The sequence below is a fragment of the Enterobacter sp. SM3 genome (genome assembly GCF_009811935.2).
GTDB classification, from domain to species: Bacteria; Pseudomonadota; Gammaproteobacteria; order Enterobacterales; family Enterobacteriaceae; genus Enterobacter; species Enterobacter asburiae_D.
In genome coordinates this window covers 2231487-2346829 of the sequence record NZ_CP099971.1, presented here as the reverse complement: position 1 = coordinate 2346829, position 115343 = coordinate 2231487, and the positions used below count along the sequence as shown (strand labels likewise).

The window sequence follows — 115343 nt, the reverse complement described above, 5'->3', positions numbered from 1 at the left end:
TGCCGCGTCCCACCTCACCACGCAGGCGGGCAACGGCGATGAAAAAAAGGGCCTGTGGATCCTCGAACATATGCGGCGTCTTATCGAAGAGCGCAATCCGGACGCGATCCTGCTGGGTGAAGTGGACGTAGACGTTGAGACCTATAAAGACTACTTCGGCGATAATGACCGCCTGAATCTGGTGCTGAATTTCTGGCTCAACAAGTATTTCTACGTTAGCCTGGCCAGGAAAAGCGCCCGCCCGCTGCGCAATGCGGTGAAGAAGATGATCGTCCCGCCTGATGCCTGCTGTTTTGCTAACTGGCTGCGCAACCACGACGAGCTGGATCTGGAAGGCATTAGTCAGAAAGACAAACAGTTTGTCCTCGACACGTTCGCCCCTGATGAGGAGATGAACGTCTATCAGCGCGGGATCCGCCGCCGCCTGGCGCCGATGCTCAACGGCGATCGGAAGCAGCTGGCGTTCTGCCACGCGGTGCTGTTTTCCCTGCCGGGTGTCCCGGTGATGCGCTACGGCGATGAGATCGGCATGGGTGACGACCTGGAGCTGGAGGAGCGCTACGCCGTTCGCACCCCGATGCAGTGGGCAGGATCGCAAGGGGGTGGTTTCTCCGCAGCCGACCCTGAAAAATTTATCGCACCGATTATCGACCACGGCCCTTACCGCTATCAGAAAGTGAACGTCGCCGATTCGCTTCTTCACCACAACTCGCTCCTGCACCGGATAATCGATATTGCCAATACCCGCTCGGAGTTCCCCGAAATCGCCGTTGCGCCCTTTCGCCTTATCACAATCGATGACGACGCGGTGCTGGGGATCTATTACGAGACCGACGAGCGCAGCATCCTGACCTTCGTCAACTTCAGCGACCAGCCGGTCCAGTTCACCGCAAAAGGGATCCGCAACGCCACCTGGACCGCCTGTCTCGAGGACAAGCGCTACGATGACGCGCTGGTTTGCGGCAAAACGGTTCAGCTCACTCTTGGCGGCTACGGCTATCGCTGGTTCTGGACGCACCGGAGCCCGCTGCGCTGATTACGGTTTCCGGCGGGTTATCAGACGCGTCAGCACTATCCCCGCCACCGCGAGGGCGCCCAGCGCCACCTTACCCGGCATGCCGGAGGTGACGGACGGCGCGCGGGTTTTCGCCTCGTCAGTAAAGCGGCCGTGGATTTTGTGCAGGTCGTTAACCGGCTGGTCGAGATAGTCCTGGCGATCCGGCGCGTTCAGATCATCGGTCATTTGACCTTCCCAGGCCTTTTTTACCATCAGCCGGTCCAGAAAACCGGGGAAGAAAAATTGCCCCACGATGGACTGGATGGTGCTGCCGCCTACCCACAGCTCGCGCACCGGTTTTTGCGCCACCCTGAAGATAGCGCTGGCGGCCACCTCAGGCTCAAAGACCGGCGGCACCGGGCGCATCGCCCAGGCGAACTTATTCCTCGCCCATTCAAACTGCGGGGTATTGAGCCCCGGCATCTGCACCATCGAAAGCTGAACCCGGCTGTTCTCATGCATCAGCTCGGTACGCACCGCATCGGTGAACCCGCGGATCGCCGCTTTGGCCCCGCAGTAGGCTGACTGTAATGGAATAGAACGGTAGGCCAGCGCGGAGCCCACCTGGATTATTACGCCCCTGTCGCGCGGGACCATAAGTTCGAGCGCGGCGCGGGTGCCGTTGACGTAGCCGAGGTAGGTCACGTCAGTCACACGCCGAAACTCGTCCGGCGTGAGGGTTCGAAACGGTGCCAGGACGGCCCCCATGGCGTTGTTCACCCAGACATCAATCGCGCCGAGGCGATACTCAATTTCATTAGCGGCATCCACCACCGCCTGGCTGTCGGCGACGTCCGCCTGCACGGCGTGGGCATTAACGCCATAGCGCCGCAGCTCCTCCTGGGTAGAGTGCAGGCTGGCTTCATCGCGGGCGATGAGCCCCACGTCGTAACCTGCCTTTGCAAAGTGCAGCGCCGTGGCTTTTCCCACGCCCGCCGTTCCGCCGGTAATCACTATGACAGCCATAGAACCTCCCCGTGAGTTTAACCGTTATCCTCGTCAGACAATGCTGCCAGCAGCTCCGCCAGCGAGAAATGCACCGCTTTTTCCACCACATCCTGACAGTCACCGGAGAAAAGCACGGTGCGGGTTTGCGTCTCGCCGCGTATATTCCACGCAAAGCAGACCGTCCCCGCCGCCGTGCCGTCATCGCCACCTTCCGGGCCTGCGTAGCCGCTGATGGCGATGCTGATATCCGCCTGGGCGATATCGCGGATACTGGCGGCCATCTCGGTAACCGTCTGTTCGCTCACGGCCGTAAACCGCTCAAGCGTCTCAGTACGCACGCCGAGGATCCGCGTTTTGGCTTCGTCGCTGAACACGACCAGGCCGACATCATAAAATTCGGCGGTATTTTCCTCAGCGCAAAGCGCCACCGAGAGCTTGCCGCCCGTGCAGGATTCCGCGGTGGTTAAGCGAAGCCCGAGATCGGTTAATTTGCTCGCCAGCTTTTTTGTCAGTTCACCCACGGTATTATTACTGTCGTGAAAAAGATTGCTCATCTTGCCGCCTCTTATTTCTCGAAAGGAATGATTGAAATATGACCATTGCGCTCAAGTATGGCATATTTAATGTCGCTCATTTCCGTAATTCCATTATTCTGCCGTGCAGACACCAGAATATCATCGCAGGAGACATCGACTTTTTTCAGCTTATCGGCTAACGGCACGCCGTTCTCGACCAGAATCACGGGCGTGCCATCCAGAATATTCTCCACCGGCGAAAAATATTTCTTCATCAGCCCAAATATAATGTCCACTACCACCAGCGTGGTAATGGTAATCATCGCGCCGGTGACGGAAAAATCCTGTCCAAGAAGCGCCTGCTGTGTGGCTTCACTAATTATCAAGAGCAGGATAAGATCGAAGCTGGTCATCTGCAGCAGCGCGCGACGTCCGGCCACCTTAAATACCACCACGAGGAACAGATAAATAGCCAGCGCGCGAAAGACCATATCCATATCAGCCTCCTAGGGGTAGATAAATTGCCAGATGTTAATCTCCGGCTCGCTGTTGACGCGGATCACAGTGTTCCATTTACCGGCTCTGGACGGTGTCGTGAAGAGTAACACTGAGAAGCTGTCTGACTTTTTCAGATTGTTATAGACAAAAAAGAGAGTCTTCCCCCGGCTGAACATGGTGTCCGGCTGGGGCCAGACGCTGCCGGGCTCATACACATCGCTGCTCTCGCTGGTCATGCTGAGGGTATACTTCCCCTCGGCCTGCACCGGAAACGCGAGCTCCATCCGCGTCTCTGTCTCCCGCCGTCCAAAGCGTTCATAGTTTATGGTTAGCGATTTAGCGGAATTCGTTTTGACCGTGTCGCTGACCATTCCGCTGGAAAACAGACCGGCAATGGCCGCGACGATAATAACTAACAGAACAATAAACCCCACCTGACGAAACGCGTATTCAAACGTCAGCAAGCGATAACTCTCATCTATCCCGGGTAACCTTTCTTTTTCACGCTTCATGGCCGTCGTCACCGTTTCGCTTATTATCCGATAATTTTGATTTCTAACGCGAATGTTTTTAGGACTTATCACATTTGCCACATAAAGGAATAGCAACAATACTTAATAAGTCAAGACACCCAAAATGAAGGATATCGGATGAAATTATCACTTATTTCCGCTTTATTGATATTTCTGGTTCCGGCCGCATGGGCAGATAATAACGGGGGTTTACAAAAAGGTGAAGCGCCACCGCCACCGCACGCGCTTGATAGCGGATATCGCGGAACCGACGACGCGCGTATTATGACCATCGATCAGGCAAAACAAATGCACGATGGTGCGACAATTTCATTACGCGGTAATCTTATTGACGGTAGCGGCGATAAGTTTGTATTTCAGGATAAAACCGGAAAAATCGACGTTATTATTCTCCAGGCAGTTTTCGACGGCAGAACGGTAAAACCCGACCAGATGATCAGTATCAACGGTTCGCTTGATAAAAAATCATCTCCTGCCGTTGTCCGTGTTGATCGTTTGCAGAAATAATTCAGCGAAGCGTTAACGCTGCTGTTATCCATCAAATCTCACCCCTTGGCTTAAGGAGTCAGCTATGAGTGATACTAAACAACGTACGAACGCTTACCCGCAGCCCCCGTTCCCGGAACAGCCGCAAACGCCGCCGGGACTGGCATCAGAAATGCAGCCCGTACCCGATCACGGGGAAAAAAGCTATAAAGGACATGGCCGCCTGGCCGGCAAAAAAGCGCTGATCACCGGGGGTGACTCCGGTATTGGTCGCGCGGTCGCTATCGCCTATGCGCGTGAAGGCGCTGACGTTGCCATCAACTACCTGCCTGAAGAAGAAAAAGATGCCTCCGAGGTCATCGAGCTGATCGAAGCCGAAGGCCGCAAGGCCGTCGCGCTGCCGGGGGACGTCCGGGACGAAACGTTCTGTCAGAATCTGGTCGAAGAAGCCGTGTCGAAACTGGGCGGACTGGATATTCTGGTCAACAACGCGGGGCGTCAGCAGTTCCGTGAATCGCTTGAAGAACTGACCACCGAGGATTTTGACGCGACGTTTAAAACCAACGTCTACGCTCCGTTCTGGATCACCAAGGCGGCTCTGCGCCACCTGAAAGCCTCGTCCGTTATCATTAATACCTCCTCCGTTCAGGCGGTGAAGCCCAGCCCCGTTTTGCTGGACTATGCCCAAACGAAAGCCTGTCTGGCGGTGTTTACCAAATCCTTAGCCAAACAGCTGGGTCCGAAAGGGATCCGCGTCAACGCGGTTGCCCCTGGCCCTTACTGGACGGTACTGCAGTCCAGCGGCGGACAGCCGATGGAGAAAGTGAAGGAGTTCGGTGGCGATACCCCGCTGGGACGTCCGGGTCAGCCCGTCGAGATTGCCCCGCTGTACGTCACGCTGGCCTCGGATGAATGTTCCTTTACGTCCGGCCAGGTGTGGTGCTCTGACGGCGGTGACGGCGTGATCTAATCCGGTTAGCGATCCCCCTTCCGCAGTGAGCAATAAATGAACAAGGACGTTCGCTTATCGCCCCTCCCGAAAAACATGTTGTAACTCAAACAGATCAAATGTTAAAAATATTTTGCTATCAGGTTATCAAAATTAAATAACTTAACTTGTCACCCGCATCGCTCTGTTTTTAACATCGCCTATGGAAAAAAATGGTCTGTTCAGTCAGCGCATACGCTTGCGCCATTTGCATACATTTGTGGCCGTCGCTCAACAGGGAACGCTGGGGCGTGCGGCTGAAACCCTTAACCTGAGCCAGCCTGCGCTCTCGAAAACCCTCAACGAGCTGGAACAGCTGACCGGTGCCCGACTTTTTGACCGCGGGCGGCTGGGGGCGCAGCTTACCATCGTGGGCGAACAGTTCCTCACGCACGCCGTTAAAGTGCTGGATGCGCTCAATACCGCAGGCCAGTCCCTGCATCGCAAAGAAGAACAATCCAGTGAGGTGGTGCGCGTGGGTGCCTTGCCTACTGCGGCGCTGGGCATTCTTCCGCCGGTTATCGGCCAGTTCCACAAGCAGCAGCGGCATACCACTATCCAGGTTGCCACCATGAACAACACCATGCTGCTTGCGGGGTTGAAATCAGGCGAACTGGATATCGGTATCGGTAGAATGTCTGACCCTGAACTGATGGGCGGTCTTAATTACGAACTGCTGTTCCTGGAATCCCTGAAGCTGGTGGTTCGTCCCAATCACCCACTGCTGCAGGACACGGTGACGCTTAGCCGCGTGATGGAGTGGCCGGTAGTGGTGTGCCCGAAAGGAACCGTGCCACGCCAGACCGCCGAAACGTTGCTGCAAATGCAGGGCTGTACGCTGCCTTCAGGGTGTATCGAAACGCTGTCGGCCTCGCTTTCGCGCCAGCTCACCCTGGATTATGACTACGTCTGGTTCGTCCCCTCCGGCGCGGTAAAAGATGATTTACGTCAGGGAACGCTAATCGCCCTGCCGATTACCTCCCCAGGAGCCGGGGAACCCATCGGCATTTTGACCCGCGTAGACACGCCACTCTCAACGGGCGCACAGACGCTGCTGAGCGCTATCCGTAAATCAATGCCGGTATAAAACCTTTTTCACCCCTCACCCTAACCCTCTCCCCTTAGGGGCGAGGGGACTAGCCCGTGCGTTAATCAAATAATGCGGAATAATCCATTAACAATTGCGTAAAACAATTTAACAGTTTTATCATAACGGTGAATTCACCAAATGGTTCGCAAATCATTTTATAAAACCGAATTCACACGTATTAATCATTATTCTCCCCGCCATTATTACCCAACTGGTACACACCCGACACGGCGGGGGGATCGAAAGGAGAAAGACATGGCATTTGGCAGCGCGCCGCGCGGGATACCTCGTATTCTGCAGTGGCTTCTTGCCGGACTGATGATGCTCATCGGTCTGGCGGTCGGCGGGTTGGGCTTTAAGCTCGCCACCGTAGGCGGAAGTGGATACTTCCTGATAATGGGCGTGGTCATGGTGATTGCCGCGATCCTGATTTTCCTCAATCGCACCAGCGGGATCGTGCTTTACAGCATCGCGTTTATTGCCTCGCTGTTCTGGGCGGTAAGCGATGCGGGCTGGGACTTCTGGCCGCTCTTCTCTCGCCTGTTTACCTTTGCCGTACTGGCCTTCCTCTGCGCCATCGTCTGGCCTTTCCTGCGTGCTGCGAACCACAGCGCCGCGAACAAGGCGCCCGCTTTTGGCGTCGCGGCCGTGCTCGCGGTGGCCATGCTGGTCAGCCTGGGCTGGATGTTTAAGCCACAAACCCTCGTGGCCGCGAACGAGCCCGTTCCGGTTAAACCCGTCGCGCCCGGCGAGCAGCAAAAGAACTGGGAGCACTGGGGCAATACCACTCACGGCGACCGTTTCGCCGCGCTGGACCAGATTAACAAGCAAAACGTCAGCGATCTGAAGGTCGCCTGGGTTGCGCACACCGGCGATATTCCGCAGAGCAACGGATCCGGCGCGGAAGATCAGAACACACCCTTACAGGTTGGCGACACGCTGTATGTCTGTACCCCATACAGTAAGGTGCTGGCGCTGGACGTGGATTCCGGTAAAGAAAAATGGCGCTACGATTCCAAAGCCACGGCGCCTAACTGGCAGCGCTGCCGCGGTCTGGGCTATTTTGAAGACCATTCCAGCGTGACAACGTCACAGGCGGAGACACCGCCTGCGGCATGCCCTCGCCGCTTGTTCCTGCCGACCACCGACGCCCGCCTGATTGCCATCAACGCGGATACCGGCAAGGTCTGCGAAGACTTCGGCGATCGTGGCACCGTGGATCTGAGCGTCGGCATGGGCGAGATCAAGCCGGGCTATTATCAGCAGACCTCCACGCCGCTGGTCGCTGGCAATGTCGTTGTCGTCGGCGGTCGCGTCGCGGATAACTTCTCCACCGGCGAACCGCCAGGCGTGGTGCGCGCCTACGACGTTCACACCGGTAAGCTGGCGTGGGCGTGGGATCCGGGTAATCCGAACCTGACCGGCCTGCCGCCGGAAGGCCAGACCTACACGCGCGGCACGCCGAACGTCTGGTCAGCGATGTCTTACGACGCTAAGCTGAACCTGATCTACCTGCCAACCGGCAACGCCACCCCGGATTTCTGGGCGGGAGAACGTACCGCGCTCGACGATAAATACAGCTCCTCCATCGTCGCCGTGGACGCGACCACCGGTCAGGTCCGCTGGCATTTCCAGACAACACACCACGACCTGTGGGATTTTGACCTGCCTTCCCAGCCGCTGCTGTACGATCTGCCAGACGGTAAAGGCGGCACCACGCCGGTGCTGGTGCAGACCAGCAAGCAGGGCATGATCTTCATGCTTAACCGCGAAACCGGCAAGCCGGTGGCGAAGGTAGAAGAGCGTCCCGTTCCGGCGGGGAACGTTGAAGGTGAACGCTACTCTCCGACCCAGCCGTATTCCGTAGGCATGCCGATGATTGGCAACCAGACGCTGACCGAATCCGACATGTGGGGGGCGACACCTGTTGACCTGCTGCTGTGCCGTATTCAGTTTAAAGAGATGCGTCATCAGGGCGTCTTCACCCCGCCGGGTCTCGACCGTTCCCTGCAGTTCCCTGGCTCTCTCGGCGGGATGAACTGGGGCAGCGTCTCCGTTGACCCGAACAACAGCCTGATGTTCGTCAACGATATGCGCCTGGGCCTGGCAAACTACATGGTGCCGCGCGCTAACGTGGCGAAAAACGCCAGCGGCATCGAGATGGGCATCGTACCGATGGACGGCACGCCGTTCGGCGCGATGCGCGAACGCTTCCTGTCGCCGCTGGGCATTCCTTGCCAGAAGCCGCCGTTCGGCACCATGTCGGCCGTTGACCTGAAAACCGGCAAGCTGGTGTGGCAGGTCCCTGTTGGCACGGTGGAAGATACCGGCCCGCTGGGCATTCGTATGCACATGCCAATCCCAATCGGTATGCCGACGCTTGGCGCATCGCTCTCTACCCAGTCCGGCCTGCTGTTCTTCGCCGGCACGCAGGATTTCTACCTGCGCGCGTTTGATACCGCCACCGGGAAAGAGATCTGGAAAGACCGTCTGCCTGTCGGCAGCCAGTCTGGCCCGATGACCTACGTGTCGCCTAAAACCGGTAAACAGTACATCATCATCAACGCCGGGGGCGCTCGCCAGTCGCCGGATCGCGGTGATTACGTTATCGCGTACGCATTACCCGATAAAAAGTAAGATGTGAAAAAGGGACCGAAAGGTCCCTTTTTTGTAGGTCAGATTTTATAGGTCGGGTAAGGCGAAGCCGCCACCCGACACAACACGCCACTCAGAACGTCTCCCAGTTATCCCCGGAAACCGTTGCCGCCGGGCGCAACGGCGCGTTCTTCGCCGCTGGCGCGGACATCACCGCGCGGCCCGACTTCGCACCGCTCAGACGAAACGCCCCGACCGCTTCGGTCAGACGCGCGCCCTGTTCTTCCAGAGACGCCGCCGCCGCGGAGGCCTCTTCCACCAGCGAGGCGTTCTGCTGGGTCACTTTATCCATCTCAGAAATCGCCTGACTCACCTGGACAATACCGCGGCTCTGTTCGTCGGACGCTGCGGCAATCTCCAGCATGATGTCGGTCACGCGTTTAACCGCCTCGACGATTTCATTCATGGTATTACCGGCGGCGACAACTTCACCGGAGCCCTGGTCAATCAGCGAAACCGATTCGTTGATCAGGCTTTCAATCTCTTTTGCGGCATTCGCACTGCGGCTTGCCAGGGTTCGGACTTCGCTTGCCACCACGGCAAACCCGCGCCCCTGTTCACCCGCACGCGCCGCTTCTACCGCCGCGTTAAGTGCCAGGATATTGGTCTGGAACGCAATGCTGTTAATCACGGCGGTAATTTCAGAGATCTTTTTCGAACTGGTGGAGATATTGCCCATGGTTTTGACCACGCCGGAGACCATCTGCCCCCCGCGGCTGGCTTTACCGGAGGCATCTTCCGCCAGCTTGCTGGCATGATGGGCGTTATCGGCGTTCTGTTTCACCGTCGCGGTGAGCTGTTCCATGCTCGCGGCGGTCTGTTCGATAGCCGCAGCCTGCTGCTCGGTGCGAGAAGAGAGATCGGTATTACCGGCGGAAATCTCGCTGGTGCCGCGGTAGATCTCCTCCGCCCCCTGACGTACGGTGCCCACGGTGTTTTCAAGCGAGTGCTGCATGGTTTGCAGATCGCGCGTCAGGCGGCCAATTTCGCTGCGCCCAGCCACATCGTCCGGCATCGTCAGGTCGCCTTTGGCGATATTCTCGATACGTTTCGCTGCACGCTGCAGCGGATTGATTACCGTACGGCGCAGCACAACAAAGGTCATCGCCGTCAGCACCAGCGCCAGGGCAAACGCGCCCACCATAAACATCAGGCCCAGCTGCGTGCGGCTGTGCGCCTGGGCCGTCAGCGCATTGGCACGCTCGGTACGGATCTTGATCGCCTTCAGCAGCACGGCGTTGTATGCGTCATCCAGCGGGCGCGCCGTTTCGTTTTCGTGGTTGATAATAGCTTCGAACATACCGTTTTTGGCGAATTTCACCATCGGCTGCATGCCCGCGATATAGGCGTCGTACCGCGCCTTGAGATCCTCATCCAGCGCTGCGCCCTCAGCGGTACGCACGGCACGATTCATGTAGGCGGTAAAGCTCTCCTGGGACTGCTTAATACGCTTTTCAGCCTCGCTGATGTTCTGCTTCATCGCATCCATCTCCGCGATACGGCTTGCCGCACCGGCGTGGATCAGGTTGATACGCGCGGTTCGCAGATGGTTTGAGCTATTCGACAGCCCCATACGCACCTGAATTTCGGATGTGACATCCTGCTGATCGCGATCGGCCTGCAGCAGGAAATAACCCGCCAGACCCGAGCTCAAGGCAAACAGAAGAATAATGCCACCGAGAATGGAGGAAAACAGCGGAACCAGCCTGATGTGATGCAAGAAGCTCAGCTTACGCTGCGCCAGCATCGAAGTAGTGTTGTCCATGACCGTCGACTCTCTTATAGGTAAGATGCGTAAAAACACGCGTGTTAAATAGTCATCGGCACGGTGGGGATTTAGATTACGGCTAAAAACGCCGCACTGGTCACACTTTAAAGAAGATTATTAAAGAAACGCCAGCGGTGAAAAACCGCTGGCAGAAGAGTTACTTGTCGCCGAAATGAATGACGGTGCGGATGGATTTGCCTTCGTGCATCAGATCGAACGCCTCGTTGATCTGCTCCAGCGGTAAACGGTGGGTAATAAACGGATCGAGCTGAATCTTGCCGACCATGGCATCTTCAACCATACCTGGAAGCTGGGTACGCCCCTTCACGCCGCCAAACGCGGAGCCGCGCCATACGCGCCCGGTGACCAGCTGGAATGGACGGGTTTTAATCTCCTGACCCGCACCGGCCACGCCAATGATGATGCTCTCGCCCCAGCCTTTGTGGCAGCACTCCAGCGCGGAACGCATCACGTTCACGTTGCCGATACATTCGAAGCTGAAGTCAACGCCGCCGTCGGTCATCTCAACAATGACATCCTGAATCGGTTTTTCGTGATCTTTCGGGTTAACGAAGTCGGTCGCGCCCATTTCACCCGCCAGCTTGAATTTCTCCGGGTTGGTGTCGACCGCGATGATACGCCCGGCCTTCGCCTGCACCGCGCCCTGAATCACCGCCAGACCAATACCGCCGAGACCGAACACCGCAACGGTGTCGCCCTCTTTGACTTTTGCCGTGTTATGCACCGCGCCAATACCGGTGGTCACGCCGCAGCCCAGCAGGCAGACTTTATCCAGCGGCGCCTGCGGGTTCACCTTCGCCAGCGAAATCTCCGCGCAAACGGTGTATTCGCTGAAGGTGCTGGTGCCCATGTAATGATAAACAGGCTCGCCGTTATACGAGAAACGGGTGGTGCCGTCCGGCATCAGCCCTTTCCCCTGAGTCGCGCGAACCGCCTGGCAGAGGTTGGTTTTACCGGATTTACAGAACTTACACTCGCCGCATTCCGCCGTGTACAGCGGGATGACGTGATCCCCCGGCTTCAGGCTGGTCACGCCCTCGCCCACTTCCACTACAATCCCGCCGCCTTCATGACCGAGCACCGCCGGGAAGACGCCTTCCGGATCGTCACCGGAGAGCGTAAACGCATCGGTATGGCACACGCCGGTATGGGTGATTTTGATCAGCACTTCGCCTTTCTTCGGCGGTGCCACGTCGATTTCAACGATTTTGAGCGGCTGGCCGGGACCAAATGCAACTGCAGCGCGAGATTTCATCATGTCTTCCCTTTTTGTCAGGTGTGTGGGTTTATTTTAGATAAGAGCGCAGCAAATGGCCGACTTCTGCCATGCGTACGGCTCGCTGATCCGGCGTGGTTTCCCCCGTTACCAGCTCATCTTTGAGGTGAATTTCAACCATTTCGCCCATCAGGCCATTGGCAGCCCCGCGCACGGCGGCGATTTGCTGCAGGATGGCCAGACAGGGGTCGCCCGACTCCAGCGCGCGTTCAAGGGCATCAACCTGGCCCCGAATGCGACGGACGCGCGTAAGAATACGTTTTTTATCTTCGGGTGAATGCGGCATACGCCCTCCTGATACTATAGGGGGGTATTGTATCTTTGAAAGCAACTTTATGTAAACATTAACTTTTTCATTATTATCATGCAGTTACCCGATATGGTTAAAAGACACAATCGGACATAAAAGGACTTTTTACTGCCCCCAAATTGCCCCTAAACCGTATTTTGCCCCCAAATTTGCCCCCAAATTGCCCCTAAAAACACCCCGTTTTCACGCTTTCACATCACCGGATTATCATCAAATTCCAGCGTTCGCATGTCGTTTACCGCGTACAAAATTACACCGAAAATCCCGTCATCATCTTCAGTGTTTATCCGGTCCTTTCGACCATCACCGCCCAGGCTTTCCAGATGCTTATATGGGTGAGTTCTGAACCGCCTGATATGGAATTCCCCCGCCAGTTTGCAAACGACTACCGAACCGTCGCAAGGGGTACCGTCAGCGAGGCTTTTGAACGTGTCCAGCAAACCATTAAGTGTGGAAGTAGAGAATTTAGGAATGATGGGATGAACACCATTAACAAACAGCCCGTCATCATTCAACTTCACCAAATTAGTTTTTAGGGGATCAACCTCTACCGAAGCGTTTACCTGAAGCCATTCAAGAAAATCATCTTCGGTCCCCTCATTGCCAGCATCCAGCCATATTTGATATGAAGAACGGCCGTCATCCCCTGTCTTACCTTCCATCGACTCAAGATATGCCGCTTCACTTGTGTCTGCGCCTTCATCCTGCGCTTCTGCCCAGATATCATAAGCTGATGCCCCTGCTGCTCCCGTTGCTATAGGGCCAATTTTATTGACTCGAAGATAAGAACCATAAGGATCTTGTATTACCTGAAAAATTACAGGGGTGCGTTTTACCGTGATGATTTCAGGTTTCGCCAGCTCTCCATCCAGGCGGTACATATTTCCTCCACCTGGTGCAATAAATGTGATGTAGCCGGTCCCATTTGCAAAAGCAGAAAAGCGCAGGTTTTGCCGCTCATGAAATGACGCGTCCCAACTGGAAAGGTCAATCGTAACCGTGCAGCTGTTTGCAACAATGTAGTAATCCAAATTAATGAATTTATTCAGCACCGGAGTAATTGTTTTATCACTGTTCGCTATAACCTGAACTGTTTTGGCTGAAAGGGTAACGGCTCCCTTTACTGGTTCGATACCATCTATCGAAACGCTGGCCCGTTGCCATTCAAGATAATCAGCCTCAGTGCCCTCATATCCTTCTTCAAGCCATAACTGATAAGATGATTTTCCAGGCTCACCCGCTTTACCTTCCTGAAACGCCAAATAAGCCTCTTCACTGGTGTCAGTCCCTTCTGGTTGCTTACCAGCCCAAAAGCTATAAGCAGACTCACCGTCTTTGCCTGGCTCAAATGGCGTTAATCTTCTTAAAATCAGCTTGCTATCTCGGGAGGATTGAGTGATTTCAATAATTGTTATTTTGGAATCAATTTCAAACCATTCTGGCTCCCCTATAGAGCCATCATTGTTTATAACTAATCCATCACCAGGCGCAATGATCGAGAATTCTCCACCAGTCGAGCTACTCAATATAATTTTATAGCTTTGGCTTTCATTAAATGTGAAATCCCATTTTTTGAAATCAAGCCTCAGTTTTGCACCACCTGCTCTACCAAATAAAATTCGATACGTTACAAAAAGAGCCTCGTTAATATATTGCGCTTCGAATATGGCCGAAGATTGCGTATTGGCAAGATTATATGCCACAGGGGAAAGACAAAAATTGCCCCCTTGCGCATTAATTCCATCAACAGAAATTAATGTTGAAAGTTCTTCCAGCGGAACTTTTCGGGTTTCATTATCCTGAACAACTGGAAAAAATTCTTTTCCTGTTAACTTCTCCGTATCGGGAAGTTCAGAGATTGCCACGCCAGCACTGCCCGCTTTCAACGCAACCAACTTTTTAGCAGACGTGGAAATTCGCCCCGCAGACTTGCGCCCGCCAGGTAATCTTTTATTTGCCATGTTTGGCTCCTGATTAATTTATTTTAAGAGGCTCGGATTCGAGTTCCAGCGCTTCACAGTCCAGAGTGACCAGAAGTGCGCGAGCAACAACCGTTGCTGGTGGGGTAATGGTTGAAAGGGAGAATTTGCCCTCTGTATCAGTGACGGCACGCTGGACGTGCTGCACGCCCTCAGAACCGGTAATAACTACCGTCACGTCCTGGTCGGAAACGTCGAGTTCGTTAACGATGATTTGACCTGACAGCACGCCTTCAGCCCAGCTTAATTTGATCGAGCCGTAGTAATAAACAGGCTGACGACCATCACCGTACCAGAACGGTGCACGACCGAAATTATTGTTGTGTCGTCCAAAGCCGAAGGGTTTACGTTTAATGACGCGGTGCTTTCGCATTCCCACACCCTGAGGCCGCGGGATCAAATCGTAGTTTTCCACCAGCTGTTGCACAGCAACGCTTACGGTGTCCTCATGCCACACCAGCCGCATTGTCATGTCCTGGGCATCCAGAACAGTAACCTTCACGTCAAGGATGTAATCGGCTGCTGATTTCACATCGTCAATGGTGGCGATCCCGTTGTTCTTGCAGATTTTGGCCTTTATCATTTTTCGATAAAGAACATCGTCCACTTCCTCCACCTTACAGCCAGGGTAAAAGCGCCCTACTGGCCGTTTTCGGTATCCCGCTATTCGGCCACAAATATTGAGCTGCTCACCTTCCGCTTTATCAATATCGAGAATGTTACGGACCTTCTCTATCTGCTCGACAAGTCTGCTCTGGGCCACGTCAGGGAGAGACAAAATCCACTGGATCAGTTTCGGGGCGTTTTTGTACTCCCAGTAAATTCGGCTTTTAGCCTTATCGCTGAATTCAGACATAATTTATCGTGATGTTCTCCGTGCTGAATACGCCTAGCTGGTTGAACTTAACCGGAATGACGCCCTTGTTAATCTCCCCTGCAGCCGTACCTATGACGATGTTACTCACGTAATCATCGGCGCCGACAAAGTAGTTTGTTGGGGTATAGAGGCGACCAGCCGCGATCGCTTCACCAATGCGGAAACCCTGCTTTGCAAAGCCCGTTGTTTCATCAAAGCCAACAAGCGTGTAATCCACTATTGCCTCTTTGATTTTCTGTTTTTCGTCCTCCCCTAGCGTGCTTGTTTTGATATCCACCTGCACATAAACCGCAACGTATTCAGGACGGAAGAAAGTGATATTCACGGGCTGGCCTTTCGGCGTAAACGTGTCCACGCTAATTTTGTTTGGGAAAACGTTGTAACGGTTCAGACCACACCCGGGGTTTTTATGTGTGGCCATCGCCAGAACGATATCCTCAGTCTCGCCACCATCGATAAAGATCGCCATTGAGTGACCGTAAACGCCGTGTTCATCAGTCTCGTTTTCCACGTTCTCATGAACGAGCGTTTGCTTTACGCCCGTCACGTTATCCAGCGCGGCTTTGATGTTATCGATCTGATTGTTACCAGGCAGCGCCACAGAGTAATTTCGCCGCACCCGAAACGCGTTATCGCTTTCTTCAGTTTTCCCCAGGCTTGCGCCCTGAGTGTTCGTCACAGAGCGTATACGGGCCATGGCGAAGCAATGATGGTTAGCGTGCCTGGGTTAGCGCTTTCAGCTCCTGGGGTCGTACACGTAACACTTACGGATGCTTTCCCGCTGGTGTTGGTGATAATCTTTGCGTCAGTGGTCCAGAGCGTGCCCGATATACGGTGACGGACCTTTACTCCCTCCGGTATCTCGATTAGTCCATCACCTTCGAATTCCACAACATCCGTTGAGAAACTTTCTGGCTGGCGCTGCAACCCCGCAAACGCGGCGATGCGGTCGAGCTGCTGGCGCTTAGCCGCGTTAGGGTCTGCTGCGTGATAAGCGTTAATAACCTCTTCATCAAGGTTTGCGAAAAGTTCGGCCCAGATAGCAATCGCCATGCCGTCAGGCGTTTCAGGCGAGAGGTTCCAGCCGCTGTCTATTGCAAGATACTTCTCTGTAATCTCGTCTTTGTATTCCTGGAGGGTCGTTCCCGTCACTCCATCTTTGGTGATTTCAGCCATCAGAGATCCTTGTCGTACAGGAATTCAAACTGCTCGTTGTTGATGTCGGTCAGAGTGGCCCTAATCGTGAACGTGCGCTTTCTGGTGTCGCTATCCATATCGAACGTGTTGATCGCCAGCACTCCCTTTGTGGAGAGAATGCGCTGTTTTATGTTGGCTTCAGCGATATCGCGCGAGGATTTACCGAGGATGCTCTGAAACCACGGCGTACCATCAGTGGCATCAAGAAAATACTCCCCCATAAAAAGACGAAGCCTGCAAATGCAGGCTTGTCGGGTTTCTTCCTTTCCGGTAACAAAATGATCGCCACTCGTAACGATATCTCCTTCAATAAAATTTCGTATCAAATATACCTCCATTCAAAGAGATTATTATTCTTCTCGGTATCCAAATGTTTTACTGATACCTCTAAGAACAGGTATTAAGACATACATATAGTTTGCATCAGGCGGAACAGCTTCAATGAAATAATTAAAAGCATAACGTTTTGCCACGAAATAGTCTTTTATTTTAAAGATAAAATCACCCAATCCTTTCATATCTTTTATTAATGGCGTTTCATTAATAATGTTATTGAGCAAGGTAATCTTAAACTCTTCATCGAGTTCATTGAAGAGAGTGTGAATGTCATGCGTCCGTTTTCCGCTTGGCATTTGCAATGTGGAATGCATAATTTGTATGTTTGCTTCCCCATTTTCAACTTGCTCCTCACTTCCAAGAGCTATTGTCCTTTCATCAATAACAACTGCATTAGCAGGTTCGAATTTTCGAATCACTAGCTTAGATTTAAAATATAACTCAATTGCCAAAAGTGAATTAGTATAAACAACATTACGTTTGGCTTCATGTGGGTCACTTCCCAAAGTCGCAGCCATTGTTAATGCAGCTTCTGAAAAACCATGAGCCATATCAGAAATATAGCTACGCGGAATCATAATTGTGTCAGTTAGACCAGGATTAGCTTGTTCGTTTGTCATGTGGTCACTCGCTTTTAAAATTTTAATAAAAAATTTTTTGAATCATATCAAGAGTTCAAAGACAATGACCAGTTTAAATTCATGGGCTTATACTTGTCGCTACGCTATTCAGGCTCTTTTGTTTTAGAGCCACCAGATTCAACACCTCCATGTTTATGCGTTGAGCCGATGTTCTTCCCGTTGTGCGTAAGCCCGTCAGACGACAGAGAAAGCGTTTGCCCCCCCACTTTGAGGTTTATCCCACCATCAGAAAGATGAAGCCGCACAGAGCCGCTGGCGTTGCTCATTCCGATACCTACATTGGGTAATCCCGAAATGCTTGTAGCGCGTGAGCGGTAGCCAGGAGCAAAAAAGGCATCAGTCGCATCGAACATGCGAGCATCGAGAGGACGAACGGGCCCGCCCTGCTCGATCCAGTAGTCAACGGAACGCTGCGAAAAATGAACGAGTCCTTCAGTGCCTTCCGGCAGCTCATGAAAAACTGACCATTCAGGAGAGCCAGCAAATTGAACGGGTACGTGCTTAATCTCAGGGAGAGTGTTAAACACTCCCCCTCCCTCATGGCGCTGAATACCTATTTCCACAACGGCACGCTGGAGGTCTGGATCATAGTCAGTCACTTTACCAGGTAAGCAGAACATGAGATCCCAAAGGAGCTGCGGCCTGATTTGCATAAGCATGGTGAGAAAAGGATTTGTATCTTTCAAAATCAGCTCCCCCGCCATAAACAAATGGCTGTAGTTTTCCAGGTATTGCCCCAGAGCGATCCTTCGTGTGTTGTTCGAAGAATCGTAAACTTGCCTGTCTTGCGCTGCGTTTCAGCCAGGTTCTGGAGGTCAGAGAAATAGGCAAGGCTGAAATTCAGGGTCCAGAAACGAGAGGTAACATTCATCACGTCCGCTGGCTGAAGCTGATAGTTCAGCTTTACGTCAACCTCAAGTGAACTCGCATACCCCACCATTAACACAGGATGATTTCAACGCTCACGTTTATGGAATCCGTGCCGAACTGGTTAGAAGAGCACACGCCGAAGCCCTGCGCATTGATGCTGAACAACATGCAGCTCCCGTCACCTGCTCCATCTTCCAGCGTAATGACGGCGTACAGCTGGCTCTGGACAGCTCATGCGATGTTCGGTTTATCCGTACCAGCAAAAACGGGGAATGGTTTAAGGCAGGTTTCCGCAACACCGATATGGAAGGTTACCAGCCTGTCGAGAGCGATGTTTTGTTTACCTCCATGCCTTCACGCACTCTTTCATATTCAGACGGTGTGATGGTTGTCTCTGAGGCCTGAGCCTTGAGCAATAACGAATTAACCGATTTATTTAGTGCCCTGACAGGCCAAGACAGGGCAACAGCGAAAAAATATCTCGAAGAGAATTACTGGTCTTTATCAACTGCAATCACTTTTTTTAAGGTTGATAGAAATGAAGGAAGAATTTAATGACTGGACAGCACTACGGCACCCAAGAAGTAATTCGTTCATGTATTCGCCCTGGAATGTTAATCAGGCATGAAGGGCTAACCTGGACAGCAGGAGCAAACACCCGCGGTAAACTCGTTATTTCGACTTTACGCGGAAGTAAGTGTTTAAAAGATTGCTTCGTAGATGTTCTGTTGGATGCCAGGGGCGAACCTCTAGGCAATTACCCAAAGGATATTCAGTGGACTGGCAAATCATAAAATTGTTTTTAAAGGCTTATGCACCATTAGCTGTATTCTTTTATCTGATTGTTATTTTTGGCTCCAGGCTATTTACAGAAGATAAAGACAAAGACATTTAGTTAAACAGATTCATTACGTATGCCATGAATTATGGCAGGAATCCCCATACATTTTTTGGAGTTAAATATGAACCATGAATTTACCGTAGCATTCAATACTGAGCTGTTAGTTTCCACCGATGATTGTAAAGTGCTTTCTTTAACATGCGGTGATGAACAGCTGGGTTATATCGCTTTCAATACCATCGACCGCGATTCTGACACCGTAGCCGATTCATCACCGATAAACCGTTTGAGCACATCACAAAGCTGCACAAGGACCGTAAGAAACCGGATCCATTGCAGCGTGATGAATACGCCACGATGATGCTGGCCCTGACGGGTCAGGACAAAAACATGTGGCAGTTCGCCATCGGTGCCGGCCCCCGTCACGGTGAGATTGCGGCACTGTCATGGGATGATGTTGATCTTGATGCAGGAAAGGTTCATATCCAGCGCAACCTGACGGGCCAGGGTGATTTTGTACCACCCAAGACAAAAGCTGGGGATCGGATCATTACCCTTCTCGCTCCTGCGCTTGACGCGCTGCGCGCCCAGTATGTCCTTACTGGCCATCTGCCGGAAACTGAGATCGTTCAGCACTTCAGGGAGTATGGAAAAACTGAAGTTCAGAAGAAACGTTTTGTGTTTCTGCCGCGCCTGGGAACAAAAAATCCTGGTAAGTATTTTTCAACGCAGTCCATAACCGACCGCTGGGATGCCTCGATGAAAAAGACTGGTGTTCGGCGACGCACGCCGTATCAGTCACGACACACTTACGCATGCTGGTCGCTGGCAGCTGGAGCGAACCCGTCGTTCATTGCCAGCCAGCTCGGGCATGAAGACGCTGAGATGGTTTATCGGGTGTACTCCGCATGGATAAAAGAGTTTGACGGTGAGCAGGTGGACCTGCTGAACAATAGATTAGGATTTGCACCACGGGTAGCACTTAAGTCACAGAAATAAAAGTAAATATTTCGCAATCACCGATGGTTAGACATAACTATCACCTGCATATCTTAGCAAGCATTTTTTGTAATTTTTGCTTGCTGAAGATTATTGCAGAGATGATAATGTCTCGTCTAATTCGTTTAGGAAACTGAAATGCCAAATGTGAATAAGTCCCCTCAGGCCAAAGGCGGAAAAGCGCGCGCTGATAAAATGTCCGCTGAAGAACGAAAGGATGTTGCTACTAATGCAGCTAATCAGCGCTGGCAAAGAATCAAACAAGGGCTACCATCTGCTCAGTTTGAGGGTGTCCTCAAAATCAATGATACTGAGCTTGAGGTGGCTGTTCTCAACAATGGCAAAAGGATAATTTCTCAAACGTCTGTTTTTAAGGCGCTCGGTCGCCCTAGCCGTGGTGTTAGAGCAACACTGGATGGTGAGATCATACTTCCCGCTTTTATGGATGCGGCTAACTTAGTTCCTTATATAAATCAGGATCTTATGGAGGTGATCAAACGTGAGCGTTATTTAGACAACTCAGGTGTTGAACTCGAGGGCTATGATGCATCAATCCTGCCTTTGGTTTGTGACGCATATTTAAAAGCCCGAGAAGATGGCGCATTAAAAACGAATCAAACAGAGACAGCCAAGAAAGCTGAAATTTTAGTTCGTTCGCTTGCTAAAGTCGGGATCATCGCCTTAGTTGATGAGGCCACAGGTTATCAAGAAATTAGGCCAAAAGCTGCATTACAAGCCTATTTAGATAAAATTATCAGCAAAGAACTTGCCGCATGGGCTAAAAAATTCCCTGATGAGTTTTACGAAAATATCTATAAATTAAAAAATTGGCCTTGGTCAGGCATGAGTAAAAATAGATTTAGCGTTGTCGCACACTATACAAGGGATCTTGTATATGAGCGTTTAGGCGATTCTATTCTTCAGGAGCTAGAAAAGAAAACACCAAAGCAATCTAACGGGCATCGTAAGAACAAGCTTCATCAGTGGTTTACTGACGATGTTGGAAATCCTATGTTAGCTCAACATCTGCATTCATTAATCATGGTTCAACGGTTGGCAATTGCGAATGGTTATGGTTGGAACCGTTTCATTAAGATGGTAGATCAAGTTATGCCGCGTAAAGGTGGAACATTTGAACTTGAATTGAATGATACCACGTTGTAGTTATTATCTTGGAAATCTAGGTTCTTTGGGGCTTAGATTTCTTTTTTAATTTGCCCCCACTGCGCCCCTATCGTACTTAGTTATCGTATTTTATTCATATATATCATATAGATACACGAAAATTTTATTACTATAGGGGGGTATGGTACCTATTTTATCCTTGAGATGTAAACACTCTGTTTTTTATGGTTAATGCGCATTTCGTTAACGTTACGTATTACTCCGGCAGCGTTATCCCTGAAATCTCAGTACAAATATTAATGAGACGATCCTGCAATGCGACGTCGTGCGCCTGCAGATTAGCCGTCATGCGCTTCATGTGGTAGAAATATTTCCCCGTTACGTCAGCCTCAGAATCACGGCTGGCGGCCAGCCAGGCCTGGGTCAGGTGCGCCTGGTCCATATCGTCCGGGGCATTCGGCCCCCCCATCTTTGTCGGCACCCAACCAGGCTCGAGGCTGTTACTACGCACATCACGCCAGCGACGCGCCAGAGCAAAAGCCAGCATAGCGTCGTGCAGTTTGCTCTCTGCATAGGCGTCAGACCCATTCCAGCGACGTTTGCTCCAGAGAATATCATCCAGGTTTGCCCGGGCATGATGATGCATTCCAGAACTCAGGTAGACGAGGCGATGCGGACGTTCAATCAACGCGGTGAGGATGTAAGCCGAGAGCGTGTTGATCGCGAAAACATGCGGCAGCCCGTCGCGGGTCGCGCGATACGCTTCATTGTAACCAACGGCAGCATTGTGGATGACGGCATCGAAGCGTCCCAGGGCGTTGACACGTAATGCCGTTTGTCTGGCACCTTCAATTGTCTCCAGGTCACCGACAACGACGGCTTCAGCCTGGGGTAAGGCGCGTTGGGCATCTTCTGCGCGGTTCGCATTACGCGCGTGCAACACAACCTGATGTCCTTGTTGAACCAGCAGTTCGGCCGCCATCAGACCAAGGCCCGTTGACGAACCGGAGATGAAAATGCGTGACATATAATTTCTCCAGATTATTAAACCGACAGCAAGCGCTGCCGGCTCGAATGTTTTTTCAGGATTGATGCATCCGAGACGCGCTCGCAATCAGCGCCCCCAGCAGCGCACAGACCGTACCAGACAGATATACAGCGGCATAACTAAACTGACCGGCGATCAGGCCAGCTACCGGCCCGGCGATTCCATAAGCGACATCCAGAAATGCAACGAATGCGCCCATTGCACTGCCGCGGTTGGCTTGTGGAACACGTCTTATAGCTTCGACGCCCAATGCGGGGAAAACCAGTGCACAGCCCAGTCCGGTAACCAGAGCACCTGCAAGTGCCATCCATTCATTTGAACCCAACCACAACATTGCCTGGCCAAGAGCTTCAACCACCAATGACCAAACAGCAACGCGATAGCCGCCTATTTGGTCTGGTAGATGCCCCAGGGCGAGCCGAACGAAAATAAAACCCAGACCAAACGCAGTCATCACCAGGCCGGCGTTCTGCCAGTGATGTGCTGCAAAGTACAATGAGGCAAAAGCGGTAAGCCCGGAAAGGCCGACCCCCTGCAGCATCAATCCCAGCCCTTCGCGCCAGATGCGCCCTACTACGCGATGGAACGGCAGCCGCGGACCTCCCGGCGATATATATGATGCAGTGAACACTGCAATCAGAGCGGCCAAAACCGGTGTTGCAATACAGGCAATCATCGCCATTGCGAGGCTGTAATGCTGATACAACGCCATTCCAACCGGAGCACCAATCGACAGCGCTGCAAACATGGCGATGCCGGTCCACGACATTGACATACCGGCGCGCTGAGGGCCGACGGAGGCAATTGCCCATGACACGCATCCCGTCACGAACTGACTTTCGCCAAAACCGGTCATCAGACGGCCTGCGATAACAATGCAAAGGGTGGCCGTAGGTGATAGCTCCGTTACCGAAGCCACCAGATACAATGCCCCTGCTATCGCTGAAAGGATTGCTCCCTGAAGAGCAGAGCGTTTACCTCCCTGTTGGTCTGTAACCCGTCCGGCATAGCCGCGGGTGAGCACGGTTGCCAGAAACTGGATGCCGATCACCAGTCCCACCACGAGGTTGCTGAAGCCGAGATGTCCATGGATGAACAATGGAATCACCGGCAATGGCAGTCCGACTGCCAGATAACCAAAGAAAAGTGCGGCAATAATACCCGTTGCCGGGCGGGGAAGCAGGACGCGCGGGGAGTTATCCTCCGCGAGCCGCTTTATGGCGAGGGCTCCCATGTAAATATCCTTTATGAAATATGATTAAGAGGGTTGAACGGCCCGGTGTATCAGGCCGTTCTGTCATCAGGATGCTTTAAAAAGATCGATGTGATAGCCGCTGGCGTTGAGCAGGTAATCACGTGAAACGGTTATCTCTGTACTGAGCGCCGCCAGATCAATATCCACCAACTTGCCCGCACGTTTACGAAGCTGACCGGCCACCATCACGGTATCCACATCAGACCGCTCTATCGCCTGCACGACGGTACCAATTACGTTGGTTACCGGGAAAACAGCGGCTCCGCTGGTGCGAACCATGATAATGTCGGCCTGCTTACCTGGAGTAAGGGTGCCAATCTGGTCCTCCAAACCGGCCGCACGCGCGCCATTAACAGTGGCCGCTTTCAGGACGTCCTCGGCCGTGATGGGTGACGGCACATTGTCCTCACCACGGAAGCGACGGTAGCGCATAGCCGATCGCTGTTGCCCGAACAGAGCGTGCATTTCCCCGAACATATCGCTGCCAAAGGCAGTATCAAGGTCAATGCCCAATGCCGGGGTCAAGCCGCGATCAACAGCCTGCTGATAGGCAAAACTTTCATCGTCGAAGCCAAATAGCGCATCCGATCGTGGATTGACCGTGATGTTTACTCCTGAATCGGCCAGGAGCTTCCAGGTATCCTGAGGAACCCTTGAACAGTGGTTGAAAATGTTATGTGTGCCCAGTACGCCCGGAATAGCAAACTCAGGGCCGAGATTGGCGAGATCGCCGATGAATTCGGTCAGAATGCGCATGTCGAGTTTGCGAGCGACCTTCCACCAGTCAAGATTGAGCTGACCAAACAGACCAACGTGCACCAGGCTGTCATTTGTGTTCCAGCTTCGCGAGAGTCGCTCCAAATCGGCAGGCAAATGCGCCGATGAAGCTTCTTTATCCATTGCTACACCGACCATATGTAACGCACGGATACCGCTCTCCTTTAGTGCATCTAGTGCTGCATCAGTGTGCTCGGGGCTGCGCGAGTTGTGGCAGGCATCAATGATGGTAGTAATACCGGCATCCAGTGAGGCAAGTGCCGTAAGCTTAGTACTCAGATACATATCCAATGGACGATAATGTTTGCCCAGTTTCTCTGCGACCACATCAATGTAAGCAAAAAGATCGTCGACATTTGGCATCATACGGCGCATTACGCCAAGCCACATGTGGTGGTGAGCATCGACCAGACCGGGCATAACGATATGGTCAGTTGCGTCGATTACCTGGGCATCATCCGCCTGCAGTTCCGGACCCACAGCTGCGATACGGTCGCCATGGACGAGAACATCGCCCACGGAGAGGTTGGGTATATCGGCATCCAAAGTAAGGATGATGCCGCCTTTAAAAAGAGTGCGCGTCGTAGTCATTTCGTATTCCTCAGGGTTAAGAGATGCCGTTCGTTGCAAGGTTCGCCCAGCCGGAAACAGGGAGAATTGCTCCTGGCAACGAATTGGTTGACACAATAGGTTGCGCACCATTTTTGATAAAGGTAGTTTTATGCAAATTATATTTGATTAAATTCAAAGGTGGGGATCGATGAGTTTTGACGGACGGCTACTTTCAGGATTAAGCGTGTTGGCCGCAGTTGTCGAGGCGGGTAGTTTCAGTCGCGCTGGCGAGGTACTAGGACTGTCCGCCTCAGGCGTAAGCAGATCGATAGACAGACTTGAAGAGAGGCTCGGAGTGCGCTTGCTAAACCGTACGACGCGTACGATGAACCTGACGAACGAAGGCCGGGCTTTGTACGAGCGCGCCTCGCCACACCTTGAAGGTATTGAGGTTGCGGCAAGCTACGTATCCGGTGCCGCCATGGCTGTACGAGGATCATTACGGGTCAGCGTTAATCCAATTTTTGCCCGTTATATTTTGGCCCCGAAACTGCCTCTTTTGCGCGAACTGCATCCGGAACTAGAACTTACAGTAGTGCAGCAACCTGACGTAGGGGATCTTGTGACAGAGGGTATAGATGTTGCGGTGCGTTTCGGGCCGCAATTACCCTCAACTATTTCTTCGAAACTGCTATTACAAACACGCGTGCTCACTGTGGCATCACCGGAATATCTGAAACGGCATGGCCGACCGGAGCATCCGGAAGAACTTGTCACGCATGAGTGCATCCAGTATATCGATCCTCGCCGCGGAAAACCGTTTGAGTGGGAATTTCGTCGTGGTCGCGAAGTACTGGCAATTGATACTCACGGTCATTTGACGACAACCGATGTAGATCTGATGGTGCAGTCCTGCGTAAGTGGTGTTGGCATTGCCCAGGTACTTTCACTCAGCGTCACACAATTGATTGCTGACGGAGTGCTTGTCGAACTTTTTCCGGAATGGCCAGGCGAAACCTATCCGCTGTATATCACGCGGCCATCTCGTCGACTGCCCCCCGCTGCTGTCGAAGCTTTTATGGAATTTTGTGCTGAAATTTGCGCAAACCATGAAGCGAACTGAAAAAAAACTTTCAGCTGCTCGCCGCACTTTAGCGGCGAGCAGCTGATAGCGTCATCGATAATCACGAAATTTATCTGTTCACAAACATGACCCCATTCATTTATTCCTTATTCGATATTATTTAATCTGCTCAACATGTATGCTGACGTTCAGCCGCTTTGCTTCCATGGTTATTATCTTTTGGGCCAGACCCATATCGCCGCCATGCACTTGATCTATGAAGTGTTGAATAAGAGTCATCATCAAAAAATCCTTATTAGCCGGATAGAACTCCGTCATATCAATCCCACTATCCTGCAACTGTTGATGTGCGGTTCTCTCCGTTTCAGCAAGAATTTCGTCTACTCTGACCTGCATCTTGTCGATCTGCTCAAAGACAATACGGTTTATGATTTCGATTTGTTCAGGCTTTAAGTCCTTTTCCATCATTACCCCTCATAAAATTTTGTAGCTTAGAAAATTTGAATTATGACAAACATACTATAAGGCAAGATCGGTCAGGATTCTGGCCGTTCGGTGAGGCAAAGTGGGTCATCAGGAGGATGCAATGAACGATGCAATCAAAACGGCCTACCGCGAGCGCTTCACAATGGTGTGCGACTATATCGCCAACCATCTCGATGAACCGCTTACGCTGGAGAAGCTCAGCGCGTTAGCCTGCTGTTCGCCTTATCATTTTCACCGGCAGTTTCTGGCGTTTAGCGGCCAGCCTTTATATCGCTATATCCAGTGGCTGCGTCTGCGTCATGCTTCCTGGCGACTGGCGTTTAATCCTCAGGATAAGGTGATTGATATTGCGCTCGATGCCGGTTTCCAGAGCCCTGAATCGTTCAGTCGCGCCTTCAGAAATGCGTTTGGAAAAAGCCCGCGTCAGTTTCGGCAGCAGCCGGACTGGCTGAACTGGCACCAGCGCGTACCGAAAATGACCTTTCAGGAGCAAAAAACGATGGAAATTAAGATTGTCGATTTCCCACAGACCCAGGTGGCAATGCTGCAGCACCGTGGCAACCCGGATCGGGTTAATGACAGCGCGGCGAAATTTATTGCCTGGCGTAAAAGCACGGGCCTATCGCCAGTACACGAAAGCAGCACGTTTGGCATTGCCTGGGATGACCCGGCAACCACACCCGCAGACGCCTTTCGTTTCGATATCTGCGGCAGTATCTCTGAAGCGATACCAGAAAATGAATTTGGGGTTTCCAGTGGCGAAATCGACGGCGGACGTTACGCCGTATGCCGTCACACGGGTTCTCTGGATACTATTTCCGCCACGGTGTGGGCGATGTTTCGCGACTGGCTACCGGCCAGCAGCGAAACGCTGCGCGATGCCCCGGTATTTTTCCATTACCTCAACCTTATTCACGAGGTGCCGGAACATGCGCTGCAAACGGATATCTACCTGCCGTTAAAGTGACTCTCCCTTATTGACCGCCATGTATGCCGGGTGGCACTGCGCTTGCCCGGCCTACAGTCTCCTGCCAGCCTGCGCGAACGGTGCGAAAAATCAAACACACCTTTAGATAAAGGCCACTTACTCTGACCTACGTTCCCAGATAGTATTCAGAAACATGACGAGTAAAGTCGTGACTTAATAGTACAGATCCTCTAATGCAGATAAGCCAACCCACGGAGATAAAATGCTGTTCCTTTTCACAATGTTTATATTTTCACTGACGCTTTCATTTTCTCCCGGCCCCGTTAATATGGTGATTATCTCGTCAGGGGCCGTTCACGGTTTTAGAAAGACCTTCTCATTTGTCTCCGGTGCAACGATAGGGTTTACGCTATTACTCATCTTTATTTGTTTCGGTTTTTACGCTGCAATCGAAAAGTATCCTATGTTTTTCCGGTATCTTAATATTGCAGGTTCTTTATTTATAATGTATCTGGGCTATAAGATAGCGTCGTCCCGGCCCGATATGTCATTAACAAAAACGGATGCACCCGGTTTTGTTCAGGGTTTTGTAATGCAGTGGATCAACCCAAAAGCATGGACCGCGTGCGCCTCAGGGGCAGCGATGTTTTCCGAACCCTCAAACCCTTCGGCAGCATTCATCTTTATAGCGGTCTATTTTTTAGTCTGTTACCTGTCGCTTTCTGCATGGGCATTGATGGGAGAAAAGGTGTCGGTGCTGCTCAGGAGCACGCAGCAGATCCGTACGTTTAACGTGTTGATGGGCGGACTGCTGCTTATTACGGCGTGTTACATGCTCTCTTTAGCATTTTAAAACCTTTATAACGTGTCAAACTCAATCGCGTTATAAATATCATTAATCAATTTGTAGGCAATACTGCTGGTCGACATATTAGAAGGCCATACGGCATAGACTTTCAGCGGTTCTAATGACCAGTCGGGAAGTATTTCCTGCATTTCTCCACGCTTAACGTCCTCTTCGCTTAAATAGCGAGGAGGTGCGGCGACTCCAATTTGTTGCCTGGCAAGGGCATAAGCGGCTTCGACATTATCTACATACACCTCAGGCGTATACGTTACGACAGCCACCTCCCCAGATTTATGCCGGAATTCCCGGTTATTCTGCCTCATACTGAGTCCAATCCACGGCAGTTTCGCCAGGTCATCGGGATGCGTAATCGTCGGGTAATGGCTTAGCAAATCACGGGAAGCAACTACCTGGCGCGGCAGCACAAAAAGATGACGCGCTTTCAGTGAACTGTCCGGAAGTTCGCCGATTCGAAATGCAACATCAATACCGTCGGCAATAATATCTCTGCGCGTATCACTGTAAGAGATATTCAGTAAAATGCCCGGATGACGTTTTATAAAATCGGCCAGATGGCGGGTAAACGCACTCTTCAAAAAAACGGCAGGAAGAGAAACAGTAAGCTTATTCGCCGTTGATATCGAACGCTGCTTAAATTCAATGACCCCCTGCTCATACAGCGCCAGCATCGATTTGGCCGTTTCCAGCAAATTTGCGCCATCGTGAGTCAGAGAGAGTTTACGCGTGTTTCTGTAGAGCAACGCGCAGCCAAGATTTTTTTCCAGCTTTGATAAATGCGTGCTTGCCGTAGCGGTTGTAAGCCCTAACGCTTCTGCCCCACCTGAAATGGATCCTGCCTCAGCAATCTTTGCAAACACTATCAGATAACGGATGTCATCAATCATTTATCGTCCTGTTGCGACGGCGTTCCTGCGAACTTCTCATTCAATCATAGAGTTACGATATCGTACTTTCCTCCCCGGCCGCATCTCTTTTTATCGTGAGCGCGTGAGCACACCTACCAATTTTAGTGTAAAACAATAAATGTTTATTGTTTTACGATAAACACCAGGCTAGCCTGCACGCACTTCCCCTTACCCTTTGCCAGGAGAGGCATTGAATGAAAAGAAGTCTGCTGTATGGCGTGTCGCTCGCGGGGATCATGCTTTGCGCCCCCTTACACGGTGCGGAGCTGTCCGGCTACGCGGGTCTTGGCGTCGCGGTCAGTCCCGTTTATTCGGGATCGCGGCATTACGCCCCCGGACCGCTGCTGAAGGGCGGCCTGAGTCTGAAGAGTAAAGACTGGGGGCAATGGGATCTCTCCACGGAGGGGCTGGCATGGTCATTTCACCCCGATACCCCGTTTGCCGTCAGTCTGCTGCTGGCCTCTGATGAGGGTCGAAAAGAGACAGTTAACTATCCCTTCTCCGCTCGAAAAAACCGTGACCTCCAGGGAATGGGCGATATGTCCGACATGCTGATGGCGGGCGCGGAAATGCGTTATCAACGCGAGGACTGGACGATATGGCTGCGCGCGTTAAGCGCAACGCAAAAACACCGGTACGGTGGCGAGACGCAGCAGCTGGCGAGGACCGTGAACAGCGGCGTAAAGTCCATCCTCTGGCGCGGGCAGGACGTCGAATTTTCGGTCGCAGGTGACATCACTTGGGCGAACAGCGGCTATCAGCAGCGCCATTATGGCGTCACCGCGAGCCAGTCTCAGCGCACCGGGCTTGATGCCTATTCCCCATCATCGGGTTTACAGGAAGCTGGTGTTGATAGCGAACTGGTCTGGCACATCAGTGAAAATCTGGCGGCTGGAGTGACCGGTCGCGCAGCCTGCCTGCTTGATGAAGCGGGTAAGAGCCCGCTGGTTAACAGCCGCATGCAGTACACCCTGTCATCAATGATCCAGTACGAGTTCTGAGGCGCAGACCATGAATAAACAGTATGTATACAGCCGCAGGCGATTGTTAGCCGCAGGGGTGGTTTTTGTGTCGCTGATTGCCGCAGGTATCTACCTGCAGCCGGGCGTCAGCACGCCGTCCCCGCGCCAGACGGGTGATGCAACCATCGTCTCGTTCCTGACGCCACACCTCAGCGGTGCGCGTGGCAGCGTTGCCGTCGCACTTATCACGCCAAAGGGCGTGCAGTACGCCCTGTGGGACAGCGATTTTACAAAACAGTATGAAATCGCCAGCCTGACCAAAACCATGACCAGTAGCCTGCTGATTGAGGCGCAGCGACGCGGCGAAGCGGCGCCGCAAACCCGCGTCGGTGAACTTATTCCGGAGATCGCAGGCCCGGCGAGCGATATTACTCTGGCGCAGCTGGCTTCGCATCGCTCCGGCCTTCCGCAGCTGGCGACGTCGTTACCCGAGAAAGTTCAGGTGATTAAGACCATCATCCTGCGTGACAATTTCTGGAAATTCGATGAGGGGACATTAATAGACATGGTGAATAAAGCCAGCGTCGAACGCCCGGCCGGATTTGACTATTCCAACACCGGCTACGCGCTGCTGGGCCTGGCGCTGGCGCGTGCATCGCATCAATCTTTTGCTGACCTCCTGCAAACGCGAATATTCGCTCAGGCACACATGACAGACTCCGTCGTTGCCAGTGATACAGCGCCCGCCTCTTCCACGTTCAGCCAGGGTCGGTCCGCTTCCGGCCTGAGCGAAGCGCCGTGGATCATGCACGCATTTGCCCCTGCCGGAGGCGTGCGTTCAACCATTGTCGACATGGCCCATTACGCTCAGTCGCTGCTGGCAGGCCAGCTCGCATGGAGCGACGCAATGACACCGCAGTTTGCGACTGACGATCCCGATTCACGCGTGGGCTATGGCTGGTTCACCACGCGCATTCAGGGGCGCGATATCACCTGGCATGATGGTGAATCGTCAGGGTTCGCTTCCGCTATTGCCTTCGACCGACAGCGTAAAAGCGCCGTGGTGATCCTGTCCGACACCGCGTGGCCGGTGGTTGTCCCGGCCATACGGCTGCTATTAACCCAGCCATCTTATACAGCAGAGGCGCATCATGAACTGGATTGATATTCTCTGGGCGATACTGACCTTCGTCTCGGCCCTGCTGTTTGCGTGCGGAACCTGGGCCGCGCAGTATAAACTTCGGCTGGTGAACACAATGCTGACCGTGGGAATAATTCTGTATAGCATGGAGATGATGCAAACTATCACCCATCTGAATACTCCAGGTTACTTTTTCAGAATGCTCACCTGGGTGATTCAGGCGTCATATCTTGCCTTTAGCGTGTATCACGTGTGGCCAAAACCCTGGATGAAACACGGAGCTAACTGTCTGAACAGCGGCAAGATTGCCATCGCGCTGATGCTTATGTCATGCTTGAGCATGCTGCTCTTAAAATAATATGAAATATTCAGGAAGGTTCGACGTGAATAGTGCGAGAGATAAACTCAGTCTGGTGCTCATTGCAGGGGTGCTGCCGCTCTTTCTCATCCTGGTATTAATCACCCCTCTGTGGATCTATTTCACCGGCGAGTCGTTTTTTATTTCCACTCTGCTAAAGCTCGCTGAGGTTCAGAATGACTTTCTGGCGGTTTCGACGGTTTCACCGCTACGCCAGATCCTCCTGCTGGCGATCCTTTATCTTCCCGCGGGGCTGTTTGCCTTTGCTGTCTGGCAGGGAATGAGCGTCACGCGACAGGTTCGTCAAAAACAGATCCTCTCCCGGGCTCTGGCAAACAGCGTTCGCAAGATTGCCATCGCGATGCTAATCCTTGGGATCGCACTGCCGGTCTGTCGCTTTTTGATCCCGCTGACCATCGCGTGGCCGGGACATTACTACCAGGTCACCCTTTTGCTTGGGGATTTTGTTCTGTTATTAACAGGCGGTTTGCTGCTGGTAACGTTTCACTCCCTGGTCGAAGGCATCAAAGCGGAAGAAGAAAATAAGGAGTTCATCTAATTATGGCTGTCGTGGTTCATCTGGACAAAATGCTGGTAGAGAAGAAAATGACGTCCAGAGCACTGGCAGCCTTTGTGGGGATCACTGAGCAAAACCTGTCGCTGCTCAAGTCCGGCAAGGTGAAAGGGATACGTTTTGATACGCTGGCGAAAATTTGCGAGGCGCTGCAGTGTCAACCCGGCGACATCCTCTCCTGGGAGCCGGACAGCCCGGAATGACGCGCCTGCGCCAGCGTTTGCAGCCCCTCCTTAAGCCAGCGGGTTGCGCCCCGCTGTCCGCTGCGTTTATGTGAATATATTTTCACTTCGAACGTGCGTATCGAAAACGGTAAAGGAAAAATCCTCAGGTCCGCCGCCGCCGTCAGCTTCTCTGCGGCAAAACGGGGGATCGCCATCAACAGGTCGCTTTCCGCAACGATAAACGGCGCGCTGAGCATCGACGGCGTTTTGATCGCGATTTGTCGGGTATAGCCCAACTGTTCGAGCCGCACGTCCAGAACGCCCTGCTTCTCATTCCATGGCGTCACCACCAGGTGGCGGGCTGCGAGATAATCCTCCAGCGTCAGACGCGTCCGGCGCGCGTTGCTGATGACCACATACTCATCTTCAAACCAGTCGATCTCTTCCAGTTCCGGGTGCCGGATATCATCCTGAGTGCTGAACCCCAGCGCGAGATCCACTTCGCCCGCCAGCAGTTCCGTCAGCGCCGGGCTGTGCGGCAGATAGCGCAATTCGAAACGCAAACCCGGGGCAGCAAGCTGTAGCTTGTGCATCAGCGCGGGGAAAATGCACAGCGCGGTAAAGTCCGTAATCCCAATTTGTAAGCTTTCGGTACTGCTGGCAGGGTCAAACTCCGGCTGCGGGGTCAGCTCATGATTCAGGAACGACAGTGCGGAGGCAATGGAAGGCGCAAGCTGAGCGGCATACACGCTGGGGGACATGCGATGCCCTTCCCGAAAAAATAGCGGGTCATTAAGGGTGATGCGCAAACGCGACAGCGCATGGCTCAGTGCCGATGTGCTCATCGACAGCTCATCAGCGGCAAGCCGAACGGAACGGTGGCGGTAAATCGCGTCGAAAACGGGCAGCAGGTTTAAATCAAGGCGTCTCAGTACCGGATGCATAATATTCATCATTTGTTGATTTCATTGCACTTAATTCTTCGGACAATACGCCGTATGCTTAACGCCATCAATCGAAACACAGACTAAAAAACAGGAAAAACAATGAGCATCACCATTCGTCAGGCCCGTCCCGAAGATGCGGCGGCAATTTACGCCATGATCTATGAGCTCGCAGTGTATGAAAAAGCGCCGGAAGAAGTCGTGACCACGCCGGAGGAGATCCGGGAAACGCTATTTGGGACCGGCAGTCAAACCGAAGCGTTGATCGCGGAATGTGAAGGTAAGATCGCTGGCTATGCCGTGTTCTTCACCAGCTATTCTACCTGGCTAGGACGCAACGGTATTTACATGGAAGACCTGTACGTTTCCCCGGACTATCGCGGTAAAGGCGCGGGAAGAGCGCTGCTGAAACATATCTCGCAGCTCGCGGTAAAACGGCAGTGCGGCCGCCTTGAATGGAGCGTGCTGGACTGGAACCAACCCGCCATTGATTTTTACCTGAGCATCGGCGCGCTGCCGCAGTCCGAATGGGTTCGCTATCGTCTTGATGGCGACGCGCTGCTGAGTTTTGCCGAATAACAGCGTCTCTCTGTGCGAGCCCCCCGCACAGAGATATATCCGAAAACAGCCCTGCCAGGTGCCGAAATTAACCTTTCGTCTCCCACATCCGCAAAGAGCGGCTATCCTTTAAATATCAACAAAAGGAGGCGAAAATGTCCGATCTCGGTACTGATAAAAACACCCAGTTTGCAGAAGACAAAGCAAAAAATAAATTTGATGAACTTGCAGGTTCTGCGCAGCAGCAGTTTGGTGAATTCGTAGATTCACCAAAGCATCAGGTCAAAGGTGCGGCTAAAAAATATGCCGCGCAGGCCAGCGATGCGGTTTCCGACGTCACTGAAGCTGTCAGAAATAACCCCCTCACCGGCCTCGTCGCAGCGGGTGCGGTCGGTATTGTTCTCGGCCTGTTGCTGGGTCGAAAATAATAAAAGGCCCTTCGGGGCTTTATTTTTCTTAACTGAACAACCTCACCATGCGGTCTAACTCTTCCTCTTTCACGGCGCGCGATAAATAATACCCCTGAAAGTTTTTCACGCCCAGCGCGACTAATTTCTCAAACTTTTCTTCACTATCCACCCCCTCCGCAATACAGTCCGTTCCGGTCATGTCGCTATAAAACTGTATCGCTTTAATCAGGTTATAGTCATTGTCGTTTGCCACAAAATGCTCAACGATGTCCCGATCCAGCTTGAGTCCATCAAAATGCACCTGCCGCACCGGGAACATGGTTTGATGATTAGAGAAACAGTCATCCAGAAACAATCGACACCCCGTATTACGTAAATGCCGCATGGTTTCAGGGATCCTTTTGTCCTTCGTCACGTCAATATCTTCTGCAAATTCAAAGACCAGCTTTTCAGCCCATTGCGGTTTGAGCAGCATGTCGATAGCTTTCCTTGCCATATCAGGCAATGCATTCCCTGACGCCAGGCGAGGTGGAATATTCACAGAGAAATAGTATTTACCATTATATTTATTAATCCCCGACACGGCGGCATGGATGACTAACGCTGTTATTTTCAACCATATCTCATGATTTGAAATATCCGTGAGAAAGCTGGCGGGCTTGACGATTTTACCGTTTTTATTCCAGCGGATCAGTATCTCAAAACCTACGCCCTTTTTGTCACGATCGGTAATAATCTGATAGGCAGGGAAGATCTCTCTCCTAAGTAGCGCATTAAATATTTCCGTTTCCTTATCCGTGAATTCTCTTTTTTGACGCTGATGTTTAACTCCCCCTTCCGCTTTAAAATTGTGCGGATCGTGTAACCATTGTTTAATTAAGCGTAATTTCAGCACACCTTCCTTACGGTGGGTATAAACCGTTTTATTAGAAAGCCCCATTTCGTCGCACATTTCTTTTACGGACATGCCGCGGTAGAAATTTAATAAAACGTCAATCTCTCTTTTTGTTAGCCACTTTAGGTTTTCTTGTGAAGAATTATCCCTGCAGCGATCGCGTAATAAATACGAACGATCCTTAAAAACGTGATATTGCGTATGAGAACAGGTAATAGCATCTGAAATATGGGCAATACGAATCAATGACAATTGATAACTGTTATTTAAAAGACTGCCCAGAGTGCGGTAAAGCCAGCCATCCGGTATGTCACCATACAGGGTAACGCGTCGAATAACGGGAAGCCTATTGAGCACGGAAGCCAGCCGCTTCAGGCTCTCCAGGAGATTGACGATACCCTTCCCGAGAAACGCTACAATATGAGCATTCTGATTTATAAGGATATTTTCCATATCCTGTTGGGATACCTCATCACCGTCAAAGTGAATATGCGAAGCCTGTATACCGTACTGGTTAAGGATTAGACGATATCCCTGGAACGTAAAACCGCAGGCTGAGATGACATATTTTTGTTCATCGCACGCCCCATTTCTCATAGAAATTTTGTGGGTCATAACCTGCTCCTGGGCACTGAAGCGCCATTTCCATTTGTGAATGCATAAAATTTAACGCACCTGTTATAAGCATTAATTTTACAGTACAGCCTCAGGCTAAGAAACAGTTATCAGCCGAACTCACAGGAACATCTTTGCGTTAATCACCGTCGTTTAAATATACTTTTCTTTGCAAATAACAACGGCAAATATCTCATTCACAGGGTATAATGACAGTTCCGAAAAAGAAGACTGGACACTTCATCTATCGGCTCATCCAAATACGAGAAAAATGCTATGGATAATCACATCTCATCCAGGGCCTTGCTACATCGAAGGGATGTTATAAAGAACAATCCCCGATTCGGTGAGGCAATATTAGAGCACTACACAATTAATGACACCATCTACAAAAAACAGCCTCTTTTCTACAAGACCATGCTGCAGGAATCACGGTTTAACATTATTCTCTCTATGTGTTGTTTTATTTTTGGAAATCAGGCGGAATCCGTTTCAGAGATAAAAGAGTTATGTTCTCGCTATAAGATAGCCAGCCCCAACAGCGTTATTGCGATCATTACGATACTGAGAACCACCGGGCGCATCAAGACCTGGCGCTGCACGGAAGACCGACGCAAAACGAGAATCGCGCCAACCGAAAAAGGTTTGAATGAACTTAAACGCTATATGTCCGGCGCATTTTTGCCAGTCAGCATTCTGTATCCGGCATTTAATATTAATGTTAACCTGCTGGATAATGATATTTTGCGAAATAACTTCTTCCGCCGTGCGGCAGAATATCTTTTTCGGGGATTAACGTTCAGAAAGGTTTTGCCAGAAGTGGGGTTATTTATCGATAAGGATGGTGGCCGCATGATTATGCTTTATATTTATCTGCAGGCCATGAAAAATAAATCCGCTCACGGCGCGGTTATTGATTATTCGGCCAGCACGCTCGCAAAAGAATTTTTCGTTTCACGCATCCACGTCAACCGAATTATCAAATCGGCACAAGATGCGGGTTATCTTAAAGATCGTGGTGATGGTCGGATGTCGATATACCCGGCGTTTATCGAACTTGTCGAAAACTATGCCGGTTTATATTTTGCGTATGTTACGCATTACATCAACGTTGTCCCTAAAGAGCGACGCCACGCTCACAGCGTGACGTCAACCGTATAATCCAGCAGGCGTTCGGAGTTCCGAACGCCATTCCCCTATCGTTCCCGCAGCGCCTCCTTTGCCTTGTTCAGCGGTTTTAACAGATAATCCAGAATGGTTTTGCTGCCGGTTTTAATATCAACAGTGGCAATCATGCCCGGAAAGACCGGAAATTCCTGGCCTTGCTTATTGGTCAGATGGTTACTGTCGGTACGAATATAGACGCGATAGTAGTAGACATCCCTTTTGACCTCATCTTGCAGGGTGTCCGGCGAAATCATGGTCACTTCCCCTTCCAGTCCGCCGTAAATGGAGTAGTCATAGGCCGTAATTTTCACCAGCGCTTTCTGGCCAGGATGAATAAACGCCACATCGCGCGGCGAGATTTTCGCTTCGACCACCATCTGATCGTCAAGCGGGACCAGGCTCATCAGCTTGCCGTTCGGCGGGATAACGCCTCCCACGGTCGTGACGTCAATATCCTTCACGATCCCGCGAACCGGGGCGTTGAAGGTCAGCCGGGTCAGGGAGTCCTCACGCCCTTTCATCACCGAACGCTGGGCTTCAATCTCCGCATTGGCTTTCGCCAGCTCTTCACGAGCGCGAACGTAGTACTGGTTTTTCATCTCGGTGATTTTGTTCTCAAGCTCATTTTTTTGACGCTCAAGACGTAACACCTCAACCTTGCTGGCCGCCCCCTGAGTCACCAGCGGACGGGTCAACGACAGCTCGCGCTGCACCAGTTCGGCCCCCTGACGCAACCCGGCCAGCCCTTTTTCGAGGCTCTCACGACGGGACTGGTAGAGCGCCGTTTCCTGTTTAACCAGCTCAACGTCGTCATCCAGCTCTTCCGGGAACGCAAGTTCCGTGTCGTTCACCTCGGCCTTCAGGCGCGCCGCCGTTGCCAGCGCCGCATTCAGACGAGACTCGCTCTCCAGCACGCTCGACTCGGTTTTTGTTCGGTCTAGCTGCGCGAGCTGCTGGCCGCGTTCCACAATGTCACCTTCACGCACCATCAGGCTGTGGATAATGCCGCCTTCCAGGGACTGAATGACCTGCTCATGAGAAGACGGTATGACCTTGCCGCTGCCGGTCGTCACTTCATCCAGATGGAACAGGCTTGCCCAGGCGATAAACACCGCCAGCAGGGCGAACAGCGACCATGCCACCAGTGACGAGCGCGGCAGGCGTGGCTCCTTCAGTCGGCTATTGAATCGAGAGAAATCATTCATGCCGCGCCCTCCTCGGCAACTGCCGCTGGCTTCATGGTCACGGTGCGCTGCGCGGCTTTCTGCGGCGCCATACCGTGCTGATGCAGGATCGCATCGCGCGGGCCGTCCATCACCACCTTGCCGTTTTCCAGCACAATGATGCGGTCGACCAAATCCAGAATCGGCAGGCGATGCGTCGCCACCACCAGCGTCCGGCGTTTCCCCAGCCATTTGTGGAGATGCTGTATAAACTGCTTCTCGCTCATTTCGTCCAGCCAGGCGGTAGGCTCGTCCAGCAGCAGGATATTCGGGGAAGTGATCAGCGCACGCGCCAGCAGCAGCGCCTGACGCTGGCCGCCCGACAGGCCAGCCCCGCCTTCGTTGATGATATAGTTCAGCCCCATTTTCTGCTTGCGCACAAACTCCAGCGCGCCGCTGTTAACCAGCGCCTGATGAATCTCGTCGTCGGTGGCTAACGGGTTCCCCATCAGGATGTTGTCCCGCACGGAGCCAAAGAACAGCCGCGCCTGCTGGCCAAGCAGCTGCATGTCGCGACGCACGTCGGCCGGGTCCAGATGATTGAGGGCAATATCGTCGAGCAGGATGCTGCCCTGCTGCGGCTCCTGCATGCCCGCCAGAAGCTGTAACAGCGTGCTTTTACCGGAGCCATTGCGCCCAAGCACCGCCACGCGCTCTCCGGCGCGGATCTGCAGCTTGCTGATGTTGAGCACGGTGAGTTTCTCTTCCTCGTCGTAATAAAACCCGACGTCCTCAAGCGCATAGTCGCCGCGCAGGTGGGCTTTGTGCACCTTTTTGCCGTGCTGCGGATCGTCAATCGGGCGCTGCATCAGGTCGTCCAGCCCCTTGCGGGCCACTTTTGCCGACTGCCAGCGCGACAGCACGCCTGAGATCTGCGACAGCGGCGCGATAGTGCGCGATGCCAGAATCGAGGTCCCCACCAGCGCACCGGTAGTCATGTCGCCGCTGATAACCAGGTAGCAGCCCACCAGCAGCACCACCGCGTAGACGATGGACTGCACCTCCTGCGTCCAGGTGAGCAGCAGGCCCGTCAGCCAGCGCTGCTTCATGCCGACGCTGGCGGCGACGTCGTTGGTGTTATTCCACTGGTTCTGGAAACGCTGTTCGGCGCGCATCAGCTTGATGTCTTCAATGCCCTGTACCGCTTCCACCAGCGTGGCGTTACGGATGGCGGATTCACGCATCCCTTCGCTGGAAAGTTTCCCCAGCGGGCGCTGCACCAGCAGGCCGGGGATGAGCAGCAGCGGCACGGCGAGCAGGACTACCAGTACCAGCGGGCCGCCAATCATCCACAGAATAAAGACAAACAGCAGGAAGAACGGCAGATCGGAAATCGCCGCAATGGTGGTCGAGGTAATGAGCTCGCGCACCGACTCCAGCTCGCGGATCTGCGCGATAAAGGATCCGGTTGATTTGGATCGCGCGCCGTTTTTAATCCGCAGCGCGTGGGCAAACACGCGTTCAGAGATACGCAGGTCGGCGCGCTTCCCCACCACGTCAGAAATATGCACGCGCAGCATGCGCATGATGAATTCGAATACGATGGCGATCATCACGCCGCCAAACAGCACCCACAGCGTGGCTTCCGACTGCGACGGCACCACCCTGTCGTAGACCTGCATAGAGAAGACCATGCCGGAAAGCGCCAGCACGTTGGCCACCAGCGCCACCAGCATAATGTCGCTGTAGCGTCGCCAGTCCTTCAGCGCCAGCTGCCAGAACCAGTTTTTCTCATAGGGTTTGATGTAATCGTCCACGCGGGCATCCGGCGTGGATTCGAGCGGGCGCAACACCATCAGCCCCTTTAACCGCGCCCCGAGTTCGTCACGCGTCAGGGTCGTCTCCAGCCCCGCGTCGCCGCTAAACTGCAGGCTGATGTTGCCTTCGCTGTCCATGCGGTTAATGACCGCGATTTGTCCGCCGGTGAATTCCGCCAGCAGCGGCAGGCGCCACGGATCGAGGGATACCGCTTCAGCCGCCACCATACGCATCCCCAGCCCAAGCTGACGCGCCATCTCCTCCAGCACCAGCTGGCGCGGAGACTGGCTTTCATGGTTAATCGTGACCCGAACATGCTCCGCCGAGAAATCCAGGCGATAGTGTTTTGCGATAATGAGCATGCCCTGCAGCCAGGGTTCGTACTGTGGATGTGTCTTCATATTGCTACGTCCTGTCCAGGGCGATAATTTCGCACTGAAATGATACCTTTACGGGATGATTAAAAATCGAACGCTTTCTAAACGAGCCCGCAAAATAATCTTGTGAAATATAGGGTTATGACTATTCGTGTAAAGAAACGCCAAAAGGCCGCGGGGATCGCTCCCCGCGGCGTTGGTTTACGCAATTAACAGCTGATGGTTCGCCAGCAGCGTCGCCAGATCCGTCTGCACGCCGTTCAGGGTCACCAGCGTGGTCGGCGAGAACTGACCGCCTGTACCGTCCAGGTCAACCTGGATCTCGGTATTGCTGCCGTTCTGCACCACGCGGATGTAATCGCTGATATTGCCCGCGCTGCTGTCCAGCGTGGCCACGCCGTTCACATAGCTCGCCGAGCCCGTGCCGGTATAGCCGCTGCCGGAGAGCAGATCGCGCAGGTCAATACGATCCGTGTCCGCGGTCCCTTCCCAGGTGCCGACCGTAAAGCCGTTCACCACGTCGTGACCGTTACCGCCCGTTGCGTCAGACGCGTTGATCAGCTTGTAGAGCAACGTATCGTGACCGCCGCTGCCGATGTTGAAGGTGTCGTTCCCGCCGCGGCCTTCGAACTGGTTATCACCGCTGTTGCCGGTAATGACGTCGTCGAAGTTCGAGCCGTTGATCCCCTCAATGTTGAGCAGTCGTGACGTACCGAACCCGGTGTCCTGCGCGGTAGAGAGGCGCAAATCAACGGTTACGCCGGAGGTCGCATTACGGTAATCCACCACGTCCATCCCGCCGGTGTTGCTCCAGGTGTCGTAGTCGGAGTGGGTATTCCAGCCGCCGGAACCGTTGTAGGTATAGGTGCCATCCTCTGCGATAAAGGTGTCGTTATACCCGGTCCCGGTAATGGTCCCACTGTGGCCGCCAGTGGCCGCTTCGGCCGTCAGGACGTAGCCCTCTTTGCCGTTGCCCGCTTCCAGACCGCTCCAGGTGACGTTATCCGACACGCCGTTGGTGATCTTCAGGATCTCAGCCGAATAGGTTTCATTCGGATCCAGACCGTAGAAGCTCACCAGCGCAGAGGTATCGTTCGACCCGATTCCGGACTGGGCGTTGATGATCTGCGAAGCCACCAGCACGCCCGCGGCGTTGTACAGGTTGACCGTGTTGCCGTAGTAGGCGTTGATGCCCTCGCTGTCAACAATGTGCAGGTGCATCGCGGTGCCGTCAGCGATGGTTTTGCTGTTTTGCACCAGCACCACCTTGCCGTTCTGCTGAGACACCAGCAGATCCTGCGCGCCGTCCCAGTTGTAATCCACTGCCGCCACGCCGGTCGCGTAGGCAATACCTGACGCCAGCTGGCTTGAGGTCCAGGTGGAACCGTAACCGTTGTTGGTGAACAGGGTCGCCGTCTGCGAACCGCCGTAGGTGCTGAGCTTGATGATGTCCATCTGCCCGTCGCCGTTCCAGTCCACCGCCACCGACAGATAGCCCGCCGTGGCGTTAGAGGCTTCCACCGCGCTCTTGGTGGCAGAGAGCTTCCCGGTACCGTCGTTGTAGTAAATCACCCCGCCGTTGTTGTTGTAGCTGCTGCCCAGGTACAGATCCATGTAGCCATCGCCGTTGAAGTCCGCCCACGTCATGGACGCCGCCGTGGTGGTATTCGAGGCGTTTGCCACAAACACGTTGGTCAGGTTCTGACCGATAGAGAGCGTGCCGTTGCCGTTGTTGTTGATCACGGTTAACGAGTACGCGCCGCTACGGTTGGTGTGCTGGACAATATCTACCGTGCCGTCATTGTTCAGGTCGACGCCGGAAATTTCGCGCCCGGAATCGAACTGACCGTAGAAACCGCCTTCGCCACCGGTGCCATCAGGCGACAGAACGCCGTTGTTGTTCACCAGGTAGGTCAGTGAGTCCATGCCGGCATCACCGTACGCCAGATCCAGATAGCCATCGCCGGTTTTATCGTACGCAATCACGCCGCCGTACCAGATGGTGGTCCCCATCGCCAGCTGGCTGGCGTTATAGGTGCTGCCATCGTAGGTCCACATCACCTGCGTAGAGCCGGAGTAGGTATTTTCCGTCGCGAAAATATCCTGCGTGCCGTTACGGTCAAAGTCGGCGGCGGTTTGGCTCACCACGTAGTAGCCGCGGGTGTTGGTCAGCGTATTTCCGGCATAGGTCGAGCTATCGCTGCTGGAGTAAGACTGGCCGTTAGCAATGATATTCCACAGACCGCTGCTGTTCATGCCGAGGGTCATGGTGGAGTTGTTGCTGTTCCCCGCCGTGGTTGCCCAGTCGGTATTCACCGAGGTGGTGTCAATTACCAGGCTGCCGGTCGCCGTACCGGTGGTATTGCCGTTACCCGCGCTGCTCTTCACCTGCGCCGTCACGCTGTAGCTCGACACGCTCAGCGCATCGCCGTCCGGGATCTGCAGATACCAGGTGTTGTGATCCGGGTCGACCACCACCGCGCCGCCGGTCTGGGAGGTGTAGGTTTTTCCGTTCACCGTGACTACCAGGTATTCACCGTTCACCAGATCGGCGGAGACGGTCCCGCTGACGATCGGCGTGGTGTCCGACGTGGTCTGCGCGGTAATCGCCGCCGTGGTGGTCGGGATGCTGGTATCAACGTTCAGCACAAAGCCGTCGGATTCCGTGTAGTTACCGGCCCTGTCGGTGACGCGCACAATGTAGGTGTGGTTGCCGTCGCTCAGGCCATTGTCCTGGAAGGACCAGCTTGCGCTGCCGTTCATGGTCACCTGGCCGAGCAGGACCCCGTCACGATAGAGCTGCACGATTTCACCATCGTCCGGGGCGCGGTTAAGCGTACCGTTGATCAGCGGCGAGTTATCGTCCGTTGCCACCGCACTGCCAAAGGTTCCCTGACGCTCGCCTTCGCCGTCGGTATAGCTCACTACCGTGCCCACCGTGGTTGGCGGCGTGGTGTCCACCGTCACCACCTGAGAGGCGGTGGAGCCGACGTTGCCCGCCTGGTCGATAATCCGCACCTGGTAGGTGTAGTCTCCGTCAGGCAGATCGCGGGTATCGGTGTAGCTCCAGCGCTGGTTGGTGACCGTGGTATCGAGCCAGGTATTTCCGCCGTCCAGGCTTATCTGTACGCGCTCGTCGCTTGCCAGCGCGCTGCCCAGCGAACCGTTGATGGTCAGCGTGGTGTCCATGGTGATGAAATCACTGCCGGACTGGCCGGTATCTTCGCTGATGCTGTCGATGGTGACGCCATACTGCGGCGCCTGCGTATCCACCGTCACCGCCTGCGAGGTGGTGGCCCCGACGTTCCCTGCCTGGTCAACGACCCGCACCTGGTAGTTATGGCTGCCGTCTGTCAGGGTACGCGTGTCGCTGTAGCTCCATTGCGTACCGCTGACGGTGGCGTACACCCAGGTGCTGCCACCGTCCATGCTCACCTGCACGAATTCACCCGCGCCGAGTTCTGCGCCGAGCGTTCCGTGCAGCGTGTACGAAGTCGAACTTGTCAGGAAGTCGTTATTGTCGAAGCCGGTATCCACGGTGATGTTATCCACGGTCACCGTAATCGCCGCATCCGGGGCGACCGTATCGACGGTCACCTGCTGATGGGCGCTGGCCCCCACGTTGCCCGCCGCGTCTACCACGCGAACGTAGTAGTCATAGGTCTGGTTACCCAGCGCGCGGCTATCGACGTAGTACCAGCTGTTGCCGGTGACGATGACGTTCTGCCAGGTGACGCCGCCGTCGATGCTGATCTGGGCATACTCGCCGTCGGCCAGCGTCGCGCCGAGCGAGCCGTGCAGCGTCAGGGACGTATCGTTGGTGATAAAGTCGCTGCTGCTCAGGCCGGTATCGTCGCTGATGCTGTCGATGGCGATAGTTTTGCTCGCGTCCGGCGCAACCGTATCAATGGTCACCACCTGGCTGGCGGTGGCGCTGATATTGCCCGCGTCGTCAATCACGCGCAGCTGGTAGTTATAATCTCCGTCGTCCAGCGTGCGGCCATCGACATAGGTCCAGCTCAGGCCGCTGACGCTGACGTCTGTCCAGGTGACGCCGCCGTCGAGGCTGATCTGCGCGTGGTCGCCGCTGCCCAGCGCCGCGCCGAGCGTCCCTTTCAGGCTGATCTGGTTGTCGCTGGTGATAAAGTCGCTGCCGGACAGGCCGGTATCCTGGGTGATGGAATCGACCGTAATCGTCGTTGCCACAGGCTTCGTCAGGTCAATCACCACGTCCTGGCTGTCCGTCGCCCCCACGTTGCCCGCGTTATCGATCACGCGCACCTGGTACTGATACGTACCGTCCGTCAGGGTGCGGCCATCGGTGTAGCGCCATGTGGTGCCGGTCACGGTCAGGTCAATCCAGGTGGTGCCGCCGTCGAGGCTGATCTGCGCCTTCTCGTTATTGCCGAGCTGCGCGGTCAGCGAGCCGTTGACCACGACCTGAGCGTCGTTGGTGATGAAATCACTCGCGCTCAGGCCGGTGTCGTTTTGCAGCGAATCAATTGTAATACCCATCGACGGCGCGGTGAGATCCACGGTGACGCTGTGGTTATCGCTGCCGCTGTTGCCGATGGTGTTGCTGACCTGCGCGTTAATCACGTACGAACCGCCGTCCGCCAGCGCGGTCACGTCTGCGCTTCCGACCGTATAGCTCCAGGTGCCGTCATTCTGAACGGTCGCCGTGTAGGTTTTACCGTTCAGCGTGATGGTCACCGTCTGGCCCGCCGGGGCATCGGTGGTGCCGCTGATGACCAGAGGCGTGCCGTGCTCGGCGGCGTTGACGATATCGTCCTGCGCAAAGGTGTTGATGGTGATGGTTGGGACATCGCCGTTCAGCGTCACGTCGTGGGTTGCGCTGCCCGGGTTGCCCGCCCTGTCGCTTACCGACGCGGTGATGGTGTAATCCCCGTCGCTCAGGCCGAGGAAATCACGGCCCGGCACGAAGACCGACCAGGATCCGTCCGCCCCGACGGTCGCCTGATAGCTGTGCCCGTTGAAGGAGACGGTCACCGTCTGGCCCTGTTCCGCCGTGGTGGTACCACGGATCGTCTGGCCCGCCAACTGCTCCGCGTTGTTGACGATATCGTCATCGGCCACGGTGCTGATGGTTACGGTTGGCGCGACGGTATCGACCGTTAAGGTGTGCGTGGTCTGGCCGTTATTACCCGCTTTGTCGTTGACCGAGGCGGTCACCGTCACCGCGCCCTGGCTCAGGGCGGCCAGATCGACTGCCGGAATATCCAGCGTCCACGTCCCGTCGTTCGCGACGGTGGCGGTGTAGGATTTGCCGCCCAGCGTCACGGTGACGGTCTGACCCGCTTCCGCGCTGGAAGAGCCGTGCACGGTCAGCGGCTGCTGGGCTTCTGCCGCGTTCAGCATGTCGTCAACCGACAGCGTCGCAATGCTCACGACCGGCGCAGTGGTATCCACGCTGATGCCGTGCGTCGCCGACGCGCTGTTGCCCGCGCTGTCCTGCGCCGACACGGACACCTGATAGCTCGCGCCATCTGCCAGGGCGCCCACGTCGGCGGCCGGAACGGTGGTCGTCCAGCTGCCGTCGCTCTGGATAGTGGCCGTATAGGTCTTGCCGTTCAGCGTCACGGTAACCTGAGTCCCGCTGGCGAGCTGGGCGCTGGAGCCGTTAATCACCAGGGACGAACCGGCTTCCGCCGCGTTGATGACGTCGTCACCGCTAACGGTGTTCACCGTCAGCGCCACGGAGGCGGTGTTCACCACCACATCGTGGGTCTGGGTGCTGCTGTTGCCCGCGCTGTCGGTAATCGTCGCGCTGAGGGTCACGGTGCCGTCGTTCAGCGCGGAAATCACGCTGGCCGGAACGCCCACGCTCCAGTTACCGCTGGCGTCAACGGTGGTGGAGTACTGGTTCGAACCGATGGTGATGATCAGCTTATCGCCGACGCTCGCGCCGCTTGCCGTACCGCTGACAATCTGCGCCTGCCCGTGCTCCACGCTGTTAATGACGTTATCGCCCGCGACAGCGTTAAAGCTGACGGTCGGCGGCGTGGTATCAAGCGTAATCGCTTTGCCCGCGCTGCCCGGGTTACCCGCGGCGTCGCTCACGCTGACCTGCACGGTGTAGCCGTTGTCCGCCAGCGCGGACAGGTCGGTGCCCGGCACGTTCACGCTCCAGATGCCGCCCTGCTGCACCTGCGCGGTATAGCTCTTGCCGCCCAGCGTCACGGTGACCGTCTGCCCGATTTCCGCCGTGGTGGTGCCGGAGATGGCCACGCCCGCAGCCGCTTCGCTGGCGTTAATCACGTTATCGCCAGCGACCGTATCAATGCTCACGGTTGGCGCGGTCGCATCCACGCTGTACTCGCGGCCCGCCGAGGCGCTGTTGCCGTGCGCGTTGGTGACGCTCACCTGCACGCTGGCATCGCCGTCCTTCAGGCCCGCGAGATCGGCGGAAGGCACGGTGGCCGTCCAGTTACCGTCGGCGTCCACTTTCGCGGTGTACGTCTTGCCGCCGAAGGTGATGGTGACGGTCTGGTTTTCCTCCACGTTCGAGGTGCTGCCGGACAGCACCAGATCCGCGCCTTTCTCCGCCGCGTTAATCACGTCGTCGGTGGCAATCGCATCGATGCTGACGGCAACGGCAGACAGATCGACGGTGACATCGTGGCTGATGGTCACCGGGTTGCCCGCCGCGCTCTGACCTGCAACGGTCACGGTGACCGTGCCCGCAGCCAGGGCCCCGACGTCTGCCGCCGGGATCGCCGCGCTCCAGGTGCCGTCTGCCAGCACGGAGGCCGCATAGGTTTTGCCATTGACGGTCACGGTGAGCGTGGTGCCAGCCGCCAGCCCGTCGCTGGAGCCGGTGACGATCAGGTTTTGAGTATGTTCGATGCTGTTGATCACATCGTCGCCCGCCACGGTATCAATGCGCAGACCCGGCAGGCTGGCGTCGATGGCGATTTCGCGTTCGCCCGCGCCGGTGTTGCCGTGACCGTTGGTGACGGATGCTGACACGGTCAAATCGCCATTGCCCAGCGCGGTCAGGACGGATTCCGGCACGCTCACGGACCAGGTCAGGTCGCTCTGCACCGTTGCGGTGTACGTGTTACCACCAATGGTGACGGTGACGGTATTGCCCGCTTCCGCGTTCGCCACTTTGCCGCTGATGGTCTGGCCTGCGGCCACTTCCGCCGCGTTGATGACGTTATCGCCCGCCACGGTATTGATGGTGACGGTCGGCAGTGCGGTGTCGACCAGCAGGTTCGCGGTGTTGCTCACGGTGTTGCCCACGCCGTTGGTCGCGGCGGCGTTGAGGATGTAGTTCGCTTCGCCCAGCCCCGCCAGATCCGCTGCCGGAACGGTCAGGCTCCAGGTGCCGTCCGCCGCCGTCGTGGCCGCGTAGTTTTTACCGTTGAGGGTCACGATCACCACGGTGCCTTCCGCCAGGTTGGCGCTGGTGCCGCTGACGCTCAGATCCTGACCTTTCTCCACCGCGTTCAGCACGTTATCGCCGCTGATGGCGTTGAAGGCCACGGACGGCAGGCCGGTATCGACGGTCACGTTATGGCTGCCGGTGCCTGTGTTGCCCGCCGCGTCGGTGACTGACGCCGTGACGGTTACGGTGCCGTCCTGCAGAGCAGAAATCACGCTCGCCGGGACGCCCACGCTCCAGTTACCCGCCGCGTCCAGCACGGTGGTGTAGGTCTGCCCGCCGATGGTGACGGTGACCTTATCGCCCGCTGCCGCGCCGGTGGCGGTGCCGCTAATGATGTGTGCCTGAGCGTGCTCAGCGATGTTAATCACGTCGTCGCCCGCTACGGTGTTGATGGTCACCGCAGGAACGGTCACGTCGACCGTCAGAGTGTGATCAACCGTCGCGGGGTTGCCCGCCTTGTCGCTGACGCTCGCCGTCACGGTGACACTGCCGTCGCCGAGTGCCGCCAGATCCGCCGCCGGAACGTTCAGCGTCCAGCTGCCGTCCGCGCCTGCGGTTGTGGTGTAGTCTTTGCCGTTCAGCGTCACGGTCACGGTCTGGCCCGCTTCGGCTGTGGTGGTGCCGGACACGGTCAGATCGGACTGCGCTTCAGTGGCATTCAGAATATCGTCGGTCGCCAGGGTGTTGATGGTCACGGACGGCGCGGTCGCATCCACGCTGTACTCGCGGCCCGCCGAGGCGCTGTTACCGTTCACGTTGGTGACGCTCACCTGCACGCTGGCGTCGCCATCCTTAAGGTGTACCAGATCCGCAGACGGTACGGTGTAGGTCCAGTTACCGCTGTCGTCTACTGTCGCGCTATAGATTTTTCCGTTCAGGCTGATGGTCACGGTCTGCCCGGCTTCCACGTTGGTGGTCGCACCGGACAGCACCAGATCCGCGCCCTTCTCCGCCGCGTTAATCACGTCGTCGGTAGCGATGGAATTGATGCTGATGGCAACGGTCGCCAGATCTACCGTCACGTCGTGGCTGATGGTAATCGGATTGCCCGCAGAGCTGTCGCCGGTAACGCTGATTTTGACGGTGCCTTCCGGCCACGCGCTCACGTCGGTGGACGGGATCGCCGCGCTCCAGGTGCCGTCCGCCAGTACGGTCGCCGCATAGATTTTGCCGTTGACGGTGACGGTCAGCGCCGTGCCCGCCGCCAGCCCGTCGCTGGAACCGGTGACGATCAGGTTCTGCGCGTGCTCGATGGTGTTGATCACGTCATCACCCGCGACTGTGTCGACACGCAGTCCCGGCAGGTTAGCGTCGATGGCGATTTCGCGCTCGCCGGTGCCGGTATTGCCGTGGCCGTTGGTGACGGTCGCCGTCACGCTCAGGCTGCCGTTGCCCAGCGCGGTCAGCACGTCAGACGGCACGTTCACGGACCAGGTCAGATCGTTCTGCACCGTCGCGGTGTAGCTGTTGCCGCCAATGGTGACGGTAACGGTATTGCCCGCTTCGGCATTCGCCACGGTGCCGCTCAGGGTCTGGCCTGCCGCCACTTCCGCCGCGTTGATGACGTTGTCGCCCGCCACGGTATTGATGGTGACGGTCGGCAGCGCGGTGTCCACCAGCAGGTTCGCGGTGTTGCTCACGCTGTTGCCCACGCCGTTGGTGGCGGTCGCATTCAGGGTGTAGTTGGCCTGACCCAGACCGGCCAGATCCGCTGCCGGAACCGTCAGGCTCCAGGTGCCGTCTGCCGCAGTTGTGGCCGTGTAGTTTTTACCGTTGAGGGTCACGGTCACCACGGTGCCTTCCGCGAGGTTAGCGCTGCTGCCGCTGACGCTCAGATCGTGGCCTTTTTCAACGACATTCAGGACGTTGTCATCGCTGATGGCGTTGAAGGCCACCGATGGCAGACCGGTATCGACGGTCACGTTATGCGTGCCGGTGCCGGTGTTGCCCGCCGCGTCGGTGACTGACGCCGTGACGGTTACGGTGCCGTCGCTGAGGCCCGAAATCACGCTCGCCGGTACGCCCACGCTCCAGTTCCCCGCCGCGTCCAGCACGGTGGTGTAGGTCTGCCCGCCAATCGTGACGGTGACCTTATCGCCCGCTGCCGCGCCTGTGGCGGTGCCGCTGATGATTTGCGCCTGGCCGTGTTCTGCAATGTTAATGACGTCGTCGCCCGCCACGGTGTTGATGGTCACCGCAGGCGCGGTGATATCTACCGCCAGGTTGTGATCCACGGACGCCGGGTTACCCGCTTTATCGCTGACCGATGCGGTGACGGTCACGCTGCCGTCGGTTAATCCAGCCAGATCGGCGGCCGGGACGTTCAGCGTCCAGCTGCCGTCTGCGCTGACGGTTGTGGTGTAGTCTTTGCCGTTCAGCGATACGGTGACGGTCTGGCCCGCTTCGGCGGTGGTGGTGCCGGATACGGTCAGATCGGACTGCGCTTCAGCGGCGTTCAGAATGTCGTCGTTCGCCAGGGTATTGATGGTCACGGACGGTGCGGTCGCATCCACGCTGTACTCGCGGCCCGCCGAGGCGCTGTTGCCGTTCACGTTAGTGACGCTCACCTGCACGCTGGCGTCGCCGTCTTTCAGACCGGTTAGATCCGCAGACGGCACGGTAGCTGTCCATTTTCCGTCTGCATCCACGGTCGCGGTGTAGCTCTTACCGCCGAAGGTGATGGTGACGGTCTGGTTTTCCTCAACGTTCGAGGTAGTGCCGGAGAGCACCAGATCCGCGCCCTTCTCGGCCGCGTTAATCACGTCATCGGTGGCGATGGCGTCAATGCTGATGGCAACGCTCGCCAGATCCACCGTCACATTGTGGCTGATGGAGACCGGGTTACCGGCGCTGCTCTGGCCCGCAACGGTTACGGTAACCGTGCCTGCGGCCAGCGCACCCACGTCCGCCGCAGAGATCGCCGCGCTCCAGGTGCCGTCCGCCAGCACGGTCGCCGGATAGGTTTTGCCGTTTACGGTGACGGTCAGCGCCGCGCCCGCCGCCAGCCCGTCGCTGGTGCCCGTGATAATCAGGTTCTGCACGTGTTCGATGCTGTTGATCACGTCGTCACCCGCCACGGTATCCACGCGCAGGCCCGGCAGGTTAGCGTCTATCACGATTTCGCGCTCGCCCGTTCCGCTATTGCCCACGCCGTTGGTGACGCTGGCTGACACGGTCAAATCGCCATTGCCCAGCGCGGTCAGCACCGACTCCGGCACGTTAACGGACCAGGTGAGATCGCCCTGCACCGTTGCGGTGTAGCTGTTGCCGCCAATGGTCACGGTCACGGTGTTGCCCGCTTCGGCATTCACCACCTTACCGCTGATGGTCTGGCCTGCTGCCAGCTCCGCCGCGTTAATGACGTCATCACCTGCAATGGTGTTGATAATCACGCCCGGCAGAACGGATTCCACGTTCACGGTGTGCGACGTGCTGGTATTGTTGCCGACGCTGTCCGTTGCCGATGCGGTAACGGTGTACAACGCTTCACCCAACTCGCCGACCCGATCAGCCGGAACGGTAGTCGTCCATTTCCCGTTATCATCCACCTGCGCGCTGTACGCTTTGCCGTTCAGCATCACGGTTACCACCGCGCCTGTCGCCAGGCCGGAAGCCGTACCGGAGATCGTCAGATCCTGGGTTTTCTCACTGTTGTTGATCACATCGTCACCGGAAACGGTGTCAATGGTCAGCACTGGCGCGGTCAGGTTCACCTCCACGCCGTGCGTGGCGCTGTTGCTGTTGCCCGCTTTATCGGTCAGCGCCGCGGTAATGGTGTAATCCCCGGCGGCCAGCGCGGTCACGTCCGCCGCAGGCACGCCCACGCTCCAGTTGCCTGAGGCGTCCAGGGTGGCGGTGTACGATTTGCCGTTGAGGGTAACGGTGACCACGTCGCCCGCCGCCGCGCCGGTCACGGACCCCGTGACAATCAGAGCCTGCGCATGCTCGGCGCTGTTGATCACGTCGTCCTCGGAAACGGGGTTAATGGTCAGCTGCGGAACGGTGGTATCCACCAGCACGTCGCGATCCGCAGAGGCCGGGTTGCCCGCCTTATCAGACACGGCGGCGCTGATGGTGTAGTTGCCGTCGGTAATACCGCTCAGATCCGCGGACGGCACGGTCACGCTCCAGCTGCCGTTTGCCTGCACGGTGGTGGTGTAGTCCACGCCGTTCAGCGTCACGGTAACGGTCTGGCCCGCTTCGGCGTTGGTCACGCCGTTAACAACCAGATCCTGCTGCGCTTCGGCCGCATTGATGATGTTGTTGTCGCTGACGATCTCGATAGACACAGTCGGCGCGGTGGCGTCCACGCTGTACTCGCGGCCTGCCGTCGCGCTGTTGCCGTTCACGTTGGTGACGCTCACCTGCACGCTGGCATCGCCGTCCTTCAGGCTGCCCAAATCGGCGGACGGTACGGTCGCCGTCCAGTTGCCGCTGGCATCCACCGTCGCGGTGTACGACTTGCCGCCGAAGGTGATGGTGACGATCTGGTTTTCTTCCACGTTGGTGGTCGAGCCGGACAGCACCAGGTCCGCGCCTTTCTCCGCCGCGTTAATCACGTCATCGGTGGCAACGGCGTCGATGCTGATGGCGACTGCCGCCAGATCCACCTTCACGTCATGGCTGATAGAAACCGGATTGCCCGCCGCGCTCTGGCCGTCCACGGTCACGGTGACCGTGCCCGCATTCAGCGCGCTGACGTCTGCCGCCGGAATGGCCGCCGTCCAGGTGCCGTCCGCCAGCACGGTTGCGGCGTAGGTTTTGCCGTTGACGGTCACCGTTAACGCCGCGCCCGTTGCCAGGCCTTCGCTGGAGCCGGTGATAATCAGGTTCTGTGCGTGCTCAATGCTGTTGATCACATCGTCACCCGCCACGGTATCGACGCGCAGGCCCGGCAGGTTGGCATCAATGGTGATGTCGCGCTCGCCGGTTCCGGTGTTGCCGTGGCCGTTGGTGACGCTGGCTGACACCGTCAGATCGCCGTTGCCGATGGCGGTTAAGACCGTGGACGGCACGTTGACCGACCAGCTCAGATCGTCCTGAACCGTCGCGGTCCAGGTATTGCCGCCAACTGAAATAGTGACAGTGTCACCGCTCACCGCGCCGCTCACTTTGCCGCTCAGGGTCTGCCCGCTAGCCACTTCCGCCGCGTTAATGACATCGTCCGCGGCGACAGGGTTGATGGTGACCTGCGGCAGCGCGCTGTCGACCAGCACGCTGTGGTCGGTGCTCGCGCTGTTGCCTGCGGCATCGGTTACGCTCGCCGTCACGACGTAGCTTGCTTCTCCGAGCGCAGAAACGTTTGCCGCCGGAACGGTGACGCTCCAGCTGCCGCTGGCGTCAGTGGTGGCCGTATAGCTGATACCGTTCAGGGTCACCGTAATGGTGGTTCCTTCCGGCTGGTTGCTGGTGCCGGACACCAGCAGATCCTGGCCTTTCTCGGTCGCGTTGATCACGTCGTCAACCGCCAGGATATTGATGGCCACCACCGGCGCGGTGAGGGAGACGTCAAAATCGTGCGTCGCGGTGGTGCTGTTACCGGCTTTATCGGTGAGGGTCGCGGAAATCGTCTGGCCGCCGTTTGCCAGCGCGCCCACGTCCGTCGCCGGAACGCCCACGCTCCAGCTGCCGGACGCATCCAGCATCGCGGTGTAGTCTTTCCCGTTCAGGGTCACGGTAATCACGTCGCCCGCCTGCGCGCCCGTGACCTTACCGGAGACGATCAGCGCCTGGCCGTGCTCGGCAATATTCACGACGTCGTCGCCCGCAACGACGTTGAAGGAAATCTGCGGTACGGTGGTGTCGACCAGCACCGAGGAGCCCGCGCTGACCGGGTTGCCTGCCTTATCGGACACGGTCGCCGTCACCGCCGCGCTGCCGTCAGCGATGCCTGCCATGTCCGCCGCCGGAACGTCAAGCGTCCAGCTGCCGTCCGCCTGCACCTGCGCGGTGTACTGATTGCCGTTGAAGGTCACGGTGACCGTCTGGCCTGCTTCGGCAGTAGAGGTCCCACTCAGGATCAGATCCTGCGCCGCCTCCGCCGCGTTCAGCATATTGTCATGGCTGATGGTGTTGATGGTCACCGTCGGCGCGGTGGTGTCGATGCTGAATTCCTGCGCCGAAGACGCCGCGTTGCCGTTCACGTTAGTGACGTTTACCTGCACGCTGGCGTCGCCGTCTTTCAGGCCGCTCAGATCGGCTGCCGGAACGGTCCAGGTCCAGTCGCCGTTGGCATCCACCGTGGTGGTATAGGTTTTACCCGCGAAGGTGATGGTTACGGTCTGACCCGCTTCCACGTTGGAGGTGGTGCCGGAAAGCACCAGGTCCTGGCCTTTTTCCGCCGCGTTGAGCACGTTATCGTCGGTCACGCTGCTGATGGTGATGGCGACAGGCGCGAGATCGACGTCCACGACGGTGCCGATGGTCACCGGGTTGCCGGAAGCATCCTGCGCGCTGGCGCTGAGGGTGAGCGAACCGTCCGCCCACAGGGACACATCGGCCGCCGGTACCGCCGCCTGCCAGGTGCCGTCCGCCAGTACCGTTGCCGAATAGGCTTTGCCGTTGATGGTCACGGTCACGGTGCTGCCCGCCGCCAGATCGGTGCTGGTGCCGGACACAATCAGGTTCTGAGCGTGTTCAATCACGTTGATCACGTCGTCACCTGCGACGGTATCAATACGCAGTCCCGGGAGCTGGGCGTCGATGCTGAAGTCGAGAGAAGAAGAGCCGGTATTGCCGTGCGCGTTGGTGACGCTGGCGGATACGGTGAGGTCGCCGTTGCCGAGCGCGGTTAGCTGGCTCTCGCTTAACGGCAGGCTCCAGGTGAGATCGTCCTGCACGGTAGCGGTGTATGTCTGGCCGCCAAGGATAATAGTGACAGTGTCACCTGACGCCGCGTTCGTCACTTTACCGGTCAGGGTTTGCCCTGCCGCCACTTCCGCCGCGTTAACGATATTGTCGCCCGCCAGCGCGTTGATCGTCACCACCGGCAGCGAGCTGTCCACCAGCACATCGTGTGAGGTTGAGGCGCTGTTGCCTACGCTATCCGTGACGCTCGCCGTCACGGTGTAATGGGCTTCTCCCAGCGCGCTGACGGCCGAGGCCGGTACGGTCACGCTCCAGTTACCGCTCGCATCAGCGGTTGCCGTGTAGTGAATGCCGTTCAGGGTTACCGTAATGGTCGTGCCTTCCGGCTGGTTGCTGGTGCCGGAGAGCAGCAGATCTTCGCCCTTCTCGGTCGCGTTAATCACGTCGTCCGCCGCCAGGGTGTTAATACCGATAACAGGCGTCACGGTATTCACCACCACATCCAGCGAACTGCTTCCGGTGTTGCCGGATCGGTCGGTCACGGAGACGTCGATGGTCCAGGTGCCGTCCGCCAGCCCCTGCACGACAGATGCGGGCAGGCCGAGGCTCCAGTTGCCCGATGCATCCACCACGGTGGTGTAATCGACGCTGTTAATGGTAATGGTGACCAGGTCGCCCGCCGCCGCACCGGTGACGGAGCCGCTCAGGATCTGCGCCTGTGAATGGGCGAGCTGGTTAACGGTGTTGGTGTCGGTGACAAAGTCGTTAATGGTCACCTGCGGTACGGTCGCGTCCACCAGACCCACGCGATCGGCGCTGCTGGTGTTGCCCGCCACGTCGCTGACGGTTGCGGTCACGGTCACGATGCCATCCGTCAGGGCACCGACGTCTGCCGCCGGGACGCTCAGCTGCCAGGTACCGTCCGTCTGGACCGTGGTCTGATACGTTTTGCCGTTCAGCGTCACGGTGACCGTCTGGCCGGGTTCCGCACTGCTGCTGCCGCTTAACAGTAAATCCTGCTGCGCTTCAGCCGCGTTTATGATGTTGTCGGCGGTCAGGTTATCGAGCGTAATCGCCGGTGGCTGCGTATCCACCGTGACCACGCGCGCGGCGTCCGCGCTGTTGCCGCTGACGTTAGTGACGCTGACGCTCACCTGCGCGCGTCCGTCGATCAGGGTTTCCATCGCGCTGGCCGGTACGGTCAGGCTCCAGGAGCCGTCCTGCTGCACCTGCGCGGTGAAGGTCTGGTCAGCGAATTTCACCACCACGGTCTGCCCCGCTTCCACGCCCTGCGTCTGGCCGGAAAGGGTTAAATCACCGCCTTTTTCTGCCGCATTCAGCAGGTCGTCGCCGGAGACGGTATCAATGGTGACCGCCACGGCGTTCAGATCGAGTTCAATCGGATGTTCAGCCGCAACGGTATTGCCCCAGGCATCTACCGCGCTGACGCTAACCGTCATGCCGCCCGCCGTCCAGGCCTGCAGATCCGCCGCCGGAACGCCGATCTGCCAGCTGCCGCTGGCGTTAACCGCGGTGACGTACTCAACGTTGTTGATGGTGACGATAATCTGCGTGCCCGCGGCCAGATGACTGCTGGAGCCGGTGACGCTCAAATCCTGCTGCTGTTCGATGGCGTTGATCACGTCATCGCCGGAAATGGTGTTCACGCGCAGACCCGGCAGCTCCGCGTTGATATTGATATCACGCTCGCCGGTGCCGGTATTGCCGTGCGCGTTGGTGACGGAGGCGGTAAAGGTTAAATCCCCGTCGCCGAACGCCTGAAGATCCGCTGACGGAATTTTCACGCTCCAGGTCAGATCGCTGCCAATCGTTGCGGTGTAGCTCTTGCCGCCTGCGGTGATGGTGACGGTATCGCCCGCCGCCGCGCCGGTAACGCGACCGCTGAGGGTTTGATCGACGCCCGCTTCGGCGTTATTGACCAGGTTGTCGCCCGCAAACGTATTGATAATGACCTGCGGGAGGACGGTATCCACCAGCAGATTCGCTTCGGCAGAACCGCTGTTACCCACGCCGTCGGTACCGCTGACGCTGACGGTGTAAAGCGTGTTCGCCAGATTCAGGACGTCGGAAACCGGCACCTGAACCGTCCAGATACCGTTTTCGACGGTGGCCTGATAGCTGACGTTGTTCAGCGTCACGGTGACGGCGGTGCCGTCCGGCAGGTTGCTGGTGCCGGTCAGGCTCAGCGGCTGCATCGTCTCCTGGGCATTCAGGACGTTATCCTGGCTGATGGCATCAATCGTAAATTCTGGCGGGTGCCCGCTCAGCGTAATGCCGTGTGTGGCGCTGCCGGTATTGCCTGCCGCATCGGTAACGGAGACAGAAATCGTGTGGCTGCCTTCACCCAGCGCGCCCAGCACGGACGCGGGAACGCCGACGCTCCAGCTGCCGTCCGCCAGCACCACGCCGGTGAAGGTCTGGCCGCCAAGGGTTAGGGTGACCACATCGCCCGCGGCGGCACCGCTCGCCTGGCCGGAAATAATGTGCGCCTGGCCCTGCTCGCTGATATTGAGGATATCGTCGCCCGCCACGGTATGAATGGTGACGACCGGCGCGGCGGTATCCACCGTGAAATCTGCCGTCACGGACGAGCCGTTGCCCGCTTTGTCGCTCACGTTAACCGTCAGGGTGTGGTTACCCTCGTTGAGCGCCTGCACGTCGCTCGCGGCAAGCGTGACGGACCAGGTGCCGTCGCTGCCCACCGTGGCGTTATAGTTTTTACCGTTCAGGGTGACCGTGACGATCTGACCGGCTTCCGCATTCGTTTTACCGGTCAGGGTCAGCGGCTGATTGTGCTCAGCCGCATTAATGATGTTGTCCTGTGCGAGAGTATCGACAGAGACGATTGGCGCGGTGGTATCCACGCCAATCGTCTGGCTTCCGCTGACGGTGTTACCCGCCGCGTCTTTACCGCTCACGTTAACCGTCCAGGTACCGTCGCCCAGCGCCTGCGCGTCTGCCGCAGGTACGTTAACGCTCCACACGCCGTCTGCCCCGACTTCAGCCGCGTAGGTTTTGCCGTTCAGCGTCACGGTGAGTGCGGTACCCTGCGCCAGGTTTTTGCTGGCACCGGAAAGCGTAAAGCCCGCGGATTGCTCGCTGGCGTTCAGCACGTTATCGCCCGCCGTGGTGGCAAGCGTAATGGCGGCATCGGCGGTAGAGACCGTCACGGTGATACTGCCCGCAGAGGTGGTTTTACTGCCGTCGATCTGCACGACCGACCAGGTGTGCTCCCCGTCCGTCTGGGTCGGTAATATTACCGTCCACGTGCCGTCTTTACCGACCATAGTGCTGGCAATGGTGCTGCCGCTGCTGTCTTTGATCTGAATGGTCGCGCCCGGCTGACCGGTACCGCTAAAGGTTGGGTTGCTGTCGTCCGTGATCTCGTTTGCACCCAGCACGCCCTGCTTGTCACCCGCTTTATCCGACAGCAGGAAGGTCGGCGTGGCGCTTTCAACTTCTTTGGTATTATCAATGACTTTTGTTTTAGTTTCGCCGTCACCGCCGTTTGCCAGCAGTGCCCCGATGGCACCGCCGCCTAACGCAGCTCCCGCAATCCAGCCCCACGGCGCGTCGCTTAAAACACTTTCCTGCTCGAGGAAAGGTTGAATGCTGCTAATCGGTGTGGCCTGCGCGGTTAACTCGGTCACCGCAACGCCTGACGCTTCCCCGGCATCGGCAAAAGAAATATGTGTCAGTTCCTGACGATCGTTGAACACCAGCTCTGACTGATTATGCGTCTCTGGATCTTCGACAAAATAGTTATTGCAGCGAATAACGCTGCCATCTTTCATATAAATGAGGAGGTCTTTCCCCTGGCGGACATAACGCGCCACATCCTGAGCGGAACCCTGGATTTCAATCACGCTCGGGGATGAAATAGAGACCGACAGATTTCCTTCGCCGGTTAATTTCGTTTTCTCCGCCGTTTTACGAATGATGACATCAACAACCTTTACGTTACTCATATTTCTCTCCTTGCAGGTGTGCGGATTCCTGTGGATATGTCCACCAGACGGATGTAGCTATCCCTGGGAAAAAACACCCATTATTTTCAGTCTTACTTTGCGCAACACTGCGCGTCTTTTATTAACTCAAATCGGGTAATTTTGCGGCAGCGTTTTTCTCTATTCCAATAAGCGGCATTAAATTATCAACCGCGGAAGCATAATTAATTGCCGAACTCCAGCCGTCATACTCAGCGATTATTTTCGCTGATGTGGCCTGCCAGACATCCTGCTCAACGCTGAGCAGATCGTTAATGCTCCGCTTGCTCAGGGTGTATTCATTTTTATAAACATCCCGGGCGCGCAGTGCATTTTCCAGCTGCTGCTTTCCGGCCTCCATTCTTCCCCGTGCGCCGGTCCAGTCAGCCTGCGCGACGGAAGCTTTTTGCAGGACATCGAAACGTGCCTGATCGACCTGAGAGGAGGCCATGGCCCGTGCGCCTTCCGCCTGACGAACGCGAGCGGAAACCGCGCCCCCCTGATACAGCGGAGCATCGATATTGAGCTGTATCTGGTCGTCCCAGTAGGAGCGGTTGTCCGATTCGTAACGGGTGCGCCCCCCTTTCAGGCTTAACGTCGGCCAGTGCTGAGACTTCGCCGTTTCAACACCATACTGGGCCGAACGTTCCATATTCTGCGCAGCCATCACCGCCGGTATCAGGGAATAATCGATGCGGTTGAGCGAGTCCGGCTCCACGGCAAGATTCACGGGCACCGGCGAATAAGCCTCTGCCTGCATTCCGGTTAATACCGCAAGCCTTGCGCGCGCGCTGTTTAGGGCGGCGTGATACTGCGCGACCGTCGCCTGCATGCCAGCAATACGCGTGCGGGTCTGGAGCTCATCGGAGGTGGAACTCACGCCCGCGTCTGCGCGCAGCTTTGCCAGCTGCTCGACGTTCCTGAGCGCCTGCACGTTTTCGATTGCCGCCTGCAGCAGATCGGAATAGCGTTTGACCTCCACATAGCTCAGCGCCGTTTTTTCCGCCACGTCCGAAAGCGTGCCCATCAGCTGGTAGCGGTAGCTGTCACGCTGGGCGGAAGACTGGCTGATGCTGTTATTGGTCTTGCCAAAATCGTACAGCAACTGCGTCAGGCTCAGCCCCCAGGCGGCTGAATTCTTCAGCGACCCGCTGGAATCGGTGGTCTGGCTGTGCCCTGTACTCCCGTTCAACGATATTTGCGGCATCCAGCCGCTGCGCGCTTCATCTATTTGTGCCTGGCCAATACCTAATTGCGCGGCCTGCTGACTAATTGACGGATCGCGATCGATAGCAAAAAGAATACTTTCTTTTAAGGTTGTGGTTGCCACCGGGGCAATACCTACCTGATTACTACTGGCGTACGCCGTATTTATGGCTAATGAAATGAATGCCAGTGCTGCTGTAAATCGGCGTAACATAGGCTTTCGTAATATCGTCATGTTATCTCCCTGACTCTGAGTGATACTCAAGCAAATACCCAAAAAGAGGTACAGATAATTAGACAAATATCTTATTTAGCTACCGTGCTGAATTTTAGGTAATAATCCCCATACCCATTTCCATTGGAGATGAGATCTGCCTGCGTCTTATTTCAATTAAGAATTTACTTATTTCTTAAACTGGTTAGCAGCATAACAAAATGTGGTATAGCCCACTACAGCCACAATGTTAATGCGGTGTTACAAGCAAGAAAAAATATGGGGTTTCTGGACAAAACTCTTAAAGTGTCCTTTCAGATGAAACATATAAACCCTCTGTTATCTAAGGAAAATTCTTAATTCTTTCTATGCACATTTTTGCGTTAATTTCAGAGCGGGTCAGACACAAAGATTTTCAAAGAAGTGTCAATTTACGTAGCCTAATGGGTATATATAAAATTAAACGCTTTTAAAAAACTAATTAAAGCAATTAAATCCCGCATAATTTCTATTAAGCAGCACTTAAAACCACACAATAGCAATGCGCTGGTTACATAACCCAAATCGTTAAATAAAACATAACAATAACATTGTGATTAACATTCAAAACGGCTTCCTTATACCTGCTTAATAAAATTTTAATAATCACCCATCTGAATCATCACGCCGATGCACATTGTCATGACCACAATCCCCTTCTCTCTGCGTCAAAATGCTGTATTATGCAAACTATTGCGACATTTTGCAGGAATGTACTCCCATGCACAAAACCGCTCGTCAACGCTACGTCCTGGATATCCTCAGCGAGCAAGGCCAGGCCAGCATCACCGACCTGGCCGAAAAGCTGCAGGTTTCAGCGGACACCATCCGTCGGGATCTGACCGACCTGGAAAACCAGGGCCTTGCGCAGAAGAACCACGGCGGAGCCATCGCACTCAACCTCTCCGCCATGAACCGTCAGGGCCGCAATACGCTGCTGCCGGAGACCAAACAGCGCCTGGGTAAACAGGTCGCACAGCAGGTTCCGCCAGGCTCCACCCTGTTTCTGGATGCCGGAAGCACGGTGATGGCCGTCGCCACCTTTCTTCAGGGGCCGCTCACCGTCATTACCCCCTCGCTGGATATCGCCCAGCATTTTAGCGACCGGGAAGACGTTGAGCTGATCCTGCTCGGCGGGAAATGGGACCACAAGCAGCGACTGTTTGCCGGAAGCGCCACGCTGTCTTTACTGTCCCGTTATCGGGCAGATATCGCCATTCTTGGGGCGTGCGCCATTCATGCCGAACTCGGTTTGAGCGCCGGTAAAGAAGCGGATGCCGAGGTAAAACGCGCGATGCTCGACGCAAGCCACGCGCACTGGATTGTCGCCGACCACCTGAAAATTAACCGCTGCGAGCCGTATCTGGTTTCCGGGTTATCCAGCATTCAACAACTCTTTTTAGATCGTCCCTGGCCTGAGCTTGGGGACCATAGCGCACTGCAGGTTACGGTGTGCGCGAATTAACGTGGAGAAGGTCATGAGTAAAGTTCAAACAATCAACATTGCGCTGATCGGGTATGGATTTGTCGGTAAAACCTTCCATGCCCCGCTGATCCAGTCTGTGGACGGGATTAAGCTGGCAGTGGTCTCTTCTCGTGATGAAGAGAAGGTTAAACGCGATCTGCCGGACGTACAGGTAGTGGCGACACCGGAAGAAGCCATTCAGCATCCTGATATCGATCTGGTGGTGATTGCCTCCCCGAACGCCACGCACGCCCCGCTGGCGACGCTGGCCCTGAACTCGGGTAAACACGTGGTCGTGGATAAGCCTTTTACCCTCGACATGCAGGAAGCCCGCGACCTGATTGCGCTGGCTGATGAAAAGCAGCTGCTGCTCTCCGTCTTCCACAACCGCCGCTGGGACAGTGATTTCCTCGGCATTAAGCAGATTATCGAGCAAGGCACGCTCGGCAAGGTTAAACACCTGGAATCGCACATCGACCGCTTCCGCCCGGAAGTGCGCGTGCGCTGGCGCGAGCAGAACGTTCCCGGGAGCGGTCTGTGGTTTGATCTGGGTCCTCACCTGATTGACCAGACGCTACAGCTCTTTGGCCTGCCGGAGTCGGTTCAGGGGAATATCGCAACGCTGCGCGACGGTGCAGAAATTAACGACTGGGCGCACGTGGTCTTAAACTACCCGGAGCATAAGGTCATTCTGCACGCCAGCATGCTGGTTGCTGGCGGTACGGCACGCTTTACCGTCCACGGGGACAAGGGCAGCGTGGTGAAAGCCAGAATCGATCAGCAGGAAGCGCAGCTGCTCGCAGGGGTGACTCCCGGGAGTGAAACCTGGGGCGAAGACAGCGACAGTATGGTGTTCTTTGGGGCTGACGGCGCACCGCAAACGATCCCTACCCCGAAAGGCGATCAGCGCCAGTATTACATCAACGTACGTGATGCGTTACTCGGAAAAATCACCAACCCTGTCCACCCTGTTGAGGCACTGGCGGTCATGGCCGTGCTGGAAGCGGCGGTGAAGTCGTCTGAGACGGGGTCAACGCAGCCGCTGGCGTTAACTGCTGAAGAGCGTGCTCTGCTGGGTTAAAAAATAAGCCGGGTGGCGCTACCGCTTACCCGGCCTACAATTCAGAGCCGTTTGTAGGCCCGTGCAAGCGAAGCGCCGCCGGGCAAGAGGGCTACTGACGCTTTTTCGGCATCATGCGCAGAAGAGTATTATCTTTCCAGAAATAGTGATGCATCAGCGCCGCCGCCGCGTGCAGGCCAATCACAAAATAGCCCAGGTTCGCCAGCGTCTCGTGCCATTCTTTCAGCACATCAACCAGGTCAAAATTTGACTCCGCCGCATGCGGCATCACCATGCCAAACGCAAACCAGTCGCTGCCCCGGTTGTACATCATCACAATGCCAATCAGCGGCAGCGCAATAAACAGCAGATACACCACCAGGTGGCCCAGATGGGACATCCCCGTCACCATCGCTTTTGGCTTCGGCTGAATCGGTGGCGCACGGAATTTCAGGCGAACCAGCAGACGCGTCACCATCAGCACCAGGATACTGATACCGCACGAAACGTGGATCATATTGATAACTGGACGCGCAGTGCGCGGGAAGAAACCTTTGAATTCCATGGCGCAGTAGGCGACGATGATTAACAGAAACACCAGCCAGTGGATGCCGATTTGCAGGCTTGTATATTTAGTACGCATGTCATTTCCCGATTAAAAACAGTTATCGCGCCAACATAATCTCCTTTCCTTAAAAATTCATTAACTTTTCTGTATGGTTTTTCAAATACTTCCTCCCGCATGAAGCATCTTCAATTGCCGCCCAGCCCGTGATGGTCTAAGCCTGGATGAGTTCAAACTGTCGCATCGACACGTTTACAGGAGAACACCATGAGTAAAATTGGCATTAACGGCTTTGGACGCATTGGACGCCTTGTTCTGCGTCGCCTTCTTGAAACCCAGGACAGTAATACCGTCGTCGCCATCAACGACCTCACCTCACCGAAAGTGCTGGCCTACCTGCTCAGGCATGATTCCAACTACGGTGGCTTCCCGTGGAGCGTGGATTTCACCGAGGATGCGCTGATTGTGGATGGTAAAACCATTGCGGTGTACGCCGAAAAAGAGGCGAAGCACATTCCGTGGAAAGCCGCAGGCGTGGATATTGTCGTGGAGTGCACCGGTTTTTATACCTCCGAAGAGAAATCACGGGCGCACCTGGATGCTGGCGCGAAGAAAGTGCTGATCTCCGCGCCAGCGGGTGAGATGAAAACCATCGTCTACAGCGTGAATGACGACACTATTGACGCCAGTGACACCATTATTTCCGTCGCATCCTGCACCACCAACTGCCTCGCCCCGCTGGCGAAAGCCCTGAACGATGCATTTGAAATAAAAGTGGGCACCATGACCACCATTCACGCCTATACCGGTACGCAGGCGCTGGTGGATGGCCCGCGCGGGAAAGACCTTCGCGCCTCGCGGGCGGCGGCTGAGAATATCATTCCCCACACCACCGGTGCCGCAAAGGCCATCGGTCTGGTGATCCCGGCGCTGAGCGGCAAACTGAAGGGCCACGCGCAGCGCGTGCCGGTAAAAACGGGTTCGGTCACCGAGCTGGTGGCGATTCTGGGCAAGAAAGTCACCGTTGAGGAGATCAACGCCGCGCTGAAAAAGGCGACGCAGGGCAATAAATCGTTCGGGTACACCGACGAAGAGATTGTGTCGTCCGATGTGATTGGCTCGCATTATGGTTCGGTGTTTGACGCCACGCAGACGGAGGTGTCAGAAGCGGGAGAGCTGCAGCTGGTGAAAGCGGTAGCCTGGTATGACAACGAATATGGTTTTGTGACGCAGCTGGTGCGGACGCTGGATAAGTTTGCGGCGCTGTGATTTTTCCCTCACCCTAACCCTCTCCCCAATGGGGCGAGGGAAGGGTTCCGTGCTTAGATTATCTTACGCGCCCCCGTCAGGACCGGATCGCGCTGCAGCTGTTTCCACGCGGCAATCACAGCTTCAGGAAAGTCAACGTGCGCGATAAAATCCCGCCCGGCCGGGCCATAGCCGTTAACGTCATCATACAAACGGGGCAGTTCCCCCAAAATCAGTGACAGGTAGCGGTCTACGGGCCACAGTCCTGCGCTGTCCGCGCTAAACTCCACGCCATCTTTACCGTTATGCAGTGTCGGTGTACACCCGGGATGGCTTATCCACTCCGGTGACACGGGCTCATCCCGACAAACGCGGGCAAACGTCGCCATCGTACGGCGCTGCATCGTCGGATCCTGCACCACCAGCACCCGCCCGGTTGCGCGCTGATGCTGTTTCAGCATGTTCCAGCTAAAATGCGCGTTCTCACCGCAGTTGGTGGAGCGATCTTCAATCCACAGGCGCGCCTCGGGGATCTTCCAGAACTCCCGCGCAATGTCGGCAAGAATGCTCGCTTCCGCCCGTCCTTCGACTTGTAAGGTGTGATAACGCTGATGACTGCGGATAGCGGCATATAAAAACGCGGTCGAGTGACCAATACCGCCGCTAATCAGGAGCGGGATTTCTCGCTGCGCGGCAATTCGACAGGCCGCCTCAATGGTCGGGATCACCGCGTTCCCTGCCAGGATTACCGCATCGACGTCCGGGGGCTGGAGACCGCCGCTCAGGTCATCCTGCGCCAGCCATTCACCGACATTATTAATGGCCGCCAGCGTGGCATCCGGCAGGATGGGAAAATGGGTCTGTTCCATGATGAACTCCTTCTCTCTATCCCTTCAGGGTAGCGACTTCAGGTTCTCAACACAACGGCGACATCGGGCCGCTCTTTTTCCTTAAACTTCCCTTCTACATTTGATTAACATGCGTAAATCATATTCACTTGAATTATCATTTGCGGCAAACGTAGAATCGCTAGCCCGCTAATTATTCAACTCTTTCTAAGGTAAACGACGTTATGCGCCTGCCCGAACGCGACCCTTATGCTCCTCGCGAGTGGCAGCCACATGAGAAACCCGCTCTGCTGGGTTCGCCTTCCACACCCGAGCACACTACGCCAAAACGTATTGCCTACGGCGTCGTTGGCCTGCTGGTGTGCCTGACGGGGGCGCTGGGTAATGCGGTGGTGACAGCCAACCTGCAAAATCTGCAAGGTACCTTCGGGGCATGGTCGACCGAAATCGCCTGGCTGCCCGCGGTCTACGTCATGACCAACATCTCTATCAACCTGCTGCTGGTTAAGTTCCGCCAGCAGTACGGTCTGCGCGCCTTCACGGAAGGTTTTCTGGTGCTGTACGTGCTGGTGACCTTTTTCCACCTGTTCGTTAACGATCTCAGCTCGGCGCTGATGGTTCGCGCCGCGCACGGGATGGTGGCCGCCGCGCTAAGCTCGCTGGGAATTTACTACCAGATCCAGGCCTGGCCTGCGAAGCACCGCCTGAAGGCGCTCACCATCGGGATTACCGGGTCCTCGCTCGCTATCCCTCTGGCCCGCCTGTTTTCAACCGAACTGCTGCAGCTGGACGAGTGGCGCGGGCTCTATTTCTTCGAGCTCGGGCTGGCGCTGATCTCCCTGGCCTGCGTAATAGCCTTAAAACTGCCGCCGGGCGACAGGCGCAAGGTCTTTGAGAAGAAAGACTTCATCACCTTCTTTTTAATGGCCCCGGGAATGGCCCTGCTCTGCGCCGTACTCTCTTTAGGCCGTCTTGACTGGTGGTTCGAGGCGCCGTGGATCGGCTGGTCTCTGGCGCTGTCGCTGGTGCTGATTGTGGCCGCCATCGTCTTTGAACATAACCGCAGCAACCCGCTGCTGAACACCCGCTGGCTGTCGAGCGGCAGCATCGTCCGTCTGGGGCTCATCATGCTGTTGATCCGCATCGTGCTGGCAGAGCAAAACACCGGCGTCATCGGCTGGCTGCAGTACGTGGGGCTACAGAACGAGCAGATGACCCACCTCGCGTGGTCCATTTTCGCCGGGATCGTCTGCGGGATCGTCACCAGCTGTCTTACCATCAAGCCGACAAAACTTGCGTGGCCAATCATCACCTCTCTGGCGCTGATGATTGTTGCCTCGCTGCTGGACAGCCAGTCCAACAACCTGACCCGGCCGGATCAGCTGATGCTAAGCCAGTTTCTGCTGGGCTTTGGCAGCGCCTTCTTCCTGGCACCCGCCATGCTGGCCGCCATTGGCGGCGTGATCGCCGATCCGCGCAACCTGGTCAGCTTCTCGGTGATGTTTGGCATGAGTCAGAACCTCGGCGGCCTGCTGGGCTCCGCGATCCTCGGGACCTTCCAGACCTGGCGCGAGAAGTACCACTCCAGCCTGCTGGCGGACCAGCTCACCACGCTCAATCCGCTGGTCAACGAGCGTATCCAGATTTATACCCAGATGTACCGAAGCCTGATTGGCGACAGTTCGCTGCTGGGGACGCAGGCGATAACGCAGCTGCAAACGGTCACCACGCTGGAGGCGAATATTCTGGCCTACAACGATACTTATCTGCTGACGGCGAGCATCGCTGCCGCCACGCTGGTCTGGATTTTATGGCGCTTGCTACGCCTGCGCATCACTGCCCGCATGGCGCTGAAGAACGCCACCGGCAACAAATAATTGAAATAGTTCTGGAGAGTTTATGAGTCAGCAGGATGCCGCCAAAGAGCAGGCCAACACCCGCAAAAATGTGCGCATTGTTTCCATTTTCACTGCCGCTGCCATCGGTATTGTCGGCGTGCTGGTGATCCTTTATGCGTGGCAGCTGCCGCCGTTCACCCGCCACGCGCAGTTTACCGACAACGCCTACGTGCGCGGTCAGACGACGTTTATCAGCCCTCAGGTGAATGGCTATATCACCGAGGTGAAGGTTCAGGACTTTGTGCAGGTTAAAAAAGGCGACCTGCTGCTGCAGATTGATGACCGCATCTATCGTCAGCGCGTGCATCAGGCCGAGGCACAGCTGGCGATGAAAATTGCCGCGCTCAATAACAACCTGCAGCAGCGTAAAAGCGCCGAAGCGACGATCGCCAAAAACGACGCGGCGCTGAAAAATGCCCGCGCCCAGAGCCTCAAAACGCAGGCGGATTTAAAGCGCGTGAAGGATCTGACGGCGGACGGATCCCTTTCTATTCGCGAGCGCGACGCGGCGCTGGCCAGTGCCGCCCAGGGCAGCGCCGATATCGATCAGGCCAAAGCCACGCTTGAGATGTCGCGTCAGGATCTGCAGACGGTGATTGTCAATCGCGGCGCGCTGGAGGCAGATGTTGAGAACGCGAAAGCGGCGCTGGAGCTGGCGCAGATTGACCTGCAAAACACCCGCATTATCGCCCCGCGCGACGGTCAGCTCGGCCAGATTGCCGTGCGTCTCGGGGCGTATGTCACCGCCGGGACCCATCTCACCACCCTTGTGCCGCCTCAGCACTGGGTGATCGCTAATATCAAAGAGACGCAGCTTGCGGAGCTGCGCGTTGGTCAGCCTGTCAAATTCACCGTCGATGCCCTGAACGACAAAGCGTATCAGGGCCGCGTGGAAAGTATCTCTCCGGCGACGGGCGTGGAGTTCAGTGCCATCACGCCGGACAACGCCACCGGCAACTTTGTTAAAATCGCCCAGCGTATTCCGGTGCGCATCGAAGTGCTCGGCAAGCCTGAGGAGTCCGCCCTGCTGCGTCCTGGCATGTCGGTGCAGGTGACCATTGATACGCGGGAGGGAAAACAATGACCCTTCGCCCGATAGCCAGTCTGGTGCTGGCGGTGATGCTCGCCGGATGCCAGTCCGTCGACGTAAAACCGGCGCAGCCGACGCTGCAAATCCCCACCCAGTGGCGCGCCGATTCCGGCCCTGCCAGCCCGGCGGAGCAGCTCTGGTGGCGCAATTTCCATGACAACAACCTCAACCGCTATGTGGATCAGGCGCTTAAGAACAACAGCGACGTGCTGATCGCCCGCGAGCGAATTAACGAGTATCAGGCGCGGGTCTTTGCGGCCGACGGCAGCCTGTTTCCGTCGCTTGACGCGGGCGTAACGGGGACGCGCGCCCGTTCGCAATCCGCCGCGACCGGGCTGCCGATCTACGGCACGCTGTACAGAGGTAGCCTGACGGCGAGCTATGACGTTGATATCTGGGGCGTCAACCGCAGCACGGCCAATGCCGCCGAAGCCTCGCTTGAGGCGCAAAAAGCCGCCGCTGCCGCCGCGGATTTGACCGTCGCGTCTTCCGTTGCCTCCGGGTATGTCACCCTGCTCTCGCTTGACGAACAGCTGCGCGTGACCGAATCCACGCTGAAATCACGCGAAGAGGCATTTATCCTCGCGAAACGTCAGTTTGAGACGGGCTACAGTTCGCGTCTGGAGCTGATGCAGTCGGATTCCGAGCTGCGCTCAACGCGGGCGCAGGTTCCCGTGCTGCAGCATCAGATTGCGCAGCAGGAGAACGCCCTGAGCCTGCTGCTGGGAAGCAATCCCGGCGCGGTAGCGCGCAGCGAAAGCTTTGAGACGCTGACGCCGCTGAAGCTGCCGTCACAGCTGCCGTCTACGCTCCTGAACCGTCGACCGGATATCGTTCAGGCCGAACGTCAGCTGGTTGCGGCAGACGCCTCGCTTGCCGCCTCACGCGCCAGCCTGCTGCCGTCGATCAACCTGACCGCGACCGGATCGGTCCAGGATCGCACCCTTTCAGGCCTGCTGGATAACCCGCTTCAGCTCTGGAGCGTCGGGGGCAGTATTCTTGCCCCGCTGCTGAACCGCCAGGCGCTGAATGCGCAGGTGGATATTTCCCAGTCCCAGCGGAACCAGGCGCTGTACGCCTATGAAAAAACCGTGCGTAACGCGTTTGCCGAAGTGAACAACAGCCTTGATGCTATTACGCGCTATCAGGAACAGCTGACGGAGCTGCTTGCCCAGCAGGATGTGGCGCAGGAGACGCTGCGCATTGCGCAGAATCGTAATCGCAACGGCTACTCCTCTTATCTTGACGTGCTGGACGCACAGCGCACGCTGTACTCGGTTCAGACCAGCGTCGTGCAGGCGAAAAATAACCTGCTGCTGGCGCAGATCGATTTGTACAGGGCGCTAGGTGGCGGCTGGGTCAGTGCCTGAAGACAAGCCGGGTGGCGGCTACGCCTTACCGGGCCTACGGGGCGAAATGTAGGCCGGGTAAGGCGTAGCCGCCACCCGGCAATCCCTCCCAAGGAGTCAATCTATGCAACAACAATGGTCAGCAGTAGATAATTACATGATTTCTTCGCTTATCCCTGATGATGACGTGCTGAGTCAGGTACTGGAAAACAACAATCGCGCCGGGCTGCCTGAACACGACGTTGCGGCCAATCAGGGGCAGCTGCTGGCGCTGTTCGTGCGTATGACGCAGGCAAGACGTGTTCTTGAGATCGGAACGCTGGGTGCCTATAGCTCAATCTGGATGGCGCGCGCCCTGCCGCCAGACGGAAAGCTGGTTACGCTCGAGGCTGATCCGACACATGCCGACGTTGCCCGTCAGAATATTCGCCTCGCGGGGCTGAACGATCGTATTGAATTAATTGAAGGCCCGGCGCTTAACTCGCTGGAGAATTTCGGTGACGTTCCGCCGTTCGACCTGATCTTTATCGATGCGGATAAGCCAAACAATCCCGGCTATCTGGAGTGGGCGCTGCACTATTCCCGTCCCGGCACGGTGATTATCGGCGATAACGTAGTGCGCGACGGCGAGGTCATTAACGGGCAAAGCGACGACGCGCGCGTGCTGGGCGTGCGGCGTTTTATCGAGATGATTGGGGATAACCCGCGCTTAACCGCCACCGCGCTGCAAACGGTGGGGGTTAAGGGATGGGATGGGTTTACGCTGGCAATGGTGAACGGGTGAAAATTGTGCGGCCTGATGCCCTCACCCCGACCCTCTCCCATAGGGAGAGGGAGAAAACCGGGCAAGGGTTTTAAGCGGAAATCTGCTCCATCGCCTGCAGAATACGCTTATCCGAAATCGGATACGGCGTACCGAGCTGCTGGGCAAAGAAGCTGACGCGCAGCTCCTCGATCATCCAGCGGATCGCCTGCACGTCTTCATCGTCGCGTCGCGCCGGCGGCAGCTTGTTGAGCCACTGCTGCCACGTCTGCTGCACGCTTTCCACTTTCAGCATCTGCGCGCGATCGCGGTGCGGGTCGATAGCCATTTTTTCCAGACGTTTTTCGATCGCCTGCAGATAGCGCAGCGTATCGCCCAGACGCTTAAAGCCGTTGCCGGTGACAAAGCCGCGATAGACCAGCCCCGCCATCTGCGCCTTCACGTCCGAGAGCCCCAGCGCCATGGTCATATCCACGCGCCCCTTCAGGCGCTTGTTGATATTGAACACGGCGGTGAGGATCTGCTCGACCTGTTTGGCAATTTCCACCACGGTGTCGTTCAGCTCCGCGCGCACCTTTTCATGAAGCTGAGCAAAGCCCTCTTCCGTCCAGACCGGACCGCCCGCCTCGTGGATCAGCTTGTCCACGCCGCAGGAGATGCAGTCGTCAATCAGATCCAGCACCTTGCCGTACGGGTTAAAGTACAGCCCCAGCTTGGCTTTGTTCGGCAACTTCTCGTGCAGATACTTAATCGGCGACGGGATGTTCAGCAGCAGCAGGCGACGCAGCCCGCGCCACATCATCTGCTGCTGTTCCAGCGGGTTATCAAACAGTTTGATCGCCACGCTGTCGCGCTCGTCCACCAGCGCAGGCCAGGCTTTGACCTTATAGTTACCGCGCTTCTGTTCGTAGCTTTCCGGAAGCTGACCAAAGCTCCAGATATGCAGCCCGCTCTGCTCGATACCGTCGTCCGCCACCGCAGAAAGCGTCTCCTGAACTTTTCCCTTCAGCGACTCTTTCAGCTCGCTCAGGGAACGTCCTTCCAGCAGCTTTTTGTTTTTATCATCCACCACACGGAAGCTGATTTTCAGGTGATCGGGCACCTGATCCCAGTTCCAGTCATCGCGGTCGATGGTGGTGCCGGTCATGCGTCGGAACTCGCGCTCGAGCGCGTCCAGCAGTGGCAACTCCAGCGGCGTGACGCGGCCTAAAAACGCTTCCGCGTAGTTTGGCGCAGGCACAAAGTTACGGCGCACCGGTTTCGGCAGGGATTTGATCAGCGCAATCACCAGCTCGCGGCGCAGGCCGGGGATTTGCCACTCAAACCCGCCCTCATCGACCTGGTTTAACAGCGGCAGCGGAATATGAACGGTCACACCGTCCGCGTCGGCACCCGGTTCAAACTGATACGTCAGACGCAGCTTGAGGTTGCCCTGATGCCAGAAGTTCGGGTAGTCAAGCTTGCTGACCGACTCCGCCCCCTCTTTAATCAGCATGCTCTTTTCGAAGTTGAGCAGGTCCGGCGTCTCTTTGCTGGCCTTTTTCCACCAACTGTCAAAATGGCGAGCGGAAATCACCTCGTGGCTGATGCGCTGGTCGTAAAACTCAAACAGCGCCTCGTCGTCCACCAGAATGTCGCGGCGGCGGGACTTGTGCTCAAGCTCCTCCACTTCGGCGCGCAGCTTCAGGTTTTCGCGGAAGAAGGCGTGACGCGTCTGCCAGTCACCCTCCACCAGCGCGTGGCGGATAAACAACTCGCGGCTGAGCGTCGGGTCAATCTGGCTGTAGTTGACCTTACGCGCGGCGACCACCGGCAGGCCGTAAACGGTCACCTTCTCGGTCGCCATTACCGCGCCCTGCGCGCGCTCCCAGTGCGGTTCACTGTACGAGCGTTTCAGCAGGTGCTGAGCCACCGGCTCCACCCATTCCGGATCGATACGCGCGGCAATGCGCCCCCACAGGCGGCTGGTTTCCACCAGCTCCGCGACCATGGTCCACTTCGGTGGCTTTTTGAACAGGCCGGAACCGGGGAAGATGGAGAAACGGGCGTTACGCGCGCCGGTATACTCCTGCTTTTCAGCATCCTTCATCCCAATGTGGGACAGCAGGCCGGTCAGCAGCGCGATATGAATTTCGCGGTACTCCGCCGGTTCGCTGTTAACCGGAATGCCCAGCTCTTTCACCACCTGGCGCAGCTGGGTGTAGATATCCTGCCACTCGCGCACGCGCAGGTAGTTGAGGAAATCCACGCGGCACTGGCGGCGGAACTGGTTCGAGGAGAGCGCTTTCTGCTGCTCGCCGAGATAGTTCCACAGGTTTACGAAGGCGAGGAAGTCGGACTCTTTGTCGTGGAAGCGACGGTGCTTTTCGTCAGACGCCTGCTGCTTGTCCATCGGACGCTCGCGCGGGTCCTGAATGGAGAGCGCCGAGGTAATGATCATCGCCTCGCGCACGCAGCCGTGCTTTTGCGCTTCCAGAACCATACGGGCCAGGCGCGGGTCGACCGGCAGCTGGCTGAGCTGGCGGCCCAGCGGCGTCAGCTTGTAGACCGTGGCCTGCTCGTCGGTGGTAATGGCGCCGAGCTCTTCCAGCAGACGTACGCCGTCCTGAATGTTGCGTTTGTCCGGCGCTTCAACGAACGGGAACGCCGCGATGTCGCCCAGCCCCAGCGCGGTCATCTGCAGGATAACGGACGCCAGGTTGGTACGCAGAATTTCCGGGTCGGTAAATTCCGGACGCGACAGGAAATCATCTTCGGAATAGAGACGAATACAGATCCCTTCCGACACGCGCCCGCAGCGGCCTTTACGCTGATTGGCGGACGCCTGGGAGACGGGCTCAATCGGCAGGCGCTGGACCTTGGTGCGGTAGCTGTAGCGGCTGATGCGCGCCGTGCCCGGGTCGATAACGTATTTGATCCCCGGCACGGTCAGCGAGGTTTCCGCCACGTTGGTCGCCAGCACAATGCGTCGCCCGCCGTGCGGCTGGAACACGCGGTTCTGCTCGCTGTTTGACAGGCGTGCGTAAAGCGGCAGAATCTCGGTGTGGCGCAGGTCGCGCTTGCTGAGCGCGTCGGCGGTGTCGCGAATTTCGCGCTCGCCGCTCATAAAGATCAGGATGTCTCCCGCGCTTTCGTTGCCCAGCTCGTCAACGGCGTCGAAGATGGCCTGCAGCTGATCGCGCTCGGTATCATCCGCCTCTTCCACAATCGGGCGATAGCGCACCTCAACCGGATAGGTACGGCCAGAGACTTCGATAATCGGCGCATTGTTGAAATGCTTCGAGAAGCGCTCCGGGTCGATGGTTGCGGAGGTAATGATGATTTTCAGATCCGGGCGACGCGGCAGCAGCTCTTTCAGGTAGCCGAGCAGGAAGTCGATGTTCAGGCTGCGTTCGTGCGCTTCGTCAATGATGATGGTGTCGTACTGCATGAGCAGGCGATCCTGCTGGATTTCCGCCAGCAGAATACCGTCGGTCATCAGCTTGACCATGGTGTTATCGCTAACGTGGTCGCTGAATCGCACCTTGTAACCAATGCAGCCGCCCGGCTCCGTCTGCAGCTCTTCGGCAATACGGTTCGCCACGGTACGTGCCGCCAGCCGACGCGGCTGGGTGTGACCAATCAGCCCTTTTAGCCCGCGCCCCAGCTCCATACAGATTTTCGGCAGCTGGGTGGTTTTCCCCGAACCGGTTTCCCCCGCGACAATCACCACCTGGTGGTCGCGAACGGCCTCAAGGATGTCCTGTTTTTTCTGGCTGACGGGCAGGTTTTCCGGGTAGATAATCGCCGGGCGTGCGGCTTCGCGCAGCACAACTTTCCCTGCCGCCTGTTCAATCTCTTTCGCCATCTCCTGGTAAATGGCCTGTTGTGCATCAGGATTTTTAACCTTCTTCACCCCGTGCAGACGGCGGGCAAAGCGCTGTTTGTCGCGCAGCATCAGAGAATCAAGCTGTTGCAGGAGCATCGGGAAGGTTAATTTTTGTTGTTCTGTCATAGCGTTAAAGGGCAGTACACGCCCTGATAAACTCTCTTTTTAATGATTGCTATAGAGTACCACATCGACGCCTTTCGCGCCTTATTCAAAAAATTCGAACATAGGCTTCGATATATTGCGCTATCTCTGTGGCAGGATTGTGAATAGAGTGTCAACAAGCAACGGGGCAACCCCCTTCAATCAAATGCAACAACAGGAATCACCCATGAGCAAAGTATTAGTTTTGAAATCCAGTATTCTGGCAGGGTACTCTCAGTCTGGTCAGCTGTCTGATTACTTCGTTGAACAGTGGCGTGAACAGCATTCTGCTGACGAAATCACCGTGCGTGACCTGGCTGCAAACCCAATTCCTGTGCTTGACGGCGAGCTGGTTGGCGCGCTGCGCCCAAGCGATGCACCACTGTCTCCACGTCAGCAGGAAGCGCTGGCCCTGTCCGACGAGCTGATTGCTGAGCTGCAGGCGCACGACGTTATCGTCATCAACGCCCCAATGTACAACTTCAACATCCCTACCCAGCTGAAGAATTACTTCGACCTGGTGGCGCGCGCTGGCGTAACCTTCCGTTACACCGAGAACGGCCCTGAAGGTCTGGTGAAAGGCAAGCGTGCGGTTGTACTGACCAGCCGCGGCGGCATCCATAAAGACACCCCGACCGACCTGGTTGCGCCGTACCTGAGCCTGTTCCTGGGCTTCATCGGCATCACTGACGTGAACTTCGTGTTCGCAGAAGGCATCGCTTACGGTCCGGAAGTGGCGACCAAAGCGCAGACCGATGCGAAAGCCGCCATCGACAGCCTGGTTGCAGCGTAAGATTTTGCCCTCTCACCGCCAGGTGGGAGGGTTTTTCTTTTCTCCCGCATTTCGTTATCATCCGCTCCCACTCTCCAGCCGGGCGGCCTGATGTCTGCGATTATTGATTCTTTTATAGCCCCACCGTGTCACGACGACATCGAGATCCTCTGGCAGGATGAACATCTGCTGCTGATCGATAAGCCTTCCGGTCTGCTCAGTCTCTCGGGCAAAAATCCGCAAAACCTTGATTCTGTCCATTATCGTCTGGTCCAGACGTTCCCTGGCTGCACGCTGGTACACCGTCTGGATTTTGGCACGTCCGGGCTGATGGTGGTTGCACTCAATAAGGCCATCAACGCGGCGCTGTGCCAGCAGTTCAGCCAGCGCAGCGTGGAGAAAGTCTACAGCGCCCTGCTTTGCGGACATCTGGAAAACGATGAGGGAGTGATAGACGCGCCGATCGCCAAAGACCCGGCGCTGTTCCCGCTGATGTCGATCTGCGCTATCAACGGTAAACCCGCCCGCTCCCGCTATCGGGTGGTGGAACGATTTTATCAGGGGACAGGACTGCCGTTAACGCGGGTGAAACTGACACCGGAGACCGGGCGAACCCATCAGCTGCGTATTCACTGCCAGCAGCTGGGGCACCCGATTCTGGGCTGCGATCTGTATGGCGGTCTTGACGCGCCGGGGACTGAGGAAACGCCCCGGCTGATGCTGCATGCCAGCGAGTTGAATTTTATTCATCCCGTGAGCGGAGAGCCGGTTAACGCCCGTCACGCCGCCCCGTTCTGAATGCGGTTTACCACATTAAATCGTCAGGGATTTTGAAGTCCGCGTACGGATCGTCTTCGTCCTGTTCTTCCTGGCTGAGCGCGCTGTTTAACACGATGCTGTCGGCATCGCGCTGGGCAATTTTATCGGCCACCACCGCCGGAATAATCGCGTATTCACAGTCGCCGCTGGCGTTGATGACCAGGCGGGCAATCGCCAGACGGCCGTTGATCAGCTGAGCCTGAGTTTGCTTGTCCACGTCGATTTTTTTGATGAGATTGCCGTCGGTGAAGTTAAAGGTGATGTTGCCTCTCGCCACGGTGATGCGGTTCATCTCAATCAGCTGCTTCACCTGTGCTTTAAACTCTTTCGCCAGCACGGCCTGCTTCTGCTGCTCGCTCAGCTGCTTGTCACGCTCGATCTGCGCTTTCTTATTCTCTTCTACCGCTTCCCGAGCCTCACGCGCCTGAACGCGTGATTTCTTTGCCGTGCGCTGCACTTTCGCCGCTTTCTTGCTGCTGACTAAGCCCGCTTTCAGCATCTGCTCTTGTAAGGTGAGTTTTGTCATGATCGTTTCTAAACCGGTTGGAAATTTTGGGGATTATAGCGGGAATTGAGGAAAGAGTGCGACATTAGCAGAATCGTAGGCCGGGTAAGCGCAGCGCCACCCGGCATGAAGGCAGCGACACCTCGAGCATTACACTTCATGAACTTCGCTCATGTTGCATTGAAATTAAGTCACTTCCCCTGCGCTGCGGGCTCAGGCATAAATTATGCATCGGCAACTTCTTAGCAACATGAACTTAGGATGCATAACCACAATGAGCAAAGCTTTCACATATACCCTTAAGCGCAGTTGCTTCGATGAGAATTACAACCCGTCAGAAAATACGCGTACGACCACCAACTTTGCCAACCTGGCGCGCGGGGAAAAACGTCAGGAAAACCTGCGCAATACGCTGATGATGATCAACAACCGCTTTAACGCCCTGGCGCGCTGGGATAACCCAAACGCCGATCGCTACGCGGTTGAGCTTGAAATCATCTCTGTAGATTTGAACATTGGCGCGGAAAAACCGTTCCCGGCCATTGAGATATTGCAAACCACGATTGTCGACAAAAAAAATAACAAGCGTATCCCAGGCATCGTCGGAAATAACTTCTCTTCTTACGTGCGGGATTATGATTTCAGCGTGCGGCTGCTGGAACACAACAAGAACCAGCAGCACTTCAGCATTCCGGAAAAGTTTGGCGAACTGCACGGCAATATTTTCCGCCACTTTGTGAATTCGCCGGAATACAAAGAGAACTTCAGAAAGGGACCGGTGATCTGCCTGAGCGTCTCCAGCAAAGACACCTACCGCCGCACCGGTAACCAGCACCCCGTGCTGGGCATTGAGTATCAGCCGGATGGCGAGTCGCTAACGGAACAGTACTTCGCGAAGATGGGCCTGCAGGTTCGCTATTTCATGCCGGAAAACAGCGTGGCGCCTTTCGCGTTCTTCTTTACCGGGGATTTGCTGAGTGATTACACCGATCTGGAACTGATTGCCACCATCAGCACGATGGAGACGTTCCAGAAAATCTATCGCCCGGAAATTTATAACGCAAACTCGGCGGCGGGACTGTACTACCGACCGGATCTGAACCAGCAGGATCATTCATTAACCAAGATTGTTTATGACCGGGAAGAGCGAAGCCAGCTGGCGATTGAACAGGGCCGCTTTACCGAAGCGTACTTCATTAAGCCTTACCAACATATTCTTGAGCAGTGGTCTGATAACTACACGCTTTAATTCATTCAAAAAGGTCTTTTATTATGAAAACATTGCTCCCGACGTCTACGGCTGGCAGCCTGCCTAAACCAACCTGGCTTGCACAACCTGAAACGCTGTGGTCACCCTGGAAATTGCAGGATCAGGAACTGCTAGCGGGTAAACAGGATGCGCTGCGCCTGTCTCTGGATGAGCAGATCCGTGCTGGAATCGATATTGTCAGCGACGGGGAACAGACCCGTCAGCACTTCGTCACCACCTTTATTGAACACCTGAGCGGCGTGGATTTCGAAAATCGCCAGACGGTACGCATTCGTAACCGCTATGACGCCAGCGTGCCGACCGTGGTTTCAGCCGTTGCGCGTCAGAAGCCGGTATTCGTGGACGATGCAAAATACCTGCGCCAGCTGACGGACAAGCCGATCAAATGGGCCCTGCCCGGGCCGATGACCATGATCGACACCCTTTACGACGCGCACTATAAAAGCCGTGAAAAGCTGGCCTGGGAATTCGCCAAAATCCTTAATCAGGAAGCGCGTGAGCTAGAGGCCGCAGGCGTCGATATTATCCAGTTTGATGAACCAGCATTTAACGTCTTTTTTGACGAGGTGAACGACTGGGGGATCGCCGCGCTGGAGCGCGCCGTTGAAGGGCTGAAGTGCGAAACCGCCGTACACATCTGCTACGGCTACGGCATCAAGGCCAATACGGACTGGAAAAAGACGCTCGGCTCAGAATGGCGCCAGTATGAAGAGGCCTTCCCCAAGCTGCAGACGTCTAGCATCGACATCATCTCCCTGGAATGCCACAACTCACGCGTGCCTATGGATCTGCTGGAGCTGATCCGCGGTAAGAAAGTGATGGTCGGCGCGATCGACGTGGCAACCAACGCGGTTGAAACGCAGGAGGAAGTCGCCGATACGCTGCGTAAAGCGCTGCAGTTCGTCGATGCGGACAAGCTTTACCCGTCCACCAACTGCGGCATGGCTCCTCTTTCCCGCGAGGTTGCTAACGGCAAGCTGAGAGCGCTCAGCGCTGGCGCAGAAATTATCCGCAAAGAGCTCGGCGCGTAATCCCTTACGTTTGCCAGTACGGCGGCGTACCAAAGTGCTCGACGTAATAATCAATCACCGCCCTGACGTTCAGGGGCGGATGTCGGGCATCAGGATAGATCGCCGCAATGGCCTGCGGTTCCGTATTGATGGCACACTCCAGCGAAGGAAGAAGCGGAATCAGCTCGCCGCGCTGGAGCTGCTCGCTCACCAGCCAGTCCGGGAACAGCACGATCCCCATTCCACCCAACGCCGCAGCCAGTAACGCTTCCGCATTATTGGAGATCATCAATGGCGTAACGGGATAGTGTATCCACGCCTCGCCCTTCCTGCGAAACAGCCAGCGGTTTGGCCCTGACGATCCGCGATAGACCAGCGTGTGATGACGGTTCAGATCGTCCGGCCCTTCAGGCGCACCCTGTTTTCGCACATAGTCTGGCGACGCGGCCAGATGATAAACCTGCTGCCCGAACACCCGCGCATGAAACGAGGAGTCCGTCAGCACGCCAATCCGGAAGATCACGTCGGCGGCATCCCGATGGGGGTCGATAAAATCATCGGTCAGCGTCAGCTCTACGCTAAGGCGGGGATAGCGTTCCGACAGGCCGGGAAGGCCGGGCGCAATATGCTTCTGACCAAAGAACACCGGTCCGTTAATGCGGATCGCACCGGAAGGCTCCACCGCACGCGCGTCCAGCTCCCGGCGCGCCTCTTCCAGATTTTCCGCCATCGACCGGGCATAGCGAATAAACAGATGACCGCTTTCCGTCGGGATGACGGCCCGCGTATTGCGATAAAAAAGCTGTTGGCCGAGCGCATCCTCAAGCTGGTGTATCACGCGCGATATCTGCGAGGCCGATATCCCCTGCCGCCGCGCCACGACGGAGAAATTTTGCGCTTCATACACGTCAATAAAGATCAGCAGCGCGCGGACGTTGATGTTGCTGGCGTCGACCATTAATGCATATCCTGCAAAAGTGTTTCCAGCATTATGGCATTTTTCTCACGAGACTGAAGACGTAATCTTCTTCGCCTGAAAACGGAGGAAGCGTAATGCAGTTTGTGTTGATTTTACTGGTGATTGCCGGCGGGATGGGGCTGTCCGTAGAGGCGGGCCTGCTGGGTCCGCTGGGCGGCGAAGTGGGTGACTTATGGGCGACGTTCAGCATCTTCGGCGTAGGCGCCGCGCTGACGTTTCTGCTGATGCTGTTTTTCAGCCCCCGTAACAGCCCGTCGTTTTTCGCACAGCCCGGCTGGCAGCTGCTCGGCGGCGTGCTTGGCCCTGTCTACGTGGTCATTCTGACCGTTGCGACCCCCGCTATCGGCATCGCAATGACCATGATTGGCATTCTGGCCGGTCAGGTCTTTAAAAGCCTGATCATCGATCACTTTGGTCTGCTGGGTACGCCGCTCAGGAAGATAAACGCGAAACGCATCGTGGCGCTGGTTTTTATTATTGCCGCACTGGTTCTGGTGGCACAGGGGTAAACGTATGACACTGATGATGATTCTTCTGGCCGTGTGTGGCGGCGCAACGCTGAGCGTACAGGCAGCAATTAACGGGCAGCTCGGCAGCAGCGTGGGCGTTTTCAAGAGCGCGTTTCTGACGTTTTCCGTCGGCGCGCTGGTGACCGCCCTGCTCATTTTCTTCTTTGAGCCTAAGCAGGCGGTCACGCTGCTGGACGTGCCGAAATGGCAGCTCCTCGGGGCGATGTTTGGCGTGCCCTATATCGTGATAATGGTGCTCGCCGTACAGCGCATCGGCACCGCCGTCGCCACGGTGGCGGTGATATTCGGCCAGCTCGCCATGAGTATGCTGATTGATAACTTTGGCTGGCTGGGCAATCCCGCCATTCCGTTTTCACCGAGCCGTCTGAGCGCGGTGGTGTGCCTGGGGATTGCCCTGTACTTCATCTACTCCAGCAGCAAAACCGGCAGCGTCCGCGACTAAGCTGAGGTCTTACGGGTAAAGAACAGCGTCACCGTGGCGACGGTGACGCCAAATTTCTTCATCTCGGTTTTGTTAAACAGATGGGTCTCATCCTGCAAATACATCCAGTCGTCGAAGTTCAGCAGCCAGGTGCTGCCGTTGGCCGTCACGTCCATGCTGTAATGCCAGTTGAAGGCGTTGCCTGCGGCCTGTCCCGTGGCAACCCCTTCAATATCCCCTGCCGTTCCCTCATAGCGATCGTTACCCACGCGGCGAATATGCCAGACCCGCTGCTGCTTCTCGCCATCGTCGTAGACAAAGTGCTCATTGAGCGTCAGCGTATCGCCGATAACGTCCCCGGCAATCTCAACGTGGAAACGGCGGATCTGCTTACCGCTGCGATCCTGCACCATCCCCCACGCTTCGGTTTTGCCCTGGAAGTAGTGGAAGATATCAAGCCGCGGCTGCTGCTGGCGATACTCGGCCACCTCCGTGCTACAGCCCGCCAGCAGCATCGTGAATGCCAGCGCCATCATCAGGATACGTTTCATTTTTGGCCTCCAATTAACTGCTGACGCAGCTCAGGATATTGCGTGCGGGGATCGAGCCAGATGGCCAGAAAACGGGTGCTGAACGCTTCCGACTGGCGTGGTCCGAGTGGAATAAAGGAGGTTTGCGCCGCTGACGCGCGGTACCAGAACTGCCCCTGCTTATCGTTGAGAACAAACGCCAGCTGTGAACCCGGTCGGACATCCGGCCACAGGGACTGGAGCATCCGCAGCCAGGCTTCGCTTTGCGGTTCCTGTGCCAGGATCCCCTGCGCCTGCCACTGGTCGCGGGTCGCCTCAACCAGTTCATCGCGATCGATGTCGCGCGCATAGGTAATAATCAGCGCCTGATCCTGGTCCCGGCTGTAACGGCCATCCGGAGTGCGCAGCTGGGAGGTATAGACGGTGAAAGGTCCCCAGGTGAGCGTGGCGTCCCCCACCTTCCGCCAGGAAAGCCAGTCGGCGGCCTGGGCAGCAGGCACAACCAGCGTCAGCCAAAGCAGCAAAACCGCAGCTCTCATTTTTGTCTCCCCATCAGCAGGTGGAAAAACAGCATCAACACCAGCCAGCCCGGTGCCATCCAGCTCACGACGATAAAGGTCGGCTCCAGAAACGTAATTCCCCCCAGCCGCTCGCCAAACAGATAAGCCACCGGCCCCCCCACGGCGGCCAGCAGGGTCAGCAGCCAGCCGGGTAACGTGGTGGTGCGCGTCAGCTGCGTCCAGACCGTGGCGAACATCAGCCACAGTGCCACCATCCATAACGGCATCAGGGACTCGCCGGTGAAGGCAATCAGCCCGGTCAGGGCCCAGAGGGCGTCCAGCAGGCTGCCCGCCGCAGCCAGCCCAATAGCGTAAAAACGGTATGCAGGCGGCAAGAGCAGGCACGCCAGGATCGCCAGCGCGAGCCAGATAATCAGGCCCTGTTCGCGAAAGAGCACCACCAGCGCCCAGTAAAGATCGAACGCGACGGCCAGCAGGAAGACCTGAAAATACCGTCTCATACGCGCTCGGCGGTCAGCTGCACCACGCTGATGGTGCGAGCGTTAAACCCGGCTTCGCAGTAGCCGAAGTAGTACAGCCACATGCGGCGGAACCGTTCATCGAAGCCGAGCTTTTCAATCTCCTGCCAGGCGTGGACAAAGCGCTGCCGCCAGTGGGCCAGCGTGCGGGCGTAGTCGGGGCCCATGTCGAAGAGGTTGCGCACCACGAAATCGGTGTGGCGCGTCATCAGCTCGTTCATCGCGGTAATGCTCGGCAAGAAACCGCCGGGAAAAATGTAGCGCTGGATAAAATCGACGCTTTTGCTGTAGTCGCGATAGCGCTGGTCCTGAATGGTAATGGCCTGAATTGCCATCCGTCCTCCGGGGCGCAGCCGCGCCTGGCAGGTGCGGAAGAACGTCGGCAGATAGCGTTGCCCGACGGCCTCAATCATCTCTATTGAGACCAGCTTGTCGTACTGTCCGGTGAGGTCGCGATAGTCGCAGAGCAGTACCTCAACGCGATCCTGCAACCCGGCGCGGGCGATCCGCTCGGTCGCCCAGATATACTGCTCCTGCGATAGCGTGGTAGTCGTTACCCGACAGCCATAATGGCGGGCGGCGTATTCCGCCATCGCGCCCCAGCCGGTGCCAATTTCCAGCAGGTGGTCACCCGGGCTTAGCGCGAGCTGGTCACACAGGCGCGCCATTTTGGCCTGCTGGGCCGCCGTCAGATCCTGCTCGTCAGCGGTAAACAGCGCGCTGGAATAGAGCAGCTCCTTATCCAGAAAATGGGCATAAAAGGTATTGCCCAGATCGTAATGGGCGGCAATATTTTCGCGCGCTTTCAGGCGGGAGTTACGCCGCGTCCAGTGGCGTAACCGCTCCAGCGGCCTGCCGATCAGGCGGAACCCGTTTTCCAGACGACCGAGCACCTCGCCGTTGATCGCCAGCAGCTCCAGAAGCGGCGTGAGATGTGCGGTTTCCCACTCGCCGTCCATCCAGGCTTCTGCCGCAGCAAGGCTCCCGCCCGTTAAGACGCGCCAGTAGACGCCGGGCGTGAGGATCTGCACGTCGGCATGCAGCGCGGAGGATGCTTCGCCAAAATGAAAGGTCTGTGCCCCTTCACGCAGGGTGAGCGAGCCGCCGCGAATGCCACTTAACAGACGAAACAGCAGCCATCGCGCGAGGCGGACGTTGCGCGGGATATCGGGTTCTAACGCAAAGACGGGATCGGTCATGAGCGTTCACTCCTGCTGACGGGGTGGTTATACAGCGGCACGCGCTTGAGCCACAGGCGCAGCGCCTGCCAGTAAATGGCAAAAACGGTTTTCAGGGTCATGAGCGGGATGCGCAGCAACAACGAGCGCAGCGCGGGGCGCGTCAACGGCTTCCGGCGCAGCGCGAGCGTGGCGTCAAAGACCTTCGCTTCCTGATGATTTTCGATGTGCATATGCAGCGTGTTATCCGGGTCGTTAAAGCGCCAGTGGTAGATCATGTCCATCGGGTTGAAGGGGGAAACGTGAAACGCTTTTTCCGTGGGCTGCGCATCCTGTCCGTTGACGGCATAGTAATGACGTTCATTCCAGGGCGTGTTGCGAACCTCCGCAAGCACCCAGCGCAGCGTTCCCTGACCGTCGTAGCAGTAGTAAAAGTTGACCGGATTGAAATGAAAGCCGAAATAGCGCAGCTGCGTCAGAAGCATGACCCGCCCGTCCGGGCGTTCTCCGGTCAGGCTCTCCAGCCTGCTCAGCACGTTTACTTTGAGCGGCGCACCGAGCGGGTAGTCCACGTCGTGGAACGAGGCGGCGGCAAAGCGATTGCGCCGCACGCCGACGGACGACAGCAGCGGCAGTTCATCCAGATCCAGCCAGGCCATAAAGACGCTGTAGCTGAATTCGTGGGTTTTCGGCTGGAGGCGGCGGTGGCGTAAGACGCCGTGGTAGAGGCAGCTGTTCATCTCAGTTCCCCTCTCCGGACGCGGACGCTATCGCATTGACCACGTCCAGCGCGCTGCGCACGCCATCTTCATGAAAACCGTTGTACCACCAGGCCCCGCAGTACCAGCTCCGGTTATGACCGTTAATCTCGCCGCGCCGCGCCTGCGCCCGCCAGCTTTGCGGGTTAAACAGCGGGTGTTCATAGACAAAGCGTTGCAGAACGAAGCGTTCGTCTACCGGCGCGTCTGGATTTAGGGTGACGCAGAACAGCGGACTGCCCGCAGGCAGCCCCTGCAGGATGTTCATGTTGTAGGTGACGCAGGCGCTGGCCTGTTCCTGCGCGCTCAGGCGGTAGTTCCAGCTGGCCCACGCGCGCTGCCGCACCGGCAGCCAGCGCGGATCGCTGTGTAAAACGACCTCGTTGCGCTGCCAGCCGATATCCCCCAGCACCTCGCGCTCCGCGGGCGTTGGGTCATCAAGCATCGCCAGCGCGCTGGCGGAGTGGCAGGCAAAAATCACCCGATCGAAGGTCTGGCTGCCGTTTTCGAGCTGAAGCGTAACCCCGTGCGCGTGGCGGCTTACCCGCTGCACCGGCGCGTTCAGGTGCAGCTTCAGGCGGTCACCCAATTTTTCCATCATCGCGCGGATATACTCCCGCGAGCCGCCCGGCACCACGTACCACTGCGGGCGCTGGGTGATATCCAGCAGGCCGTGGTGGTGGAAGAAGCGCAAAAAGAGCGGCAGCGGGAAACGCTTTATCTCCTGCAGCGACGATGACCAGATGGCGGCCCCCATCGGCAGAATGTAGTGGCGCGCGAAAAACGGCGTGAAGCCGTGCTGTTCCAGAAACGTCTGCAGCGTGGCGTTCGGGTCCACCTCCCCGTCCAGCGCCTGTTTCGCCAGACGATTGAAGCGGACGATCTCCCCGAGCAGCCGCCAGAATGCCGGATTCACCAGGTTTCGGCGCTGGGCAAACAGCGACGTCAGGGTGTGTCCGTTGTACTCCAGCCCCGTCGCCGGGTTGTGCACCGAAAAGCTCATCTGCGTTTTTTGCCCGCTGATGCCCAGCTCGCTGAGCAGGCCCATAAAGCGCGGATAGGTGCGGTCGTTGTAGACGATAAACCCGGTATCGATCGCGTATGTGCCCTGTGGCGTCGTCACGTCAACCGTTGCGGTATGGCCGCCGGGCGTGGCGCCCGCTTCAAACAAAGTCACCTGATGGTGTCCGGCCAGGCGCCAGGCGCAGGTTAGCCCGGCAATGCCGCTGCCGATAATCGCAATGTTCATGAACGCACCATCCTGCGCAGCAGCGCGCGCTGTAAAAACGCGGGCAGCCCGGAGAGCAACCGCAAAATAAAGCCGAACCCGTCAGGAAACGCGATATGCATTTTCCCTGCCGCCAGCCCGGTACGGATCGCCCTTACCGCCTCATCGACGCTCACCCTGCCCGGCATGGCAAAATCGTTTTTGCGCGTCAGCGGCGTGTCAACAAAGCCCGGGGAGACCACCGTCACGGCTATCCCTTTTGGCTCCCAGTCCAGCCGCAGACTTTCGGCAAACCAGCTCAGGGCCGCTTTGGACGCGCCGTAGGCCTCTGCCCGTGGGAAAGGCAGCCAGTGGGCCATCGAGCTCACCAGCACCACGCGGTTGCCGGCAGCCAGCTGCGGCTGCAGCGCGTCAAGGCAGTTCACCGGGCCGAGGAAATTTGTCGCCATAACCCGCTCTACCAGCGCCGCATCCACCACGCCCTGCTCGAGGTATTCGCAGGTACCGGCGCAGAGAATAATCAGATCGGCGTAGCTGCCGGTCAGCGCCTGGCGACAGGCGTCCCTGTCTGTCATATCGAACAGGCGAACGGTAAGATTAGGGCAGGTCTGATGCAGCGCCTCAAGACGCGCCGGATCGCGTCCACAGGCAATCACGTGGTAGCCGTCTGCGGCAAAGGATTTCGCCAGGCCAGCACCGATGCCCGAGCTTGCCCCGGTAATCAGCACCGTCTTCATGATTTGACCCTCCGCTTCACGCCGCGCACCGCCCAGCCAAGCAGAGGAAGATGTTCGTAGATCATCTCTCCCGCATCGTAGTAGTCGCGCTGGTGCGTGATGAGATCGTTTTCCGTCTGCACTACCGAACATCCCGGCAGTTCGAGCGGCTCTCCCCCGGCAATGCGCGGGTGCGACCAGTGCATCACCCAGGTGACAACAAACCGGCTGCCGCTGCACAGGGGTGAATCGATGGTAAAACGGCAATGCTCAACGTTAGCCAGCAGATGGGTGAAATAGCGCTGAAGCGCGAAAATCCCGTCATGCTCGCCAAACGGATCGATAAGCGTGGCATTCGAATGGTAAAGCCCCACCAGCGCGGAAGGCGGCTGGCTATCCAGTGCGGTGTAGTACTCAACAAACCGACTCACGACAGAGGGCAAAGTGCTCATGGGTCACATCCTGGCTGTAAACAACGTGGCGTAATCGCATAATTAAAACTTACACAATTAACGTTATTTGTCCAAGTTTGTGATGATCTATTTTTTATTTTGACTATATATCAATAGTTTAAAGTCGTGCAAAAGAGTGGGTTTTGTAGGCCAGGTAAGGCGCAGCCGCCACCCGGCTATAACTTTCAGGATATCCTTAAGGCAAACTCGCCGCTCTTCTTCCAGGCTTATCCTTTTTATTCATAAGGATGCCCTCGTGAAACGTTTCTTTCTCTCCCTTTTCTCCAGCCCGGAATCCTTACTGCAGGTGATGAGCCAGCAGGAAATCATTGAAGCCGTCGAAGATGGCGATCGCATCATTATCGACCAGGACGGGAACGCCTCGGTGAACTACAAAAGCAACGAGGTGCGGCAGGACTTTCTGCGTCACGTCAACACGCTGAAGAGGGCCTGATATGGGAACGGCGATATTTATGGTGCTGATGGTATGCGGGTACTGGTACACCAGCCGCGACCTGTCGACCCGCTTTAAAATCAAGCGCTCATTTGGCTGGGACGTCTATTTCCTTGTGGCGCTGTACGGCTGTATTTTCGTTCTGCAGGGCGTGATTGCCACCGGTCTGCTCTGGCTGCTCCTGCTCGCCCTCTCTGCCGCCAACAACGCTTTTCACTTTGCCTCACCGAAATATACCGACTGGCAAATCGACTTTATGAACTGGAGCTTTTTAGGCATTCAGGCGCCGGTGGTCGTGATGCTGGCGTTTGCCATCCTGTTTTGCCTCTACCGCTCTAACTGGGCAGGCAGCGCCAGGCTGGACGGCGAAAGCCGGAAGAAGCTCTACAAACGTCTGGCGCAGTCGAGCGGTATCGAACAACTGCTGTACCAGTGTATGGAGCAAGGCGAACTGGCGCAGGTCACGCTTCGTTCCAGGCGGATTTACGTCGGTATGATCCACACCGCAACGCTGGAATATGAAAAAACGGCCAATATCGTGCTGATCCCGATGTTAAGCGGGTACAGAGACGCGAAGACGATGAACTTTCGCATCGAGAATAACTACAGCAAGTGGTATGCGGAGCATGACATCACGCTCGACTCTGAACCCCGCAGCGCCATGTCATTCCGGAAGGTGATTTTACTCAATCAGATTGAGAGCCTCTCACTGTTCGATCCTGCCAGCGCCAGCGCGCTGTCGCTGGCCCAGCATGACGCGCTTTCTAAAGAGGCATCCCCATAATCCTGATAATGCTCTGCTGTGAAGCGGTTTCGAAAAGGACGTTCTTAACGCAGAGCATGCCCTGCTTCTGGTAGAACCGGTACGCTCCCGCGTTCTGCTCCAGCACTTCCAGCCAGAGATAGTCTTTTCCCCTGCTCCGGGCCATGTCGGTGATGCTGTTGAACATCACCTGACCATGGTTCTTGCCGGTCTCGGCGGGATCGAGGTAGAGCTTGTTGAGGAGAACGCCCTTCTTGTCCGTTTCTGGGATCCTGGCTTCCCATGTCACTTTCATGAATCCCACTGGCCGATCGGTCTCGGCAACATACCAGGAAACAGCGTTATCTTTCAGGCTCTGTCCAAGTACGGAAAGCGCGTACTCGCCGTGCAGAAAGTCCTTCATCTCTGCCTCTGACACCCACAGATGCTGAAAATGGGCGGGGTAAATGCGGTATCCAAGTTCGCTTAAGAGCGTTGAATCGGCCCCGGTGGCCTGTCGAATTCGAAGAGTCATGGAAGGTATCCTTACTAACCCGCTTTACGTGTGATGCCGCGCGAAACGAGAAAGACAAAAAACAGTTAAATTCTTGCGACATATATTATTGTGGTGAACAACGTTAAGTACAGCCCGCGGGTGATGGATCTCGCCCTGACACACCAAAACGGGTGGGTGAAAACTCTCACCCGTTCGCGCTAGTCTGGCTGTGAAGAATGGAAGGTCAGGACTCGCGATTAGAACGTATGGAAATTATTTTGATGCGGCATGGGATCATCAATCGGTTTATTGCAAAAGAACCGATCGCACCAGGCTGGAAAGAACAGACTCGTCCGGGTAAGGGGTACTGGGGAGCGGGTGTTTACAGCGTTGTGTAGCGACACATGCGGAGCCGAGGGTTTTTAATCCTCGGCGCTCGGGTCATCGAGTCTGGCTAAGAATAATGCGATCGAACAGACGGTCACCCAACCAGACGCGCATGCCGATGAGCATCCTGGCATACTTGCCGGCTGCATAGCGCGTACGCGGATGAGGACTTTTAACGGCGCGGGCAACCACGTCCGCAATCACCTTCGGGTCGCTGCCCCTGCCATTCCCATAAGCATTTTTGACCGAGTTCGCCACGTTCCCCACCAGATGACCATACGGGCCACTTGCTGAACGTTTGACAAAATTGCCGCTGACCACATCGCCAAAGCCTGTCTCGATTAAACCCGGTTCAACAATCACAACCTTAATGCCAAATTCAGCCACTTCAAGACGCAGACAGTCAGACCATCCCTCGAGCGCATGTTTCGTTGCGTGATACCAGGCTCCCAGAGGGGTGTAAATTTTCCCTCCTATCGAAGTGATGTTGATAATGTAGCCACTGCGTCTGGCGCGCATGGTCGGGAGCAGCAGCTGCGTAAGGCGGGCCGCACCAAACACGTTAACTTCAAACTGATAGCGAGCTTCATCAATACCGATCTCTTCTACCGGTCCGTAGAGCCCAAAACCCGCATTGTTGACCAGTACGTCAACCCCACCCGTTTGCGACGCGATGGTTTCCACCGCAGCCAAAATGTCTTCATCACGTGAGATATCCATCCGCAGAGGGCGCGCGCCAAGCTGGGCGAGATCGTTCATTTTTTCAACGCTACGGGCAGCAGCGTAAACCTGATAGCCATCCTGAATAAGACGACGGGCGATGACTTTGCCCATACCTGACGATGCACCGGTGACCAGCGCGGTTTTCTTGTCCTGAGTAAACATAAATACCTCGGTGAGTAGACTGTCGTTAGTTTGCCCTCACTCGGCCCCGCGTTAACTAGCGTATCGCGCCATATGACTCGCAAACTGCGCCATCATAGCGATAGATATGCCCGGATTTACTCAAGACGCATGGCTGTCCTGGCCGCTTCAGGAGTCTGGCCCGTCCAGGTCATAAATGCGCGATAGAATGAGTTAGGATCTTCGAAACCCAGTAAAAATGCGATCTCATACCCGGAAAGACGCGTATTGCGAAGATAATGACGGGCCAGGTGTTCACGACACGCGTTGACAAGGTTGCGAAAATTATCCCCTTCCTGCTCAAGCCTGCGCTGCAGCGTGCGTTTGCTCATTCCCAGGCGCTCCGCCGCTTTTTCAATTGTCGCTTCGTTACCGGGAATAAGTTCCAGGAGTACCGCACGAACGCGCTCGGCGGTTGAAGCCTGTTCATTTAACTGACCGAGACGACGCTGCAGTTCCGGTTCAAATACCTGCCACATCCCCTCATTTACCGTTAAAAAGGGCCGAAGCGCATCGGCTGCGGAAAAGCTGATGGCAGGCTGTTCTCCGTATTGCACGTCAGTACCAAAGAAACGCGAAAAGTGGCTGTTCTGAACCGCTGACGGTAGCGCAGAAACGGAGATCCGTAAGGGGTTAACCGGTTCGCGGGTCCCCAGCCGCAAAAGCCTGAGCAGGAAACCCAGCTCTGCCACCTGCAGAAACGGCGGGAGTTCTGTCGCAAAAAGCCAGCGTGGTGAAACGGTAAGGTTGCCGTTTTGGTCGACCGTTGTCTCCAGAACCATGGGAGCAATAAGCTGTTTATATCTGGCCAGTCGCTGGACAGCCTGCATCATATTGCTACTGCACAGTGCGGCAAAAAGTGGCGGATCAAACACATCCGCAGAGATCAACTCAATGAGCGGGACGGGAAAGGCAGGATCGTTCGTTTCGGCCTCTAGCGCGTTCCAGAAGCGGATGTATTCATCCGTATCGAGTCCACGCGCTTTTTGCAAAAAGAGATCGTCAGGTAATCCTGCCCTGCGGAGAATGCGTTCTGGCTCAAGCCCCGCGTCTTTCAGCAGCGTTTTCCAGCTTATATCGAGGGCGAAAGTACGGTTATAGGCCATTTGCTCATTCCCGGTGTGAAGGTTATTCAACGCTAAGTGTTGTTGTGTTGCGAGAGTTTGTCAGTCGTCGCAGGTATAAACATTATTTGCCCACTAATAACGCTGCGGCTAATGCCCTCTTCAACGAATTGATGACATCATCCGTATCCATGCCCATTTGCGCATGAATAATTGCACCGTCAATGAGCAGCATAATCTCATTGACGACGCGCTCATCCGCGATCTTCATCAGCGATACAATAATTTTCTTTGTTTCACATTTATGATTGCGGCAAATCTCTTTTATTTCGCTTTCAATATCTTCCGATTTTGCCTCTGCGCTGGCGTTAATAAACGCGCAGCCGTGGAACTCGGGCGAAACAAACCATTCATAAAGCGTTGAAGATATCGCATCAGCAGGTATTTCGCCTTTATCGAGATGTCGACGCAGCGTGGCCTCAAACCAGTTAATCCATATTTCATGCCGATAGTGCAAATAGGCGAGAATAAGCAAGCTCTTACTCGGGAAATGGCGATAGAAAGTCACCTTGGTCACTTTAGACGCTTTAATCAGCGTATCCACCCCCGTCGCCCTGAAGCCCGTGGAATAAAACAGATCGTGCGCCGTAAGTAATATCTTATCTCTGACGCTGATTTTTGTATCGTTCACTGCGGGTTCTGTTTTCACTTTTGGGTAGCCTCAAAAAGAATGTTGACAGCGTTATTTTACAGGCATAGATTACCGCAAGTAGACAGACCTGTCTACATCATATAACGCTGAGGTAATTGCAATGAACACACGTCCTCCTTTACCGCCCTTCACGCGTGAAAGCGCCATCGAAAAAGTCAGACTGGCAGAAGATGGCTGGAACAGCCGCGACCCGGCGAAAGTCGCGCTTGCCTATACGCTGGATACCCAGTGGCGCAACCGCGCTGAGTTCGCCACCAACCGTGAAGAGGCCCAGGCGTTCCTGGAGCGGAAATGGAAAAAAGAGCTGGACTATCGTCTGATTAAAGAGCTCTGGGCATTTACGGATAACCGGATCGCGGTGCGCTATGCCTATGAATGGCATGATGATTCCGGCAACTGGTTCCGCTCGTATGGCAATGAAAACTGGGAGTTTGAGCCTGACGGACTGATGAAGCACCGCTTTGCCTGCGTAAACGATATGCCGATAAAAGAATCCGAGCGTCTGTTCCACTGGCCGCTGGGCAGACGCCCGGACGATCACCCCTCACTGAGCGATCTTGGCTTATAGGATTTTCGCATCACTCCGGGCCGCCCCGGAGTGGTGAATTTACAGTGCGCCCAGCTGTTTCATCAGCGTCAGGTTGTCCTCAATATGCCAGTTAGCCACAATCTTACCGTCAGCGATCTCATAAATATCCGTGGCGATAAAATCTATTTTTTGCCCCTTTCCTTTCAGCTTGCCAAATGTCCCGGTGAAGGTACCGTGAAAATGTAAATGCGAAACCACGCGATTGCCTGAAATAATCATTTGTTCAACGTCACAGCGCAAATCAGGCACGGCGGCACGAAACGCCCGGGAGGCTAAAATAGCGCCTTCAGGACCTTGCTTACGACCTTCTGGGGGCGTCTTATCGATGAAATTCACCGCCAGCGCATCACGCGCCAGGGACTCTTCTCCCGTATTCCAGAAGGTTGCATATTCTCTGGCAGCATTTTCATTCACCTTTAATTGCGCCTGTGAAAGGCTCTTATCAATAATAAGCTGTTTCGGCTGCAGAAATTCCAACTGCGCCGAAAATACGGTACCGGATAGACCTGTAAGAATAAGCATCGCGACAGCTGAACGAATACACGTCGTATATTTCATGATATCTCTCAATAATTTATCAGGATAACTGCAAATCGTTATTTTGAACGTTATATGATGGGTAATCGGTATATCCCGTGGCGGTGCCGCCAAACAGCGTGGCGGGGTCGCGTACCTGGGCAAGAGGCAGCTGGTGCGCCAGCCGGTGGGGTAAATCCGGGTTGGCAATAAACGGCCGTCCGAAGGCAATCAAATCGGCATAGCTGGCGGCAAGGATCTTTTCCGCTTTTTCACGGTCATAGTTCCCCGCGACGATAAGGGTTCCGCTAAACGTGTCGCGAAGCGATTGACGGAACTGTTCAGGTACCTGCGGCGCATCGTCCCAGTCGGCTTCCGCCAGGTGGATGAACGCAATGCCTTGTTGTTCACACCAGGCCGCGAGAGCGAGTATGGCTTCCGTCACCTGCGGATCGTTCATCCCGCGCTGGGTGATAAACGGGGAAAGGCGGATGCCCGTACGCTCGGGGCCAATGGCCTCCGCAATCGCAGTTAACACCTCCTGAGCAAAGCGGATCCGGTTCGCCAGCGTGCCGCCGTACTCGTCCGTGCGTTTGTTGGAGGTTTGACGCAGGAACTGGTCGATCAGATAGCCGTTTCCACCGTGAACCTCCACGCCGTCAAAACCGGCCTGAACGGCATTCAGTGCCGCCTGACGATAGTCCGCGATGATGCTGTAAATATCCTTGCGCGAGAGCGTTCTCGGCTGCGGGCAGTCAACCATTTGGCCTTCTCCCTGCTCATTCACCACCCACACCTGCGCGTCCGGCGCCAGCGCTGACGGCGCAACGGGCTGACCATCCTGATGAAAACGGGCGTGCGACATTCGCCCCACGTGCCAGATCTGAGCAAAAATCACCCCGCCCGCCTGATGCACGGCGCCCGTGGTGAGCTGCCATCCTGAAACCTGCTCAGGCGAATGGATGCCCGGCGTCCATGAGTATCCTTGCCTTGAGGCGAAATCTGCGTGGCTTCCGTGATGATTAATCCAGCGCTGGCCCGCTGCCGGTAATACTCCGCCATCAGCGCGGAGGGAATATTTCCCGGTTGCAGGGAGCGCGCGCGGGTCATCGGCGCCATGACGATACGATTTTTGAGGTCCTGCTGACCCAGCCTGTAGCGTTCAAAAAGTGAGGTACGTTGCATGTTTTCACCCCTTATGGTTTTGATGAAATCACTTTACAGGCGGCATCTGGGTTTGATAATTACGCTAAAAGCAGATGCACTTTTCGGAAAATATGAATAATGGGCAAACTCGAAGACATGGCACTACTGGTTGAAGTGGCCGAGGCCGGCGGTCTTTCTGCCGCCGGACGACGCCTGTCGCTTTCCCCCGCCACCATGACGGCCAGGCTGAAGGCGATTGAGGAGCGTTACCAGACCCGCCTGTTTCACCGCTCAACGCGGTCCATCACGCTGACCCGCGCCGGAGAAGAGTTTTACCATGCCGCACTGCGCGTGCTGGAGGAAGTGCATCACGCCGAGTCGCTATTAACGCAAAAAGAAGGCGTGCTCAGCGGCAACATTCGCCTTTCTGCGCCCTCGGACTTTGGCAGACAGTATCTCAGCCCCGCCGTCGTGGAATTCTCCCGACGCCATCCTGAGGTTAAATTTTTCATCTCATTAAGAGAACACGTTGAGGACCTGGTCGCTAACCGGCTGGATATGAGCGTGCGTTTCGGCAACCTGCCGGACAGCAGTCTTGTCGTCAGAAACATCCGTCCGAACCATCGGGTACTGGTCGCCTCCGGGGAGTATCTTAACGAGCGCGGAATCCCCTCCACGTTTGCAGATTTAACCCGTCACCGGTGCCTGGCGCTTGAGTCTCAAGGCGTGGTGATGAACGAATGGCGCTTTGAAACCAGTGGCGAGGAAAGCATTGTTCGCGTAGAGCCTGCCATGGTGTGCGACGACGGGGCATTGCTTCGCCAGTGGGCTCTCAGCGGGGCTGGCATCGCGGGGAAATCGTGGTGGGACGTCAAAGACGATGTTGAAACCGGAAGGCTCGCGGTGCTGTTTGCCGACAGCTTCACCGGCTTTAGCCGATACGATCGCAAAGATGTCGGGCTGCAGTTTGTTTACCCGCAGCGTAAACTGCAGCCGCTTCAGGTCACGGCGTTTAGCCAGTTTTTTCTCGACTGGTTAAAAAAACAATAATCCAATAAACAGTGATACACTCGCACGATACAACTCATTATCCCGTCTGAACGGCTTATGACTACAAATATTGCTTTTTTCGACTTCGATGGAACGATAACGTTTTCCGACAGCTTCACCCCGTTTATTTATCGTTCTGTTGATGAAAAAACGCTACGGCGTGGAAAGCTGCGCCTTCTTCCCTACATCCTCGCCTATAAAATGGGCGCGTTATCGGGATCGGTTTTACGAAAAAAAGTGGTAAGAATAGCGTTAGCTGGCAAATCTGAAGCTGAATTAAAAAACGCCGGGCTTTTCTACAGTAAAACCGAAATTCCTGCCCTGTTGCGGGAGGATGCCATGAAAAAAATCAGATGGCACAAGTCTCAAGGGGATACGGTGGTGGTGGTCTCAGCCTCGCTTGATTTATACCTCAAACCCTGGTGCGAGCAGAATGGTCTGGAACTCATATGCAGTGAGGTGGCATTTTCAGGTGGAAAAGTAACCGGAAAATACAAAAAGGGTGATTGCAGCGCCCGCTTAAAAAAAACGAAGATAATTGATAATTATGATTTATCTTCCTACAACGTCATCTATGCCTATGGCGATACGAAGGAAGATTTAGACATGCTCTCGCTTGCCTCGAAAAAATTTTATCAGTGGAAAGAAATGTCCTGATCCCACCATGACGTATCAGAAAAAAATCATAATAAGAGGCCTAAGGCGGCAATAATGATTTTGTCACCAAAATAAGAGATAGCGCGCATTTCGGTGACAAACTCAGGACTACTCTGTGAGCGGTTTTCAGGAGGTACAAAATATGAAAAAGCTTCTGATATGCTGTTTGTTTGGTAATACCGCAAACTCTCTCGCCAAAAAGATGCAGTCTCTGGCAGAACGCGAAGGCTATCCGCTGATGATTAGCGCCGTTGGGCTGGATAACTTCGCCAGTGTCGCTCCCGCTTTCGATGGTTTCCTCGTCGCGCCGCACATTCAGTACAAACTCGATGAGATAAAAGAAACGGTGGGTAATACGCGATCAATCGCCATTATTGAGAGCCTGCCCTATGCGTCCCTGGACGCGAAGAAAGTGTTGAATTTCGTGAAGGAAAAGATGCCTGAACTGGCTGCCTGATAGATAAGGCCGCATCGGTTTTGCGGCCTCCTCTCACCCGCCAATCAAAACGTGTCGACACAAGGCTGGCCGACCTTGCTAAGGGCGTTTTTCAGTCTGGCTCTAAGCTCAATTAACGCCGCTTCTTTCTCTTCTAGCTGCTGCAGCTTGCGGCGCAGGGAGGTTTTTTTTTGCTCAGCGGTAAAGTTGTCGTCAACCCAGACAGCTAAAACCTCTGAAATCTCGGCTAAGGTAAAGCCCAGCATTTTGGCATGCTTGATCATGTTTAAACGCTGTAAATCGACGGCGGAATAAACCTTGTAGTTATTGCTGCGATTGGGCTGCGGGATATTTTCTAATAGCCCCTGCCGCTCATAGTAACGCACCGTCTCTTTCGACAATCCCGTTTTCGCACACAGTTCACCAATTCGCATCGCGTCGCCCTCACCTTGTAAAAATCACGCTTGACCGTGTACCTAAGTGCACGGTTTATCCTGTGCAGCATACATTAGGGAAACGGGATTAAACATATGAATTCTTTTGATTATACAGGAAAAACAGCGCTGGTTACCGGAGCGTCTTCTGGCATTGGTCGTGATTTCGCCAGGCAGCTCGCTGCCCGCGGCGCGGCAGTGATCCTGGTCGCCCGCTCCGAGCCAAAGCTGCAGGTGCTTGCCGCCGAGTTGGTCAGAAAGCATGGCGTATCCATCACGATCATTGTGCAGGATTTAGTGAAACCGCAAGCCATTCCCCACATTGTGGAACGGCTTGAAACCTTAAGACGCGTCCCTGACATTCTGATCAACTGCGCCGGTTTCGCCACCTATGGGCCATTCGAAAAGCTGTCGATCGACAGGCAGCGTGATGAGATAAACGTGAACTGCCTGGCCCCCGTGGAGCTGACTCACGCCCTGCTGCCGGGAATGCTGCAGCAGGGCTCCGGGGTAATTATTAATGTTGCCTCAACGGCCGCGATGCAGCCGGATCCCTATATGGCGATTTATGGCGCAACCAAAGCCTTCCTGCTCTCGTTTTCGAATGCGCTGTGGGGAGAGTATCGCTCAAAGGGTATCCGCGTCCTGGCGCTTTGCCCCGGCGCAACGGATACGGCCTTTTTTGATGTAGTGAATGCAGAGGAAGCCTCGGTAGGCAAAAGAATGCCCGCTGACAAGGTGGTTACCCTGGCGCTGAAGGCCGTGGAGAATAACCGTAGCTACCTGATTACCGGATGCGGTAACTGGCTTCTGGGGCAGCTACACCGGTTCGTGACGCGCAGGCGTCTGGTGCTTATCGTTGAAAAAATATTGCGTCCACGTTCGGCTTAAGCAAAAACGGCTCTGTTCAGCGCAAGGGAGTTGCGCTGAAACCCTCCCTTATTGCAGACAGATAGATGCCATAGTGCACGAAAAACAGTGATACACTTACCCCACCTGGTTGATCGTCCCGTCTGAACGGCGCATGATGAATGACGGTAACCAAAATACGAAATGGTCACTCGTTGTTAATCGTAGCCTGTCACGCTAAGCTTAAATAATGACTAAAAATATGAATCCCCCATCATCACGTGGTCCACTTGACCACGCTGTCAGAGAGCAAATCGTCGAAGCCGCTTTTGAGCACTTCGGTCACTACGGCTATGAAAAAACCACCGTCGCCGAGCTGGCTAAATCCATCGGTTTTTCAAAGTCCTACATTTATAAATTTTTCGACTCCAAACAGGCCATCGGCGAGGTGATCTGCGCTAACCGCCTGGAGCTGATCATGGCGGCGGTGCTTTCCGCCATAGAGGATGCGCCTTCAGCAAGCGAAAGATTACGCCGCCTTTTCAAAGCGCTCACCGAGGCGGGAAGCGAGCTGTTTTTCCACGACCGTAAGCTATACGACATTGCCGCCGTCGCCGCGCAGGAGCAGTGGCCGTCAACCCAAAAGTATAGTGAAAGCCTGATGAAGCTGATTGAGAGCATCATTATCGAAGGCAGGCAGGCCGGCGAGTTTGAAAGAAAAACGCCGCTGGATGAGGTTACCGGTGCCGTCTACATGGTGATGTGCCCTTACATTAATCCCGTTCAGCTGCAGTACAACCTCGAAATGGCCCCCACGGCGGCAGTGCTGCTCTCTTCACTGATTTTAAGAAGCCTGGCCCCCTAATTTGTGACCATTGACAATTTTGGTCACTAGTCAGAGAATGCGGATACCGTCCTGTTACGTCAAAAAGGTTTCCCATGCTCAGGCTCATTTCAGCCCGCGTTGCCGTTTGTCTCCTGCCGTTTGCCCTGGTGGCGTGCGGCGATATTTCCGCGAGTGACGATCCGCGCACAAAGCCACCGCTCGTCAGATCCGCATCCGTCGAGCTTGCGAACAATACCTCCCGCGCCTTCACGGGCGTGGTGGTCGCAAGAACGCAAAGCGATTTGGGTTTCAGAGTTCAGGGAAAAATCCTAGAGCGACTGGTTGATACGGGTCAGACCGTCAAACAGGGTCAGCCCTTGCTGCGCCTGGATCCGGTTGACCTGAAATTACAGGCCCAGGCGCAGCAGCGCGCGGTGGATGCAGCCCAGGCGCGCGCGCGAAAAGCCTCCAGCGATGAGGCACGCTATCGCGGTCTCGTGGCGTCCGGTGCCGTATCCGCCTCGGAGTATGACCAGATCAAAGCGGCGGCCGATACGGCCAGGGCCGATCTCAGCGCCGCCCGGGCGCAGGCCAGCGTGGCGCAAAACGCCACGGGCTATGCCGTACTGCTGGCGGATTCCGACGGCGTGGTCATGGAGACGCTCGCCGAGCCGGGTCAGGTCGTCAGTGCCGGACAGGTGACGATCAGGCTCGCCAGAGCGGGACAGCGTGAAGCGCTCGTGCAGCTTCCGGAAACCCTGCGCCCTGCCGTCGGCAGCGAAGCGCAGGCCACACTTTATGGCAATGAAGAACACCCGGTCACCGCAAGGCTGCGCCTGCTGTCTGACTCGGCCGAAGCCACGACCCGCACGTATGAAGCCCGTTACGTGCTGGATGGCCTGCTGGCGAACGCGCCGCTGGGGGCGACCGTCACGCTGAACATTCAGGATAATAAAGCGGAAGGTCAGATCATGCAGGTCCCGCTGGCCTCACTCTATGATGCAGGAAAAGGTCCCGGCGTCTGGCGCATTTCCGCCCAGCCGGCAAAGGTCGCATGGACGCCCGTCAAGGTGCTGAGCGTGGGTGAAGATGCGGTGCAGATCACGGGCGGGGTGAAGCCCGGTGAGAAGATTGTTGCGTTAGGCGCACATCTTCTGCACGAAGGTGAGGTCGTCAGGCTTGCTAAACAACGCACTGCCGCCCTGGCGGAGAACACACCATGAGCGGAAGCCGCTTCAACCTGTCAGCGCTGGCCGTCCGCGAACGTTCCATCACGCTGTTTCTGATCGTTCTGGTCACGATTGCCGGAATTTATGCCTTCTTTGGGCTCGGGCGCGCGGAAGATCCGCCCTTCACGGTAAAGCAAATGACGGTGATAACCGTCTGGCCGGGCGCCACCGCGCAGGAGATCCAGGATCAGGTCGCCGAGCCGCTGGAAAAGCGCCTGCAGGAACTCAAATGGTATGACCGTACCGAAACCTATACCCGTCCTGGCATGGCGTTTATCACGTTGTCATTGCAGGACAAGACCCCGCCTGCCGAAGTGCAGGAGGAGTTCTATCAGGCGCGTAAGAAGCTTGGAGATGAATCGCAGCGTCTTCCGGCGGGCGTCATCGGCCCGATGATCAATGACGAATTCTCGGATGTCACCTTTGCCCTCTTTGCCCTGAAAGCGAAAGGCGAACCGCAGCGGCAGCTGGTACGTGATGCCGAAGGCCTGCGCCAGCAGCTTCTGCACGTCCCCGGCGTGAAGAAAGTGAACATTATCGGCGAACAGGCCGAGCGGATTTATATCTCCTTCTCCCATGACCGTCTGGCGACGATAGGGCTCTCACCCCAGGATATTTTCAATGCCCTCAACAGCCAGAACGCGCTAGCCGCGGCGGGTTCCATTGAGACCCGAGGCGCGCAAATTTTTATCCGCCTGGACGGCGCGTTCGATGAACTGCAGAAAATCCGCGATACGCCTTTTGTGGCCCAAGGCAAAACGCTCAAGCTGTCCGATGTGGCGACGGTTGAACGGGGCTACGAAGATCCCCCGACGATGCTCATACGTAATCAGCATGAACCCGCCCTTCTGCTGGGCATCGTGATGCGCGAAGGCTGGAATGGTCTCGCGCTGGGTAAAGCGCTGGATGCGGAAACGGCAAAAATAAATGATAGCCTGCCGCTTGGCATGTCCCTGACCAAGGTCACCGATCAGTCCGTGAATATTCGCTCGTCGGTCGATGAGTTCATGATTAAGTTCTTCGTCGCCCTGCTTGTGGTCATGGTGGTGTGTTTTGTCAGCATGGGCTGGCGCGTGGGGGTGGTGGTTGCGGCGGCGGTCCCGCTGACGCTGGCGGTCGTTTTCGTGGTGATGGAAGCCGCGGGAATAAACTTCGACCGCGTCACGCTGGGCTCCCTGATCCTCGCCCTCGGGCTGCTGGTTGACGATGCCATTATCGCCATCGAAATGATGGTGGTGAAAATGGAGGAAGGTTACGACAGAATCAAAGCCTCGGCCTTCGCCTGGAGCCATACCGCCGCGCCCATGCTGGCCGGAACCCTGGTGACGGCCATTGGCTTTATGCCGAATGGTTTTGCCCAGTCGACCGCCGGGGAATACACCAGCAATATGTTCTGGATTGTCGGCCTGGCTCTGATTGCATCGTGGTTTGTCGCGGTGGTGTTCACGCCCTATCTTGGGGTGAAGATCCTGCCGGCAATCCCCAAAGTCGAAGGGGGTCATGCCGCCATCTATAACACGCCTCGCTATAACCGTTTTCGCCAGCTGCTTGCCCGCGTTATCGCCAGAAAATGGCGGGTGGCCGGGTCAGTGGTCGCCATTTTCATCCTGGCCGTGCTCGGCATGGGTCTGGTAAAAAAACAATTTTTCCCGACCTCCGACCGCCCGGAAGTACTGGTTGAGGTGCAGATGCCCTACGGTACCTCGATTGAGCAAACCAGCGCCGCAGCCGAAAAAATAGAAGCGTGGCTGGGCCAGCAGCCCGAAGCCAAAATTGTCACTGCTTATATTGGTCAGGGTTCGCCTCGCTTTTATCTGGCGATGGCGCCTGAACTGCCCGACCCGTCTTTTGCGAAAATCGTGATCCTGACGGACAGCGAGACGTCTCGCGAGGCGCTTAAGCTCCGGCTGAGAGACGCTGTCGCCAACGGTCTTGCGCCCGAAGCGCGCGTGCGTGTCACGCAACTGGTGTTTGGCCCTTACTCGCCCTTCCCGGTTGCATGGCGCGTGTCGGGTCCGGATGTCGAACAGGTGCATGACATCGCTGATAAGGTGAAAGCCGTGCTTCAGGCAAGTCCGTTGTTGAGAACCGTCAACACTGACTGGGGCTCACGCGTTCCCGTATTGCATTTCACCCTCGATCAAAACCGCCTGCAGGCGACCGGATTAACCTCCAGTGCCGTTGCCGAGCAGCTTCAGTTCCTGCTGTCTGGCGTGCCCGTCACCTCCGTGCGGGAAGATATTCGCTCGGTAGAGGTGATTGGCCGCGCGGCGGGCGATATCCGTCTTGATCCGGCAAAAATAGAGGGCTTTACCCTTGTCGGCAATGCGGGACAGCGCGTTCCGCTGTCTCAAATCGGCAAGATTGAGATCGGTATGGAAGATCCGATCCTGCGCCGTCGCGATCGCACGCCGACGATAACCGTTCGGGGCGATATCGCTAACAATCTTCAGCCACCGGACGTGTCGGTCGCCATCATGAAGCAGCTCCAGCCGATTGTTGATGCGCTGCCGGCCGGGTACCGAATCGACATGGCGGGTTCGATTGAGGAATCGGGTAAAGCCACACAGGCAATGATTCCGCTGTTCCCGATCATGATTGCCCTGACGCTGCTGATCATCATTTTGCAGGTGCGCTCAATCTCGGCAATGGTTATGGTGTTCCTAACCGCGCCCCTGGGGCTGATTGGCGTGGTGCCCGTGCTGTTGATTTTTAATCAGCCGTTTGGCATCAACGCGCTGGTCGGTTTGATCGCCCTTTCCGGCATTCTTATGCGCAATACGCTGATCCTGATCGGTCAAATCGATCATAACCAGAAGGAGGGTCTAGAGCCGTTCCAGGCGGTGGTTGAAGCGACGGTCCAGCGCGCACGCCCGGTCCTTCTGACCGCCATGGCTGCCGTGCTGGCGTTCATTCCCCTGACGCATTCGGTGTTCTGGGGCACGCTGGCCTGGACGCTGATAGGCGGAACGCTGGGCGGGACGATCGTCACCCTCGTCTTCCTGCCCGCGATGTATGCGATCTGGTTCCGGATCCGCCCAGCGGAACAACGCGTGCTGCACCCCACAGAAAACGTGTAAACTACCATGAGTAGATAACACATCTGAGGAAAGCATGGTTGTTAAGCGCTTAAGAAAAGAGGACCGCCGCGTGCAGCTGCTGGAGGTTGCACGCGGAATTGTTCGTCAGCAAGGCACGGAGGCGTTGACGCTTGGCTACCTGGCCGAACGGGCCAACGTGACCAAGCCTATCCCCTACGACCACTTTGGCGATCGTGAAGGATTGCTGATGGCGTTGTACCAGGACTATAGCGATCGGCAGCTGACGAAATTCCGCGAGACGCTGACGGTCGACAGCAAAACGCTTGAGAAGACGATCCGCTTTTTCAGCGCCGCCTATATCGACTGCGCCATTACCGCCGGGCCTGAAACCGGGCCAATCGCAGCGGCGCTGTCCGGGTCCCACGCGTTGCAGACGTTTCGTGAGGCATGCGTGGCAGAATGTGCCGACTGCCTGCGTACCGCGCTTTCCCCTTTTGTCACGCTGAAAGGCGTTCAGGGGGAAGCGGCACTGACGGCCATTATTGGCGCGGCGGACGCGCTCAGCACCGCCGCAGGCAACGGCGTGCTCGCCCGAAATGTTGCGGAAGATACGCTCAGCGGCGCCATGACCGGCGTGCTGGAGACCTACGTGAATAGCACAAAATGATCGCTTTGGGCGGATTGACACCTAAGTTACCAATAGTAATATAGGCGTCAGTTCTCACCCATTCGAGGTCGCTATGTCTGCTACAAATGCCATTAATAACGCACTGATCGTGACGGCTCACCCTGTCGACAATTCGTTATCCCATTCGCTGGCTGCCCGCATTGCCGGGAAATTACGCGAGCAAGGTACGCAGGTTGAGATTGCCGATCTGCATGCTGAAGGGTTTAATCCGGCCATGTCTCGTCCCGACCTTGATTTGTATCACGGCGATCCGAGCGCCCTTCCCGACGATATTCTGCGCGAGCAGCAGCGCGTCGAGCGAGCGGATATGCTGGTGTTTGTCTTCCCCGTGTACTGGTGGTCTGTTCCCGCGCTGTTGAAAGGCTGGTTCGATCGCGTATTAACCCTGAACTGGGCGTATAAGGTGGCCGACGATGGCCGGATTGTGGGCAGCTTACGTGATGTTCCCGTCCGCCTGATTGCCACCGGCGGCAGCGATCTCAGCGGATTCGACAAACACGGCTATTCGACGGCGATTCAGACGCAGATTATCGAAGGCGTGTTTGGCTTCTGCGGGTTGAAGAACGTTAAGCTCGATATCCTTTACCAGGCAGACACGGCGACGCCTGAGCAGGTTGAGGATTTCCTGCAAAGCCTCGGCAGTATTAAATAATATCGGCCAGTGAACTTCATATAATCCAGGCGCAACGCTATCGTTGGACCTACTGATGTTAGTGTATTGAAGAGAATCTCTCACCAGCGTTATAACTGGACGAGATAGTTACGCTAACAACGAAATAAACAAAGGTTATCGCATGGTTAAGTCAGTTCAGCCAACAACCACCCTCACCACCACCGACACCTTCGGCGGCGTGGGCGTATCTGTAGCGAACGACTGACAGACAGAACCTCAACCCCCGCCAGCCTGGACGGGGAAATATCTCTCCGTTCACCACCCTCTGAATGGAGAAAGAAAATGGTTTCATCTGACAATGTACTCTTAATCATCGACATGCAGCAGGGCCTCTTCCGGGGCCCGATTTCCCCCAGTTCCGCCGATGCCGTTCTGGCAAATATCCGTTTATTAATAGCCAACGCGCGGCACGCGCAGGTGCCCGTCTTTTTTGCCCGCCATATCGGGCCAGACGACTCCCCCTTCTCAGAGAAGGGTCCCTTAACACAGCTGATACCGGAGCTGGACGTGAAGGACCATGATGTTGTTTTCACAAAGCGCTATCCCAGCTGTTTTCGGGATACCGAATTGCTGCGTGAACTGAATCAGAGAGGCATCAAACAGCTGGTCATTGCCGGGATGAAAACAGAATTTTGTGTCGACACCACCTGCCGGGCCGCGCCGGAGCTGGGTTTCAGGACGGTATTGATTTCAGATGCGCATACCACAATGGATAATGCACATTTATCCGCCAATGACATCATTGCGCATCACAACAGCACGCTGGCCGGTCCGTTCGTGACGCTCTCGACTGCCAGCGACTGGCATTTTAATAAGGTCAGTTGAGTTGGCGGGATCGCCTCTCTCTCTTTTCCGGCGCGCCTTTCCGCGCGCCGGGCACATGAGAAATGAATTACAGAGTAAAACCACCGTCACCCACTTGCGCCTGGGCGTACCATTTCATCAGTTCCGCACTACCGGGCGCGTTCTCAGCCGGTGACCATGGGGCGGTATCGTGCTCCGGAACAGGCTGGTAGCCGCCGTGTTTTACCTCAAAAATGACGCCGCCTTTATCCAGCGACAGCACGGCATGCCAGGTACCGGCATCCATCTCCAGCACTTTGCAGTCTTCACCTAGCACCACGCGCTGGGTCACGTTACCGCTGTCATCAAAATTCAGCACCAGAAAGCGACCGCTCAGAGCGGTTAGCAGTTCAAACGTGTGCGGGTGGCGATGGGGGCGGACATAGGTGCCGGGCTCCATCGCGATGGCCAGGCGCTGCACCGGGTCGCTCAGCTCAGGATGTAAATTGCGATGCGCGCGTAAGCGAGGAGAATTGGCAGCCTGCTCGCTTTGTTGCTGCAGGTCACTGAACGTAATTTGTTTCATATACACCTTTGTTAATGGGGTCAGCGGGCGGCAACCCGATTGCCGCAAGACGTTATACCATTCTGAACCGTCGATGAGCGATGGCATTTGTGAAACAAATCGCTGCAACGTGAGGATGTGCGTGATTGCACTCCAAATCGCAACATTGAGTAAAACTCACTTTGATTTCCACTATTAATCGTTTTTCAAAAGCAATGGCTCTGAAATACCATCCATTCATCCCTGGGATAGAAAAAATAATACCAAGCCTGTATGGAGCACCTATGACACTCGATGTTTTATTCCATGTAATGAATATTATCTCGCCTCATAAATTTAGCGCCCAAGCAAATGCGCATGAGTTGATAACGTTACTTTCAACAGAAAAGGAAAGTTCAGAGGCGCTGTCACCTCTAATCCATCGGCTGCACCTCCTCTCGTTCGCCCAAAGCAATTCAGCTAACGCCGAAGAGTTGCTCTCAGCGCATTTACCAAAAGAGGATGGGATCCTTCCGCTGCTTGACTTTGCGGAGTGGCCAAAGGTGCGTTACGCCACGTCAGGCGAAGCTCAGACGCGTGAATCTGAGGAGTATTTCCGTGAAATGACATGGGCGGCCAATCTGTTACGCACTGCGCTGATCGATGCTGAACGTGCAAAAGGGACGCCTGCGCTTTATATTCTGGATAAATTGCTCAACCTGAACAGCGCCCTGCCGGAAAGATATAAAAAGATGGCGAATATTCCCTACGCATAAATACGTTCAGGATGCGGAATATTCCAAAATTAATATTCCGCTATTTATTAAACCCGATTTTCATTGTATTCAAGACAGACGATTTTCAAAGAAGGTACCACCGGCGCATTAAGGTTAAGCCACGCCAGCAACCGTTCAATACTCTGTCTTCTGAGCGAATGTTTCGGCCAGACAAGGTAATAGCCGTCCCCTGTTGCTATCGCTTCCCTGAAGGGCAGCGCGAGCAGACCGCTTTTCAGCGCGTCGAGCGTGAGGCGGAGATCGGCCATCGCCACCCCGTGACCGTGCATGGCGGCCAGGCTTCCCTGCTCCAGGGTGTCGAACACTATCCCTCGACTCACGTCGAGACCGGGGAATGACCCCGTTCTTTTCAGCCAGCGCTTCCAGTCCCGTCTGTCCGGAGAGGGATGGATAAGATCGCACTCTGGGAGCTGATGCCGGGCAGATTCAAGCAACGACGGGGTACAAACCGGAATGAGCCATTCACTGAAGAGCAGCCTGCTTTCCGTTGACTCGCCGAAATAGCCATTACCGAGGAGGATCGCACAATCGTATGGCTCACGACTAAAGTCAACGGTGTCGAAGTCCATCCAGACACTGGCAATTTCAATTTGTGGCTTCGCGTGGTTCTCGCGAAAGGATTTAAGCACATTCAGAAGCCATCGCATTGTCAGGGTGCTGGGAGCTTTGAGGCGCAGAAGATGATTTTCGCTTCTGAATGCGCGACACGCCCACTCAATATTCGAGAAACTTTCGCTAAGCTGTCCGGCCAGAACGCGCCCGGCATCACTGACCTCCACTCTTGGCCCTTGACGTTTAAAGAGCTCACAGTCGAACCACATTTCAAGCGTCCGGACATGTCTGCTGACCGCGCCTGGCGTGATATTCAGTGCTTCAGCCGCTTTGCTGAAGGAGTTAAGCCGCGCGGCAACTTCAAAAGCGCGCAGCGCATACAGTGGCGGTAAAGACATACGTTCCCTTTCTGTGAGGTTTAACTATGCAGTGTTTGTATTATCGGCACTCGGTGACTTGTCGCCCAGGCCCTCTGGCGGAAATGTCAGCAGCAGCTCCCTGAGCAGGGACTCAAGCTGCGCGCGCTGCGCGTCAGATAAGCTACTCAGCAGCGCATTTTGGGTTTGTGTATGCACGATCAGCGCCTGTTCGATACGCTCCTGTCCGTGCGGCGTCAGGCTTACGAGGGTGCTGCGCTTGTCATCCGGATCGGCAATTCGCCTGATAAGCCCTTGCTGTTCGAGATGGCTGAGCCGGTTCGTCATTGCCCCTGAGGTGATCAGCAGCGATTTATACAGCTGCGTGGGGGAAAGGCAGTACGGCTCACCGGCACGGCGCAGCGTGGCGAGCACGTCAAACTCGCCTTCGCGAAAGCCAAACTGCGCCATGGCCTGCGCCCGTTTTTTTCCCAGATGCTTCATCAGCCGGAGCATTCGGCCAAAAATTTTCATCGACGAGGCGTCCAGCTCCGGCATGGCACGGCTCCACTGGCCGACAACAAAGTCTACATGGTCTTTCATTTTCACCCCTGATGGCGTGGGTATTTATCCTGTTGTGCGGTACATCTTACGCAAAAACAGATTTTATCTTAACGTTAAGATAAATGCTCGCGGCAATTTGTGCGAGCCATTCACAACCGAAAAGGACTCCATGTTGAAACGCACGTCGCCTTTACTCTTCGCCGTTATCGCTTTTATCGTCGGGCTGAACCTGCGCCCTATTCTGGCTTCTGTCGGACCGTTATTTTCCGTGCTGCAGCGCGAAGCGGGGCTGACCGCTACGCAATTCAGCCTGCTGACCACCCTGCCGGTCGCGATGATGGGACTGGCCGCCTTATGTGGGCCCTGGCTTTTAGCCAGAGTCGGCGCCGTACGGGGAATTATGCTCGGGCTCTTCATCCTGCTTGTAGCCTGCTTATTACGCGGTTTTAGCGCCTCACCGGAGAGTCTTATGAGCACCGCGTTACTTGGCGGAGCAAGCATAGGTACGATCCAGGCGTTAATGCCCGCCCTTATCAAAAAGGAATATACGCAAACGGCCAGCACGATAATGTCGCTTTTCAGCACGGGCATTATGGCCGGTGCGGCGGTCGCCGCCGCCAGCGCCGAGCCGTTGTTTTCATGGCTCACGCTGAAGCCCACGCTAGCGATGGCCGGGCTGTTAGCGCTGCTGGCGCTGATACTGTGGTTGACTCTGGTTAAGCATTCTCGCGAGGAAAAAACAGCACACGAAACCGTTACGCTCTCTTCCTCCCGTACAGCGCTACTGTTGCTCTTTTTCGGCGTGGGAACAGGAGCCTATACGCTGGTATTAGCCTGGCTGCCCCCGCTCTATATTCAGGCGGGATGGTCCGCGCGCAGCAGCGGCTACATGTTGGCCTGGCTGACGTTGACCGAGGTTGTCGCAGGGTTTGCCGTCTCCGCGCTGATCGGTAAATTCCCCGACCGTCGCGTGCCGCTGATCGCCGTATTGCTGCTTCTGCTGGCGGGATTACTGTGTCTGGTCTTTTCGCCGGGTACAACGCCGGTGTTATCCACGCTGCTGCTTGGCACCGGGATCGGCGCTCTCTTCCCGCTGTCTCTTATCGTCACGTTCGATCATGCGCGAACGCCCGCGCAGGCCGGGAAGTTACTGTCTAAAGTTCAGGGCGGCGGATACCTGATCGCCGCGCTTATGCCGTTAATTGCGGGGATCGTCCGCGACAGTTCGCTCTCGCTGACCAGCGCATGGCTGATCATGAGTGCGGGAGTCGTGCTGCTGATCGTCATCGCGCTGAATTTTAAACCGATCGTGGACGTGCAGGCACGGTGAATGCGATACCAGAATTGAGAGTCGTATTTGAGCCAGTCGTAAGATAAATTCAGGGTGAATTTCACCTCATTCAGGAGTGGATATGTCGCAAGCGCTACCAGAAATTGATGTCTTATTTGTCGCCGGGTTCGGGCCCATTTCGCTGGATACGGAGTCCAGCACCGCGTTTTATGTCCAGACACTCGGCCTTCCGCTTAAGCCGATGGAGGGGAACAGCGATTATCTACTCACTGAAGAGGGCCAACTGGAAGGCGTGAAGCATTTCGCCGTCTGGCCGCTCGCACAGGCGGCAGCGTCCTGTTTTGGAGAAGAACAGTGGCCAGTTGAGCACCCGATACCGCAGGGCTGGGTTGAGTATGAGGTGCAGGATCTGGACTCGGCTACCCGCGTTCTGAGTGATAAAGGCTATCGGCTGCTGGTGGCTAATCGTATTGAACCGTGGGGACAAACCGTCACTCGCCTGCTCAGCCCGGAAGGCTTGCTTACCGGACTGACGATTACGCCGTGGCTGCGGGGGTAATGGGGTTTTGCTTTAGGCGAATTTATTAAGGGAAATGTCTGCTTTGAGCTATGAGCAGACATTATTAACTGCGATATGTATGAATTAACAGGAACAACTCAGCAGACACATCATTGTGACTAGAATGACAAGGTCAGGTTTTCATTTTTCACGATAATTTTTTTGTTGTTGATAACCAGCAGAGAAGATGTTCCTACACCAGTAAATAGCGCGTCCCCCTTAAAGAAGGTCTGATCGTGATTGCCAGTTAAATGTCTTGCCATTTCCAGTTCGCTTCCTTTCAGAAGAATTGTCACATTGGTTTTGCGCACGCCAATGTACTTCATGCCTGCATCGCTAAGCACAGGTGCCATATTTGAAAGCATAAAAAAGAGAACGAAAATCAAAACCAAAATTGATATGGCGGTACTTTTTTTATCTTCTTCTTTTATCTTTTTATCAATATATGTATAGGGGATCAGTGTGATCAAAAATGCCGTAAATAGTAATGACAATATAACAGATTTCCCATCCAACATTTCATTTGCGCTACCAAAAATAAGAAAAAGCCCCCCCATAAATGCAATAATTAAATGGGCAAATAAAGCAACATAAATCCTCATACTCCTCCCTACTTTAAGTGTTATTTTCAGTCTTCCGCGCCACTCTTCACGTTTTATTTTTTTATTGGGCGTGAGGAATAAAATAAATTTCGTGCAGTAATAGGAGGTTACAACCGACATGGAATACCATATTGCAAGAGAGAATGTAAGAAAAATTGAAAAAGATATAATGACAAGAAGAAAAAATATGACATCAGAAAGTGATAAGCCTGTAGGTAAGAATCCAATTCTCATCGAGTAAATCATAAATACCGCCACACCGCCCCCTATCAGGGAAAGGTAGATATTTTTTGCCATATTCATATTTAAAATGTTGCTTATAGAAATCACTTCCTGACTCCATTTATATGCTAAAGGTGATATAAAAATGAAAACTGTCGTCCATCATATTGAGGCATCAGACGCAATGAGGATAGAGGATGTAGTTATGGAAGTGCTATTATCTACTTATGATATTCACTCATCCTTCATCTTTTTTTATCTATAGCAGTAAATATTCTTGTAAACCATTTGCTGCGGATGAATACTTACAACTTACGTTCCTGTCACCAGACTGCTGAAGAAATGGTCCGTGAGTCTGCTTCGAGCGAAAAGCATAACTGACTGGCTAATCTAATGGTGATAGTCTACATTCAAGCGAAACAAACTTGTACAATGTTTGAACACCACCACTAATCTTTATCTGGAATATCTCTCGCATCGTAATAATCAATCCCAAGTCTAAAGCTTAACTCAAGACCCTCAGGGCCTCCGTTTATATCACCTACGCCAAATGTATTAGGAGCATTTTTGCTTCTGAATTCTTCAAGATCTTTTTTATTTGGAGGAAATTCATTGTTATTATAAAAATCAGGGAGCGAATGCAACTCAACGTAATCAACGCCAGCAGGATTATAAGCAAGGTAAAAATTTCTATAGTTACCCGGATTTCCTAAGTAGTGCCCTTCTTCATATTGATAGAATTTTGAAGAATGATCAAAATGCAAATAGTTAATATCATTTCCAAAGTCTTTGAACTTATGCCCAAGGGTTTTACCCAGATAAGGCACTTCAGGATGAAAGTCCTTATCTTTGCTGGTTACGGAATAGAGTATCACTGTGTTCTTATTATCATAAACCACCTGTAGATAGAACTTCCTGAATGAGTAAATATACTCATTCACCTTACCATCCTCAGAATGTTCTTCTTTCACAGGTGCGCCAAAAATTGATTCGATATACTTTATCGATGCCCCGGTATAAATTACGTGAAGATTATCTTCCGCTTTTTTTTGAAAAAATTTATCTGCGATATTCTGATACAAGTCAAATACTGCATTTAGCGCTCCAAAGTATCCAGAAACGGCAAGCACACCACTCAAAATAATAGCAATAAATGATTTTTCAAGTACTTTTTTTGTAGCCATCAATTTTACTCGTCATTACATTTTCTAGTATTGTACGTATTACTGACTATAAAGTAAAACAATGCCACGTTAAAACAGGCATCATCAATGATGATTAAATCGAAATTTATCTTAAGCATGATTTCAATTTATGATATTAGAGCACCTTCTGCTGCTGGCACTGATCCGCTATAAAAATCCATACATCTCAAAGGATATTTCCGCCTTGCAATGAATGTGCCTTTTCTGCTTTTCGTTTACAGATTAGCCAGTGCCTGGTTTATTAATACCAGGCATCCAGGCTTTGCATTTATTCAATGAGATCGTATTCTTAACCCGCTTTTAGCATTCGTCGAAGTTCATGGTCCATATATTCATCTACAGCGCTGGCATCAATTCCACCGGCTTTGTACCAGACATGGAGCTCTTTAATTGCCAGCGTTCCAAATCTTGCCCAGCCGATGAGGTTCGTTCTCAAGAGGAACTGAATCATTTCTCCTCCTGAACGAAGTGCCGCATCGCCTGCATCCATCAAGCACAAGGTTCCATGCGCAACCAGCAACATTCGCCTGAGTTCTGGGTTTTTCGCAGAAGGGATACATTCACCCCAGGCCTTCTTATGGTAGCAACGTTGTTTAACTGTCCAGGTGATCCGCACAAGCAGTTCAGTAATCAGAACAGGGATCGCCATCGCTAATCCATGCCGTAAGTCGTATCCTTTCTCAAAAACCTGGACGGCGACAGTCGCGAAAGACTGGCGATGCTGACCAAATTCACCCACGTCAATAAACTGAAGTAATGAAAAGAAAGGAATTGGGATACCAGAGCCTCTTCCTTGCGCACCGGAAGAGCCCGCCATATCAGAAAAAAGATGGCCCATCCAGTTTACGAAACCACTAAATACTTTAGAGACAAAGTTATTCCCTTTAAGCTCAAAAGTTTCGGTATCTACGGAAACCAGTTTTCCGTCTGCCACAAAATGTGCCGTGCTGGTAAATTGATCAAGGATCGAGAAAAATAAACCGACTAAGTCCGGGGAGTGGGCAAGACTTTTAATATGGTGATTCTTCGTGTTCATCCTGAACAGACCGTCAACATCGCCGCCATGCCGATGGTCATAGTTGACCTTGAATTTTCTCTCCAGAAAACCGATAGCGCTTTTTGTAGGATCACTCCCTTCTGCACCGCCTTTCCAGCCAAAGGCTGAGGCGAATTTCTCGACTGCACCGTCCACTGCATTATCTGCAAGCTGGGTCAGCTTTCCTTCACCAGGTGCGCCTACCAGAAAAATATCGATAAGCCCGCCAATAACGCCACAGGTGCCGGCGATCATGTAATCATATTTGTCGCAGCGGGCAGTCTTAAAAGTAAAGTCTTCCTGAATGCGTTTCTCCAGAGCAATTCTCTGAGTTGGGGACATCAGGGCGCTAAACGGATCGACAGTTAAATCGACATTATGCTTATGGGCATAGTGCGATACGGACTGGGAATAGGTTTCCCAGTCCGTATCGCTGGTGAACGCTATTGTTTCTATCATCGACAGTTTACTGATACTGGACGATGACGGGGTCAAACCGGATTCAAGGTAATCGCTGAATTCACTGGAAACCGTTGTGTGGAAATTCTCATCAAACGTGATACCTGCGTGTTCCAGAACACCATCCATAGCGAGAATCATTTCATCTAAAGCAGCATCGGTATCAGTTTGCAAAGCGTTAAGTGCATCCAGAGCGGCATCAAGGTCACTTAATTGACTCTCGCTTTGTTCAAGCTGGTGCTTCTGCACCAGCAAGGCCGATACCTGAGTATCCGGTTTTTTCATTATGAGAATAATCCAGTCAATTTGCCTTTAATAACGTCCCCCGCTCTGAAATAGCCGATGCCTTCAAAGATGGCGGCAAGTTTTTCTAATTGCTGAGTAGCTGTGTCTTCTTTAATTTTACGTTTTTTCACTTCAACAGTCTTACCATCGTGTTGCTCTTCGACAATACATTCTTCATAGAATGAAAGAACAATATCATAGAATTGTTTTTTGATGGGTTCTCGGGTCAGAGAACTGAGTTTAGCCTCATCAAGGTAGACAGGGCACTTAAGTTTGAGTGCACTGTTTTGCATCTTATTCGATTTCTTATTCAATTCATCCGCCGCGCCGGTCAATGCATTCATCATCTTCTGGAGCTTTTGAATTTTTTCACCTTGCCGATTGTGCGCATCCAGAGCGTCGTTAAACTTGCCAGAAATATAATTGAGATCATTAATTAACGCGGACAATGTGGATTGTGTCTGCTTGATGACTTCATTCAGCATCAGTTCCCGGCGCTTGGATTTATCCAGTTCATTAGCACCCGTAAGATGACGAATCCCTTTATAGGCCCCTACACCTAATAACACCGCAACACCAATACCCGTTGCCATACTTGAAAATCCCAGCACGCCGCCAAGTCCAAGCGTTGCGAGGCCAGAAGTGATGCCCGCAGCGGACATACCGATAACAGAGCCAGAAAGATAGACAGCAGCAAGCGGCACACCTACCGCACCGGCTTTTGCCGTAAGTTCTTTCATGCTGCGTTTCAGCGCATCGTCGGAAAAATCTTCTCGTAACATCTTAAAGTCTTGCTGAATAGCCATCACTGCAAGCTCTATTTCTTCGTCAGTTACGCTCAGCAAGGGTTGCACTTGCTGAAGAAATGGAAAGTTTTTATATTCACCGTTATTAACACTCATGAAAATGCTAATTAGGTCTTTAACAAGAGAGATTTTTATGGACTTGTTATGGCTAGGTACGCATTCCTGGTCAATAATCGCTATTAACTCTTCAACCGGCATTAGACTGGATTCTGCACCGATGTAACTACGCAGTATAAATCGGGATTCGGTCGTTAACTCAAGTCGGGTCATCAACAAGAGTATTTCGGCAAACTCTTTTTTATCAACCTGACCGTCATCTGAGAACGCCATGTTCACCATGATTTTGACGTAAGCAACTTTGAGAGTTTCTGACATTTCGGCAAGAGTGATGAGCTGATCTTCTTCTGTGAACTCATCAAAGTCACTGATAGTATGCTCAAGAACATCGCTCAGCTTCTTGTAGTTGCACTCCATCAAACTTTTGAGTGGTTTTATCTCGCCATTTTTTAGTTTAAGGGAGACAAATTCTGTTCGCTTTTCCTTTCCTTTATCATTTACGGTGACATCTTCTATATATTCTACGGCATCAATATTGTTGTAGTAGACGTCATAAGGACTTTCAAATGCTTCTTTTATAACCAGTTTTTCACCGGTAAAAACGATGCCATCTTTTGCACTACCAAATACAGTATTATCATAAATGGCAAGCACAGCATTCAGGTTATCAGCGACATTGAATGCTTTAGCGACGTTATTCAGTTTTTTTTCAGGAATGCCTGGAGCAACAAAAACATTCTTACTTACTGAAGGTAAATTTTCCTTAAGGAAGGTATTGACGTTATTCACAACTTTCTCCTTATTCGTTGCAGTGGATCGACGAATAATCGACCCCGGATTTTTGCAAAGTGTGATTATCTCCTCCTGGAGTGTCACATTTTGTCATTAGCTCATCGGTATATAAGTAAAAATATAAAGAGGAGTATGCCATCCGGGCAAGTAAATCATTCACGAAATACTCAAAAGTAAATGGTTTTGTTCTGCCGTTTGCGTGGCATAAACTGATAACATGCTATTAACTAAATAACTTAAGTGAAACCTGCTGTCATCATCACGAGATGCAGCGTGCTGCATTTGCGCCTTCTACAGGCGTTTTTAAGTGACATGTTGTTCATGGAGGAAACAGAGATGCTGGATAATTCCATTCACCAAAACACTCACCTCCCCAAAGCCTCCACAATCGCCCTCTCCATTTTCTCTGGCGTCGTCATCGGCGCAAAACGCTTGAGTGGTTTACCGTCACGTCCGATCAGGAACTTGGTAAAGTTCCACTTGATCCGCCCCCCAAGCACGCCGGGCAATTCGTTTTTCAGATAACGAAACAGCGGGTGCGCTGCGCTACCGTTAACCTCGACCTTCTCGAACATCGGGAAGCTCACGCCGTAGTTGATGTAACAGGTTTTCGAGATTTCGTCGGCGCCGCCGGGTTCCTGTTTACCGAACTGGTTGCAGGGGAAACCCAGCACCACTAACCCTTGATCGGCGTATTTCTTGTATAGCGCTTCAAGGCCACGGTACTGTGGCGTGAAGCCGCACTGGCTGGCGGTATTAACGACCAAAACCACCCTTCCCGCATAGTCGGCCATAGAGATAAGCTGCCCGTCCAGACGTGTGGCAGTAAGTTGATAAAAGCGAGTCATACTGAAATCCTCAAAGCAGGCCGAAAAGTCGCGGTGACCATCAACAGGGACACCACCGTTAGAAAGTTTACATTCAAGCTGGCTATTTGTGATACATTCCTGGCGCGTCAATGACCACCACACTCGCTATCAGGTATGCAGAACATAACAAAAAAAATTCACTGGCTTCTGCTTACTCTCCCACTCCTCAGCGGTTGTGGCACGCTCTCGCAAATGTCTTCACCGGAAGGTACTCAGGAACTTCTCACTCATGACTCGCTGGATGGCGACGTTGACAGCGTGGTGCGTCACTACATGGCGCAAAAATCCGTTCCCGGGATGACGGTCGCGGTGATCCATAATCACGGCTCACCGCAGTTTTACACCTGGGGCGTAACCGATGCGGTCAATCGCTATCCGGTGAGGCCCGATACCCTGTTTGCGCTCGGCTCGCTCAGCAAAGGGA

101 protein-coding genes and 1 pseudogene (2 of these 102 cut by a window edge) are annotated in these 115343 nt (G+C 55.1%); 49 read left to right on the top strand and 53 right to left on the bottom strand.

From position 1 onward, the window contains the following. Positions 1–1036 carry the 3' portion of an alpha-amylase family protein gene (locus GVO84_RS11080; protein WP_159514140.1) on the top strand. It extends 590 nt beyond the left edge of the window, so only the last 1036 of its 1626 coding nucleotides appear in the window; its start codon lies off the left edge, out of view; it ends in the stop codon at positions 1034–1036. Here GVO84_RS11080 and GVO84_RS11075 read toward each other — a convergent pair whose 3' ends face one another. The 4 genes from GVO84_RS11075 to GVO84_RS11060 are packed head-to-tail and all read right to left on the bottom strand — an operon-like array spanning position 1037 to position 3530. After that, positions 1037–2023 carry an SDR family oxidoreductase gene (locus tag GVO84_RS11075; RefSeq protein WP_159514139.1) on the bottom strand — a complete coding sequence of 329 codons (987 nt, stop codon included), beginning with the start codon at positions 2021–2023 and terminating at the stop codon, positions 1037–1039. Positions 2024–2040: 17 nt separating this feature from the next. After that, on the bottom strand, positions 2041–2559 hold the full coding sequence (locus GVO84_RS11070) for a 2-oxo-tetronate isomerase (protein ID WP_159514138.1): 519 nt from the start codon (positions 2557–2559) through the stop codon (positions 2041–2043). 11 nt (positions 2560–2570) lie between these two features. Beyond that, a complete protein-coding gene (locus GVO84_RS11065; RefSeq protein WP_059445522.1) occupies positions 2571–3017 on the bottom strand; it encodes a DUF421 domain-containing protein in 447 nt (148 codons plus the stop codon). A gap of 9 nt (positions 3018–3026) precedes the next feature. Continuing rightward, complete coding sequence (locus tag GVO84_RS11060) at positions 3027–3530, bottom strand: hypothetical protein (protein WP_159514137.1); 504 nt, start codon at positions 3528–3530, stop codon at positions 3027–3029. 138 nt (positions 3531–3668) lie between these two features. On the opposite strand from GVO84_RS11060, the gene GVO84_RS11055 reads away from it, so the two are divergent. The 4 genes from GVO84_RS11055 to GVO84_RS11040 all read left to right on the top strand — a co-directional run bounded on the left by GVO84_RS11055 (position 3669) and on the right by GVO84_RS11040 (position 8752). After that, positions 3669–4058 (top strand): YdeI family stress tolerance OB fold protein, encoded by a 390-nt coding sequence (locus GVO84_RS11055; RefSeq protein WP_159514136.1) that lies wholly within the window; start codon positions 3669–3671, stop codon positions 4056–4058. A 64-nt stretch (positions 4059–4122) separates the two neighbouring features. Continuing rightward, complete coding sequence (locus tag GVO84_RS11050) at positions 4123–5007, top strand: SDR family oxidoreductase (RefSeq protein WP_159514135.1); 885 nt, start codon at positions 4123–4125, stop codon at positions 5005–5007. A gap of 181 nt (positions 5008–5188) precedes the next feature. Next, a complete protein-coding gene (locus GVO84_RS11045) occupies positions 5189–6112 on the top strand; it encodes a LysR substrate-binding domain-containing protein (RefSeq protein WP_023335657.1) in 924 nt (307 codons plus the stop codon). Positions 6113–6370: 258 nt separating this feature from the next. Then, positions 6371–8752 (top strand): glucose/quinate/shikimate family membrane-bound PQQ-dependent dehydrogenase, encoded by a 2382-nt coding sequence (locus tag GVO84_RS11040; protein WP_159514134.1) that lies wholly within the window; start codon positions 6371–6373, stop codon positions 8750–8752. Positions 8753–8843: 91 nt separating this feature from the next. Here GVO84_RS11040 and GVO84_RS11035 read toward each other — a convergent pair whose 3' ends face one another. The 10 genes from GVO84_RS11035 to GVO84_RS10990 form a co-directional block, all read right to left on the bottom strand. Further along, the gene (locus GVO84_RS11035; RefSeq protein WP_159514133.1) at positions 8844–10535 is read right to left on the bottom strand and encodes a methyl-accepting chemotaxis protein; all 1692 of its coding nucleotides are present in this window, start codon (positions 10533–10535) and stop codon (positions 8844–8846) included. Positions 10536–10695: 160 nt separating this feature from the next. Next, on the bottom strand, positions 10696–11814 hold the full coding sequence (locus tag GVO84_RS11030; RefSeq protein ID WP_047958543.1) for an S-(hydroxymethyl)glutathione dehydrogenase/class III alcohol dehydrogenase: 1119 nt from the start codon (positions 11812–11814) through the stop codon (positions 10696–10698). Positions 11815–11845: 31 nt separating this feature from the next. After that, the gene (locus tag GVO84_RS11025) at positions 11846–12121 is read right to left on the bottom strand and encodes a metal/formaldehyde-sensitive transcriptional repressor (protein ID WP_003857256.1); all 276 of its coding nucleotides are present in this window, start codon (positions 12119–12121) and stop codon (positions 11846–11848) included. A gap of 215 nt (positions 12122–12336) precedes the next feature. Further along, entirely contained in the window at positions 12337–14106 is a 1770-nt protein-coding gene (locus tag GVO84_RS11020) for a hypothetical protein (RefSeq protein ID WP_201283063.1), read from the bottom strand. A gap of 13 nt (positions 14107–14119) precedes the next feature. After that, positions 14120–14980, bottom strand: a complete 861-nt coding sequence (locus GVO84_RS11015) for a DUF2612 domain-containing protein (RefSeq protein ID WP_159514132.1) — start codon at positions 14978–14980, stop codon at positions 14120–14122. Beyond that, positions 14973–15680: a hypothetical protein gene (locus tag GVO84_RS11010; protein WP_236545828.1), complete on the bottom strand. Its 708-nt coding sequence runs from the start codon at positions 15678–15680 to the stop codon at positions 14973–14975. Before GVO84_RS11010 ends, GVO84_RS11015 begins: the two co-directional genes overlap by 8 nt. After that, positions 15677–16177, bottom strand: a complete 501-nt coding sequence (locus tag GVO84_RS11005; RefSeq protein ID WP_236545825.1) for a baseplate J/gp47 family protein — start codon at positions 16175–16177, stop codon at positions 15677–15679. Before GVO84_RS11005 ends, GVO84_RS11010 begins: the two co-directional genes overlap by 4 nt. Continuing rightward, positions 16177–16524: a hypothetical protein gene (locus GVO84_RS11000; protein WP_159514131.1), complete on the bottom strand. Its 348-nt coding sequence runs from the start codon at positions 16522–16524 to the stop codon at positions 16177–16179. The genes GVO84_RS11005 and GVO84_RS11000 overlap by 1 nt, the downstream gene beginning before the upstream one ends. A 24-nt stretch (positions 16525–16548) precedes the next feature. After that, positions 16549–17154: a hypothetical protein gene (locus GVO84_RS10995; protein ID WP_159514130.1), complete on the bottom strand. Its 606-nt coding sequence runs from the start codon at positions 17152–17154 to the stop codon at positions 16549–16551. Positions 17155–17258: 104 nt separating this feature from the next. Next, entirely contained in the window at positions 17259–17861 is a 603-nt protein-coding gene (locus GVO84_RS10990; RefSeq protein WP_159514129.1) for a Gp138 family membrane-puncturing spike protein, read from the bottom strand. Positions 17862–18093: 232 nt separating this feature from the next. On the opposite strand from GVO84_RS10990, the gene GVO84_RS10985 reads away from it, so the two are divergent. The 3 genes from GVO84_RS10985 (at position 18094) to GVO84_RS10975 (ending at position 21049) form a co-directional block, all read left to right on the top strand. Then, the gene (locus GVO84_RS10985) at positions 18094–18450 is read left to right on the top strand and encodes a hypothetical protein (protein WP_159514128.1); all 357 of its coding nucleotides are present in this window, start codon (positions 18094–18096) and stop codon (positions 18448–18450) included. Positions 18451–19219: 769 nt separating this feature from the next. Then, a complete protein-coding gene (locus tag GVO84_RS10980) occupies positions 19220–19885 on the top strand; it encodes a site-specific integrase (RefSeq protein ID WP_236545819.1) in 666 nt (221 codons plus the stop codon). Positions 19886–20023: 138 nt separating this feature from the next. Beyond that, a complete protein-coding gene (locus GVO84_RS10975; protein ID WP_159514126.1) occupies positions 20024–21049 on the top strand; it encodes a P63C domain-containing protein in 1026 nt (341 codons plus the stop codon). Between the two features lie 217 nt (positions 21050–21266). Here GVO84_RS10975 and GVO84_RS10970 read toward each other — a convergent pair whose 3' ends face one another. From GVO84_RS10970 to GVO84_RS10960, 3 genes are all read right to left on the bottom strand, one after another. After that, a complete protein-coding gene (locus GVO84_RS10970) occupies positions 21267–22037 on the bottom strand; it encodes an SDR family oxidoreductase (protein ID WP_159514125.1) in 771 nt (256 codons plus the stop codon). 55 nt (positions 22038–22092) lie between these two features. Next, positions 22093–23292: an arabinose transporter gene (locus GVO84_RS10965; protein ID WP_159514124.1), complete on the bottom strand. Its 1200-nt coding sequence runs from the start codon at positions 23290–23292 to the stop codon at positions 22093–22095. A 66-nt stretch (positions 23293–23358) separates the two neighbouring features. Continuing rightward, positions 23359–24681, bottom strand: coding sequence for an amidohydrolase family protein (locus GVO84_RS10960; RefSeq protein ID WP_121423676.1), 1323 nt, complete (start codon positions 24679–24681; stop codon positions 23359–23361). 169 nt (positions 24682–24850) lie between these two features. Between GVO84_RS10960 and GVO84_RS10955 the strand changes: the two genes are divergently transcribed. Continuing rightward, a complete protein-coding gene (locus GVO84_RS10955) occupies positions 24851–25765 on the top strand; it encodes a LysR family transcriptional regulator (RefSeq protein WP_121423675.1) in 915 nt (304 codons plus the stop codon). A gap of 117 nt (positions 25766–25882) precedes the next feature. Here the strand turns inward: GVO84_RS10955 and GVO84_RS10950 are convergent, their stop codons facing one another. Beyond that, positions 25883–26191 carry a nitroreductase gene (locus GVO84_RS10950; RefSeq protein ID WP_121423674.1) on the bottom strand — a complete coding sequence of 103 codons (309 nt, stop codon included), beginning with the start codon at positions 26189–26191 and terminating at the stop codon, positions 25883–25885. Between the two features lie 121 nt (positions 26192–26312). On the opposite strand from GVO84_RS10950, the gene GVO84_RS10945 reads away from it, so the two are divergent. Together GVO84_RS10945 and GVO84_RS10940 are read left to right on the top strand one after the other, a co-directional pair. Beyond that, entirely contained in the window at positions 26313–27179 is an 867-nt protein-coding gene (locus tag GVO84_RS10945) for an AraC family transcriptional regulator (RefSeq protein WP_159514123.1), read from the top strand. Positions 27180–27402: 223 nt separating this feature from the next. Then, positions 27403–27993, top strand: coding sequence for a LysE family translocator (locus GVO84_RS10940; RefSeq protein ID WP_159514122.1), 591 nt, complete (start codon positions 27403–27405; stop codon positions 27991–27993). A 5-nt stretch (positions 27994–27998) separates the two neighbouring features. Here the strand turns inward: GVO84_RS10940 and GVO84_RS10935 are convergent, their stop codons facing one another. Next, on the bottom strand, positions 27999–28892 hold the full coding sequence (locus tag GVO84_RS10935; RefSeq protein ID WP_159514121.1) for a LysR family transcriptional regulator: 894 nt from the start codon (positions 28890–28892) through the stop codon (positions 27999–28001). Between the two features lie 215 nt (positions 28893–29107). Here GVO84_RS10935 and GVO84_RS10930 point away from each other — a divergent pair, with 215 nt between their 5' ends. Genes GVO84_RS10930 through GVO84_RS10910 form a run of 5 tightly spaced genes read left to right on the top strand, consistent with a single transcriptional unit; the run spans position 29108 to position 32151 of the window. Then, positions 29108–29914 carry a MipA/OmpV family protein gene (locus tag GVO84_RS10930; protein ID WP_159514120.1) on the top strand — a complete coding sequence of 269 codons (807 nt, stop codon included), beginning with the start codon at positions 29108–29110 and terminating at the stop codon, positions 29912–29914. A 10-nt stretch (positions 29915–29924) separates the two neighbouring features. Further along, positions 29925–31040 carry a serine hydrolase domain-containing protein gene (locus GVO84_RS10925; RefSeq protein WP_159514119.1) on the top strand — a complete coding sequence of 372 codons (1116 nt, stop codon included), beginning with the start codon at positions 29925–29927 and terminating at the stop codon, positions 31038–31040. Then, positions 31027–31374, top strand: a complete 348-nt coding sequence (locus GVO84_RS10920) for a hypothetical protein (protein ID WP_121423668.1) — start codon at positions 31027–31029, stop codon at positions 31372–31374. Before GVO84_RS10925 ends, GVO84_RS10920 begins: the two co-directional genes overlap by 14 nt. Before the next feature lie 25 nt (positions 31375–31399). Next, positions 31400–31933 carry a DUF2975 domain-containing protein gene (locus GVO84_RS10915; protein WP_159514118.1) on the top strand — a complete coding sequence of 178 codons (534 nt, stop codon included), beginning with the start codon at positions 31400–31402 and terminating at the stop codon, positions 31931–31933. A 2-nt stretch (positions 31934–31935) separates the two neighbouring features. Next, positions 31936–32151 (top strand): helix-turn-helix domain-containing protein, encoded by a 216-nt coding sequence (locus tag GVO84_RS10910; RefSeq protein ID WP_024908393.1) that lies wholly within the window; start codon positions 31936–31938, stop codon positions 32149–32151. Here the strand turns inward: GVO84_RS10910 and GVO84_RS10905 are convergent. After that, on the bottom strand, positions 32106–33068 hold the full coding sequence (locus GVO84_RS10905) for a LysR family transcriptional regulator (protein WP_159514117.1): 963 nt from the start codon (positions 33066–33068) through the stop codon (positions 32106–32108). The genes GVO84_RS10910 and GVO84_RS10905 overlap by 46 nt on opposite strands. A gap of 90 nt (positions 33069–33158) precedes the next feature. Between GVO84_RS10905 and GVO84_RS10900 the strand changes: the two genes are divergently transcribed. After that, complete coding sequence (locus GVO84_RS10900; protein ID WP_159514116.1) at positions 33159–33635, top strand: GNAT family N-acetyltransferase; 477 nt, start codon at positions 33159–33161, stop codon at positions 33633–33635. A gap of 134 nt (positions 33636–33769) precedes the next feature. Beyond that, positions 33770–34042, top strand: coding sequence for a DUF883 family protein (locus GVO84_RS10895; protein WP_032657256.1), 273 nt, complete (start codon positions 33770–33772; stop codon positions 34040–34042). Positions 34043–34070: 28 nt separating this feature from the next. Here GVO84_RS10895 and GVO84_RS10890 read toward each other — a convergent pair whose 3' ends face one another. Beyond that, on the bottom strand, positions 34071–35534 hold the full coding sequence (locus GVO84_RS10890) for an EAL domain-containing protein (protein WP_159514115.1): 1464 nt from the start codon (positions 35532–35534) through the stop codon (positions 34071–34073). Between the two features lie 276 nt (positions 35535–35810). On the opposite strand from GVO84_RS10890, the gene GVO84_RS10885 reads away from it, so the two are divergent. Then, complete coding sequence (locus GVO84_RS10885; RefSeq protein WP_159514114.1) at positions 35811–36695, top strand: MarR family transcriptional regulator; 885 nt, start codon at positions 35811–35813, stop codon at positions 36693–36695. Positions 36696–36730: 35 nt separating this feature from the next. On the opposite strand, the gene GVO84_RS10880 is transcribed toward GVO84_RS10885, so the two are convergent. The 4 genes from GVO84_RS10880 to GVO84_RS10865 form a co-directional block, all read right to left on the bottom strand. After that, positions 36731–37906, bottom strand: a complete 1176-nt coding sequence (locus tag GVO84_RS10880; RefSeq protein WP_029740549.1) for an HlyD family type I secretion periplasmic adaptor subunit — start codon at positions 37904–37906, stop codon at positions 36731–36733. Beyond that, complete coding sequence (locus GVO84_RS10875) at positions 37903–40083, bottom strand: type I secretion system permease/ATPase (RefSeq protein ID WP_159514113.1); 2181 nt, start codon at positions 40081–40083, stop codon at positions 37903–37905. Before GVO84_RS10875 ends, GVO84_RS10880 begins: the two co-directional genes overlap by 4 nt. Before the next feature lie 177 nt (positions 40084–40260). Beyond that, a complete protein-coding gene (locus tag GVO84_RS10870) occupies positions 40261–58266 on the bottom strand; it encodes an Ig-like domain-containing protein (protein WP_159514112.1) in 18006 nt (6001 codons plus the stop codon). Positions 58267–58387: 121 nt separating this feature from the next. Continuing rightward, on the bottom strand, positions 58388–59725 hold the full coding sequence (locus GVO84_RS10865) for a TolC family outer membrane protein (protein WP_121423659.1): 1338 nt from the start codon (positions 59723–59725) through the stop codon (positions 58388–58390). A gap of 739 nt (positions 59726–60464) precedes the next feature. On the opposite strand from GVO84_RS10865, the gene GVO84_RS10860 reads away from it, so the two are divergent. Continuing rightward, entirely contained in the window at positions 60465–61208 is a 744-nt protein-coding gene (locus GVO84_RS10860) for a DeoR/GlpR family DNA-binding transcription regulator (protein WP_047061832.1), read from the top strand. 13 nt (positions 61209–61221) lie between these two features. Further along, positions 61222–62289, top strand: a complete 1068-nt coding sequence (locus GVO84_RS10855; RefSeq protein ID WP_159514111.1) for an oxidoreductase — start codon at positions 61222–61224, stop codon at positions 62287–62289. Positions 62290–62380: 91 nt separating this feature from the next. Here the strand turns inward: GVO84_RS10855 and cybB are convergent, their stop codons facing one another. Continuing rightward, positions 62381–62911: a cytochrome b561 gene (gene cybB, locus GVO84_RS10850; RefSeq protein WP_159514110.1), complete on the bottom strand. Its 531-nt coding sequence runs from the start codon at positions 62909–62911 to the stop codon at positions 62381–62383. A gap of 189 nt (positions 62912–63100) precedes the next feature. On the opposite strand from cybB, the gene gap reads away from it, so the two are divergent. Further along, positions 63101–64102: a type I glyceraldehyde-3-phosphate dehydrogenase gene (gene gap, locus GVO84_RS10845; RefSeq protein ID WP_029740556.1), complete on the top strand. Its 1002-nt coding sequence runs from the start codon at positions 63101–63103 to the stop codon at positions 64100–64102. 53 nt (positions 64103–64155) lie between these two features. On the opposite strand, the gene GVO84_RS10840 is transcribed toward gap, so the two are convergent. Continuing rightward, a complete protein-coding gene (locus GVO84_RS10840; RefSeq protein ID WP_159514109.1) occupies positions 64156–64950 on the bottom strand; it encodes a YdcF family protein in 795 nt (264 codons plus the stop codon). A 203-nt stretch (positions 64951–65153) separates the two neighbouring features. On the opposite strand from GVO84_RS10840, the gene GVO84_RS10835 reads away from it, so the two are divergent. From GVO84_RS10835 to GVO84_RS10820, 4 genes are all read left to right on the top strand, one after another. Continuing rightward, positions 65154–66806 carry an MFS transporter gene (locus GVO84_RS10835; RefSeq protein ID WP_159514108.1) on the top strand — a complete coding sequence of 551 codons (1653 nt, stop codon included), beginning with the start codon at positions 65154–65156 and terminating at the stop codon, positions 66804–66806. A gap of 22 nt (positions 66807–66828) precedes the next feature. Continuing rightward, on the top strand, positions 66829–67911 hold the full coding sequence (locus GVO84_RS10830) for an HlyD family secretion protein (RefSeq protein ID WP_080327157.1): 1083 nt from the start codon (positions 66829–66831) through the stop codon (positions 67909–67911). Then, complete coding sequence (locus GVO84_RS10825; RefSeq protein ID WP_159514107.1) at positions 67908–69287, top strand: efflux transporter outer membrane subunit; 1380 nt, start codon at positions 67908–67910, stop codon at positions 69285–69287. The genes GVO84_RS10830 and GVO84_RS10825 overlap by 4 nt, the downstream gene beginning before the upstream one ends. 103 nt (positions 69288–69390) lie before the next feature. Next, positions 69391–70050 (top strand): O-methyltransferase, encoded by a 660-nt coding sequence (locus GVO84_RS10820; RefSeq protein WP_159514106.1) that lies wholly within the window; start codon positions 69391–69393, stop codon positions 70048–70050. 70 nt (positions 70051–70120) lie between these two features. Here GVO84_RS10820 and hrpA read toward each other — a convergent pair whose 3' ends face one another. After that, positions 70121–74023 (bottom strand): ATP-dependent RNA helicase HrpA, encoded by a 3903-nt coding sequence (gene hrpA, locus GVO84_RS10815; RefSeq protein ID WP_159514105.1) that lies wholly within the window; start codon positions 74021–74023, stop codon positions 70121–70123. 205 nt (positions 74024–74228) lie between these two features. On the opposite strand from hrpA, the gene azoR reads away from it, so the two are divergent. Then, positions 74229–74834, top strand: coding sequence for an FMN-dependent NADH-azoreductase (azoR, locus tag GVO84_RS10810; RefSeq protein ID WP_080327161.1), 606 nt, complete (start codon positions 74229–74231; stop codon positions 74832–74834). Positions 74835–74924: 90 nt separating this feature from the next. Next, a complete protein-coding gene (locus tag GVO84_RS10805; RefSeq protein ID WP_159514104.1) occupies positions 74925–75611 on the top strand; it encodes an RluA family pseudouridine synthase in 687 nt (228 codons plus the stop codon). 7 nt (positions 75612–75618) lie between these two features. On the opposite strand, the gene GVO84_RS10800 is transcribed toward GVO84_RS10805, so the two are convergent. Next, the gene (locus GVO84_RS10800) at positions 75619–76158 is read right to left on the bottom strand and encodes a DUF2058 domain-containing protein (RefSeq protein ID WP_032639304.1); all 540 of its coding nucleotides are present in this window, start codon (positions 76156–76158) and stop codon (positions 75619–75621) included. Positions 76159–76411: 253 nt separating this feature from the next. Between GVO84_RS10800 and GVO84_RS10795 the strand changes: the two genes are divergently transcribed. Further along, positions 76412–77386, top strand: a complete 975-nt coding sequence (locus tag GVO84_RS10795) for a DUF1852 domain-containing protein (protein WP_159514103.1) — start codon at positions 76412–76414, stop codon at positions 77384–77386. Positions 77387–77409: 23 nt separating this feature from the next. After that, positions 77410–78438 carry a methionine synthase gene (locus GVO84_RS10790; RefSeq protein WP_121423647.1) on the top strand — a complete coding sequence of 343 codons (1029 nt, stop codon included), beginning with the start codon at positions 77410–77412 and terminating at the stop codon, positions 78436–78438. A gap of 4 nt (positions 78439–78442) precedes the next feature. On the opposite strand, the gene GVO84_RS10785 is transcribed toward GVO84_RS10790, so the two are convergent. Beyond that, positions 78443–79375, bottom strand: coding sequence for a LysR family transcriptional regulator (locus tag GVO84_RS10785; protein WP_159514102.1), 933 nt, complete (start codon positions 79373–79375; stop codon positions 78443–78445). A 95-nt stretch (positions 79376–79470) separates the two neighbouring features. On the opposite strand from GVO84_RS10785, the gene GVO84_RS10780 reads away from it, so the two are divergent. Together GVO84_RS10780 and GVO84_RS10775 are read left to right on the top strand one after the other, a co-directional pair. Beyond that, positions 79471–79905 (top strand): DMT family transporter, encoded by a 435-nt coding sequence (locus tag GVO84_RS10780; RefSeq protein WP_159514101.1) that lies wholly within the window; start codon positions 79471–79473, stop codon positions 79903–79905. Between the two features lie 4 nt (positions 79906–79909). Continuing rightward, entirely contained in the window at positions 79910–80368 is a 459-nt protein-coding gene (locus GVO84_RS10775; RefSeq protein ID WP_159514100.1) for a DMT family transporter, read from the top strand. Here the strand turns inward: GVO84_RS10775 and GVO84_RS10770 are convergent. From GVO84_RS10770 to GVO84_RS10735, 8 genes are read right to left on the bottom strand one after another with little or no spacing between them, the layout of a single operon-like run. Further along, a complete protein-coding gene (locus GVO84_RS10770; protein WP_159514099.1) occupies positions 80365–80898 on the bottom strand; it encodes a DUF3833 domain-containing protein in 534 nt (177 codons plus the stop codon). The genes GVO84_RS10775 and GVO84_RS10770 overlap by 4 nt on opposite strands. After that, positions 80895–81416, bottom strand: coding sequence for a hypothetical protein (locus tag GVO84_RS10765; RefSeq protein WP_159514098.1), 522 nt, complete (start codon positions 81414–81416; stop codon positions 80895–80897). The genes GVO84_RS10770 and GVO84_RS10765 overlap by 4 nt, the downstream gene beginning before the upstream one ends. Beyond that, a complete protein-coding gene (locus GVO84_RS10760) occupies positions 81413–81898 on the bottom strand; it encodes a DUF2878 domain-containing protein (protein WP_159514097.1) in 486 nt (161 codons plus the stop codon). Before GVO84_RS10760 ends, GVO84_RS10765 begins: the two co-directional genes overlap by 4 nt. Then, a complete protein-coding gene (locus GVO84_RS10755) occupies positions 81895–83115 on the bottom strand; it encodes an SAM-dependent methyltransferase (RefSeq protein WP_159514096.1) in 1221 nt (406 codons plus the stop codon). The genes GVO84_RS10760 and GVO84_RS10755 overlap by 4 nt, the downstream gene beginning before the upstream one ends. After that, positions 83112–83834 (bottom strand): DUF1365 domain-containing protein, encoded by a 723-nt coding sequence (locus GVO84_RS10750; RefSeq protein ID WP_159514095.1) that lies wholly within the window; start codon positions 83832–83834, stop codon positions 83112–83114. The genes GVO84_RS10755 and GVO84_RS10750 overlap by 4 nt, the downstream gene beginning before the upstream one ends. 1 nt (position 83835) lies before the next feature. Further along, positions 83836–85101 (bottom strand): NAD(P)/FAD-dependent oxidoreductase, encoded by a 1266-nt coding sequence (locus tag GVO84_RS10745; RefSeq protein ID WP_159514094.1) that lies wholly within the window; start codon positions 85099–85101, stop codon positions 83836–83838. Next, entirely contained in the window at positions 85098–85817 is a 720-nt protein-coding gene (locus GVO84_RS10740) for an SDR family NAD(P)-dependent oxidoreductase (RefSeq protein ID WP_159514093.1), read from the bottom strand. Before GVO84_RS10740 ends, GVO84_RS10745 begins: the two co-directional genes overlap by 4 nt. Then, positions 85814–86248, bottom strand: a complete 435-nt coding sequence (locus GVO84_RS10735; protein WP_159514092.1) for a nuclear transport factor 2 family protein — start codon at positions 86246–86248, stop codon at positions 85814–85816. The genes GVO84_RS10740 and GVO84_RS10735 overlap by 4 nt, the downstream gene beginning before the upstream one ends. Positions 86249–86504: 256 nt before the next feature. Here GVO84_RS10735 and GVO84_RS10730 point away from each other — a divergent pair, with 256 nt between their 5' ends. After that, positions 86505–86702 carry a hypothetical protein gene (locus GVO84_RS10730; RefSeq protein ID WP_024908361.1) on the top strand — a complete coding sequence of 66 codons (198 nt, stop codon included), beginning with the start codon at positions 86505–86507 and terminating at the stop codon, positions 86700–86702. 1 nt (position 86703) lies between these two features. Next, positions 86704–87486, top strand: a complete 783-nt coding sequence (locus GVO84_RS10725; RefSeq protein WP_121423637.1) for a hypothetical protein — start codon at positions 86704–86706, stop codon at positions 87484–87486. Here the strand turns inward: GVO84_RS10725 and GVO84_RS10720 are convergent. The 4 genes from GVO84_RS10720 to GVO84_RS10705 all read right to left on the bottom strand — a co-directional run bounded on the left by GVO84_RS10720 (position 87467) and on the right by GVO84_RS10705 (position 91003). Then, positions 87467–87979: a GNAT family N-acetyltransferase gene (locus tag GVO84_RS10720; protein WP_121423636.1), complete on the bottom strand. Its 513-nt coding sequence runs from the start codon at positions 87977–87979 to the stop codon at positions 87467–87469. The two genes, GVO84_RS10725 and GVO84_RS10720, sit on opposite strands and share 20 nt — an antisense overlap. A 402-nt stretch (positions 87980–88381) precedes the next feature. Next, entirely contained in the window at positions 88382–89212 is an 831-nt protein-coding gene (locus tag GVO84_RS10715) for an oxidoreductase (protein WP_121423635.1), read from the bottom strand. Between the two features lie 116 nt (positions 89213–89328). Then, positions 89329–90336, bottom strand: coding sequence for an AraC family transcriptional regulator (locus tag GVO84_RS10710; RefSeq protein WP_159514091.1), 1008 nt, complete (start codon positions 90334–90336; stop codon positions 89329–89331). Between the two features lie 82 nt (positions 90337–90418). Then, a complete protein-coding gene (locus GVO84_RS10705; RefSeq protein WP_159514090.1) occupies positions 90419–91003 on the bottom strand; it encodes a TetR/AcrR family transcriptional regulator in 585 nt (194 codons plus the stop codon). Between the two features lie 103 nt (positions 91004–91106). Between GVO84_RS10705 and GVO84_RS10700 the strand changes: the two genes are divergently transcribed. Beyond that, on the top strand, positions 91107–91574 hold the full coding sequence (locus GVO84_RS10700) for a DUF1348 family protein (protein ID WP_159514089.1): 468 nt from the start codon (positions 91107–91109) through the stop codon (positions 91572–91574). 39 nt (positions 91575–91613) lie between these two features. On the opposite strand, the gene GVO84_RS10695 is transcribed toward GVO84_RS10700, so the two are convergent. Continuing rightward, positions 91614–92153, bottom strand: a complete 540-nt coding sequence (locus GVO84_RS10695) for an ester cyclase (protein ID WP_159514088.1) — start codon at positions 92151–92153, stop codon at positions 91614–91616. A gap of 19 nt (positions 92154–92172) precedes the next feature. Further along, positions 92173–93296, bottom strand: a pseudogene (locus tag GVO84_RS10690) (alkene reductase). A 99-nt stretch (positions 93297–93395) separates the two neighbouring features. Between GVO84_RS10690 and GVO84_RS10685 the strand changes: the two are divergent. The 3 genes from GVO84_RS10685 (at position 93396) to GVO84_RS10675 (ending at position 95421) form a co-directional block, all read left to right on the top strand. Continuing rightward, a complete protein-coding gene (locus tag GVO84_RS10685; RefSeq protein WP_159514087.1) occupies positions 93396–94307 on the top strand; it encodes a LysR family transcriptional regulator in 912 nt (303 codons plus the stop codon). A 57-nt stretch (positions 94308–94364) separates the two neighbouring features. Next, on the top strand, positions 94365–94964 hold the full coding sequence (locus tag GVO84_RS10680; RefSeq protein ID WP_159514086.1) for an HAD-IB family phosphatase: 600 nt from the start codon (positions 94365–94367) through the stop codon (positions 94962–94964). 142 nt (positions 94965–95106) lie between these two features. After that, positions 95107–95421: a PTS sugar transporter subunit IIB gene (locus GVO84_RS10675; RefSeq protein ID WP_121423628.1), complete on the top strand. Its 315-nt coding sequence runs from the start codon at positions 95107–95109 to the stop codon at positions 95419–95421. Positions 95422–95465: 44 nt separating this feature from the next. On the opposite strand, the gene GVO84_RS10670 is transcribed toward GVO84_RS10675, so the two are convergent. After that, complete coding sequence (locus tag GVO84_RS10670) at positions 95466–95834, bottom strand: MerR family transcriptional regulator (protein WP_159514085.1); 369 nt, start codon at positions 95832–95834, stop codon at positions 95466–95468. Between the two features lie 96 nt (positions 95835–95930). Here GVO84_RS10670 and GVO84_RS10665 point away from each other — a divergent pair, with 96 nt between their 5' ends. The 7 genes from GVO84_RS10665 (at position 95931) to GVO84_RS10635 (ending at position 103965) form a co-directional block, all read left to right on the top strand. Then, positions 95931–96725, top strand: coding sequence for an SDR family NAD(P)-dependent oxidoreductase (locus GVO84_RS10665; RefSeq protein ID WP_159514084.1), 795 nt, complete (start codon positions 95931–95933; stop codon positions 96723–96725). A 208-nt stretch (positions 96726–96933) separates the two neighbouring features. Beyond that, positions 96934–97548, top strand: coding sequence for a TetR/AcrR family transcriptional regulator (locus tag GVO84_RS10660; protein ID WP_121423627.1), 615 nt, complete (start codon positions 96934–96936; stop codon positions 97546–97548). A gap of 74 nt (positions 97549–97622) precedes the next feature. Next, the gene (locus GVO84_RS10655; protein WP_159514083.1) at positions 97623–98732 is read left to right on the top strand and encodes an efflux RND transporter periplasmic adaptor subunit; all 1110 of its coding nucleotides are present in this window, start codon (positions 97623–97625) and stop codon (positions 98730–98732) included. Further along, complete coding sequence (locus tag GVO84_RS10650; protein WP_159514082.1) at positions 98729–101818, top strand: efflux RND transporter permease subunit; 3090 nt, start codon at positions 98729–98731, stop codon at positions 101816–101818. Before GVO84_RS10655 ends, GVO84_RS10650 begins: the two co-directional genes overlap by 4 nt. Before the next feature lie 34 nt (positions 101819–101852). Continuing rightward, positions 101853–102446 (top strand): TetR/AcrR family transcriptional regulator, encoded by a 594-nt coding sequence (locus tag GVO84_RS10645; RefSeq protein WP_121423624.1) that lies wholly within the window; start codon positions 101853–101855, stop codon positions 102444–102446. 73 nt (positions 102447–102519) lie between these two features. Then, positions 102520–103119, top strand: a complete 600-nt coding sequence (locus GVO84_RS10640) for an NAD(P)H-dependent oxidoreductase (RefSeq protein ID WP_159514081.1) — start codon at positions 102520–102522, stop codon at positions 103117–103119. Between the two features lie 303 nt (positions 103120–103422). Beyond that, the gene (locus GVO84_RS10635; RefSeq protein WP_159514080.1) at positions 103423–103965 is read left to right on the top strand and encodes a cysteine hydrolase family protein; all 543 of its coding nucleotides are present in this window, start codon (positions 103423–103425) and stop codon (positions 103963–103965) included. A gap of 67 nt (positions 103966–104032) precedes the next feature. On the opposite strand, the gene GVO84_RS10630 is transcribed toward GVO84_RS10635, so the two are convergent. Continuing rightward, positions 104033–104509 carry a WbuC family cupin fold metalloprotein gene (locus tag GVO84_RS10630; protein WP_014883727.1) on the bottom strand — a complete coding sequence of 159 codons (477 nt, stop codon included), beginning with the start codon at positions 104507–104509 and terminating at the stop codon, positions 104033–104035. A gap of 263 nt (positions 104510–104772) precedes the next feature. Here GVO84_RS10630 and GVO84_RS10625 point away from each other — a divergent pair, with 263 nt between their 5' ends. Continuing rightward, a complete protein-coding gene (locus tag GVO84_RS10625; RefSeq protein WP_159514079.1) occupies positions 104773–105243 on the top strand; it encodes a hypothetical protein in 471 nt (156 codons plus the stop codon). Positions 105244–105290: 47 nt separating this feature from the next. Here the strand turns inward: GVO84_RS10625 and GVO84_RS10620 are convergent, their stop codons facing one another. After that, positions 105291–106214 carry a LysR substrate-binding domain-containing protein gene (locus tag GVO84_RS10620; protein ID WP_159514078.1) on the bottom strand — a complete coding sequence of 308 codons (924 nt, stop codon included), beginning with the start codon at positions 106212–106214 and terminating at the stop codon, positions 105291–105293. Between the two features lie 24 nt (positions 106215–106238). Next, on the bottom strand, positions 106239–106775 hold the full coding sequence (locus tag GVO84_RS10615) for a MarR family winged helix-turn-helix transcriptional regulator (protein WP_159514077.1): 537 nt from the start codon (positions 106773–106775) through the stop codon (positions 106239–106241). Positions 106776–106905: 130 nt separating this feature from the next. On the opposite strand from GVO84_RS10615, the gene GVO84_RS10610 reads away from it, so the two are divergent. Together GVO84_RS10610 and GVO84_RS10605 are read left to right on the top strand one after the other, a co-directional pair. Continuing rightward, positions 106906–108066 carry an MFS transporter gene (locus tag GVO84_RS10610; protein ID WP_159514076.1) on the top strand — a complete coding sequence of 387 codons (1161 nt, stop codon included), beginning with the start codon at positions 106906–106908 and terminating at the stop codon, positions 108064–108066. Between the two features lie 82 nt (positions 108067–108148). Further along, entirely contained in the window at positions 108149–108586 is a 438-nt protein-coding gene (locus tag GVO84_RS10605) for a glyoxalase (RefSeq protein ID WP_159514075.1), read from the top strand. Positions 108587–108705: 119 nt separating this feature from the next. On the opposite strand, the gene GVO84_RS10600 is transcribed toward GVO84_RS10605, so the two are convergent. From GVO84_RS10600 to GVO84_RS10580, 5 genes are all read right to left on the bottom strand, one after another. Beyond that, positions 108706–109518, bottom strand: coding sequence for a hypothetical protein (locus GVO84_RS10600; protein WP_159514074.1), 813 nt, complete (start codon positions 109516–109518; stop codon positions 108706–108708). Between the two features lie 341 nt (positions 109519–109859). Beyond that, complete coding sequence (locus GVO84_RS10595; protein WP_236545814.1) at positions 109860–110594, bottom strand: ETEC_3214 domain-containing protein; 735 nt, start codon at positions 110592–110594, stop codon at positions 109860–109862. Between the two features lie 310 nt (positions 110595–110904). After that, entirely contained in the window at positions 110905–112395 is a 1491-nt protein-coding gene (locus GVO84_RS10590) for a hypothetical protein (protein WP_121423614.1), read from the bottom strand. Continuing rightward, positions 112395–114047, bottom strand: coding sequence for a hypothetical protein (locus GVO84_RS10585; protein ID WP_121423613.1), 1653 nt, complete (start codon positions 114045–114047; stop codon positions 112395–112397). Before GVO84_RS10585 ends, GVO84_RS10590 begins: the two co-directional genes overlap by 1 nt. Before the next feature lie 368 nt (positions 114048–114415). After that, a complete protein-coding gene (locus GVO84_RS10580) occupies positions 114416–114898 on the bottom strand; it encodes a glutathione peroxidase (RefSeq protein ID WP_121423612.1) in 483 nt (160 codons plus the stop codon). 135 nt (positions 114899–115033) lie between these two features. Here GVO84_RS10580 and GVO84_RS10575 point away from each other — a divergent pair, with 135 nt between their 5' ends. Then, positions 115034–115343: the 5' portion of a serine hydrolase domain-containing protein gene (locus tag GVO84_RS10575; protein ID WP_159514073.1), read on the top strand. 923 nt of this gene lie beyond the right edge of the window; the window shows 310 of its 1233 coding nt (coding positions 1–310); it begins with the start codon at positions 115034–115036; its stop codon lies beyond the right edge, outside the window.

Coding starts and splice junctions, on each gene's coding strand:
- GVO84_RS10715 (WP_121423635.1), bottom strand. CDS start 89,212: ATGTTTACTCAGGACAAGAAAACCGCGCTGGTCACCGGTGCATCGTCA.
- GVO84_RS10920 (WP_121423668.1), top strand. CDS start 31,027: ATGAACTGGATTGATATTCTCTGGGCGATACTGACCTTCGTCTCGGCC.
- GVO84_RS10905 (WP_159514117.1), bottom strand. CDS start 33,068: ATGATGAATATTATGCATCCGGTACTGAGACGCCTTGATTTAAACCTG.
- GVO84_RS10825 (WP_159514107.1), top strand. CDS start 67,908: ATGACCCTTCGCCCGATAGCCAGTCTGGTGCTGGCGGTGATGCTCGCC.
- azoR (WP_080327161.1), top strand. CDS start 74,229: ATGAGCAAAGTATTAGTTTTGAAATCCAGTATTCTGGCAGGGTACTCT.
- GVO84_RS10935 (WP_159514121.1), bottom strand. CDS start 28,892: ATGATTGATGACATCCGTTATCTGATAGTGTTTGCAAAGATTGCTGAG.
- GVO84_RS10750 (WP_159514095.1), bottom strand. CDS start 83,834: ATGAACAGCTGCCTCTACCACGGCGTCTTACGCCACCGCCGCCTCCAG.
- GVO84_RS10700 (WP_159514089.1), top strand. CDS start 91,107: ATGAACACACGTCCTCCTTTACCGCCCTTCACGCGTGAAAGCGCCATC.
- GVO84_RS10870 (WP_159514112.1), bottom strand. CDS start 58,266: ATGAGTAACGTAAAGGTTGTTGATGTCATCATTCGTAAAACGGCGGAG.
- GVO84_RS10965 (WP_159514124.1), bottom strand. CDS start 23,292: ATGGGAGCCCTCGCCATAAAGCGGCTCGCGGAGGATAACTCCCCGCGC.
- GVO84_RS10595 (WP_236545814.1), bottom strand. CDS start 110,594: ATGGCTACAAAAAAAGTACTTGAAAAATCATTTATTGCTATTATTTTG.
- GVO84_RS10875 (WP_159514113.1), bottom strand. CDS start 40,083: ATGAAGACACATCCACAGTACGAACCCTGGCTGCAGGGCATGCTCATT.
- GVO84_RS11030 (WP_047958543.1), bottom strand. CDS start 11,814: ATGAAATCTCGCGCTGCAGTTGCATTTGGTCCCGGCCAGCCGCTCAAA.
- hrpA (WP_159514105.1), bottom strand. CDS start 74,023: ATGACAGAACAACAAAAATTAACCTTCCCGATGCTCCTGCAACAGCTT.
- GVO84_RS10615 (WP_159514077.1), bottom strand. CDS start 106,775: ATGAAAGACCATGTAGACTTTGTTGTCGGCCAGTGGAGCCGTGCCATG.
- cybB (WP_159514110.1), bottom strand. CDS start 62,911: ATGCGTACTAAATATACAAGCCTGCAAATCGGCATCCACTGGCTGGTG.
- GVO84_RS10795 (WP_159514103.1), top strand. CDS start 76,412: ATGAGCAAAGCTTTCACATATACCCTTAAGCGCAGTTGCTTCGATGAG.
- GVO84_RS11035 (WP_159514133.1), bottom strand. CDS start 10,535: ATGGACAACACTACTTCGATGCTGGCGCAGCGTAAGCTGAGCTTCTTG.
- GVO84_RS10840 (WP_159514109.1), bottom strand. CDS start 64,950: ATGGAACAGACCCATTTTCCCATCCTGCCGGATGCCACGCTGGCGGCC.
- GVO84_RS11015 (WP_159514132.1), bottom strand. CDS start 14,980: ATGTCTGAATTCAGCGATAAGGCTAAAAGCCGAATTTACTGGGAGTAC.
- GVO84_RS10745 (WP_159514094.1), bottom strand. CDS start 85,101: ATGAACATTGCGATTATCGGCAGCGGCATTGCCGGGCTAACCTGCGCC.
- GVO84_RS10665 (WP_159514084.1), top strand. CDS start 95,931: ATGAATTCTTTTGATTATACAGGAAAAACAGCGCTGGTTACCGGAGCG.
- GVO84_RS11005 (WP_236545825.1), bottom strand. CDS start 16,177: ATGGCTGAAATCACCAAAGATGGAGTGACGGGAACGACCCTCCAGGAA.
- GVO84_RS10645 (WP_121423624.1), top strand. CDS start 101,853: ATGGTTGTTAAGCGCTTAAGAAAAGAGGACCGCCGCGTGCAGCTGCTG.
- GVO84_RS10885 (WP_159514114.1), top strand. CDS start 35,811: ATGGATAATCACATCTCATCCAGGGCCTTGCTACATCGAAGGGATGTT.
- GVO84_RS10695 (WP_159514088.1), bottom strand. CDS start 92,153: ATGAAATATACGACGTGTATTCGTTCAGCTGTCGCGATGCTTATTCTT.
- GVO84_RS10740 (WP_159514093.1), bottom strand. CDS start 85,817: ATGAAGACGGTGCTGATTACCGGGGCAAGCTCGGGCATCGGTGCTGGC.
- GVO84_RS10925 (WP_159514119.1), top strand. CDS start 29,925: ATGAATAAACAGTATGTATACAGCCGCAGGCGATTGTTAGCCGCAGGG.
- GVO84_RS10820 (WP_159514106.1), top strand. CDS start 69,391: ATGCAACAACAATGGTCAGCAGTAGATAATTACATGATTTCTTCGCTT.
- GVO84_RS10580 (WP_121423612.1), bottom strand. CDS start 114,898: ATGACTCGCTTTTATCAACTTACTGCCACACGTCTGGACGGGCAGCTT.
- GVO84_RS11045 (WP_023335657.1), top strand. CDS start 5,189: ATGGAAAAAAATGGTCTGTTCAGTCAGCGCATACGCTTGCGCCATTTG.
- GVO84_RS10680 (WP_159514086.1), top strand. CDS start 94,365: ATGACTACAAATATTGCTTTTTTCGACTTCGATGGAACGATAACGTTT.
- GVO84_RS10670 (WP_159514085.1), bottom strand. CDS start 95,834: ATGCGAATTGGTGAACTGTGTGCGAAAACGGGATTGTCGAAAGAGACG.
- GVO84_RS10950 (WP_121423674.1), bottom strand. CDS start 26,191: ATGGAAAAGGACTTAAAGCCTGAACAAATCGAAATCATAAACCGTATT.
- GVO84_RS10755 (WP_159514096.1), bottom strand. CDS start 83,115: ATGACCGATCCCGTCTTTGCGTTAGAACCCGATATCCCGCGCAACGTC.
- GVO84_RS11050 (WP_159514135.1), top strand. CDS start 4,123: ATGAGTGATACTAAACAACGTACGAACGCTTACCCGCAGCCCCCGTTC.
- GVO84_RS10835 (WP_159514108.1), top strand. CDS start 65,154: ATGCGCCTGCCCGAACGCGACCCTTATGCTCCTCGCGAGTGGCAGCCA.
- GVO84_RS10790 (WP_121423647.1), top strand. CDS start 77,410: ATGAAAACATTGCTCCCGACGTCTACGGCTGGCAGCCTGCCTAAACCA.
- GVO84_RS10830 (WP_080327157.1), top strand. CDS start 66,829: ATGAGTCAGCAGGATGCCGCCAAAGAGCAGGCCAACACCCGCAAAAAT.
- GVO84_RS10720 (WP_121423636.1), bottom strand. CDS start 87,979: ATGACTCTTCGAATTCGACAGGCCACCGGGGCCGATTCAACGCTCTTA.
- GVO84_RS10675 (WP_121423628.1), top strand. CDS start 95,107: ATGAAAAAGCTTCTGATATGCTGTTTGTTTGGTAATACCGCAAACTCT.
- GVO84_RS10800 (WP_032639304.1), bottom strand. CDS start 76,158: ATGACAAAACTCACCTTACAAGAGCAGATGCTGAAAGCGGGCTTAGTC.
- GVO84_RS10610 (WP_159514076.1), top strand. CDS start 106,906: ATGTTGAAACGCACGTCGCCTTTACTCTTCGCCGTTATCGCTTTTATC.
- GVO84_RS10890 (WP_159514115.1), bottom strand. CDS start 35,534: ATGACCCACAAAATTTCTATGAGAAATGGGGCGTGCGATGAACAAAAA.
- GVO84_RS10975 (WP_159514126.1), top strand. CDS start 20,024: ATGCCAAATGTGAATAAGTCCCCTCAGGCCAAAGGCGGAAAAGCGCGC.
- GVO84_RS10650 (WP_159514082.1), top strand. CDS start 98,729: ATGAGCGGAAGCCGCTTCAACCTGTCAGCGCTGGCCGTCCGCGAACGT.
- GVO84_RS11070 (WP_159514138.1), bottom strand. CDS start 2,559: ATGAGCAATCTTTTTCACGACAGTAATAATACCGTGGGTGAACTGACA.
- GVO84_RS10910 (WP_024908393.1), top strand. CDS start 31,936: ATGGCTGTCGTGGTTCATCTGGACAAAATGCTGGTAGAGAAGAAAATG.
- GVO84_RS10865 (WP_121423659.1), bottom strand. CDS start 59,725: ATGACGATATTACGAAAGCCTATGTTACGCCGATTTACAGCAGCACTG.
- GVO84_RS10900 (WP_159514116.1), top strand. CDS start 33,159: ATGAGCATCACCATTCGTCAGGCCCGTCCCGAAGATGCGGCGGCAATT.
- GVO84_RS10940 (WP_159514122.1), top strand. CDS start 27,403: ATGCTGTTCCTTTTCACAATGTTTATATTTTCACTGACGCTTTCATTT.
- GVO84_RS11060 (WP_159514137.1), bottom strand. CDS start 3,530: ATGAAGCGTGAAAAAGAAAGGTTACCCGGGATAGATGAGAGTTATCGC.
- GVO84_RS10930 (WP_159514120.1), top strand. CDS start 29,108: ATGAAAAGAAGTCTGCTGTATGGCGTGTCGCTCGCGGGGATCATGCTT.
- GVO84_RS11065 (WP_059445522.1), bottom strand. CDS start 3,017: ATGGATATGGTCTTTCGCGCGCTGGCTATTTATCTGTTCCTCGTGGTG.
- GVO84_RS10770 (WP_159514099.1), bottom strand. CDS start 80,898: ATGAAACGTATCCTGATGATGGCGCTGGCATTCACGATGCTGCTGGCG.
- GVO84_RS10590 (WP_121423614.1), bottom strand. CDS start 112,395: ATGAAAAAACCGGATACTCAGGTATCGGCCTTGCTGGTGCAGAAGCAC.
- GVO84_RS10995 (WP_159514130.1), bottom strand. CDS start 17,154: ATGACAAACGAACAAGCTAATCCTGGTCTAACTGACACAATTATGATT.
- GVO84_RS10635 (WP_159514080.1), top strand. CDS start 103,423: ATGGTTTCATCTGACAATGTACTCTTAATCATCGACATGCAGCAGGGC.
- GVO84_RS10860 (WP_047061832.1), top strand. CDS start 60,465: ATGCACAAAACCGCTCGTCAACGCTACGTCCTGGATATCCTCAGCGAG.
- GVO84_RS10765 (WP_159514098.1), bottom strand. CDS start 81,416: ATGAGAGCTGCGGTTTTGCTGCTTTGGCTGACGCTGGTTGTGCCTGCT.
- GVO84_RS11040 (WP_159514134.1), top strand. CDS start 6,371: ATGGCATTTGGCAGCGCGCCGCGCGGGATACCTCGTATTCTGCAGTGG.
- GVO84_RS10760 (WP_159514097.1), bottom strand. CDS start 81,898: ATGAGACGGTATTTTCAGGTCTTCCTGCTGGCCGTCGCGTTCGATCTT.
- GVO84_RS10955 (WP_121423675.1), top strand. CDS start 24,851: ATGAGTTTTGACGGACGGCTACTTTCAGGATTAAGCGTGTTGGCCGCA.
- GVO84_RS10945 (WP_159514123.1), top strand. CDS start 26,313: ATGAACGATGCAATCAAAACGGCCTACCGCGAGCGCTTCACAATGGTG.
- GVO84_RS10605 (WP_159514075.1), top strand. CDS start 108,149: ATGTCGCAAGCGCTACCAGAAATTGATGTCTTATTTGTCGCCGGGTTC.
- GVO84_RS11020 (WP_201283063.1), bottom strand. CDS start 14,106: ATGGCAAATAAAAGATTACCTGGCGGGCGCAAGTCTGCGGGGCGAATT.
- GVO84_RS10775 (WP_159514100.1), top strand. CDS start 79,910: ATGACACTGATGATGATTCTTCTGGCCGTGTGTGGCGGCGCAACGCTG.
- GVO84_RS10970 (WP_159514125.1), bottom strand. CDS start 22,037: ATGTCACGCATTTTCATCTCCGGTTCGTCAACGGGCCTTGGTCTGATG.
- GVO84_RS10735 (WP_159514092.1), bottom strand. CDS start 86,248: ATGAGCACTTTGCCCTCTGTCGTGAGTCGGTTTGTTGAGTACTACACC.
- GVO84_RS10660 (WP_121423627.1), top strand. CDS start 96,934: ATGACTAAAAATATGAATCCCCCATCATCACGTGGTCCACTTGACCAC.
- GVO84_RS10640 (WP_159514081.1), top strand. CDS start 102,520: ATGTCTGCTACAAATGCCATTAATAACGCACTGATCGTGACGGCTCAC.
- GVO84_RS10630 (WP_014883727.1), bottom strand. CDS start 104,509: ATGAAACAAATTACGTTCAGTGACCTGCAGCAACAAAGCGAGCAGGCT.
- GVO84_RS10625 (WP_159514079.1), top strand. CDS start 104,773: ATGACACTCGATGTTTTATTCCATGTAATGAATATTATCTCGCCTCAT.
- gap (WP_029740556.1), top strand. CDS start 63,101: ATGAGTAAAATTGGCATTAACGGCTTTGGACGCATTGGACGCCTTGTT.
- GVO84_RS11055 (WP_159514136.1), top strand. CDS start 3,669: ATGAAATTATCACTTATTTCCGCTTTATTGATATTTCTGGTTCCGGCC.
- GVO84_RS10785 (WP_159514102.1), bottom strand. CDS start 79,375: ATGGTCGACGCCAGCAACATCAACGTCCGCGCGCTGCTGATCTTTATT.
- GVO84_RS11075 (WP_159514139.1), bottom strand. CDS start 2,023: ATGGCTGTCATAGTGATTACCGGCGGAACGGCGGGCGTGGGAAAAGCC.
- GVO84_RS10780 (WP_159514101.1), top strand. CDS start 79,471: ATGCAGTTTGTGTTGATTTTACTGGTGATTGCCGGCGGGATGGGGCTG.
- GVO84_RS10805 (WP_159514104.1), top strand. CDS start 74,925: ATGTCTGCGATTATTGATTCTTTTATAGCCCCACCGTGTCACGACGAC.
- GVO84_RS10960 (WP_121423676.1), bottom strand. CDS start 24,681: ATGACTACGACGCGCACTCTTTTTAAAGGCGGCATCATCCTTACTTTG.
- GVO84_RS10855 (WP_159514111.1), top strand. CDS start 61,222: ATGAGTAAAGTTCAAACAATCAACATTGCGCTGATCGGGTATGGATTT.
- GVO84_RS10710 (WP_159514091.1), bottom strand. CDS start 90,336: ATGGCCTATAACCGTACTTTCGCCCTCGATATAAGCTGGAAAACGCTG.
- GVO84_RS10880 (WP_029740549.1), bottom strand. CDS start 37,906: ATGAATGATTTCTCTCGATTCAATAGCCGACTGAAGGAGCCACGCCTG.
- GVO84_RS10655 (WP_159514083.1), top strand. CDS start 97,623: ATGCTCAGGCTCATTTCAGCCCGCGTTGCCGTTTGTCTCCTGCCGTTT.
- GVO84_RS10685 (WP_159514087.1), top strand. CDS start 93,396: ATGGGCAAACTCGAAGACATGGCACTACTGGTTGAAGTGGCCGAGGCC.
- GVO84_RS11025 (WP_003857256.1), bottom strand. CDS start 12,121: ATGCCGCATTCACCCGAAGATAAAAAACGTATTCTTACGCGCGTCCGT.
- GVO84_RS10620 (WP_159514078.1), bottom strand. CDS start 106,214: ATGTCTTTACCGCCACTGTATGCGCTGCGCGCTTTTGAAGTTGCCGCG.
- GVO84_RS10895 (WP_032657256.1), top strand. CDS start 33,770: ATGTCCGATCTCGGTACTGATAAAAACACCCAGTTTGCAGAAGACAAA.
- GVO84_RS10725 (WP_121423637.1), top strand. CDS start 86,704: ATGGGAACGGCGATATTTATGGTGCTGATGGTATGCGGGTACTGGTAC.